The sequence below is a fragment of the Rhizobium acidisoli genome (genome assembly GCF_002531755.2).
GTDB lineage: Bacteria > Pseudomonadota > Alphaproteobacteria > Rhizobiales > Rhizobiaceae > Rhizobium > Rhizobium acidisoli.
In genome coordinates this window covers 286,621-401,963 of the sequence record NZ_CP034999.1, presented here as the reverse complement: position 1 = coordinate 401,963, position 115,343 = coordinate 286,621, and the positions used below count along the sequence as shown (strand labels likewise).

Sequence of the window (115,343 nt, the reverse complement as noted above, 5' to 3'; positions counted from 1 at the left end):
GATCGACCGGCTGACGGCTGACGTTCCGGACAGTGCCGAAGAACTAATACTCGATCTCTATCGCCGGATGCCGCCCGTTCGGATCACCGACATCTTGCTGGAGGTCGATGCTGCGCTCGGGTTCACCGAAGCCTTCACTCATCTGATAACCGGGGTTCCATGCGCTGATCAGATCGGCCTGCTCAACGTCCTGCTCGCGGAAGGGCTGAACCTGGGACTGCGCAAGATGGCGGAGGCCACCAACCCGCATGATTACTGGCAGCTATCGCGCCTTGCCCCTTCGCACGTCGAAAGCGACGCAATGGACCAGGCGCTGGCGATCGTGGTGGCTGCGCAGGCAAGACTGCCAATGTCCCGGTTCTGGGGCATGGGAACGACCGCATCGAGCGATGGCCAGTTCTTCCCTTCGGCCCGGCAGGGCGAGGCGAGGAACATGGTCAACGCCAAGTATGGAAACGAACCCGGCCTCAAGGCCTACACTCGCGTTAACGACCAGTTCGCTCCGTTCGCGTCACAGACTATTCCCGCGACTGTCAGCGAGGCCCCATACATCCTCGACGGTCTGCTGATGAATGAGGCTGGTCGTCAGGTCGAAGAGCAATATTCCGATACGGCCGGTTTCACCCAGTGCAGGCTTCCGGCTACTTTAACCGTTTTTTATAAGATCGCGGCCTCCGCTTCGCGTCGGCTCGCGGACCGAATAACCGTCGGGTCCGCCCTGTCCGAGCGTAATCCGGTATCATCATGCCCTCTTTATTTCAGTATCTCAACGCCTTGGCGAACCGGCATACTCGGACATGTCGATCTCCGAGCCCGTGATCAACGATACGAACTCCGGCACGGGCGCTGTGTTCGGTGTGGACGAAGAAGCCCGCAAATACGTGGCTGCGATCGTCGCGTCCTGAGGGTCAGAAAACGCGAATAGATACATGGTGACCGCGGCAGTTTTTATTCGTTTTCCATTTCGAATAGCGTGACCTGAGCCTGTTTCCGATATGTGCGCCCAGTCACTTTTGAAGTCAGACCCAATTGCCTCTTTTACCAAAGCAACGGCCACTGTTTCTGATTGTTTGGCGAGATGTCAGATGGCTTTCTGAAATTCAACGAAAGCGTTCGAACGGAGACAAGATGACCCTTGCCTGGACGTTTCATCACGAACGCGTTCCACGCCGCTTTGGCCATTATCGCCCCCAATTTTCGACAACTTATGCGCGACTGGTTGGTAAAGCAAGCGGCTGATGCACGCCTGTAACAGCATGCGCCCCAGTGCAATGGCCGTGTTGAAGGATCGCCGCTCACCAACGTGTGCGGCGATCCTTCGGTTTACAACCGTCGAGACGACCCTTTAGTCGATGTATTTACCGATGTTCTCATGGTTGAGCACAAGCCACGGCACCGTGTAATGCTTTGACGTACCGCCTGCCCAATCGATTTTCAGAGACTTCCAGATTTCCGACTGCGGCTCATATTTCTCGCCAACCAACTGACGGAGCGCGAGGTCTAGCGCGCCCTGCCCTTCTGCCTTTGCATATTTATAGAGCGACATGTACATCTCACCGCTCTGGACCGCCCGCTTTCCATCCGGAATGCCGTCGATGCCAATGACCGGAATGTCCTTGGGGTCAAGGCCGGCGCTCTTGATGGCTTCGATAGCGCCCAGCGCCATCTCGTCGTTTTCGGATAGGACGCCGTTGATCTGGCCGGAGTATGCCGACAGCCAGTTTTCCATTACGGCCTGTCCTTCGGCGCGGCTCCAGTTAGCCGACTTGGACGCGATCAACTTGATCCCAGTATTGGCCGCGAGCGACGCGTCGATGCCCTGGCGACGGGATATCTGAGCCGACTGGCCGATCGGTCCTTCGAGAATCACGATGTTGCCCTGGCCCTTGAGACGCTCGGCCATGAAATCGCCGATCATCTTGCCGCCGAGAGGGTCGTCGACGATGACCTGGGACGTGATCTTTTCCGAGCTGGTTTCGAGCGCCGAGCCGATAACCGGGATTCCGGCGTCAATCGCCTTTTCGATCGGAGCAGCCGAAGCGTCCTTGTCGAAAGACTCCATGATAATCGCGTCGAACTTCTGCGTGATCATCGTGTCGATGGCGTTGGACTGCAGCAGGGAGTCGAACTTGCCGTCGAAAACGACGATCTTGACTTTGCCATCTTTGACCCACGGGTGTTCCTGGATTTCCTGGGTAAGGGTGTGGGCGTACTCGGCGGATTCACCGAAGGAATTTACGCCGACGAGGTACTGCTTATCCTCGGCATGCGCGGTCGCTCCCATGACTGCGGCAGCGGTAAGAGCATAACTGAATTTCTTCAAGATAGACATCAACATCCTCCTCTAATGTGTTGATTTTACTTCTTTGAACGATCAACGATAACCGCGGCTATGATGATCGCGCCCTTCAAGAACTGCTGGTAGTTCGAAGAAATACCCAGCAGATCCATTCCGTTGTTGAGCGTGCCGATGATTAGAGCGCCGAACAGCGATCCAACCAGCGTGCCGCGCCCGCCTGCAAGACTTGTGCCCCCGATCACCACGGCAGCGATCGCGTCGAGTTCGTACCCCACGCCGGCCTGTGGAAGAGCGGCGGTCGTACGGGCGGTCAGCAACAGCCCTGCCAAGCCAGCCAGAAGACCGGAAACGATATAGGCCATGGAGATGACGAACCTGGTGGAAACGCCACTTGCCTTGGCTGCGCGTTCGTTGCCGCCGACCGCGTAGACATATCGTCCGAAGGACGTGTGCTTGAGCGTGACCCAAGCGATGACGAACACCGCGAGCAGGATCAGCGCGGGCACGGGAATGCCGGCGACATTGCCGCCGCCTAGCCATTTGAACGCGGGAAGCAGGTTCGGGATCGGGCGGCCATCCGTGTAGATAAGTGTGAGCCCCCGCGCCATGCTGAGCATGCCGAGTGTCGCAACGAACGACGGTAATCTGAGATACGCGACGAGTGCCCCGCTGACGAGGCCGCAGATACAGCCAACGGCGAGCCCCGCTATGATCCCAAAAGGCATCGGGAACGGAGCCGCCAGCGTCAGCATGCTTCCCGCTATGACACCGACGAGCGCCATGACAGAGCCGACCGACAGGTCAATACCGCCCGTGAGAATTACGAATGTCACGCCGACTGCCAGAATTCCATTGATGGATGACTGGCGAAGCACGTTAGAAACGTTGTTCCAGCTGAGAAAGAACTCGCTGGAAATTGCGAAAAACACGCAGATCGCGACGAAAACCAGACCGATCCCGAAAGTTTGCATAAGGGACTTCAGAGATCCGTTCATTCCACGGGAGCTTGTTGGATCGCTCGTAAGCGTTTGATCGATCATATAAAATCCTCACAGTTGACGGCATCGCCCTGATCGGAGCGACGGCCTGTCATGAAATCGAAACGGCTTTTTTTGAAGGTGTGTTTGGCGCTCTACGCTGCCAGATCTATAATCTGCTGTTGCGTAGCTCCGGACGCCTCGACGACGCCATGCAGCTTGCCGGACCTGAAAATCGCAATACGGTCGCTTACTTGCAGAACTTCCGGCGCTTCGGACGAAACCAGGAGGACTGCGTTCCCTTGGGAAACGAACTCACGCAGGAACCGGTAGATTTCCTGTTTGGCACCCTCGTCGATACCCCGGGTGGGTTCGTCGCAGATGAGCAGTGTTGGCTGCGTGGTCAAGCAGCGCGCCAGAACCACCTTCTGTTGGTTTCCGCCACTCAAGCTCTCGACAGCAAGGTCGGGCGAACTGCATTTGATACGCTGCTCACCGATCATCCTGCTGACGATAGCGGCTACCAGGCCACGCTTAACGAAGCCGCGCGCTGAGAGCTTTGGGATTGCTGACAACGTTATATTGTTCGCTATAGACGAGTTTAAGACAAGTCCCGTCTGCTTTCTATCCTCGGGCACCATGGTCATCCCGGCTTCGATCGACGCTTTGGGATTGCCCGGAACGAGGACTTTGCCCTCAAGTATGACCTGACCGGAATCCGGCTTGTGAAGCCCGTATACGGTTTCGAGAAACTCCGTTCGTCCCGAACCGAGCAGGCCGTAGATGCCAACGATCTCGCCCGCCGCGATATCCAGGGAGATGTTCTCGAACCAACGGCTCCGCGACAGTTGTTGCACCTGAAGGATCGTCCGCCCCGTGTTCCGCAATTCGCTCGACTGCTGCGGCTCAAGTTCATGCCCGACGATCAGTGTCACAAGATGTCTTCTGTCGATATCCGCGATCTGGCCGCTCTCGATAAACTGCCCGTCCCTGAAAATCGTATATTCGTCAGCGATCTCAAAAATTTCCGTGAGCTTGTGCGAGACATAGATGATCGCGCTGCCGTTTGCCTGAAGTCTTCGGATTGCCTTGAAAAGGATGTGTGCCTCGTGCTCACCGATCGCAGAGGTCGGCTCGTCCATGATGATGACGTCCGCCTCGCGGCTCAAGGCCTTAGCGATCTCAACGAGCTGAATCTGCGCGAGACTGAGTTCTTCCATCCTCGCGTCAACCGGAACTTCGAACTCGAGGCGGGCGAGCAGCGCAGCTGCGTCGCGTTTCATCTTGTCGTGGTCTATGAACACCCCTCCTCTCCGAGGCTCCCGGCCGACGTAGAGGTTCTCCGGAACGGTCATTCCCGGTATTGGCAGGAGTTCCTGCGAGATCATGACGACGCCGTGTTCCAACGCTTCCGCCGGTGTGTGGAAATCCACTTCCCGGCCGTTGACGTGCACGTGCCCGCTGTCTCGTCGAAGTTCGCCCATGACAATGTTGAGGAAGGTCGACTTCCCTGCGCCGTTTCCACCACAGAGGGCGTGGACAGAACCCGCCCGAACGCAGAGCTTGCCATCCCGCAACGCCGGCACTCCGTTGAACGCTTTAGTGACGCCATGCGCCTCGAGGCGCACGCGTCGGTCTAAGTTGACGGCTCCCGCCGTCGATTTTTGAAGCTGCATGCACACTCCTCCCATGCGCCGCTATCTACATGTTGCCTCCCCAATATCCGCGTTCCACAAATATCAGGGAGGCAACAGCATCTTTTTTGACAGATTGTCTGAAAATCAGTCAGAGTCAATCGAAAATCATACAATTGAGAAAGTTTGCAGCGCCGACCATTTGTCAATTTTATTGAGCAATATCTGTGCGTTAATGACATTTTGCTGTGTCAATCACGATACTTTTGTAAAAGAAATTGCCTGATGCTGTGGAGTTTTATCACGGCCCATCGGTTAGAATCGGCCCATCCAACTCGACGCTCTGTAGCGATCACTGTACACAGCCTATCTGTAAAGACCGCTACACAGCTAAGCGCCGGGCGTAACCGACGCGATTATCCTCAAGAGTAGGGAAATGGAGAGCATGTCTTTCACCAAGAATACGAACGCGTCCGTCGATTATGATGGACGCGCTGAATGCTTGGCTTGTTGCCGCAAGAATTGATAGTGGCAGTGTGTTTCGGGCGATCGATCGCTGGGGCAACGTTTCAAAGCGCGCTATCGACCCGAAAGCGATCAATGATATTGTCAAACAGCGGTTGTCGAGACACCGGTCGGTACAGCAGGCATCGAGCTATACAATTGTGCCATGCGGCGAAGCGGGCGGGCGGCTCGAATGCTCTAGTTGAGCCATAGGCATCCAGTGATATTGAATTGTCCGCCCCTTGGATCAGGTTGACGACAAGCCCATTTTCGTAAAAAATCTGGATTTCGGTGCGAAAGACGCTGCGCCATAACCAGCGCAGACTTGACCGTCACTTTTCTGGCGCGCAACAATGGCCGTAGCTCCTGCACGATCCCACCAACGCCCGGCGAAACCATGGCCGCGGTCCAGTTGTGAAAAGGTCCCTCCCCCGTCAGCGGCCGAAAGCCAGACTCCGTCGTTGGTCGCTAGTTCGATTTTCACTTCGCTTCCGATCGGACTGCCCGCGACCGTCTGGACATAGTGACGCTTGATGGGATGGCTCCGCCCCGTTTGATCGACAAGACTGTTTTCCGGGTAGCTCAGTTTTATCTTGCCGGGATCCGGTTGCGCGGAGCAGTCAGTCGATCATTCACAGCGAATTACCGACGAGAATGTGCATGTCCATGGCAAGCCGTTGCGCCACATGGGATTATCCGCGGCGCTTGCGGTTGTTGTCGCTAGCAGTAGGAGGGCGATAAGCGGGTGCTTTGAAGCCATGGTCACTCCCATCATTCGACCCCATCATGGATGGCCCGGCTCAGAGAGGGATCCGACACCCCTCCTAAAGGTGGAGCCGTAAGTGTATGCGATGGTGGTGAGGGAGTTACGACAGCTGATATCGGCACTCGGTGGCAGCTCGCCGTGCACACACAATCACAAACTGTTTGAGAAAAATTGCGGGGCAAGGCTCAGACCGGCCGGTGGCGCTCACGTATTTTTACGCTCCCGGCATGTTAAAGAACGCCAGGCGATCTTTCTGCCCGTAATTTTGAACTGGCTGCGAGCGCGCTTTCTGCCGGCACTCAAACTTCCGCCGCTAAGACTGTGCCGTGGGGCCGTCCGTCCGCAACCGGCGCCTTGAGGTGGTCGAGAAACGTACGGAGAGCGGACGGCACCTGTCGATGCGAAACATAGTATGCGTGAAAACCCGGCCCAGTAGACGACCAGTCCGGCAGTACCACTTCGAGCAGACCAGCCGCGAGTTTGTCCTCGACCCGGGCCCGGAGGCAATAAAAGAGACCGCCTCCCTCCTCTGCCATGCGGATGGACAGTTCCGAATCTCCGAGCGTGAGCAGTCCCGGAACGTCGAGAGCAACCATGCGATCGCCGTCGCCAAGTTCCCATTTGCAGAGGTGATCCGTACCGGTTCGGATCCGGATACACTCGTGCGTCAAGAGATCTTCCGGCCGCGCGGGCCGCCCTCGCTCGTTGAGATAGGCCGGAGAACCGACGACGATCCATTCGAGTTCGGTTGACAGACGCGACGCGATCATCCCCTCGGGAACGGTTCCCCCATAGCGAATGCCGGCGTCAAAACCTTCGGCGACCATGTCGATAAAGCGATCCTCGACGCTGACCTCGACCTCGACATCTGGGTAGCTCTTGCGAAAACTGTGCAGTCGAGGAGCGATCAACAGCTCGGCGGCGTCACGCAACGTGGTCACTCTTACCCTGCCCGTGGGCCCGCTCCTGAAGCTGTCCAGGAGGTCCATCGCAGCCTGGATGCCGAGGAAACGGGGCTCCAGTTCGGCAAGCAGCACTTCGCCGGCGGCGGTAAGACTGATGCTCCGGCTTGTCCGATGAAACAGACGGACGCCCAGACGGGCCTCCAAACCCCTGATCGAATGGCTGAGAGCGGAGCCCGAAACGCCGCGAAGCGCGGCGGCCTTTCGGAACCCCCCCGCCCGCGCGATCGCGACGAAAGTTTCAAGGTCGGCCAGATCGGCCCGCGTCGATACCATGAGTGATGGATACTCGCACTTGTACTGAATAAGATCGTCCTTGCCAACGCCGACCTTGCTTCAGGCGGCTGGCGTCTTCAATCCTTATTCAACTAACCCTTCTTGGTATGTGATGACCAGGGAAGCAGTCAAAAATTTGACCTCAATTGATCCATGTTGGATCCTGGGAGCGACGACGGGAGATGGGCAGGGTCGCTGAATAATGAGATCTCCGGGATTAGATGGTCATGCAATGAAGTTCATCTTGTCCACAGCCACGAGAGACGGCACCGGTTGGAACGGATACACCTCCGCGCGGGCGGTCTGACAGTCCCGGAGGTTCAAGTTCTGAGCTTTTGAAAACGCCGGCTACCAGTCCTGCCGGGTTGGATGGACGACAATGTCGTTGATCGTGATCTCCGGGGGCTGCTCTAGTGCATAGACCACGGCTTCAGCCACCGACGACGGCGGAATACCCTGTTTGTTAAGCTCTCCGGCGATCTTTCTGCCCGTCTCGTCATGAACCTTGTCGGCCCAGCCCGTATCGATCACGCCAGGGCTGATCATAGACACCTGGATTCCACTTCCCACGCCCACCTCCTTTCTGAGGCTTTCGGTGATACCGCGTATGAAGAACTTCGTGGCTCCGTAAACGCCAGCCGCCTCGCCGACATGAACGCCGGCGATAGAGCTCATATTCAGGATGCGGCCGGACCGGCGCTCCAACATCGACGGCAGCACGGCGGCGATCGCATGCAGATAGCCACGCAGATTGGTATCGATCATCTTGTTCCAATCGCCGACCGCGGCATCCTTCCAATAGGAAAAGAGCATGAGGCCGGCATTGTTGACCAATATATCCACCGGGCCGTACGTCGTTGTGGCGAACGCGACGAGCGTCTTGGTGCTTTCAAAATCCGTCGCATCGGCAACCTGGTAGCTGGCAACACCTCCCGAGCCGGCTATTTCTTCGACAATCTGACTGAGGCGTTCCTCATTGCGGCCAGCAAGGACGACGCGCGCACCTTTTTCCGCCAATCCTCTGGCGGTCGCTGCTCCAATGCCCGAGGAAGCTCCTGTGACGATGGCGACCTTGTCTTTCAGATGTGACATGATGTGCTCCTTACTGCGGTTGGGTCAGTTCGGCTTGCCGGGCGGCTTTGACAGGCTCGGGGGTTGTCCGGTTTTCCAACACCTGCCGCTTGGTTTCCTGGTCTCCGCCGACGACATGGTCGATGTCGTTCATGAGAGCCTCGAACCCCTGCTTGGCGACGAGCGTCTTGTCGTTTTTCTGTTGGCCACCGAGCTTCGTACCGCCCATTCCAGCGTTCGCGTGGAAGTCGCTGTTGGTGGCGCCTGGAAGGAGTGCCGTCACCGTGACCCCGGTCGAGCGCAACTCCTCGCGCAGAGACTCCGCGAACATATAACCAAATGCCTTCGACGGGCCGTAAACGGTTTCGTATGGCGTGGGCAGGGTCGCCGAAACCGAGGAGGTGATGAGAATCCTGCCGCGGCCGTTCTTGACCATATGTTGGACGACGCGTTTGGCCATATGGACGGTCCCGGTCACATTGATCGCAAGCAGGCGAAGCTCATCCTCGAGATCGTTATCGAAGAAGGCGCCGCCAATACCGATACCGACGTTCAGAGCCGCGGCTTCCAAGGGGCGCCCCAGCCCCTGCGTGAAGGTCCAGAACCCCTCGACGCCATCGTATGTCGAGGCATCCGCTTTGAACGGATATGCTTCGGCATCAAGGCTTCGTAGCGCATCGGCGGCGCCGTTTACCTTGTCGCTTGAGCCTGAAATGGCGACGTCGAATCCGTTCTTGGCGAATTGTTTGGCAAGCTCGAAGCCTATTCCAGACGAGCCGCCCGTGACCATTGCGAGTGGTTTATTCCCTGTCATGATTTCACTCCTTTGGTTTTGTCAGCACCACGATTGCCTCGAGGCGCTGGTGACCAAATGCCCGTGGAGCCGATTGGTTACATGAGCAAAATCGATCGGGGCGGTGAGTGAAAATCATCCACCGATCTGGAAGAGACCAGGAGTGTGTTACCTTTTTGGTCGCGTCCGCGGTCGAAACTGGTCAGGCATTCCCTACGTCACGAAGGCCCTTGAGAGTGAACACGGCTCATCGGCGCGTGCGATCCCGCTCACTTCAAGTAGCCGTCGCGATACCCTATTCTTATAGGACGATCGAGCGGTCGTTCGCAGCCAGCGGATATGGTCCGACGACCCAAGCGCCCGAGTAGTGTTGATGGACTTCTCTGCGCTGGTGCCATCGGCCGGCACGCTTCTCGGAGAAAAATTCCACCGCGACGGCGTGTCCGGCACACCCTCCAACGTTGACGGTCCAATGACGGGAAAGACAAAGATGAGCGAGAGAATGAACAGTATCGTTGCTCCTGGCCGCGTTGCGGTCATCACGGGAGCAGCGAAGGGCATCGGCTTAGCCATCGCGAGGGCTCTCGCGGCCCGCGGCATGAAGCTCGCGTTGCTGGATCTCGACACCGACGCACTTGAGGATGTTACCTCGTCACTCGATACGGACACTCTGGTTGTGAGCGGCGACGTCTCGGACATGTCGGCACTGAAGAGGTTGCAGGACGAAACAGCCTCTCGGTTTGGCGACGTGGCCATCCTTGTAAACAACGCGGGCATTACGCAAGGAGCCGGCCCCTGGGATGATCCTGCAAAGTGGCGACGCCAGATCGATGTAAACTTCGGAGGTGTTCTAGCCGCACAACACGTCTTCGTGCCCTACATGATCAACGCAGCCCGACCATCGGCGGTCGTCAACCTCGGCTCCAAGGAAGGAATTACAACTCCTCCAGGCAATGCCGCCTATTCGGTTGCAAAGGCAGCTGTCAAGGTGCTGACCGAACAGCTGTCGCACGAGCTTTTGAAGGAGACGGGAGGTCGTGTATCGGCTCATCTCCTCGTCCCTGGCTACACGTGGACACCCATGAACATCGCACTCAAGCCGCAGGGCGCTGCCAAGCCCGATGAGGCATGGACCGCCGAACAGGTGATGGAATACTTCCTGGCCCGTCTGCTCGACGAAGATTTTTACATCATTTGTCCTGATAACGCGGTTACGTCGGAGATAGATGCCAGACGGATCCGCTGGGCGGCCGACGACATGATCCTGAACCGGCCGGCGCTTTCACGTTGGCACCCCGACTGGATGAATAAATTCGCAGCCTGGTTGAAGGCAGGCCACTGACGGTGGAATGTTTGTAGAGGAGAGTAATCCAATGCCCAGACCCTATGTAATCTGTCACATGATGTCGCCGCTGGATGGCCGATTGATCGTCAATGATTGGGCCGAGGCAACCGGCCATTCGGCCGATGAGCTCGTGAAGATCTATGACGGCCTGCATGAGAAGATCGGCGCCGACGCCTGGCTTTCGGGAAGAGCGACGGGAGAAGAGTTCGCGGACGCCGTCGACCGCCCCTATCAAGCAACCGGCACAGCCGCGCGACCGATCCATATCGCCAACCCGGACGCCGGCGAGTTCGCTGTCATCGTGGATAAGGACGGTCGGCTAAGCTGGGACAAGAACGACATTGAGGGAGCTCACCTTGTCGTCCTGACAGGATCTGACGTGGATGATGCTTACCTGGCGGGCCTCACCCAGGCTGGCGTTTCCTATATCGTCTCGGAGAAAGATGGCGTCGATCTGAAAAACTCGCTCGATGTTCTCGGCACCGAATTCGGTGTGAAGCGCTTGATGCTGGAAGGCGGGGCGCGAACCAATGGCCATTTCTTGAATGCGGGTCTTGTTGACGAGGTCAGCCTAGTCATCTTCCCTGCGATCGGAGGCAAGTCGAATACACCGGCCATATTTGAGGGCGGCGAGGATGGGCTTGCCGGCGGGCCGAGGCTCACGTTTATCAGCGCCGAAGCCGCTGGCCTCGGCTCCGTCCATCTGAGATATCGCGTTGAACGTCCATAGGAGACGCCCACAGGAGAAGATTGTGGAAGGGCTCCCCCCATCAAGGGCCCAACTTGAGATTCGGGGACAGGTGCCGCCTTGCGCGGCATCTACCGAAGGATCGTTGGCCATATTCACTTCCTCTCCTGCGATGCCACTCTAAGCTGCACATTGGATCCTTCCAAAGCCGCGCGGACGTCGACTGACGGCTCCTGGTCGGTGATGATAACTTCGAACTCGTCAATGGTGGCCAGGACATGAAGAGCAGTATGATTGAAGCGCTTATGGTTTAAGAGCAAGCAGCGGCGCGCGGCGCTTGCAATCATCGCTCGCTTTGAGCGGACAACGTCATCATCCATATGGTAGACGCGCAATCCAGAAACTGCCGGCGTTGAGATAAAGGCGATGTCGGCGCTGAGACGCGACAGTGCCTGTTCGGCGACGACGCCGAAAAAACCATTGAACTTCATCGAATAGCGTCCACCGACTGCAATCAGGTTGATCCCTGATTCCGTCTTGAGCCGATCGATGACCGCCGCATTGTTGGTGATCACCGTCAGCGGCCTCCTCTGTGGCAGCAATTCCCCGAGCACCGACGCCATAGATCCGTCGTTGACCATCACCGTCATGCCGGGCTCGACGAGTTCAAGGGCGGCCTCGGCCATCCGGCGCTTGGCCTCGCCCTCCTGCTGCTGGCGAAACCGGAAATCGCTTTCGAAATGGCCTCCCGCCTCGATCGTTGCCCCGCCACGGACCTTGCGAAGCATCCCTGCCTGCTCAAGATCATCCAGATCCCGGTGGATGGTCATCTTGGATACAGCGAACCGATCGGATAACTCGTCCAGATCCACCACCCTCTGCGCGACCAACAGGTCCATAATGGCCTGCCTCCGATCATCTCTCTTCATATTCTAATCCTCCGGCGCGCACTGCAACCGACCTTCTAACATCAAGGTCCGCACCGTACAAAATCACACGGTGACCTTATTTCGCGTTATTTTGTGCTTTTGTTCGACAAGGCCGATCGCGCCTGGTGGCATCATGGGAGACGTGAAGACGCGTGATTCCACTGCACCTCTCGCCGGGAAGGTTTGGAAGTTCCTTGCATGGCCAAAAGCGCTCGAACTTTTCTAACGAAACAGGATGTTCGGCATTCAAGCGCAAATGTCATCGCCATGGAGATGGTCCCGCGCGTCAGCCGCGCAAAGTAGATGGACGCCTTGTCCTCCATGGCAAATATCGCGGGCCACCGGGCCGTCACCAAAACGAGCGCGAATATAGGGCTTCTTCACCGGGCAGATCACCGCGGCGGGCAAGGTACTTGGAAAAGGCCGGGGTCACTGACACCCGGCCCTTTCTCTGCGTATCGCCTTGGGAGGACGATTGTAAACGACTGCAGCTTGGCGTTCGCGCTGCTCCAAATCCATCAAACTCTTGATACGTCTCCGTCGGCCAAACAAATTTCGACGAGCATGAGCTGGCGATCTGTCACGCGCGACGGATAGATTTTTGAGAGCTGCTCCTCGTGCATGGGAACGATTCGTCGTTCGTCCATACCGACGATTTTGAGCATCTCCTCGGCTGACTCGATCAAACGTGTCTGGCTGCCATTGGCCAGGCCCGGCGCCACGAAGCAGGGATCGCTGGCGTCCTCACCCGTGAGGTTGCTGTAGGTGTAGATGACGTCGCCGGACAGGACAAACTTGCCGTCTCCACCGCCGGTCTCCACCACCACATATTGCGATCCTGCGGTGTGGGTGTCGAATGCCGGATAGATATGAATGCCCGGCACCAGGTTTTCCCGCTCTCCCTCCACCAGTTCCAGGCGGCCTTCGATATTCGCCTGGGTCAGATAGAGGATGTCCGCGGGATTCAGTCCGGCCTGCAATGAACGGAAGCGGCGACCCTTTGCCAGAATCCACATCCAGGATTCCAATTCTTTCTTCTGAACGAAAATTTTCGCGTTTGGGAAGAATTTCAGGCCGCCAATGTGATCGAAGTGCGCGTGCGTGAGGATGACATGCGTGACGTCCTGGGGCCTGATCCCGCATTCCCCGAGAACAAGGTCCGGAGGCGTCCAGCCTGTGACACCGATTGAATTGGCGATCTGGCCTCCGAAATCGGCAGCGTCGTGGCCGGCATCGACCAGAACGACTGCATCTCCTGTCTTGATGAGAATGTATGCGAACGGCAGGTTCATCGTGCCCTGATTATGGGCGCCGTAAAAAACCCCGCTGACCGGGTGCACCGGGCTTCGCGAGTATTCAAGCACCCAGATCGAGTGTGCTCCCATGGTCTTCTTCCCCATGTCCAAGTAGAGACCCTCCACAGCATGCTGTCGTGTCGAAGGTCGTCGTGTCTAAGATGGCGGCCGAACGTCTGAGTTCGATCGCCGCATTTGAAAGCAGCCCCAGCAGGGGTGCATCTGAAACCAAGACACCGCGCTGCAGGTGCTCCTCCGCCTCGACAAGCAGGCAATCTGCCCGTCCAAGATGGGAGAGTGCGTGGCCCTGCCCCGCGAGAACGGGTGAGCCCGCGAGCGAGTGACGGACGGATCGCTTTATCTCTGAGGCGCGATCGGCGAGTTCGCCCATCAAGAGGCGCATGCTCTTCTCCTTCAATGCCATATGCATGAAGGAATAGATCGCGAGGAGCTCGCCATATGTCCTGACGAGCGCCTCGAGGCATGCGCGTGCATCCGGCGATGGAACCGAGCCAACGAGCGCTTCACAGCGGAAGCCGCCGAAAACGGTGCCTCCGCTCGCCATCATCGTGCAGCCGTCGGCAGCGGAGCATTCGACGGAAGAAGGTTCGCTTCAGTCAAAGCGTCCCAAAATGCAGCGGGTATTGTCTCGTTGATCGCCTTGACGTCCTGATCGACTTCGAATGCGCTTTTTGCCCCCATGACCAGCGTGGCCACTGCCGGATGCGCATAGACGAATTGCATCGCCGCTGCAGGCAAGCTCACCGCATATCCTAAACAAATGCTCTCGATGGCCTTGACCTTTTCGACGACGGCCGCAGGAACCTTGCCGTAATCGTAAGTGGCCGCAGGACCGCTTATGCCGGTCGCCAGGATCCCGGAATTGAAGATCCCGGCGGCGATCACGGAGACGTTCCGCTGGAGCAACTCGTCGAACGCGGCCTCAAGCGGGGCATGGTTCAAAAGGGTGTAGCGGCCCGCGATCAACGAGCAGTCGATCGGAAATTCACGGGCGACACCCACGACGGAGTCGGTCTCGTTGACACCCAGACCAATGGCCGAGACGGCTCCGCTGGAGCGAAGTTCGTCCAGTGCCTTGTAACCTGAGGCCCGCAGCTGATTCCAATAGAACTCGCTTTGGTCGCCGTGCCATGCCCGACCAACGTCATGCACGAGAAGAACGTCAATATAGTCTAGGCCGAGGCGCTGTTGGCTATCTTCGAATGCGCGCATCACGCCGTCATAGGTGTAGTCGTAGGTGTCGAGAAACGGAAGCGGGTCGATCCACTCGATGCCGTAGACGGTCTCAAGCTTCTTCGTCCTGCTGGCGGGCTTCAATACGCGACCGACCTTTGTGCTCACCACCACGTTTTCGCGCAGCTTGTTCGCCCTGAGGGCATGGCCAAGATAATGCTCCGACTTGCCAAAGCCGTACATCGGCGCGCAATCGAAGTAGCGGATTCCGGCCGCGTACCCGGCGAGGATCGTCGCTTCGAATTCGTCATAGGAGACATCCGCGTTGAAGCCAGAGAGCGGCACAGTGCCAAGCCCCAGCGAAGTCACCTGCACTTTGCTTTTCCCGAGCGGTCTAGTTTCGAGTTCGGTCATGTGGTCATCCTTAGATGTCGATGGGAGGCGTCGCGAGGATCTGACCTCAGCCATGCCGTCATTGTTCGGGTAAGGCCCGGTCCACTTGCATGCAACGTTGAGGCGTTTGCCCCTAGCGCCACCAAAACTTTTGATGAACCCCCGCAGCCTGACTCCTCAATCGGCAAGGTGTAAGGTATAAGGTCATACCTATTCGAGCAAGTCTTTTTTATGCAACGGCATCCAGATTTTCGACCTGTTTGAAAATTGTTAGCCTAAACTAAGCTGGGCGCGGTGCCGCGGCCCTTCGCAGACGATCATTGATCGCCCATCCAAGGCCAGTCAGCGGGATTGGAGCGAACGCAATTACATCATTTGGCCCAGCCGAAGCGTCGGCCTCACTCATGACGGTGTAGAGGTTGCGGGCAGCTTCATGAAGGTCACCAGAAAAAGACAGCGTGAACTGACAGCCCTCGCTTTCTGGACCGAAACCGACCCAGACCATGTTGCCGGAAGGACGATCGACATTCATCTGAACTGCAGCTTCCGGAGCATAATGGCTCTTTAGCTGGCCTGGAGCCGAGACTTTCTGGGGAGCGCTGTCCTCGTCAATCGGACCGAGCAATGCTTCGAGCGCCTCCCGTGTAACCGACCCGTGGCGTAGAATGGTCGGAGAATCGACCAAAGATAGAATGGTCGATTCAAGGCCATGATCGCATGTGTCTTCTTCCACGATCCCCGAAATTCGTCCGTCCAACTGGCGGGCAACCTCCGCAAAGCGCGTCGACGTGACCTTCCCGGAGCGATTGGCCGAAGGCGCTGCCACCGGAAATCCGACGGCTCGGATCAGCCGCTGGGCGACGCTTGACGACGGAAATCGGATTGCGACATTTTTCATGCCCGCGGTAACTGCGGTTGCGAGCCCCGCGTCTTCCCGCTTTGGCAGGAGCAATGTCAGAGGTCCCGGCCAAAAGCTGGCAGCAGCCAACTCTGCCTCCGGATTGAAATGTGCCATCCTGCGCGCCATTTCCAAGTCCGAAACGTGGATAATCAGCGGGTTATGCCGCGGGCGTCCCTTGGCTTCATAAATGCGCTCTATCCCGGCAGGGCTGCTGGCATCCGCGCCGAGCCCGTACACCGTCTCCGTCGGAAAAGCGACAACTTCGCCATTTCGCATTAGCCAGGCGGCAGCTTCAATCCCGCTGTCGCTGACATCAAAACGACGGGTGGCGGTCATCTTTTTTCCTCGCGCTGGTTCCGGAACGAGCAGGAGGCCTGGTTCCGCGTGCCTGCTGACAGTCTCAACGTCGTCCCCGCCGGGCCAAACTCAGTTCAAGCCGACGACGCTGTGCGGCACGTATGGCTCCTCGAGTTCGCGGACCTCGTCGTCGCTTAGCTTGACGGCCAACGAAGCGACGGCATCCTTCAGATGCTGAAGCTTCGTGGCGCCGATTATAGGAGCCGTCACGCCCGCCTTTGTGTTGAGCCACGCCATCGCAACGAGGGATCGTGAGACGTTCTTGTCGTCTGCAATCTTTGCGACGACGTCTACGACGCGGCGATCCGCCTCGTCCGCGTGACCGTAGAATCGAGCTGTGACATTGTCGGTCTCGGACCTCAAACTGCTTTCCTCCCAAGGCCGGCTGAGGCGCCCGCGAGCCAGCGGGCTGAACGCCATGATCCCCACACCTTCAGCTTTGCAGAGCGGCAACATCTCCCGCTCTTCCTCGCGATAAAGGAGGTTCATCTGAGCTTGCATCGAAACAAAACGCGACCATCCGGCAGCGTCCGACTTGTAGAGCGCGCGCGCGAATTGCCATGCGTAACAATTGCTCGCGCCGATGTAGCGAACCTTGCCGCTTCGAACAAGACCGGTCAGCGCTTCCAGCGTCTCTTCGATCGGCGTCGAATTGTCCCAGAAATGAATTTGGTAGAGGTCGATGTAGTCGGTCCCCAGCCGCTTGAGGCTGGCCTCAGCCTCCGCGATGATTGCCTTGCGGGAAAGTCCGACCGCGTTCGCTCCATTACGCATCTTGCCATAGACCTTGGTGGCAATGACGACCTCATCACGCTGCCCCATCTCCCTGAGCAGCTTGCCGACGATTTCCTCGCTGGTGCCGTCTGAGTAGGCATTGGCCGTGTCGAAGCAGTTTATGCCCTGTTCGAGTGCCTCTTTGATAAAGGGCCTGCTGTCGTCTTCGGACAAGGTCCAAGCATGGTTGCCGCGACCGGCGACGCCGAAACTCATGCAACCAAGAACCAGTTGCGAGATTTTCAGACCTGACTGGCCAAGCTGACGATATTCCATCTGTCATCTTCCTTCTGATACGGTTTTAGAGCCGAACTTGGCGAGCGACTGCGCCAGCTCTGGATGAGATTTGGCATATTCATGGAGATCGATTCCGGCGACCGCGGCATCCCAGGCCGCACGGACCGCTCTCACACCCGCCGACGGCCCGCCGGGATGGCTGACGACGCCACCGCCACAAAGGTAAAGGTGGTCGAGCGTCTGCCCCGTCCTCCGATAGGTCTCAGGTGCCTGTCCACCCCACTGACCAGAACAAACGACCGGTAGCGGACGGTCGGCGTCACTGAAGATCGGTTTCTGGAGGTCATGGAACGACTGGACGAAAGAATGGTCCGGTTCCCAGTATTTGGCGGCGATGCCGTTGATCTGGAATTGGTCGACGCCGAGAAGTCGCCAAAGCTGTTGGTAGACCGAGAAATCGAACCCAAGACCTGGATGCCGGGTGAGAAGATCCCAGCCGTTGCGATGGGCGTGCAAGACCAGGGACGACCGCCGACGCAGAAACAGAAAAGCGCCCATGCCGATCGAATTGATGTTGATGACGGCGGCGTTGCCGCCCTCGCGCACGACCAGGTCATGCTTGCGAACCATCTCGTCGGGATCGACGTCGGAAATGCCGAAGGCATACATCACCTTCTTGCCGGTGCGCTGCTCGTGATCCCGGATGATCGGCATGATCGCTTTCACCCGCGCGTCCAACGAGGAGTACGGTGGCGACATCAGCTTCTCATCGTCCTTTATAAAGTCGACGCCGGACGCGACGAGTTCCGCAACCACATGCGCCGTGTCGTCCGGGGTGAGGCCCAGCGCGGGCTTGATAATCGTGCCGATGATCGGCCGGTCGTAAACGCCGGTCAGGCGCCGGGAGCCGTCTATACCGAACTGCGGACCGGGATAGACGCCCTCAAACGCTGCGGGCAGCTGCAGACCGACGACCCTCAGCCCGGTAAACTCCTTAATCGACCAGACCCCGCCCAATGCAACCGTGGTGACTGCCGAAAGGTCACTTCCGACGGCCTCCAGGGGATAGGCAATCGTTGTCTCCGCCCGGTTAAAGACTTCGCCCGCTGCGGGGAGCGAGGGAGCCTTGAAAGAGTCCAGTTTTTCGAAAGCGACCACGCGCGCTGCCGCTCGTGCCTTCAGTTGCGGCGTCTCCCCGGGGAGGTCAACAAATGTGCCAGTCGACTGGTCGCTCGCGATCTTGACCGCCAAGGCCTCAGCGCTCCCTGCGGTCTCAATCCGATAGGTGACCAGAATGTCCGAAGGCCTCCGCTGAGCCAGATCCATCGCTATCACGCCTCCGGGACTGGCGCGGCTTCAGGGATGAGGCCGGACGACTTCAAGTCGGCCCAGAACGCGGCCGGAACCGGCGTCGAGATCGCGGCGACGTTCGCGGCCACGTGTTCCGGCGTCAGCGCTCCCTGCACCACCGCAGTCACCGCCGGATGTGCGTAGACAAACTGTGTCGCTGCGGTCGGCAGCGAGACACCGTGGCGCTGGCAGACGGCTTCGAGCGCCTCGACCTTGCGGACGATCGGTTCAGGCGCAGGCTGGCAATCGTAGGTGCGGGTCGTCGTCATCGACTTGCTGCCCTCGGCGAGGATGCCGGAGTTGTAGATGCCGGCTGCGATGATACCGATGCCGCGACGCTGCATTTCTGGATAGAAATGGTCGAGAGCGCCATGGTTGAGCAGGGTGTAGCGCCCGGCGACCATGGAGCAATCGAGATCGAATTCCTCCGCGACCTGAAGTACCGAGGCCGTCTCGTTGACGCCGAGGCCGATGGCTTTAACCGAGCCCGTCCGTCGCAGTTCGTCACACGCCTTGTAACCGCTCGCTCTCAGCGCCGACAAGTGGGTGTCGTAAGCCTCGCGATGCCATTCGCCGCTGACATCATGGAGATAAAGGATGTCGATGTGGTCCATGCCAAGGCGCTGTTGGCTATCCTCGAAGGCGCGCATGATGCCATCGTACGAGTAATCGTAGTCGTCGACGAACGGCAGCGCCTTCACCCAGTCGATGCCGTAAAGGCTCTCGGCACGCTTAGCGCGGCTTTCCGGTTTCAGAATCCGGCCCGCCTTGGTGCTGACCACGACCTTGCCGACGAGGTCGTTGTTGCGAAGGACGTGGCCAAGGGAATGCTCTGATTTTCCGAGACCATAAAGGGGCGCGGTGTCGAAATAACGAACGCCCAAGTCGTATGCCTTGAGGACGACCGCCTCGAAAGTCTGGAAGCTCACATCGACATTGCACCCGCCGAGCGGCGAGGTACCCAGCCCCAGGGAGGTCAGTGTCACATCGGTCTTTCCAACTTTTCTTTTCAACATGATGATCGATCCTATTTCCTTGGTGCAGAGCGGACGGCCGCATGGGCCGTCCGCCATCGTCCGATTACATGTACTTCTCGACATTGCCGGAATCGAGCACGAGCCACGGCACGACGTAGTCCTTCTCGGTGCCGCCCTTCCATTCCATCAGCGAGCCCCAGATTTCGGACTGCGGCTTGTAGCTCTCGCCCTTGATCGCCCGCAGTGCGAGGTCGACCGCGCCCTGGCCTTCGGCGCGGGCGTACTTGTAGAGGCTGACCGCCATCTCGCCCTTCTTCACGGCGCGCTTTGCGTCCGGGATGCCGTCGATCGCGAGAACGGGAACGGTCTTGAGATCGATGCCGGCGCTCTTCATCGCTTCGATCGCGCCAAGCGCCATCTCGTCGTTTTCCGCAAGGACGCCGTTGATCTGGCCAGGATGCGCGAGCAACCAATTCTCCATGAGCGCCTGACCTTCGGCGCGGCTCCAATTGCCTGTCTTGTCTTCGATGAGCTTAAGATTGGTGAACTTGGCGAGACCAGCATCGATGCCTGCGCGCCGCTCGATCTGGGCCGATTGGCCGATCGGACCTTCCATGAGGACGACGTTGCCGCCGTTCGGAAGGCGCTTGGCGAGTTCCTCAGCGATGATCCGGCCACCTTCGGTGTCGTTAACGATGATGGACGCGGTGTATTTCGTCGACTTCGTCTTGAGCGCCGACACGATCAGCGGGATTTTCGCTTCCGCTGCCTTTTCGATCGGCGGTGCCGAGGCCTCAAGGTCGAACGGTGACATGATGATCGCGTTGAACTCTTGGGTGATAGCGGTGTCGATCTGGTTCGCCTGTGTTAGCGGATCATATTTGCCGTCGAAAACGGTGATCTCGACCTCGCCCGACTTGACGGCGGGATGGTTCTGGATTTCCGTCGACCAAGCCTTCATGTATTCGCCGGACTCGCCGAACGACAACGCTGCGATGCGGATCTTGTCTTCCGCGAACGCCAGTTTGGGTCCTGTCAGTGTCACCGCGGCGAGTGCCAATCCCGCGCCTGCCCTGAGCAGGCTCCTCCTAAACATCTGCATTTATTGCTCTCCTCTGGTTTGAAAGTGCCTGCACACGCCTTGCATGGCCGGGCATTGTCGCCGACCACGTCGGCGGCAATTCTGAAATTTCCTATTTGCGGAACTGGTCGGCGATGACCGCGACCACGATGATGGTGCCCTTGAGCACCTGCTGGTAGTAGGAAGACACCCCCATCAGGTCCATGCCGTTATTGATGGTGCCAATGATCAGGGCTCCGATGAGAGTACCGAGCAGCGATCCTCGGCCGCCCGCAAGGCTCGTCCCGCCGATCACGACGGCAGCGATCGCGTCAAGCTCATAACCGATGCCAGCTTGCGGCAGCGCGGCGGTGGTGCGAGCCGTCAGGACAAGTCCCGCAAGACCAGCCAACAGACCCGAGATCACATAGGTCGCGCCGACGATTACTTTGGTGGAAATGCCGCTCGTGCGCGCCGCTTTCTCATTGCCCCCGACGGCGTAGACGTAGCGTCCGAAGGTTGTGTAGTTCAGAACGAGCCAGCCGATGATGAATACGAGAAACAGAATGATAATCGGAACGGGGATGTACATGACCTGGCCGGAGCCGATCCACTTGTAGGCGTCGGAGAGATTGGGGATCGGACTTCCCTGGGAGAAGATCAAGGTTAGACCGCGCGCCACGCTCAGCATCCCAAGCGTCACCACGAACGGCGGAACTTTGATCGCGGCCACGAGGACGCCGTTCACGAGGCCGAGGCCCGCGCCAACAGCCAGTCCGGCCAAGATGCCGATGAGGACAAAGTGCTCGTTGGTTTCAGTCACCAGGCTGGCGGCGATCATCCCGGAAATAGCCATGACCGAGCCAACGGACAGGTCAATGCCCTTGGTCAAGATCACGAAGGTGACACCGATCGCCAGAATGCCGTTGATCGACGACTGCCGGACCAGATTGAGCCAGTTCGGCCAGCTCATGAAATAAGGGCTGGCAACTGAAAAAAACGCGACGATCAGCAGGAACACCAAGACGATGCTGAATTGCCTTATCATCTCGCCGGCACGGAAGCTTCCCGATCTTTCCAAAGCGATTGTACTCATTTTGCAAATCCTCCCACTGGCGGATTGGGGCTGTCGATCAGCTCGCCAAATCCATGAGCGTCTGTTGTGATGCCTCGGCACCGTCGATTACATTGACGAGCTGCCCCTGTTTGAAGATCGCAATCCTGTCACTGAGCTGCATGATCTCCGGTGCCTCCGATGAAACCACCAGGACGCCGTTACCCTTTGCCGCGAAGTCCCGCAGGAACGCGTAGATCTCCTGCTTGGAACCTTCGTCGATGCCGCGCGTCGGTTCGTCGCAAATGAGCAGCTTCGGATTTGTCAGAAGACAACGGGCCAGCACGACTTTTTGCTGGTTGCCGCCTGACAGAGTTTCGACGGCAACATCCGGCGACGCCGACTTGATCCTCTGTGAGACGATCATGTCTTGGACTGCGCTGCGCTCTTTGTCTCCGCGGATGAAACCGCTGATGGCCATCAGGGCGAGCGAGGAAAGCGTGATGTTATGGGCAATCGAAGCCGACAGCACGAGACCGCTGTCCTTGCGATCCTCGGTCACCATCGCCATGCCACGCTGGATTGCGTCCTTTGGACTGCCTGGCTTGACCTTGCCGCCATCGAAGACGATTTCGCCTCCAGTCGGAGAATGCAGCCCGAATATAGTTTCCAGAAATTCGGTTCGGCCGGATCCAAGCAATCCATAGATGCCGACCACTTCGCCCGACGCCACGTCCAACGAAATGTCCCGGAAATGGGACCCTCGCGCCAAGTTCGAGACAGAAAGCAGGATCGGCGCGTCTTCGAGAGGTTTTCCCCTCTCGACCAACTTGACTTCACGCCCTACGATCTGTGTCACAAGATGGCGGCGATCGATATCCTTGATGTTTCCGGTCTCGATGAAACGGCCGTCGCGGAACACGGTATACTCATCCGCGATCTCAAAGATTTCCGTGAGTTTGTGAGACACGTAGACGATTGCGGAACCGCGTGCGGTGATCTTGCGGAGCGCGTTGAACAAGACATGGACTTCGTGTTCGCCGATAGCCGATGTCGGCTCGTCCATGATGACGATATGCGCCCTATAGCTGAGAGCCTTCGCAATTTCGACGAGCTGAATCTGGGCGAGGCTTAATTCGCCCATCTTCCTGGTAGCGTCGACTTCGAAACCGAGCTCATCGAGGAATGCCTGGGCGTCGCGGCGCATCTGGCTGAAATCGATGAGCACGCCAAGCCTTTTCGGCTCGCGCCCAAGGTATAAGTTTTCGGCGACGGTCATCTCGGGGACCGGGGAAAGCTCTTGAGTGATGATCGCGATGCCGTGACGCAAAGCGTCAGCGGCGCTTTTAAAGTCGACCTGCTCGCCATCGATCTCAACTATCCCGCCATCACGGCGGAGCAATCCCATCGCGATGTTGAGGAATGTCGACTTGCCGGCGCCATTACCGCCGCACAAAGCATGGACTGTCCCAGCCTTTAGTGTCAGTCGGCCATCAACGAGCGCTGGTACGCCGTTGAACGACTTTTCCACGCCCTCGGCCCGCAGAAGCACGCGTGCCGACGACGACTGCACGGTTGTCTGAAGTTTTATTTTCTCAGTTGCGTTCACCATGATATGACGTCATACCTCATAAAATCCAAATCTATGCCGCTTCTATGCGGGTCGCATGCCGGATTGGTTCTACGCGCCGTCGAGTTCGAGGATGGCGCGTGCCTCTTGGGGTGTAGCGGGCTCGCGCCCGACTTTTTGGGCGATCTCGACAGCGCGCGATATGACATCCGCGTTCGTGGGCATACCGAGCTCACGATAAGGGTAGTCGCCTATTCCAATAGCCATGTGGCCGCCCAGACGGCAGATCGCAGGAGCGATGTTCAAGAGATTGCCCCCAAGGCAATTGACCGTCCATTCGATCGGCCTGTCGTCTGGCAGAAATGCAAGATGTGCCATAAGACCAGCCTCGGTCGGCGGGTGCCCGGTGATGTACCGCCCTCCTGTCAGGTGGAGGAGAAAGTAGGCAGGACCCTTCACGAGACCCGCGTCCATCAGTGCAATGGCGCGACGCGTGAATCCAACCGACCATGAGACCAACTTCGGCTTCACGCCTCTTCCGCTCAGTGTGCGCGCGTAATGCGCAAGGCTTTCCGTCGTGTTCAGATACAACCGCTCGGGATTTTCGAACGTGCGCGTCTCGGCATCCCAAAGCTCGAGATTGGCCGAACCGGTATCGATCGGAGCAATGTCTGGCTTCGTAGCCGGGTCCAATGCCAGGGTTGCGACCGTGTCGATGCGCTTCTTGGCGTCGGCATCATTCGAGATAAAGCCGAGAGTGGGCAGGATCAGCAAATCGGTCGCCCGCCTGACTTCGCGGATGATTTCGGCGTTTGCTTCTACGGTGTTCGTCGCTCCGCCGTCGGGTGTCCTGGCATGATAATGCAGGATCGCCGCTCCCGCCTTGCGGGCTGCAACGGCGGCTTCGACGATCTCGTCGGCGGTGTAAGGGATATTTGGGTTGGAAGTCCGCGGCGCGTATTCGTTAACCCTGGCTTCGAGGATGATTTTCTTTTGCATCTTCCGCTCCTTATGCCGCCACCGAACCCGCAGTGCCCGCCTTGGCCCGGAGGAAGAAATCATCGCCACCGATCTGCCCGCCCTTCAGCATAACCTCGAGGCCATCGACGTCGGCGTCGCCCGGTGCGGCAAGACGGCAGACGTGACAATTCTGTACCTCGTCAAAAACGGCAATCTCGAGCGCTTCGGCGCCAATTGTCCGCACCGCATAGCTCGAACTGTCGCCGCCTGAAAAGACGATCCGCGGCAAGGAAACCGCGCGGCGCACGGCACGTGCGACGTCGCAGTAGATGGCTCCCAAGCGTTCCGCGGGAACATCGCCGCCGGCCACGCGGCCGGTCTCCCCGCGAGCCGTGTAGATGATTGTGGGGCGGCCACGATCAAGGCCTTCGATCGCCTTAAGAGCAGCCTCCCGGGCAATCGGCGTAGCTTGTTCGTCGGACGCGATCCTGGAGACATCCAAGTGGACAAGCTTCCACCCGGAAGCTTCGGCCACAGCGATCTGGCGCCCGGTTTGCAGAGCACAGCTGCCTGATAACACCAGGAGATTTTCGACTCCGACGATCTCCGTCTTTACAGGCTCGGCCGACGATAGCAGCCCCGAGCGGGCCCAAAGAGCTCCGAGTTGTTGCGCCAGGCCTTGAGCCGCAAGCGCGAACATGGGACGTGTGGGATATCGCGCCCAGAGCAGATCGGCGACAGCCGCAAGATCCGCGTTTTCGAGCCCATCGAAAATGACCCCTGCCCCCTCTTGGAAGGCCTTGAACACACTCTCGTCCATTGCCGAGCGGTTCCGGATCGCGGGAAGCGTTACGTTGACGAATTCCTTATCCGTTTGCCCAGCCAGATGCATGCGCAGATCCGCCTCGTGCATCGGCGTCCTGGGGTGGCGCGACATGCTCGGGTGCCGGTCCAGCCGCTCTATCCTGTCGGCAAAGCGCGCGAAATGGTTTCCGAAACAGGTGTAGCGCCCGAAGTCCGGGGTCGCGGCGAGGACTGGAACGTCCCTCTTGCCGAAGTGAGCCGCAGCGCGCGCCAGGACAGCACCATAGCTTCCAACGGTGGGCGATGAGTCGAACGTCGAGCAGATCTTGTATTGGATAAGCGGACTGTCGAGGGTGCGCATGATCGAAAACGCGCTGTCAAGCTCCTCGTCGAGTTCGACGCCGGACAACGCCCGTGCGGTGCCGGCGAAGCCAAGCACATCATAAGACCGAGAGTCCGTCGCCGCCGTCTGTGCTGAGGGGCGCGCCAGATACAGCTTGCCCTTCACGCCACTGCGATGGAACTGCGCCAGGTTTTCGGAAGAACCCGTGAAGTCGTCGCCGTAAAACACGGCCTTGAGCTTTCCAGCTGATGTCATTGGATCCTCCCAATATCCCGGCCGATGATATCTTCCTCCATACATCAGCCGGGCCTCACTCTTGACAATACTCATAGAAGCAGCTCATAACTCTGTCAAGGTCATACCTTATACCTTATACCTCATATCGAGAAAATTGGAGGACGACGAGATGAGACTTTCTGGACGCACTGCCGTGGTGACAGGCGCTGGCCGGGGGATCGGACTGGCGATCGCTGAAGCCTATGTTCGCGAAGGCGCGAACGTCGCTATCGTCGACCGCGATCTGGAAGTGGCGAACGAAGCCGCCGAGCGGCTTGGGGAGCGGGCTTTGGCCGTCCGCGCCGATATTTCCGTCAACGAAGACGTTGAGACGATCGTTAAGGAAACGATCAGCCGGTTTGGCACAGTCGACATACTCGTTAACAACGCGGGTGTGGGCGCAACCACTCTGTTTCTCGACAGCTCGAGAGAGGAATTCGAACGCGTCGTCCGGATCAATCTGACCGGAACATTCCTCGTGGCGCAAGCCTTTGCTCGGATCATGGCCGCCAAAGGCTATGGGAGAATCATCAACATCGCTTCACTGTCCGGTCAAAAGGGCGGTGTCGGGCGTTCGGCCTATGGTGCCTCGAAGGCCGGCGTCGAACTTCTCACGAAGGTGATGGCCGTGGAACTCGCCGAATCGGGAATCAACGTGAATAACATCGCACCGGGTCCGATATTGACCGAGGTCTCAAAAGTCATGCACACGGTCGAAACGCGTGACGCCTATCATCGGCTCGTTCCCCAACGCCGTTATGGCGAACCATCGGAAATCGCTGACGCCGCGGTGTTCCTGGCGAGCGACGATGCAGCCTATATCACGGGGCACACCCTGAACGTCGACGGCGGCTTCCTGGCCGCTGGCCTCATGTTCCCATTCGATCCGAAAGCCTCGAAGCGGCTGGGACAAATCAGCGAATAACCTGGAGAAGTGGCCAGTTCGACGTTCGGCATTTGTCGCAAGCGGCAAAACGCGGTATGACCTCGTACCTTCTCGATTTGATTGGAGCGTGACCAGGAATGCTGTCTGTTGAGCCAAAGAAAATCCCAAGCCGGCTGGACATAGCGCTCGACTACATTACGGGCGAAATTGCCAAAGGCAACCTTGGGCCTGGTGACAAACTTCCCAATGAAAAGGAGCTGGCCCAGCTTCTCGGCATCAGTCGCACTCCAATCAGGGAGGCGATCAAAACGCTCGCGGTGTCGGGTCTTGTTGAGACGCGTCATGGCTTTGGAAATTACATCCGTAAGGACGAAGGCCTTCCGGCGATGCCGCTTGCGATGTTTCAGCTCTATCTTCAGAGCTCGACGCCTGAGATGTTGATGGAGCTGCGATACGTTTTCGACCGCAACTGTTCAGAACTCGCGTCCCTGCGGCGTACGGACGAAGACCTCGCCGCAATGAGAGAGTGCATCGACCGACTAAAAAGGCTGTCGGAGGATGCGAACTCCGCGATCGAAGATCTCCTCAAGGCCGACCTCGATTTCCACCGAGCAATATACAAAGCTGCCGGAAACCCGTTGATCGTCGTGATCGCCGACTTCGTGCTGACGATGGTCGCGCCTTGGGTGCAAAAATCGCTGGAGGTCAGTGGCAAATGGCGCGCAGTCGATCTCCACGAACACATGTTTGAGATGATCCGGGACAGAAAGACCGGTGACCTCAGCCGCGAGAGCGTCGAGGAAAACATGGAACACTTCCGCACATCGCTGTTGAAATGACAGCCAGGACATCACGTCAAGGCATAGCGCATCACGCGTTTCGCGCAGGTCTCACTGCGATCATCACAGGCGGCATCTGAAGGCGGACGCGAAGCCCCGGATACCGCAAGCCGCCCGGTCTGATTGCTGGGTTCGGGAAATTGCCAGAGAACATTAATGCGCCAGGCTGATTGCGCCTGGCGCGTCGACCGCGAGCAGATGCTTGCACATCTTCTCCGCTAGCGAGCGTGGTATTTTGTATCGACCTCGTCGATCGCGGCAACATTGCTCGCCGAGCGACCGTTCGCGTCGAACGTCTGGGCGAGGAAGGAGTCGACAATAGACTTCGCGAGCTCCGGCCCGATGACGCGGGCGCCCATGGTGATGATCTGGGCGTTGTTCGACAACGCCGCCCGCTCGGCGGAGTAGGTGTCGTGCGCAAGGGCTGCCCTTATGCCCGGTACCTTGTTGGCCGAAATGCAGACGCCAATCCCGGTGCCGCACACGAGGATGGCCTTGTCATAGGTGCCGTCAAGCACGCCGTTGGCGATCCTGTCGGAGAGGTTCGCATAGAAAGCGTCGAGACCGGCGTCCGTTCGGGAGACTTCGAACACCTCGAAACGCTCCTTGAGATAATCGGCGAGGACCTTAGCGAGGCCTTCGCCCGCGCTGTCGCCTGCTACTGCAACTTTCATCTTAATCACTCCTCAGATTTTGGCCGCGCACTTTTCGAGGATGTCGAGGTAGCCCTCGATCTTCCAGGCGGAGCGGCCGATGAACAGCCCATCGACATGAGGGCAGGATATGAGCTCTTCGCAGTTGTCTGCGTTGACCGAACCGCCGTAGAGGCAGGGAATGCGCCGGCCGAGCACGGCTTCCGCGAACGCGATGATCTCGGCCTGGCGGGCGTCGGCGTAGTCCACTGTCGCGGGGATCCCATTGACGCCAATGGCCCAAACAGGCTCGTAGGCAAGCAGTATCGGTTTTTCCTTCTGGTGGGTGGAAAGGCTTCCCAATGCGCCGCGAACCTGGCGCTCGAGGACGTCGCGGGCTCGCCCGGCCTCGCGTTCGGGAAGTGTCTCCCCTATGCAGATGAGCGGGATCAAGCCGTGGCGAACCGCCGCCTCGACTTTCAGCCCTACCGTCACGTCTGTCTCGCCGAAATGTTCACGCCTCTCGGAGTGACCAAGTTCGACGATGTCGAGGTTGCAGTCCTTAAGCATCACGGGGGAAATCTCGCCCGTCCAGGCGCCCTCGTCGTCCCAGTGCATGTTCTGCGCGCCGACCTTCACCGACGTGCCCGCCAACGTGGTCTTCACTTCTCGGACAACAGTGAAAGGAGGGATGACAAAGCGCTGGATGCGGGGATGGGACGTGGTGTCTGCGGCCCTGAGACCGTGCGCGAACTGCGCGGCATCGGCAAGCGTCTTGTTCATCTTCCAGCTGGTGCCAATCCAGAGGGTTTTCTTCTCGGTCATGTCCCGCTTCACCACGTTTGCGTTCAAATGGCTGTTGGCCGACTAGAGCGAGCCGGCTCGATACCGCTTCGCCATTTCCGCGAGCGGCACAACGTTGATGGAGCTTGCGCGCCCTGCCGTTCCGAAAGCTTCGAATCTTTCGCGACAAAGCTTCGAAAGCGCCATCATTGCGGGCTTCAAATATTTGCGAGGGTCGAATTCTGTCGGATCTTCGGCCAGCACTCTGCGCACCTGCCCCGTCATTGCCATGCGGCAATCCGTGTCAATGTTGACCTTTCGCACCCCATGCCGAATGCCGCGCAGGATTTCCTCGAGCGGCACGCCCCAGGTTGGCTTCATCCGGCCGCCGAAACGATTGAAAATTTCCTGCAACTCCTCCGGCACGCTCGAAGAACCATGCATGACGAGGTGCGTGTTCGGGAGTTTCCGGTGGATCGCCTCGATAACATCCATTGCAAGGACGTCTCCGTCAGGGCGACGTGAGAACTTATAGGCGCCATGGCTGGTGCCCATCGCGACGGCAAGCGCGTCAACCTTGGTCTCTTCGACAAACTTCGCGGCTTCCTCCGGATCGGTCAAAAGCTGATGCGGATCGAGCTTGCCTTCGACACCATGACCGTCTTCTGCCTCGCCCGTACCGGTCTCAAGCGAGCCCAGAACGCCAAGCTCTCCTTCCACCGAAACCCCTGCCCAATGGGCCGTGTCGCTGACGCTTCTCGTGACCTTGACGTTGTAGTCCCAGTCGGCCGCGGTTTTCCCGTCAGCAAGGATCGATCCGTCCATCATGACGGAAGTAAAGCCGTGCTGGATCGCAGTGACGCAGGTGCTCGGTTCGTTTCCGTGGTCAAGATGGACGCAAACGGGGATATTGGGATAGATCTCCGTCACCGCATCCATCATGTGCTTGAGCATGATGTCGTTGACGTAGGCTCGGGCCCCGCGGCTCGCCTGCAGGATGACAGGCGAATCCGTTGCAGCGGCCGCTTCCATGATGGCAAGCGCCTGTTCCATGTTGTTGATGTTGAACGCCGGGACGCCGTAGCCGTGTTCGGCGGCATCATCCAGCAGCTGGCGGAGAGTAATCCTGGCCATGAAGTGTCACTCGCTGGTTGGATTGGAATCGAGATAGCTTGCGATCAGGTCGACCTCCGTCGCCGAACCGAAAACGAGCGGCGTGCGGCAATGGTGAGAGGTTGGGATCTTGTCCAGAATTGCGGTCGTGCCGTCGGTGGCCCGCCCACCGGCCTGCTCCATCAGGAACGCGATCGGATTTGCTTCATACACCAGACGAAGGCGCCCATTTTCAAAGCCCGGTCGCTTGTCGCCGGCGTAGAAGAACACACCGCCCCTGATCAGGACCCGGTGGAGCTCTCCGACTGCCGATCCGAGCCAGCGCATGTTGAAATCGCGGCCACGCGCTCCCTCCTTGCCAGCCAGACAATCCTGGAGGTACAGGCTCATAGCAGGGTGAAGGTGACGGTGGTTGGAAGCGTTATACGCAAGTTCGCTTGTGTCCCGAGGTATCTGAACCTGCCTTTTGACGATCAGGAACTCGCCGGTTTGGGGATGCATTGTCGCCAGCAGCACACCCTCTCCGACCGAGAAACCCAGATCGACCGTACTGCCGAATGAGACATAACCGGCGGCGGCTTGTCGCTTCCCGGGGGCCAAAAACGGGTCTTCAGTTTCGCTGAATGGAATGATCGAGAATATCGTGCCGACGGGCGTGCCCAGCCCGACATTGCCTGAACCGTCGATCGGATCGATTGCGACCGCAAAGCGCTGGCCATTGAGCATAACTGGCGCATCGGCCTCCTCGGACAGGACCCTGGCAGCGCCTGCGCTTGCGAGTATTTCGATGAACAACTCGTGCGACGCGATGTCGATTGCCTTTTGCGCATCACCGCCGGTATTTGATCCGACAAGCCGGGCCGGATCGCCCTCCAGGGAACCCGCCGCGATGCGTGCGGATAAAAGACCGGCGGCATCCAACACACCGTTTATTAGAGCCGCCACCCCCTGACGGGACACATCCTCACCAGCCCAGGCCGAGAGGTACTCATCGACAGAACCATACTGGACGCGCGCATCGTCATTTCCGAGTGTCGCCGGCGCGCTCATTGCTTGCCCCTTATCCTTGCTAGGGCGCGCGTGACGATTGCGTCACGCGTGATCCCGAATTGCTCGTATAGCGTCTCGGCCGGCGCAGACGCTCCGAAGCCGGACATCCCGATCACGTCGTCTTCGCTGTCGACATACCTGGTCCAGCCGAACTTCGAGAGCGCTTCCACGGCAATGCGCGGTGCCTTCCCGAGGACCGAGCTGCGGTAGTCTTTGGGCTGTTGTTCGAAAAGATCCCAGCTCGGCATCGAAACGACCGCGGCCGGAAAGTTTTCAGCCTCAAGCTCTTCAGCCGCCTGGATCGCAAGCGCGACCTCCGTTCCGGTGGCGATGATTGTGATGGCACGTTCGCTGCTGGCTTCCCGCAGCACATAGGCTCCCCGTGCGCAGCGATTGATGCCGTCACGCTGGGTGCGCAGTTGTGGGACATTCTGCCGCGAGAGCGCCAGAACCGACGGCGTGTTCTTGCTGGTTATTGCAAGATCCCAGCATTCCAGCGTCTCGATGGTGTCCGCGGGCCGGAATACATGCAAGTTCGGCATTGCCCTGAGGCTGGCGAGATGCTCGACGGGCTGGTGGGTCGGACCGTCTTCGCCAAGACCGATCGAATCATGTGTCATCACGAAGATAGAGCGGACGCCCATCAGAGCCGCCACACGAATGGCGTTGCGGCAATAATCGGAGAAGACGAGGAACGTGCCGCCATAGGGTATGACACCGCCGTGAGCCGCCATGCCGTTCATCGCGGCGGCCATGGCGAACTCCCTCACGCCATAGCTGACATACCGCCCGCTTGCAGCGGCGGTGAAATCGCTGTCGACGGCCGGAACCCGGGTCAGGTTAGAGTGGGTGAGGTCAGCGGACCCGCCGATCATTTCGGGAAGCAGCTCCGTCAGCGCTTCCAGTGCGATCTGGCTTGCCTTACGCGTTGCCACTGATTGCGGCTTGTCGAGCAGCTTTGCCTTGGCGGCGTTCACCGCTTCGGCGTATCGCGCCGGCAATGAGCCGGCGGTGCGGCGTTGAAACTCACTTCTGACATCTGCGCCCGCTGCTTCGAGCCGCGCTTGCCAGTCCTTGCGCGCCTGGGCGCCCTTCGCGCCGACTTCGCGCCAAGTTTTGAGGATCGGAGCAGGAATCGCGAAAGCGTCCGCCGTCCAGCCATAGGCTGCCTTTGTCGCGGCGGCTTCGTCGGCGCCGAGCGGTGCACCATGTACAGAGCTTGTTCCTGCCCTTGACGGAGAGCCGTATCCGATAATGGTTTTCAGAGCGATGAGGGATGGCCTGGTTGCTTCCACCTTCGCCTGCGAGATCGCCGCGTCGATCGCGTCCGGATCATGACCGTCAACGCGCTGTGTGTGCCATCCGTATGCGTCGAACCTCGCGAGCACATCTTCCGAAAACGCGATTGCGGTCGAGCCATCGATGGTAATGGAGTTATCGTCGTAGAGGACGATCAACTTGCCGAGCTGAAGGTGGCCGGCCAGCGAAGCAGCTTCCTGACCAACGCCTTCCATGAGACATCCATCTCCACAGAAGACGTAGGTCCGGTGATCGACAAGTGCTGCGCCAAATTCCGTTGATAGGCGCCGCTCCGCGATCGCCATTCCGACAGCCGACGCGATCCCCTGTCCGAGCGGCCCGGTGGTCGCCTCGACACCAGCGGTGTGGCCGTATTCGGGATGACCTGGCGTTTTGGAGCCCCATTGGCGGAAGTTGCGAACCTCCTCAATCGTCATGTCTTCGTACCCGGTGAGGTGCAGAAGGCTGTAGAGCAGCATCGAGCCATGGCCGTTCGACAGGACGAAACGATCGCGGTCCGGCCAGCCAGGTTCGCTTGAATCGAACTTGAGGTGCCGGCCGAACAGCACCGCCGCCGCATCAGCCATGCCCATGGGCATTCCGGGGTGCCCGGACTTTGCGGCCTCAACCGCGTCAATTGACAGGACTCGGATAGCGCTCGCGAGATCGCGGATCGAAACTGCTGCTGTCAATTCTTCCTCCCTCATAAAACGCGACCAATGTGGCGCACTTTTCCGGACATCACAAAATCACGTATTGTATGCGATAAATATAACAATATCACATTCTGCCGCGAAAAAAGACGGTCATCATACCTCATACCTTATACCTCAGTATTTGCGCAATAGCTTTTATTGGCTACCACGTCGATCGGGAGCCGGAAGGATCAGCCCAGGTCGCTTTCACGGGGCGGTCTGCCTCGATCCGTTTGGTGGCAAACGGACAAGATGATCAACGTGATCACTACCGCGTTGAGCATTCGAGAATGGATGAAACCATCCCAAATGGGGAATGTTCAATTCGGTTCGCCGATGTTTCCCGACATTTCTTAAGTTGACAGCTTTTACAAATGCATTAACGTATACGTTATTGAATTCAAGGAACTCACTAGGCTTTGATGGGAGGAACCAAAATGCCTTTGACGATGCGCAAGTCCCTACAGATGATCGCCCTTGCCGCCGCCCTCGGCGGTAGCGCAGCCTATGCGCCAAGCGCTTTCGCGGTCGATATCGATAAACAGATCAAGGATATTGAAAGTCACCCGGCAAGCGGGCCCAACGGCGAGAGAGCGACCCTCGCGAGCGACCTGAAGCTATCTGCCGAAGAGATCGAAAAGATCAAGACGAAGCACGCCAAAGCGGCCATTGTGATGCACTACACGGCGTCTGACTGGGCCAAGGCCCAGATGGCCGGGCAAAAGAAGGCTCTGGAAGAGCTCGGCGTCGAAATCGTTGCGACGACTGATGCTGGATATCGCGCGGAGCAGCAAGTTTCAGACATCGAAAGCGTCATGGCGCTCAAACCTGATGTCATGATCACCGTTCCCGCCGAACAGTCAGCCACCGCCGCAGCATACAAGAAAGCTGCTGCCGCTGGCATCAAGATCATCTTTCTCGACCAGACTGGGGCTGGAATGACCGCAGGCAAGGACTACGTGAGCTTGGTTTCCTCCGACAACCGCGGGATGGGCAAGGTCGCCGCCCTCCTCATGGCGAAGGCGCTCGACGGCAAGGGCGAAATCGGTCTCATCCCGCATGCGTCCGACCTTTTTGCCACGAAAGAACGCGTTGTCGGCTTCAAGGAAGCGATCAAGGATTATCCCGATATCAAGGTCGTCCAGGAGACCGGTGTCGGAGGCCCCGATTTCTCAAGCGAATCCGAGCGCGTCGCCTCCGCAATGCTGACGGCGCACCCCAACCTCAATGGCATCTGGGCCGTGTGGGACGTTCCAACGGAAGGCGTCCTGTCAGCGGCGCGCGCAGCGGGCGCGTCCAAGAACCTCGTCATCACCACTTGCGACCTTGGCGTCAACATCTCGATCGACATGGCTAAGAAGGGTTACGTCAAGGGAACGGGCTCCCAGCGTCCGTACGGCGCCGGCTATGCCGAGGGCATCCTTGCGGGATACGCCCTTCTCGGAAAGGACGCACCTCCCTACGTCGTGCTCCCGGCCCTTGCCGTAACCCGCGATAACCTGATCGAGGCGTGGCCGCAGTCGAACGGCGACCAGGCTCCGAAGATTCTCACCGACGCAATGAACTAACGGTGCGCGGGAGCGGCTCCGCCCGCTCCCCGTCCCAAAGCGGCGGACAACGACCATGAACACTCAAGCAGTCACCGAAACCCTCGCCGCCGTCAGGATGAGCGACGTGAGGAAATCGTTTGGCGGCGTGCACGCACTGCGCGGTGTCAGCCTGACGATCCAACCCGGGACAATCCATGCGCTGGTCGGCGAAAATGGTGCCGGCAAGTCTACCCTGTTGAAGATCCTGCAGGGTGTGGTCACACCCACGGAGGGATCCATCGAGGTTTTTGGCGAGCACATGTCGTCAAGCTCTCCGGAGAATTCCCGTAGGCTCGGCATCGAGATGATCTTCCAGGACCTCAGCCTGATCCCCACCCTCTCGGTCGCCCAGAACATTTTCCTGAACCGGGAGCCCCGCCGCCTGTCGATCTTGGTCGACGAGCGCAGGGAAATCGCACAGGCAGCCGAGATCATCGGCCAGCTCAACCTCAGGGTTGATCCGAGGACACCTGTTTTTGAACTCAGCCCCGGCCAGGCCCAGCTGACCGAAATCGCCAAGGCCATCCACCAGGACGCCAGGATCCTTATCCTCGACGAACCAACCTCGTCGCTGAGCGCACAGGAAGCCGATACTCTGTTCGGCATGTTGAATAAGCTCACTGCGGCGGGAACAGCCGTGATCTACGTTTCGCATCGCATGACCGAGATCATGACCATCGCCGACGAGATTACAATACTGCGCGACGGTCAGAACGTGACCTCCGGGAAGACATCCGAATTCACGCTCGACTCGATCGTGCAGCACATGGTCGGCAAGCGTGTCACCGGCTTCCAATACCAGGCGCGACCTATTGATCGCAGCGGCAAACCCGCGCTGAGCGTACGTGGCCTTTCGGGCCCCTCGGGAAAACCCAGCGATGTCAGCTTCGACCTCCACAAGGGCGAGATTGTGGGAATAGCAGGCCTCATGGGCGCGGGCCGGAGCGAGCTTGCCCGCCTCCTTTTCGGCGTCGATAAGAAAACTGCGGGAACCGTAGAACTCGGAGGCACTGCCGTTGAGTTCAAGTCGCCTTCGGATGCCATTAAGGCGGGCATCGTGCTTGTTCCAGAGAGCCGCCACGAGGAAGGTCTGGTTGTCGAGCACAGCGTCGGCGATAATCTTGGACTGCCGCAGATCGGTCAGCTCGTCCGCGGTCCCTTCATCGACCGTCGACGCGAGGGAACGCTGACCTCCGATCTCATCAAGCAATTGCGGATCAAGACGCCGTCCGCTGACAACAAGGTCAGGAACCTTTCCGGCGGCAACCAGCAGAAGATCGTTATCGCCAAATGGCTGGCGGTTGATCCCTCGGTTGTCATTCTCGACGAACCGACAGCAGGCGTCGACATCGGTTCAAAGGCCGAGATCGTAGAAATCATTCGGACCGTCGCCTCCTCCGGGAAGTCCGTCATCGTCATCTCGTCGGAACCTGCCGAGCTTCTGGCAACGAGCGACCGCATCCTTGTCATGAACAACGGACGACTCGCGCGCGAAATCGAGCGCGACGAAATCGAGAGCTGGGCCACGATTGCCGGCGACGAAACTCAATCTCCGCTGATCCGCACCGAACTCGGTCTGCAGGTCGCGATTCAGAAGGCAACCCAAAATGTCCACTGAAGCCAAGACATTGAACACAGAGGCGGATGCAACCCACATGCGGCCGTGGCACAGCAACTGGCGCGACTACGTCGTCTACATCGGCTTCGTCGTCATCTTCATCGTCTTCGCCATCCTGCTGCAGGATCGCGGATTCCTATCTTCAAACAACCTGCTCAACATCCTGCGGCAGACTGCGATCGTCGCCATCGTTTCCATGGCAATGTCGTTCGTTCTCTCGGCGGGCGAGATCGACCTCTCCGTCGGAGCCATTGCGGGACTGTCGTCGGTGGTCGCTGGCCTGGTGCTGAGCCAGTATGGTCTGTTCCCCGGCATTCTCGCGGGCTTGGCCCTCGGGCTGCTGGTAGGCGCCATAAACGGCGGCCTAACTGCCTATCTCAACATCCCGTCGTTCTTGGTGACGCTCGGCATGATGGGGATCGCGCGAGGGGTCGGAATGTGGGTGAGCGGCACCTCGCCTGTTCCGATCATCAACGACACGTTCATTTTCGTCTTTGGTTCGGGCAACATCGGTCCTGTTCCTGTCCTCGTTATCTGGGTCGCCGTTCTGGGCATCATCGCCCATATCGCGCTCCGCAAGACACCGTTCGGCCGCAAGGTCATGTCGGCAGGCGGAAACTCGATCGCGGCTCGCTACAGCGGCGTCGATGTCCGGAAAATCAAGTTCCAGGTGCTGCTACTGACGGGGATGGCCGCTGCAATCGCGGGCATGCTCTATGCCGGACGCCTGCAGTCTGGACGCTTCCAGCTTGGCGAAGGCGACGAGCTGTCTGTCATTGCAGCCGTGGTTCTCGGCGGCACCAGCCTATTCGGCGGACGCGGCACCGTGATCGGTTCCATCGTCGGTGCCCTGCTCATCGGTGTCATCAACAACGGTCTTATCCTTGGCGGCCTCGACTACAGCCAGCAGCTCATCGCACGTGGAATGCTCATCATCTTGGCCGTCGCGGTCGGCCGAAGCCGCTAACGAGGAAGGTTCTACGGAGGTATTACGATATGAGAGTTTTAGTAACAGGCGGCAGCGGCAAATTGGGTAGAGCCACGATCAAGCATCTGATTGAAAGTGGCCACGACGTCATCAACGCGGATACCATCGCTCCGCCAGAAAACCTCTGCCCGTTCGTCAAGGTCGATTTCGAGGATATGCGCGCCACGATCGAGGCGATCAGTGGCTTTGATTGGGACCACAATCGCAACACTGAAGCCGTCGTCCATCTAGCCGCTGTGCCGATGCCGGGACGAGTTGCTCCTGCTGACGTTTTCCGGGTTAACACCATCTCGACGTTCAATGTTTTCGAGTCATGCCGATTGCTCGGCATCAAGAACATCGTGTGGGCGTCGAGCGAGACCCTGCTCGGCATCCCTTACGAGATCAAGCCTGACTATCTGCCGGCGGACGAGAATTACCAGTCGCGCCCGGAAACGTCCTATTCCCTGTCAAAGCATCTCGGCGAGGAGATGGCAAAGCAGTATTGCCGCTGGGACAGCCAGCTCAAGATTGTTTGCCTACGCTTCTCCAACGTTATGGACGAGAGCGAGTATGCCGACTTTCCGGCCTTCGAGAAGGACCCTGGCAGCAGGCGCTTCAACCTTTGGACCTATATCGACGCCCGCGACGGGGCACAGGCGATCCGACGCTCGCTCGAGTGGAGCGGCAAAGGTGCCGAGGTCTTCATCATCGCAAACGACGATGGGGTCATGACCACCTCCAACGAGGAACTCGTCAGCAAGTGGTATCCGGGGGTGCCGTTCAAGAAGCAGATCGGGAAGAACGAAACCCTGCTGTCCATCGACAAAGCAAAGAGCGTTCTCGGATACCAGCCTGAACATAGCTGGCGAAAATATGTAGGCTCCTGAGAAATCAGCCAGCTTGAAGGGAAAGAAAATGCCGACCAGGAAACAGACAGCACCGGTCTCAGAGATCAAAGAGGACGCCTTCGCGAAAACAATGACCGCGACAGCGCACCTTCGGTTGCGGCAGCTCATCCTGGATAACAAGTGGGCACCCGGTTACCAGGCGACCGAACAGGAAGTCGCGTCCCAGTTGGGAATGAGCCGGACGCCCGTGAGGGAGGCGCTCATGCGCCTGCAGCAGGACGGACTTGTCTCGGTTATCCCGAGGCATGGAATGCGGGTTCTGCCGATTTCTATTTCTGACATGAAAGAAATTTATGAAATCCTGACGTCGCTGGAAAGTACGGCTGCAGAGCTGGCCGCCAGCCGCCAGCTTTCCGAGGATCAGCTTCGCGGTCTCGAAAAGGCGACGGCCGACATGGACCATGCGCTTTCGCAAGATGACTTGGAGCGCTGGGCGCAGGCGGACGCGAGATTTCATGAGCAACTGCTTGAACTTGGCGGCAACCAGATGCTCAAGTCGGTCGTCCTCAATTTCATCGACCGCGCACATCGCGTCAGGATGGTGACGCTGAAGATGCGTCCTAAGCCGGTTAACTCAACCCGCGAACATGCAGAACTCGTGCAAGCGATCCGCGAAGGCGACCGCGAAAAAGCAAGAAACATTCACAAGGCGCACCGGGAACGGGCAGGCAAGGAACTGCTCGACCTCCTCGAGCGCCTCGGCCTCAACCACCTCTAGGACAGGTTTCAAATGTCATCGTTGAACAACACCCTCAAGATCGCGATCCTTCCCGGCGACGGGATCGGCAGGGAAGTCATGCCTGCCTGCCTGGAATTGATCGACGCCGCCGTCGGCCAGGCGGGCGCGCCACCGCTCGTGTTCGAGACGCATCAGGCCGGTGCGCAGTACTACGCGGAAACCGGCGAGGCCCTGCCCGCCGCCGCGCTCGAGGCCTGCCGGACATCCGACGCAATCCTCTTCGGCGCGATGGGCTGGCCCGACATCCGCTTCCCGGACGGAACGGAAATCATTCCGCAGCTCGACCTGCGCATGGAGTTCGGCCTATTTGCGGGTGTCCGTCCGATCCGGTGGTTTCCCGGTCTCCCGAAAGTGCTTTCCGATCCTCGCGCCGAAGGAATTGACTTCGTGCTGGTCCGCGAGCAGACAGAAGGCTTGTTTTATGCGCGCGGCCGCGGCGAGGTCCTGAACGACCAGGAGGCCTACGACACGATGCAGATCACGCGGGCCGGCACCGAGCGCGTAACCGAATTCGCTTTCCAGCTCGCCGCCCAGCGCAAACGTCGCGGCAAGCCCGGCACGGTGACCTGCGTCGACAAGGCGAATGTCTTCAGTTCGATGGCTTTCTTCCGGAAGGTCTTCGATGAGATCGCCGCCAAGCACCCCGAGTTGCAGAAGGACTATGCCTATGTCGACGCGCTGGCGCTCAACATGGTGAAGAAGCCGTGGACGCTCGACGTGCTGGTGACCGAGAACATGTTCGGCGACATCCTTTCCGACCTTGCGGCCGGCCTGATCGGCGGCATGGGGATGGCCCCTTCGGCGGACATCGGTGATACCCACGGCCTCTTCCAGCCGGCACACGGGACCGCTCCCGATATCGCGGGCAAGGGCGTTGCCAATCCGGGCGCAATGTTCCTGTCGGGAGCGATGATGCTCGACTGGCTGGCGGTAAAGCACGGCGATCAGCGGCTTGCTGACGCCGCCGGGCTGATCGAGGCGGCGGTCGAACACACCTTGTCGACCAAGACCGCGGTTCCAATGGAGTATGGCGGAAGCGCCAATTGCGCGGAAATGACGCGCAGCGTGATCGGCGCTCTGGGTGCCGTTCGCAAGGAGGTCGCATGAGTCCGGCATCCACAGGCTTCGTCGTGGTCGTAGAGTTCGTCGTTCAAAGCCAGTTCGCCGATAATTTCCATGCGGAGATGATCGAGAATGCCGCGACGTCGCTACGCGACGAACCGAACTGCGAAGTGTTCGATGTTTGCCGCGATCCTGAGCGGCCGGAGCGCACCTACCTCTATGAAGTCTACGGTTCAAGAGCCGATTTCGACTTCCACCTGAAGACGCCGCACTTTCTGAGCTTTGATGCGATGGTTCGAGACTGGGTGGCCGAAAAGCGAGTGGAAACGTTCGAGCGCGTTTCGTCCCGCAAGAAGGAGGGCGCTAGATGACTAGCGGCGTCAAGGCCATTGTCTTCGACACGTTCGGCACGGTCGTCGACTGGCGGGCTTCCATCATCCGCGATCTCACCGGCTGGGGCGCGGCGGAGGGCCTGCAGATCGACTGGGCCGGCCTCGTCGACCGCTGGCGAGACCGTTACAATCCCCAGAAGGCGCGGGTGCGCAGCGGCGAGTTGCCGTGGACGAACCTGGACGAACTCCACTTCGATGCCTTGAAGGCAGTGTTCGCAGAGATGGGACTGGCCGAACTCGACCACGACCGGATGATGCACGTCAACAGGGTCTGGCATCGCCTGGACGGCTGGCCCGACGCATCGCGCGGGCTGCACCGGCTGAAGTCGAAGTTTATCATCGGCCCGCTGTCCAACGCCAATGTCGCGATTCTCGTCAACATGGCAAAGCATGCCGACTTGCCCTGGGACAACGTGTTTTCCTGCGAGCTTTTCCAGCACTACAAGCCCGATCCGGAGACCTACCTCGGGGTCTGCAAACTCCTTTATCTGGAGCCCGGGGCCGTCATGATGTGCGCTGCCCACAACTACGACCTTGCCGCCGCGCGCAGCCTTGGCCTTAGAACCGCATTCATCGCAAGACCCACCGAATACGGCGAGGGTCAGACCACCGACCTCACAGCCGAGCAGGGCTGGGATTACGTCGCCGACGATCTCGAAGACCTCGCTCGACAACTCGGATGCTAGAAGAGAGAAAGACAATGCAGACCTACAAGATGTTCATCGACGGCAAGTGGGAAGACGCTGCCAACGGAGACACGTTCGAGACGAAGAACCCTTTCAACGGGCAAGCTTGGGCCGCTATTCCGAAGGGCGGCAAGCAAGACGCCGAACGAGCAGTCGAGGCTGCGCACCGCGCCTTCACGAGCGGTCCGTGGCCGAAGCTCACCGCGAGCGCCCGCGGACATCTTCTTCGGCGTCTTGGCGACCTGATCGCCGAGAATGCGGAGCATCTCGCGACGATCGAGGTTACGGACAACGGCAAGCTCATCAACGAGATGCTGTTTCAGCTCAAGTACATCCCACAGTGGTACTACTACTTCGGCGGGCTGGCGGACAAGATCGAAGGAGCGGTCATCCCGATCGACAAGGCGGACACCTTCAACTTCACTCGAAACGAGCCGCTCGGCGTCTGCGTCGGGATCACGCCGTGGAACTCCCCTCTGCTGCTGCTCGCCTACAAGCTGGCGCCGGCTCTCGCCGCAGGGAACACCTTCGTGGCAAAGCCCTCGGAGTTCACGTCTGCTTCGACACTTGAGTTCGCAAAGCTTGTCGAACAGGCCGGCTTTCCCACGGGCGTCTTTAACGTCGTCACAGGTTTCGGCGCGGATGTCGGCGAGACGTTGACCACCCACAAGTACGTCGCCAAGATCGCTTTCACGGGAAGCGAAGCCACCGGGCGCAAGATTGGCGAGCTTGCAGCGCGCAACTTCAAGAAGGTTACGCTTGAACTCGGCGGCAAGAGCCCGCACATCGTCTTCGACGATGCGGAGATCGACAATGCTGTGAACGGGGTGATCTCCGGCATTTTCGCTGCCACCGGACAAACATGCATTGCGGGCTCAAGACTGCTCGTACACCGCAAGATCCACGACCAGTTCCTCGAGAAGATTGTCAACCTCGCAAAAATAGCGAGAATGGGCGATCCGCTATTGACGTCGACGCAGGTTGGCCCCGTGACGACGCCGCCGCAACTCGAGAAGATCCTGGGCTATATCGACATCGCAAAAGGCGAAGGCGCTGAATGCGTTCTCGGTGGGGGGCGGCCGGACAATCCCGAGCTCTCCAGGGGCTGGTTCGTCGAACCTACGATTTTCTCCGGGGTCCGAAACGACATGCGCATCGCGCAGGAGGAGGTCTTTGGCCCGGTGCTAGCGGTCATCCCCTTCGACAGCGATGAGGAAGCCGTGCATATTGCTAATGACACCAATTACGGGCTGGCCGCGGGCTTCTGGACCCAGGACATGCGTCGTATCCTGAAGGTTTCGGCCGCCATCCAGGCTGGCACGGTCTGGGTCAACACTTACCGCGTCATCAGCTATATGTCGCCCCTCGGAGGCTACAAGCACTCCGGCATCGGTCGCGAGAATGGCATCGCCTCGATCCAGAACTACATGCAGACGAAGAGCGTGATGATCTCGACTGCTGAAGACGTCGCCAACCCCTTCATCATGAGGTGATCCATGGTGGTCGCCGGAAAGTTGCTGGTCGGCTGCGTGGCCGACGATTTCACGGGAGCGACCGACGTCGCGAACATCTTCGCGCGCGCCGGCCTCAAAACGACGGTGCTGATCGGCGTTCCTGAAGACGACCGGGACACTGACGCCGACGTGAGCTCGGCTCTAATGGGCTCGCCCGGGCTACGGCACGCTTTGAAGCCGGCGAACGCTGCGAGACATTTGTCACTGGATTCCCAGTCTCGCTCGGGCCCCAAGCTCTGATAGGGAAACTGAAAGGACGTCTCCCTTTTCCGCGATACGCACCAATAGCGTCATCGCAGAAGCCACCCGAACAACGTCAATCCCAATCCGCGGCGCGGCCGACCGCTTCTCGCTTCGGGATCTCCTGACGGACCTGCTCGAGTTTATTGAGAATGCCGTCATAGCTGATATTGCCAAGCGGCAGTCGCAGAGGCTTGTCCTCGTTATGAGCGACATTGACAATCGCCACGGCCGCCTTTGCCGGATCCCCTGGCTCGTTGCCGACGTTCTGTCGGAAGGACGCGCGCTGGCCACCCGCCGTATTGCCGTAATCGGCGATTTCACCGTCCGGTGGTACTTCATGTGCTGAGTTGCCAGCCCAATCCGTCGCAAACGGGCCGGGCTCGATGAGGACGATGTCAATACCGAGCGGCTGCAATTCCTGCGAGAGCGATTCAGAAATAGTTTCCACAGCGAACTTGGACGCGCAGTACCATCCGACAGCCGGAAAAGCTCGGATGCCTCCGACGGACGACCCGTTTATGATGGTACCTGAGCGCCGCGCCCGCATGGCAGGAAGAAACGCATTGGTGACGTTGACAAGACCAAAAACGTTTATCTCCATCATTCGTCGAATTTCCGCCTCCTGGCTTTCCTCGACCGCAGCGAAATAGCCAATCCCAGCGTTGTTGAAGAGGAGGTCGATGCGGCCAAAGCGTGCTTGGGCAGCGGCTACGCTGTGCTTGATCTCTTCGGGGTTGGTGGCGTCGAGTTGAATCGCCGCGACGCCTTCGGGAGAAAGTGCCACAAGGTCTTGAAGCGCTTCGACGGAACGAGCGGTTGCGGCGACTTTATTACCGCGGCGAATGGCTTCCTCGGCGACAGCGCGACCGAAACCGCGGGATGCACCTGTGATGAACCATGTTTTCATTTGCTAATACTCCACATTGCTGAGGTGGTGCCGCTACCAGCGACGCATCAGCGATATGGATTAGATTTCGATTTGGTTGAGATCACATGACATCATCACTGCGTTGAGCTAAGCTCATCTGCAATCCACAAAAGCCGCGCGACGCGTGCGATGGCCGGCGACAATTCCGCAGACAAGGCAGTCGTCGCACGGCTCTATGACCAGTTCGGCTTCAATAGGAAATGATGTAGATCTTTGGACAATGCGGAACTGTCCGCTGGCGCGCCATATGTTCTACCGCCGGAGTCGGTTATTATGTGCAAATGTCCGTGGATCTGACTGAATCCTGTTGCCCTGTCTGTGAGCTTTTGTGGCCTCTTCTTAATGAATTCCAAAATCGAGAGCAATCCAATGTCCCGACCTCTTTCGCTTGAAGGCATCAGTCAGAGCGCGGTGGACTACTTTTCGTCATCAGGCTACGTCAATCTCACGCATCTGCCGAAGGCTCTGGATGACAAGGATCTTAAAAGTCATATAGCCGAAGCACATATTGTGGGAATTCGCTCACGCACGTATCTGACAGAGGAAATCTTCAGATCGGCTAAGAAGCTCATGGCCGTCGGCTGTTTTTCTGTGGGGACAAATCAGGTCGATCTGGATGCGGCCCGCCGACGCGGGATACCCGTGTTCAACGCTCCCTATTCAAATACGCGCTCGGTCGCCGAGCTTGTGATCGGTGAGATCATCATGCTGACCAGGCGGATCTTCCCGCGTTCGGCTTCGGCTCATGAAGGCGGATGGGAAAAATCTGCCGTCGGCAGTCGTGAGGTGCGCGGGAAAACGCTGGGCATCGTTGGCTATGGCAATATCGGTTCGCAGCTTGGCGTTCTTGCGGAAAGTATGGGCATGAACGTGCGCTATTTCGATCCCTCGGACAAGCTTCGCCACGGCAATACAGAATCGATGGCGACGCTCGGGGCACTGCTCGAAATCTCAGATTATGTGACGATGCATGTTCCAGAGACCAGTTCAACGCGAAACATGATCACTGAGGCTGAACTGCGCCGAATGAAAAAGGGAGCGTTTTTATCAACAATTCCCGCGGGACCGTGGTCGATCTTGAGGCGCTTGCGACGGTTTTGAAAGAAGGGCATCTCGCAGGCGCGGCTGTGGACGTGTTCCCGAAAGAGCCGGCATCCAATAAAGAACTTTTCAAGACGCCGCTACAGGGTTTGGACAATGTAATTCTGACGCCACATATTGGCGGCTCAACCGAAGAAGCCCAGGAGCGCATCGGAGGGGAAGTCTCAAGGAAGCTCGTCGAATATTCGGACGTCGGTTCGACGCTGGGCGCGGTCAATTTTCCCCAGGTTCAACTGCCTCCGCGACCGAACGGCACACGTTTCATCCATGTTCATGAAAATCGCCCTGGCATCTTGAACAGTTTGAATATGATTTTTTCGTCCCGCGGACTGAATATCGTCGGCGAATTCCTGCAAACCTACGGCGAGATGGGTTATGTGGTGATTCAGGCCGAGAGCATTGGCCAGAGAGCGGATGACATCCTTGATGAGATTCGCCAGATTCCGGGAACGATACGCGCTCGATTGCTTTACTGACCCGATGCATTGTGCGTCATTTCGCTTTGGCCTAACGTTTGCGAATTCGCGACTTACGCGGCGCCATGTCCGTTGTCGATTCATCGGTCCGCGATTTCTGGAGGCGGACCGGTGGTCGAAGAAGAACCGGGCCGTAAGCAGCGTCCCATGGCTCGTTGGCTGAAGTTCGTTTTATTGTAGTCGGGGATTCAGCCATCAACACATCGCAAGTTGCGCCGCATGCCATCGTCGGCGTTTATTATGCACTCCCAGCATCTGGCCCACTATGCAAGTTGACCAGGGTCGAACGCCATTTACTCGCTCAAGATACTGCGGGAAGCACAGGCGACACCCTCTCGTCATGCCGCGCTCGGCCATAGCTGCAGGATAAACACCCATTCATTGCGCAAAATCAACTCGGCCCCACGTTCAACGTTGAAATCGCTCCAGCATTTTTCTTAACTGCGCGTTTTGCAGCGTTAGCTTTCCCGCCAGCTGCCCCCTGAGCACCCGGATCTCTTCATCGAGGTTTATCTCCTCTGCAATGTGTGCGACCTGGGATACGGACGAAACGTTCGTAACCGCTACGCTTCCTTGCTGCGACTTCTTTCCTTGCGCGGTGCGACTTCGACAGTTCGCCTGATATGCGTAGTATCAACATGTGCAGCGGTGACGTCGATACCAGTACCGCCGGATAGAGCCTGATTAGCGACCTGCCCAATCTTTGCTGCACGGCGTTCGACCTTATCGCGGGCACCGTTTTTGGCTTCATCGGAATGCACAGGCTCTGCGGAAATTGCAGCGGCTTGACCATGACGAGGTAGCTCCTCGCTGCTAACCGGTCGATCAGCGCCTTTCACGCTCTCCTCGGCAGGCGCTTCAGTCGGACCGGAAATAGGCAATGCCTCCGGCGTAACCTTCTCGGTCGAGCCGATTTCTCTTTTAGTTGGCGTCCAGGTGAGATCCGTCGGCCAAAAAATTTCCAGGGAGACGCCATCTATCTGACCTCGCGTTTTATCCCGCAAGCAGGCAGTGAATTTAGGTCCCGCAACAGCATTCGCCGTTGCCAAAATGTATGTCTCGATGAGCATGGAAATGCGGCCGGCGGTTGACCGGCTGCTATATCAATCGAGCTTGAGCCGTTTGCACGAGCGGACGGCATGTCCTCGACCAACCCCAGGCTCAAAAGGGAAACGGGGATAAAGCCACACCGCGTGGGCAATAATTCAGCAAGAAAGCGGTGGCGGCGATAAAGTGGTCACGGTCCGTCATGCTCAATCATCGCACAGCGAATCGCAAGGTCCGTTAACGTTTCGATGCCTTGGGCGTGCGTTTGCGACGAGAAGTTCGGACTTCGGGACGGGCTTACTATAGTAGAACCCTTGTGCCACAGCGCAGCCGCTTTCAACCAAGAATTTTTCTTGATCGACCGTCTCCACGCCCTCAGCGACCACATCTTGCCCTAGGCAGCGCGCGATCGAGAGAATTGCCTTCACCAGTTCTCTACTTCGCTTGTCGGATCGATTGATGAATGACCGGTCAATCTTAAGGGTATCAATGGGAAAGTTAGCCAAATAGCTCAGAGATGAGTAGCCGGTGCCGAAATCATCGATCGCTATGGAAATTCCGCTCGCATGCAATTGAGAGAGTGTCGTCGAAACGCCCTCGCAGTTGTGGAGCAGGAGACTCTCAGTTATTTCCACCTCGATCCACTCCGCACGACAACCGGTTTCCTGCAATACGTCCGCCACCGTTTGCGACAAATGCGGGCATTGAAACTGCTTAGGAGACAAATTTATCGCGATCTTGTGCGGGGGCAGTCCATCTGCATTCATGATGGCTGCCGTGCGACACGCCTCATGCAGCACCCATCGTCCGAGATCGATGATCAGTCCGGTTTCCTCGGCGACACCTATAAATTCTCCCGGAGGGATCATTCCCATCTTCGGATGATGCCATCGAAGCAGTGCTTCTGAACCAATCACCTTTCCGTTGTCTAATAGGACCTTTGGCTGATAATGGAGTTCAAGTTGCCCATGTTTCATAGCTAGGCGTAGGTCTGATTCTAGCGCCAGGCGCTTTTCAGCCCCAATCGTGAGATCCCTTGAGTAGAATCGGAAGTTCCTACGCCCCGAGCGCTTCGCTAAATACATCGCAGAATCTGCATATTTCACCAAATCGTCGGGAGCATCACCGTCATTTGGAAAAACCGATATCCCGATGCTGCAGGATACAAAGATCTCCCTGTCGGAAAGCATGAAGCGTTCGCCGAATGCGGCGAGCATTCTGCTGGCAATTTGAGCCAAATCGTCATTGTCCTGGACATTCGGCAGCAAGACTGCAAATTCATCGCCACCGAGTCTCGCCACTGTGTCGCTGGCGCGGACGCCTTCTTTCATGCGTGTCGCCACCTGCCGCAGCAACTCGTCACCGACGGGATGCCCCATAGTGTCATTGATCGCTTTGAAATGGTCCATGTCGATCAGCATCACCCCGGCTCGCTGGCCCGCCGAAGCCGCGTCCCTGATCATCTCGCGTAGCCGTTCATTGAAAAGTGTCCGGTTAGGCAGGCCGGTCAGAGAATCGTAGAATGCCATCTGATGGATTTTCTTACGGGACGTGTCCAGTTCGGTGATATCGCGGGCGACGCCGAGAATCCCCATCAGCTTTCCCCCCGTGAATACCGGAACCTTACGTGTTTCCAAAAGCGTTGATCGACCATCCTCGTGAGCGGTGAACCGTTCCTCATTGATGAGAATACGGCCGGCTTGCATGGCCTCCTCATCCTTGTCACGAAAAAACTGGGCGAGTTCGGGCGTAAACAGATCATAGTCCGTTTTCCCAACGATTTCCGCTTCTGCCTTGCCGACCAACCCTTCGAAGGCATGATTGCACAACAGATATTTGCCTGTTACGTCTTTAAGCCATACCATATCCGGAATGGTCTGCAGGACACTTAGGAGGCGAGCCCGAGCTTCAATAGTGGTGCCCTCGGCGTGCTTCCGTTCGGTAATATCGCGAGATAGCACCAGAAAAGTGACGGTTGAGTGGTCACTGCTTGGTCGCTTCGCCACCGACAGTTCAAACCAACGGGATTCGCCGTTTGGTAGGGCTATACGGACACAACGACCGTAGGAGGCGCCGGTTTCATCGGCTTCTTCAAGAGCCAGCATAGCGATGTCGGCCTGATCTGGAGGGAGCACATCGCGGACAAGCTTACCGAGCAGCACTTCTTCTCGCTGCGCCAGGAGCTCCTGATTCCTTGCCCAGACCTGCAGGTAGCGACCGTCGGCATCTACCTCGAACAGAACGTCTGGAATGGCGGCAATAATTCCCTCTGCGAATTCAAGAGCCTCTTTGAGATCATGCTCCGCACGTTTTCGCTCTGTGATGTCCAACATCGCGCCAACCAAGCCGATCCTGTTACCGGCGATATCAGTGATCGCTGTTTTGCTGAGTAAAAGATCAACGACACCACCATCTTCGGCAGTGGCCTTTGCTTCATATTGCTGAACACCGCCATTTGCAAAAAGTGCCTCGTCCGACGCGGCATACTTCTCGGCTATGGGTGCGGGTACCAAATCGAAAACGGTTTTTCCGATAATCTCTGCTCTTGAGCGACCGGAGAAGCTTTCAAACGCCCTGTTGCAACCAAGGTGTACCCCATCCCTGTTCTTGAAGAAGACGGGTAACGGGATCGCGTCGAGTACGACGGCACTGGACATCTCTTCGGCGTTGAATGGCATGTCGACGTTTGTCTCAGGTTGCCGGGGGGGCGCCCGAAAAGACTTCTCAAACGGTTGCTTCAGACTCGCGACATCTGCGTCGTGACCGTGCGATGGCCGGACAATGGAGGCCTCCGAAAATGGCGGTGCCGTGCCCGTGGCAAGCGGAGGGCTGGCATTGACCGCGGTGCGGAAGGCGCCACGCCCCTGATTGATTTGAGCATCAGTCGCCATCTGCGCTTCCACAGGCTGTTCGGGGCGGGATGTGCGTTCCGATTGAGCTATGTGTTTCATGTACTTGTCCTGCTCTGTCACGTGGCTGAGCAATCATGCGTCAAGCCAGCTTTTTGTTAGGACCGCACAAGTCATTTGGCGGGAGTACCATGCCGCTACCCCACCGGGATATCGCTCTCATTCAGAATCATCAAAGATGTGCATTTCGCTGTGGTCGGCGACGCCGCCCATATGATTTAGAATGCTTGCCAATCATCGTTCGAAGGCGCGAGTGCCAGGTTACCGCGGCGCATCGGATAGTTTCCGCGGTCAACCATTGTCTGACCGGCCGGGAAACTCTTGCCAAGTTCGCCCGTCACCTTCTGTGGCTGGAAATCCCCGCTCTCGTCTTTGAAGTGGAAATGTCTCAAAAGCGCGGCGAGGCTTTGGCTCTCTTGAGCGAGGTGTGATCCTGCAGAATTCATCTCCGCGACCATGCTCGCATTTTCTTGAGTGGCATGGTCCATATGATTAACCGCGCCGTTGATCTCGCGCAGGCCCGACGATTGTTCTTGGGAGGCCGTTGCTATTGCGTCCATATGAAGATTTACATCCTGCACAAGCTCTTCAATCGTTCTCAGGCCCGATCCGGTTTCGCTCACGAGCCTTACGCCCTCGTCGACGGCCAGAGCTGAATTGCCGATGAGATCCTTGATTTCTTTCGCCGCTGTCGCTGAGCGCTGCGCAAGCTCCCTGACCTCCTGGGCAACAACCGCAAAGCCTTTTCCCGCGTCGCCAGCACGCGCTGCTTCGACGCCGGCGTTCAGCGCCAGGAGGTTTGTTTGGAAGGCGATCGCGTCGATGACGCTGATGATCTGCGAAATCTGTTTGGAGGAGTTCTCAATGCGATGCATGGCTCCGATAGCATTGCGTACAACCCGACCGGACATTTCCGCATGATCCCGCATCTGTTGGACAGCTCCGCGCGCCTCGGCCGTCCTCTTTGTCGTCGATGCAACGTTGACGGTTATTTCCTCCAACGCCGCTGCAGTTTCCTCGAGCGAAGCCGCCTGCTGCTCGGTGCGTCTTGAAAGATTTTCAGATGCGGCCGAGACGCCCGAGCTGCCATTCGTGACCGTTTCGACTGAATGGCCGACGGTAACAAGCGCGTCCCGGAGCTGACGAATGGAAGCGTTGAAATCCCTGCGCAAACTTTCAAACTGTGGCGCTAACGGCTCCTCAATCTCATAAATCAAGTCTCCATCCGCCATCCGCTTCAACCCGGTTGCCAATGCCGTCGTCGCTCGGACGAGGCGCTCTTCTGCTTCTTTTTCCGCCCTTACCTGAATATCCAGCTTCTCTTGGTCAGAACGAATGCGCTCAGCTTCCGCGGATGTCTCCAGGTTATTTTTCTGTATGGCCGCGCCGCGGAAAAACTCAAGGCAACGCGCCATGTCCCCGATCTCGTCGCGTCGGATCGTCAAGGGCACCGGCGCCGACGTATCGCCTTCCGCGAGTGCCTTCATTCGGCTTGTCAGAGTCCGAATGGAGCTTGAAATTCTCCGAACGACCGAAATGCACAGAATGAGTACCGTAGACATGATCAGAAGCGTGGCGCCGGAGTAGCCGATAAAGGCATTGCTAAGATCATCGTACCGCTGAAATGCCATCTCGTCCAACTCGTCGCCGGTGCGCATAATGAGTGCGGTCAACAAAGCACCCCGCTGTTGGGTGATTTTATTCCATCGATCCAACGTCTCGGGGGGAAGGAAACGCCCGGCTGGTTTGCATACATCTGATCGCGAACGCCGGCGATGAACTTGCCTGCGGCGCTGGCCTCAAAGTCGTCATAAGATTTGACGAGATCGGCGGGGAGAAATTCCTGCATCGCAGGCACATAAAGCTGCTTTAGATTTTTTGACTGTAAGAGGGACGAAAATAGATCGACGGACATGGCTGAATTTTTGATGTAGGCTCGGCCGGGTCTGATCTCCAGCAAACTAGCTTCCGTGATCTGCATCAGCGCGTGAAAACCGGTAATTTGGCGTGCTAAATCCAAATCATTGACAGTCGCCCCAGTGCGACGGACGAGCTCCAAACCCGCAAGGGCAGCTGGGCGCAAAGCAACAGCTCCCTCCGCCTCGCTAGCCGTTCCGTCATCGACGCGCCGGCGGAAGCTATCGATATTGTCCCGCCTTTCACGAATGATTTGTACTGCCCGTTCTATGGCCGGATCGTCAAATGTCTTTTTCCAAGAGTCGTAAGCGGAAAAGACCGCTGTAAAAGCCCTGTCCGATGCAGCTTGCTTTGCCCGACGCACGTCGGCGCCTGCAAACGCTTCCGCCGCTATAGCTTGGGCGAGGACTCCGCCTTCCCGCCCAAGTCGCTGCGTTGTTTGTGCGCTTCGGAAGGTAGAGTATTCGCGGTAATACCCCAGTGATGTTGATACTCCGATGATTACGAACGCGGTCAACGGGATAATTGCCAAAATCATTAAAAGTAGAGATAGCGGCAGTCTCGACATATGTTCCTCATAGACGACTATAAATTACACCGGCTTCCATCAGCGACGCGGTCCAGAACATTGCGACATCGACCGCTATATGTGAGATGACCTCGGCATAATTACTATAAGATTAACCCCTGTATTGGTCTTGAACTGCGTTGCGCAGATCGGAACATCGTTGCGTTCAGGGGATCATCTGCAAGACAGATCTTGGGCCGAGGCAGTCCGTTTTTCTGGAGAGTGCTGTTGCTACAAGCCTTGAGGACGGTCGAGCGTGCCGGCTGATCGTAGCTCGGTCGGCGCAATCCGCTTATGATATACGCAATGTTTCCGAGGGAAGTACCCCATAGCGCTTGCGATAATCCGCAGAAAATCTGCCTCTATGCACGAAGCCCCATTTCAGAGCGACCTGCTTGACTGAGAGGCCAGGCTCGCCTGTCATCAGTTCCTGATGCACTGATTCCAACCGTAGGTGCTGCAGAAATGCCAGAGGGGTCGTATTTCGGAAATTGCGAAAACCGCTCTGAAGAGTGCGTCGGCTCACGCCACAAGCCGTTGCGATTTCCTCAAGAGATAGCGGCCGAGCAATATTGGCACGCATATAGTCGACCGCCCGCTTAACGGCCTTGGGTAAGGGTGGTTCAGCAACGCGGCATAACTCAGGTGAGTAGCGATGCTGCGCAGCTTCGATCAAAAGCTCTATCGTCGTTTCGGTGAGGTGATTAAGTGCTATCGGCGATTGAAGGAGGGTTCCGTCTCGTAATCCAGCATAAAGCACTGGTACCAGTTGCACCAAAAGGGAGCCGAACCCGACCGATAGGTCGATTTCTGGCGCAAAATCGAGGCTGCCTCTTATTGGCGTATTGAGCCGACGTGCTAAACGGCGCGTCAGCTCATCATGGGAGATCCTAAGACCCAAATGTTTCCTGGGCCCAATGAATTGGGTTGTACTGGCCGACATACTGTTCACGAAAACGCCACGCCTTCCCTCTGACAGGATTTGTCTGCCGTCCACGGTAACGACCGATCGCCCATATAGTGGAAGCATGATAATGTTTGCCTCCGCCGGTCCCTGGTGCTGGACCGTTAGGTCGCCCTCGTAATGCGCGGCAATAACTGCAATCGGGCCATTGGTAATCGCATGTATATCGTAGGCGATCGTCTTGTCGCCCTGTACATGCGCTGGAGATTGCGGGGAAAGCCTGGAAAGCGCTTCCGCGAGTTCCTCGCTGCAAGTGCCTTTGAGCGAGAAATGGGCAATCTTAGAGGGGACACTCTCAACTCTCCACATCATCACTTCCTTCCCGAAACGGTATCCAAGCATGAGGTCGGCTTTCGCCATCGACGGGCGAACAGGGCAATTGAGGGGTTGCAGCCGGTCCTCGCCGTCACTTCGACGGGAATCTTAGGCTTAAGGGCAAAGAGGCGAGCCCATGACGCCGGTCTATTTTGTCAGTGATGCGCGAGCAATTTGGGCCCATAGGTTCATCGCTGCTACTCCCAGTTCGCGACGATGGCTCGTGGTGAGGTCATGGGGTGGGGTGTGGAACAGGGTGGAGCCGAAGCGCTACATCCGGCATGAACTCTCGTTTTACAGCGTGGTAGGATCCAAGCTTGTTGTTGGCGAAGGTACGACCAAAGTACTTTGCCCACAGGCGGATCCTCTGGTGCGAGACAATGATCCCAGGACCGGCCAGCATGTCCTCGATCACCCGCAGGCGCAAAAGCAAAACGGAAAGAAAGCCACACCGCGTGCGCAATAATTTCAGCAGGAAAAGCGGCGGGGCGATAAAGCGGGTCACGGTTTGTCATGCCCAATCATCGCACAGCGAACCCAAGGTCCGTTCCCCCCGTTGGCACCTGCGAAACGCGCTTTTCTTGTGCTGTATCGGAGAATGCGAACGCAGTAGTTCCGCTCTCCCGCTGGAGGTATGTAGAACGTCTGCTTGCCAGATACGAAACATTCGACAACGCGGCCGCCGCGGCTGCGTCCTCTACACGAGGGCCGCGTTCATCGATCTCGCGGCAATAATCGATCAGGGCTTCGATGGTCACCATGAGAAGGTTGTGGCGCGCGGCGAATTCCCTGAGTTCGGGAAGACGCGCCATAGTACCGTCGTCGTTGGCGATTTCGCAGATAACACCCGCTGGCTCGAGCCCGGCGAGCCGAGCGAAGTCCACCGCGGCTTCCGTATGGCCGGGGCGTCCGAGAACACCGGACGGGTTTGCTCGCAGGGGGAATATGTGGCCTGGCCGGGAGAGGTCCTCCGGCATCGTCGATGCGTCGGCAAGCGCCCTGATGGTCTTGGCGCGGTCTTCTGCGGAAATACCGGTTGATACGCCTTCTATCAGGTCCACCGAGACCGTGAACGCCGTCTGCATGGAATCCGAGTTGCGCTCCACCATGAGCGGGATATCGAGTTCGTCCAACCGGTCCCCGTTCATCGGCACGCAGATCAGGCCGCGCGCATAACGCATCATGAAAGCAACATGATCATTCGTCACCTTGTCCGCGGCAACGAGGATGTCGCCTTCGTTTTCCCGGTCTTCATCGTCCACGACGATTATCATCTCTCCGGCGGCGATTGCTTGAACCGCGCTCTCGATGGAAGCAAAATTCATGTTCTTCTCCTTGAACTAAACATGGCCCAGAGTGCGTGCGAGTTGGCGGTCGACCCGCTCCCGAAGTTCAGCAGACGGCGCCGAATCCGGGAAGTCGCCGTCCATCGCATAGATGAAGTCACCGCGAATCTCGGCTTTGAAGAAGCCCATCAATGAACGCAAGTGAGCCTCGACATGCTCGCCATGGGCCTCGGCCTTACCCGTTGCGAATATCAAAACGTGTTTCCCCTGCAGGGCTGTCATTTCGAAGAGGTCGAAAAGATGCTTGAGAAGACCGGTCATCGAGGACTTGAAGACCGGTGTCCCCACAACGAGGACGTCTGAAGACTGGATTGCGTCAAGAACGTTCGCAAGTCCAGCAGGGGCCTCCGAACGCCACAGGGTGGTTCCTAACACCGGGAGCACATCGACCAGGTCAAACAGATACCGGGCGTGGCCGGGAGGGACGCTCGAGAGTGCGTATTCCCCGAGCGCCCGCGTCTTGGAGGGGCGCGAGACATTGCCGGTTATCGCGACAATCTTCATTTTGCCGGCCCTCCGATCAGATCTGGTTGCGGATATGCGGGGTACGCGCGTAGACGGCCACCATCGGCACGATCAGCAGACCCACGATCGCCTGTTGCGCGGCAAAGCTGAGGCCGAGCCCAACCAGCAGAGACGTCAATATCGTCAATACGAGTACCCCGAGAACGGTTGCCCCGTATCCGCCTGCGCCACCGAGCAGCGAGGTGCCGCCGATCACAACGGCCGCAACGGTGGTGAAGAGGTATGGATCTCCGACGCCAACGAAGCCGCCGCCGGAAAACCCGAGCAGCAATACGCCCGTCAGTGCCGACATCGCCCCACTGATACCGTGAATGCTGGTCCAGACCTTGGTTTCGGAAATGCCAAGCCTTGCCGCTGCAGTTCTGCTGCCGCCGACGGCGTAGATGGAGCGGCCGAACCAGGTGTTATACAGAGCCCAGATGGTGACGAGCGCCACGAGGAGCCACACCAGCACCACGGGCGGCAGGGGCAGCCCGAAGGTCTTCCCGTTGAACGCGGCGATATTCCGGAGCCAGTCCGGTACGGGGGCGAAAACCGTTCCGCCGTAGTCGGAACCGATGGAGGTGTAGAGTTGTACCGCGCCGACAAATGCGAAGCCGACCCCTAGGGACATGATGAGAGCCTGGCCCTGCAGCTTGAAGCTCAAAAAGCCGTTCGCAAGCCCGATTGCTGCTCCCAGGAGAACGACCACTATCACGGCCAGCCAGGCAGGCATCCCGGTGACCAACAGGCTTGGGAAGAGAATATTCGCTCCCCCGATGACATATGGAATGGAGAGATCAAGCGCGCCGACCATGGCACATAGCGTCTGTCCCAACGATGCAAGCCCCAGGAAAGCGGCAAGCAGCAATATCGAACGCGCGTTACGGGGCGAGATAAACCCCGGAACAAGGATCGTGCCCAGCACGAGAAGTGCGGCAAGCAGACCAAAGCCAATTACGATGCTGCGCTGCAGCTTTACCGATCGTCCTGTGATTTGGCTCATCGTCTGTTCCGTTGCGAGTGAAGTCATTACCAGTCCTCCCTAGAAAGCCGTGCGCCGGGCCGTCATGAATACGTTGACGAGGAGCGATGCCACGAGGATCAGGCCGAAAGCCATTTGCGTCACGAACCCCGTCACGCTTCCGAAGCTGAAGGCGGAAAGCAGGTACGAGATGAGGAACATGTTCAGCGCACCAAGCGTGGACCCCAAAGCTCCCCCTCTCCCGCCAGCCAGGTTTGCGCCACCGAGCACCAGGGCGGTAACCGCCTGGAGCGTGTAGCTGCTTCCCTGGGTAGGATCGCCAGAAGAGATCAATGCCGTATAGCTGAGCGCGGCAAGGCCGACGAAGACGCCGCCGAGGAGATGGGCGCAGATGCGTACGGTGTCGGCTTTCACCCCGCTCGTGTAGGCCATCCGTTCGTCAGCGCCTGTCATGCGGAGGTGGGAGTAAAAGGTGGTCCGGCGCATAACGGCCCAAAGAGCCAACGCCGCCAGGACGATGATCAGCACCGGAGATAAGATCGTCGTTCCTGCTCCCCACGTCATCATCCAGTCCGGCGCAACGCCGCCCGGCCTTGACATGACCATGAGGTTCAAGCCTGAAAGGACGAGGAAGCTGGAGAGCGTGACGATGATGGGGGCGACCCGGACGTAGATGATGATGAGCGCCTGCAGCAACTGGTACAGTGCGCCGATTGCCACCACCCAGCAAATCACCGCGAGCGGAGACGTGTAACCCCTTGCCGAGAGCCAGCCGATCAGGGTGACGTTCACGAAACCCATCAGCGGGCCAACGGAAAGGTCGACCGAACCGCGGCCTGCCATCACGATCGGTGTCAGGGCCAGCGTCGTGAGGATCAAAGGTGCTGCGACGATGATTGCTCCGCCCATTCCGGTTGCGGTGAACAGCCGCGGCGAGAGCACGGCTGCGGCGACGAGCAACACTGCGAAAAGAACGAGCGGTACGGTCAGCGACCTGTCGAGCGCAGGAAATCCAAAACGTTGCGACATCAGTGTGCCTTTCTCTCTTTGGAGAATTCCATGGTGTCGGCAACCGAGCGGCCGAACATTGCAGCGAGAATGGTTTCTTCGTTGATGTCGGGGCCGTCGAGGGAACGATGGATGCTCCCTTTGTGAAAGACATCAACGCGATCGGCGAAACCGAGAAACTCTTCGATCTCGCTTGAAAGGTAGATTACCGAGCCGCCACCTTCGGCAAACAGCCGAAGCTCGCGATACAGGTCACGTTTGGTGTTGAGGTCCACGCCTCGAGCAGGGTCGTTAAGAACGATCACTCTGGGATCATTGGCGAAGGCACGACCGATCAGGACCTTCTGCTGGTTCCCCCCGGAAAGGGACGTAATCCGGTTGTCCGGGTGCCCGATCTTGACGCGGAGTCGCTCGATCTCCCGGGCAAACGTCTGCTTCAGCCTTTTCCGCCTGATGACACCGAACGGCCCCAGGTTCTTTTGGTAGATACCGATGGCGAGGTTCTCGAAAATGCTCTGCTGTGGGAAAATTCCTTCCCGCTTCCGGTCTCCGGATACGTACACAATGCCCTTATTCGCGGCGTCGTCGAGCGTGCTGACTTTGACGAGACCGGTGCTTTCCCGATCCAGGACCCGGACCTCCCCTCCGAACGGCGAGATAATCCTTGCGACCAGTCGCACAAAGGCGTCCTGGCCCTGGCCGTCCAGACCCGCAACGCCCACGATAGAACCCTGCGGAAGGACGAAGTCGAACGGTTGCGATGCCTCTTGGGGGCGCGCGCCATGCACGGAAAGAGCCTCCTTGCGATCACCCGACAGGCGCGCTGCAGACGTTGAAGCGGCGGCGGAAATCTGGCGGTCTTGAGGGGTCATCATGCGGAGGAGGTTCGCCTCGGTGATCTCGGATTTCTCAAGGACACCGACGGTGAAACCGTCTCTCAGTATTGTCGCCCGGTCGGCGATACGGACGAGCTCAGCGATGCGGTGCGTGACGATGATTACCGCGCACCCCTCGGACCGGAGCCGATCGATCTCTTCGTGGAGCCGGACGGTCGCGTCGAGATCGAGTGCAGCCGAGGACTCGTCCAGGATCAAGACCTTGGGTTTCCTCAGAACGGCCCGGGCGATCACGATCCATTGCTTGACGCTGAGCGGAAGATCACCGACGTTCTGCCTGAGATCGACATGCTTTCCGACCAGGCGGTCCAGAAGGCTTTGCGCAAGGCTTTCACGTTCCTTGGAGGATTTCCGAAGCGAGAACAGGTCCTCGCTTCCCACGAAAAGGTTGTCGAGGACACTCGCCTCATCGGCGACAAGGACCTCCTGAAAGATCGTAGCGAGACCAACCTCTTTGGCATCGACTGGCGAAGCGATGGACTTGCCAAGGATCAGGGCAGATCCTGCATCGGCAGCGATAACGCCGGACATGATCTTCGCCATGGTGCTCTTGCCGCTGCCATTCTCGCCAACGATCGCGTGCACCTCTCCTGCCTTGGCGACAAAATCGCATTTCTTCAAAGCCTTCGTTTCGCCAAACGATTTGGCAACGGCCGTCATGCTTACGGCGACGTCATTCGTCATGCCGATCCTCCCTTTAGGCAGCAGCAAATCGCGCCGGGACATCCGATGCCCGGGCCTCTTGCTGGATTGTGACTCCCGTCTTTGAACGCTCCGAGAACTCGCTCGGTGAACTATAGAATGACAGATTGTCTGCTAATCTGTCAATAGTGTCGCCCTGCCGATACCGAGATGTCGAGCTGATTTCGATGAATCCGATTGGTCGTTCGACGCCCTCACAGTTGCAAAAGCATGTTGTCACGCATCTGACGTCGGTCAGAGGGTCACGATCGGAGTTCCGCCCGATCGGAAGCGATCTGGCGGCCTTCGCGATCAAGACAGGACCAAAGCGCTATTGAGGGTGTCCGGTAATCGGAATGACCATCGCACCCCTCTCCCGATGAAGGCGACCGTTTGGATCGGGCATACGGAACATCCCAACCTCCGCGCGTCGGACGCGGCACGTGCGATTCGATCATCCGGCCCTTCCACGCTGGGGGGGCGGGCACATCGAACTCATGGTCGATCAGCCCCTGGCGCGCAACCGGGGAAGGATCACGGGAACTCTTCGAAGTTTTCCTTCGCGGGGTCGTGAGCAAGCCACGGCCTGGCGTGCGACAGCCAGACGTTGGACATAGGAACCGAACCAGGATCAGTGTCAAAAGTGCCTGCCCGCAGCACCTTCATTTCCGGGTTGGCAGGCCGTTCGGCATAAACGTGCGAACCACACCGTGAGCAGAACCACCTCAGTTTTCCAGGGGTCGACTCAAAGCTGTGAAGGACGTCCCCGCCGGAAGTCAGCTTGAAGTTCTCACTCTTCACCTTGGCGGCAGTGTTATGATCGGCCGCATGGGACTTTCTGCACGTCTGGCAGAAGCAGTTCCACATCGGGCCATCCAGTTCCGACACTTCGTACTGGACCGCTTGACATTGGCAAGATCCGAGGATCGGCATCTTCAAATTCCTTTCGTCGTTTTATCGAGTTGTGGCGGTCGCGCGATCGGAGAAAGCCACCGCTTCAGGTTCCGTGCAGCCTGCCGGATTCTGTCTTCATTCTCCACGAAAGCCAGCCGTACGTATTCGTCACCCATCTCGCCGAAACCGATACCTGGCGAAATCGCGACCTGTGCCTTCTCCAGGACGAGTTTCGAGAACTCCAGCGAGCCAAGGTGTCGGAAATCCGGGGGTATCTTCGCCCATGCGAACATCGTCGCCGCAGGAGCCGGAACGTCGAAACCGGCATCGGCAAAGGTCTTCACCAGTGTATCTCTGCGCGTCCTGTAGATGTCTCGGGCCCGCGCGGCGTCCTCCCCGTCCGAGTTTAGGGCATGAGCGGCGGCGACTTGGATTGGCGTAAATGCTCCGTAGTCCAGGTACGATTTCACGCGCGTCAACGCCCGGATGAGCCGTTCGTTGCCCACCGCAAACCCAACGCGCCAACCGGGCATAGAGAATGTCTTCGACATCGAGGAGAACTCGACGGCCACGTCGATCGCGCCGGGGACTTCGAGAACAGACGGCGGCGGCGGACCGTCGAAATAGATTTCGGCGTAGGCGATATCCGACAGAACGATGAGATCGTGCTTCTTCGCAAAGGCGATGACGTCCTTATAGAAGTCGAGCGTCGCGACGCGAGCGGTGGGGTTCGACGGGTAGCTTATGATGAGCGCCAGAGGCTTCGGTACCGAATGCCGCACCGCCATTTCGAGAGCTTGGAAGAAGGTCTCATCCGGCTCGACCGGTACCGACCTTATCACGCCCCCTGCCATGAGAAATCCGAACGTATGAATCGGATAGGAAGGGTTCGGACAGAGAATGACATCCCCGGGGGCGGTTATGGCCTGCGCCATGTTCGCAAACCCCTCTTTGGACCCAAGCGTCGCAACAACCTGGGTATCCGGATCAAGCTTCACATTGAACCGGCGGGCGTAATACGCAGCCTTGGCGCGGCGAAGCCCGATAATGCCCTTGGAAGCCGAATAGCGGTGCGTGCGCGGATGCTGCACCGCTTCGCACAGCTTGTCCACAACCCAGCTTGGCGTGGGAAGATCCGGATTGCCCATTCCAAGATCGATGATGTCGACTCCGGCCGCGCGCGCGCTGGACTTGAGACGGTTCACCTGGTCGAAGACGTAAGGGGGCAAACGCTGTATCTTGTGGAATTCCAACTTCTGGTTCCTTATCGTAGGTCCTCCGCGCCGACGGATGAAGCCGGCGCGGAGGTCGCTGGACAACTTGGGAGGTCGTCGACTACTTCTTCGGGCGCCAGGCCAGCGGATCTTCCGGCCGCTCAAAGTACTGTGCTGCTACGTCCGCGGGCCACCATGCGTCGCCCTTGGGCTCGATCCACGCCGTGGAGTTCGGATCGCAATCTTCCGGAATTGTTTCCTTCACATCGTCGATCGTGTAGGGAAGAGCCGGTCGCAGGATCGACTGGATTTTCGGCCCCTGGCCTTGGAGTGTCCTCATCATCACGTCCCACACCAGGCGAGCATCGGCCCGCGGTGGCCAGAAATGGAAGCTCTGGCTAATGAAGTCGGGATTCTTACGCCAGTAGCACGCCGCTGACGCTTCGCCGCCGAGGACGATTGGCATCATGTCGCGCCCAGACTGCTGGACCGCGTTGACGACACCGTTTTCCGACGCCGACTGGACCAAGATACCGGCGATTTCGGTAGGGTTGGTCGCGAGGAATTTCTGGACTTCGACCTGGGCGACCTGATCGGTCCACTTGCCAGCGACATCGCCCACGACGGTGATGTCCTTATACTCGTCGAACGCCTTCTTGGCACCGACATTGAAGCTGTCGGACGATGCGAAGCCCGGGATGCCTGAAACCGTCAGGACGTTGCCCTTGCCGCCGATTTCCTCAGCCAGCCATTTCGCGGCCGTGTAACCGCCCTGGGTGTTGTTTTCGGTCGCATTGATCGCGTAGGGCGATGTCACGTAACCCGAGAAGGAGAAAACCGGAACGCCCTTGGAATGCGCGTATTCGATCGTCTGGTTGATGGCCGTCACGTTCGAGCAGCAGATGATGATGGCATCGACGCCGTCGTCAACCATCTGGCGCATCTGCTGGATTTGCGTCGCGTCCTTCAGGTCGGACTGCGTGACGACAAGGTCAGATACCAGTCCAGCCTCCTTGTATTTCGGAAGCAGAACCTCGTTCATTTCAGTGAGGATCTGGGCACGCCACGTGTTGCCGGCATAAGTGGACGCGTAGCCGATTTTCCACGGCGGCGGCCGCTTCGCCACAAAATCCTTGAGCGGCGTACCGCCGAGGGGAATTGCCGGGTCCACGAGCTGGTAAAGCTGCTTCTGGTCCGGTGGTAGCGAGTCTAAGCCGTCCGCGAATGCGGCGGTGGTCATCAGGCCTAGCCCGATGATCACGCTCAATGCGGTGTAAACCTTCTTCAGCATGTGTAGGGTCTCCTCCCCTTCGTACATCCGCTACAGCAGTCGACGCCGTTCGCGCCGAGCCACGGAATTGGTGAAACGTGTTTCGATTTCGGATTGGTGGCGGGCGGCTTGCGCCGCCCGCGGAACGGTCAGTTCCTGAGGCCAGCCTGTTTCAGCAGGGGCATGACACGGTCGTTGAAGAACGGCAGTTCTTCGTTGTAGTCGACCATTGTGAGAAGTGCGCCGTCGACGCCCGTGTCGCTCAATGCGACGAGCTTGTCGGCGACCTGTTCCGGCGTTCCGACGATCGGGTAGCCGCCCCAGCCAGCGATAAAGCGCTCCTTGAATTTCTGGTACATCTCCGCCGAGTGGTTCTGTGACTGAACCTGAAGAACCTCGCAGATGTTTTCGCAGGCTTCCCAGTCGCCTTTCTGGTTCACGTAGTAGTCATAGTAGTCCCGGGCTTCCTTTTCGGTCTCGCGAACGACGACCGGGCACGCGGTGAAGGTTCCGAGTTCGCGCTTGTATTCCTCGCGAGCCAGCTCCTTCACCTTCTTCACCCAGGCTGCGCCCGATTCCATGTCCTGCATGAAGCCGAAATTGAAGTCGCAGAACTTGGCGGTGAAGTGCAGGCCCTTGCCCGAGGAACCGGCGCAAATGAGGACCGGGCGGCCCGTCTCCTTGTTATAGGGCTTCGGCTCGCTGAACGCGTCTTTCACCTTGAGGAACTGGCCGTCATAGGTGACACCGTTCTTCTTCCACAGGGTGTCAACGATTTCCATCCATTCCGTGGCATATTCGTAGCGGGTGTCGTGTTCCATCATCGGAACGCCGAACATCTCCATTTCCGGGGTAAACCAACCCGTCACCAGGTTAAGGCCGTATCGGCCCTTCGAAATATTGTCGATCGTCGTCGCCATCTTCGTCGCGACGATCGGGTTCAGGGTCGGGATATGCGTCGTCGAGAAAAACTGCAGCTTCGTGGTCACGGCAGCCAGGGCCGCGGCCCAGGTGAACGTGTCCATGTTCACGCCGTTGAAATTCGTCGGCCCGCCGAAACCGCGCCACCGGGCGATCGGCACCATGCATTCCCACCCCGCCGCTTCGAGCTTTTTGGCAATTTCGACATTGTGTTCGAAAGTCGGTTCGAAAGTCGATTCCGCGGTGGTGATGGCGCAAGCGCTTGAACAATTTGTTCCAAATACGCCAAGTTTCAGCTTGTTGCCGTTAAACATAGGGTTTCCGGCGGCGCGGAAATCATCGCTGGTCGTCATATTGAAGCTCCTCCACAGAGTTGGTCTGTTCCCGGCCCGAAAGCCGGGGGTACCGTTCAGATGCCCATGTCCTCGAAGACTTCCTGCGCGACGCGGAAGCTGTCGATCGCCGCGGGCACGCCGCAATAGATCGCGACCTGAAGAAAAACTTCACGAAGCTCGTCCTTGCTGAGGCCGTTATTGATCGCGCCGCGAACGTGCAGCTTCAACTCGTGGGGGCGGTTAAGGGCGGAAATCATGCCCAGATTGAGAAGGCTGCGTGAACGGCGGTCGAGGCCGGGCCTGTTCCAGATCTCGTTCCAGCAATACTCGGTGACAAGCTCCTGCATCGGCCAGTTGAACTCCGTCGCCTTGTTTACCGAAGCGTCGACATATGCACCGCCAAGAACCTCCCGACGGGTCTGCAGACCCTTCTCGAACCGTTCACTGACGGGACGCCCATTCACTTGCGATTTCACATCGGTGGCAATAGTCACGGATCAAACTCCTCATTATCGGCCGAAAGGCATTTGGTGGATGTCAAAGGCCGAAAAAGCTCGGCCAAACGTTTCAGGCGGCAGCATCGATCAGCGCTGCCGATCGAACCAATTTCCCGTCCTCGTAGAGAAGCGGGGCAATATTCTCGATAAACCGGGCCTCGATGACTTCGCCGAGAACGACGTCATGGGTGCCGACGGTAACGGCGGAGTTGAGGCTGCAAACGAATGCGGCCTGGGCGTCGGCAAGGATGGGTACTCCCCCAGCCGCGATCCACTCACCATGCGCAAACCTCTCCTCTCCCTTCAGCTTTCCACTGAACAGCGGAACCAAAGGCGCATGACTAAGATGCAGCATGTTGACCGCGAATTTTCCCGTAAGCTTGAGTGGGCCGCTGATCGAAGCAGATTGGTTGATGCAAACCAGGAGGGTCGGCGGGTCCGCCGTCACCGACTGGACGGCGGTTGCAGCCATGCCGTAACGGGCACCTTCCCATTCCGTTGTGATCAGGCAAATTGTCGATGTGAACCGGCGCAAAGCGGTCTTGAACGCCGCTTGCGCTGCTATTTCAGCACCAGCCATGGTTACCTCCCCAAGTCATTCGTGACCCAAGATAAGCAGATTATCAGACAATCTGTCAACACGTTTTATTCGTCATTGACAGATTGTCTGCGAAATTGTTTTCTCAGGGCAGTGAAAGAGGAGACGAATTATGGATCTGGAATCGAAAGTCTGTGTGGTGACCGGGGCTGGCAGCGGGATCGGCCGCGCCACTGCTGAACTGTTTGCGCGCCAGGGCGCTAGCGTTGGCGTCGTCGACGTCAACATCGATGCCGCACGAGACGTTGCCCGAGACATCGGGCCAGATGCGATCGCGTTAAAGGCCGATGTGTCTTTGTCCGCCGAAGTCGAGGCGATGGTTAGGTCAGTTAAGGAAAAATGGGGGCGTATCGACGTTCTCGTCAACAACGCGGGGTTCGGAATGACGGGAAACGTCACGACCATCGCCGAATCTGACTGGGACCGGATCATGGCGGTAAACGTGAAGGGGATCTTCCTATGCTCGAAATACGTGGTTCCCATTATGGCGGAACAGGGCAGCGGATCGATTATTAACACGACCTCATACACGGCCGTGTCAGCCATCGCTAACCGCACGGCTTACGTGGCGTCGAAGGGCGCGATCTCGGCACTCACGAGAGCCATGGCACTGGACCACGCAAAAGACGGGATCCGCGTCAACGCTGTCGCCCCCGGAACGATCGACTCGCCCTATTTCACCAAGATTTTCGCCGACGCGGCAGACCCGCAAGCCCTGCGGGAAGACTTCAACGCCCGTGCAGCCCTGCACCGGATGGGCAACCCGGAAGAGATCGCCGAGGCGATGCTTTTTCTCGCTTCGGACCGCTCGCGGTTTGCGACCGGAAGCATTCTCACCGTCGACGGAGGATCGTCGATCGGAAACCACTTGGTGCGCTAAAGCACGTAGGTGCCGACGGGTGCCTCCTTCTTGACCACGGGAGGCAATTTTACTGCGGCATTACGTGTCGGAAACACAGAGACCCGCGGTGGTAAAAGATAGAGATCACGCGCAAGGCTGCGTGATCATAATCCTGCGATGCGACGTCGCTACGGCGATTTATAGGCGCATCGCCGCGCCTGATCCATCAGCCAGATATCGCCGGAATTTTTCCAATTCCATACAGGAATTCTCGGGAGCGCGGGAGGGATGCCGCCTGCGATGCCGGCTGCGTCATCGCCGGGGCGCCAATTGCAAAGCCTCGGTATGCGCCCATTTTCGCATTCGATCGCCCGGCGTGTTGCACCGGGCGACCACAATCAGTCCGACCGCTTAGCGCGCGGTTTGCCGGACAAACTCGAGCCCTTTTACAAGATAGCTCCGGAAGAAATTCGGGTGTTCGCACATTGGAAAGTGACCCAGACCGCCCATGACGAGGTGGAGGCATCCCGGAATAAGTTCGGCGAGCTTGGCACCGTCGTCCGGAGTGGCTGAGTAGTCATAGTCGCCCGAGAGCAGCGCCACCGGGGTGCGTGATGGGTCAATACGGGGAGCTGTCACTGCTCCGTCGAACTCGTCGCTGTAGAAGGAAAGATCGCCTGGGTAAACTCCGGGTGCTCCCTGCGAATAGATCCAGCTTGACCTCCTGCGCTCGCCTGAGGGGCTAAGTGGGCTCATGATCCCTCTGACATACGCCGAGTTATGAAGTGAGCCGTGTACGTTTACGTTATGCTGGTACGGGTTCCGGCGTCCCTTGGAGCGGAAAGGTGGCTCGATCGCCACGATCCCGAGGACATGCTCCGGCCGTTCCGCGGCGAGAACCAGCGACATAGCCGCGCCCATGGACCCACCCGCGACAATCGCCTTTTCGCGAACGACCTGTTCGAGTATGGCCGTGCACCATTTCAGGTACAGCGATGCCGTGAGCTTGTAGGGTGCTCCATCCCATGTCAGCGGCGGCATGGACCGACCGTGGAATGGTAGGTCAACCGCGATCAGCCTGTAGGTTTTCGCAAGCTCGGTGTCCGCCAGTTGAGGAATGAATTGGCGGCTATCCGCTCCGGCGGTGTGAAGAAACAGGACCGGCACCCCCTCGCCTGCTTCTTCGTAATATATTTCATGGGGGACGTCATCGATATCGACGACGGCATACTGCCCCCGGATTTGGCGCAGGTCGCGTTGCGCATGCTCCGCTTTCATCTCGGGGGACGTTACGACGAGCTCGAACACCCGCTCCAGAGCCGGGCGTGCTTTCGCAAGGGCGAGCGGTGAGCCGACGATCTCGAAGAGAGGATTTGCAAGCTGCAACGCTGTGAAGGAGTGAAAGGTGGCGGGCGGCGGCGTCATTAGAACCAGCTCCCAGGCGTCCGCAGTGGCCCTCACTGTCACCTCGGGATCATCGCTTTCCCCCGAGATCGCCGCGCCGCCTTCAGCGAAATTGAGGGCGATCACCTGATCGCCGACGTAGAAGGCGATGTCCATTGTCAGGTCCGGAGTGAGCCGGGGCAATTCCCGATCCCCAAGAGCCTCCGCTATGCGGGACCGCAATTCATTAAAAGTGCCCAAAGCAACCTCCCTGTTCGAACAAGCGCCAGGCCGCACGCGTCGGCGCCATGACTTCGAATAAGCAGATTATCAGACAATCTGTCAATACCGACTGTTGCCGCTTCTTCAATCGCCGTCGTTTTCGGAGGTTTTACGAAGGTAGTCCAGTGCGACCTTAGCCGCCATATCGATGTGGTACTTGCAGGCTGCGGCGGCTTTCGCTCCGTTTCGGTCAGTAATGGCCGCAGCGATCTCCTTTATCTCTTCCACACTGTGGTTCAAGCGCCCCGGCTGCGTCATCGACGTCATGCGCAGGAGAGTCACCCGATTGTGGAGCGATGTCAGCATTTGCTTGACGAAGACGTTTCCACTCCCTTGCATCAGGCAATCGTAAAACGCGGTTTTCGCCTTGATGAGCCTGCTCCCACCGCCGCTTGCCGCCGCTTCCGCAAACTCAGCAACCGCCTCATTGAGTGTATGGATATCCTGGGCGGTTCCGTTTTCAGCGAATTCCTTTCCGGCGTAGCTCTCTAGCAAAGCCCTGACGCTGTAGAGCTGAGCGGCTTCTTCGTAGGTGATAGTGCTGACGACGGGACCGCGGTGCGGATAGCTGGTAATGAGGCCCTCGGCCTCGAGTTGTCGAAGCGCCTCGCGGATTGATGTCCGTCCTACACCGATCGACTCGCAGAGCTCTCGCTCAACGAGGCGCTGACCCGGCTTGAAACGGCCGCTTGATATCGCCTGCCGCAGTTTATCTTCTACCTGAGTGCGCAATGTGGCACTCTGTCGTGCAATCTGTAAATCCATATCACCCATCGGATCCAAAAGTCCGTTTTACCAAGGCCGAAAGCGGCCGCGCAAGTCATGGTACTATATGGTGGGTTATCCGGATGATACAACCCGATTGTCTGACAAAAGCGAAGAACGCCCTAGCTTTGTCTCTTACCGGACATTCCACGCGTCCCCATTACCGCAGAACCTTTGCAAAAGCGAGATCGGGTGACAGCGATCGAAAACCCGTCAGGACTGCGGGATCGTGGCCTGGAACAAGTACTCCGGACGGTCCTGATAGCTCACGGAGAGTTCGGTATCCCTCCAGTACGTCGGCGTAATCGGCGAAAAGCGGAAAGACGTCGTCATGCTCCAGATAGCGTTGAAAATGGAGTGCGTCCGATGCGATGACGACGACTTCATCGCCATCGTCCAGCCTCACGACCTGAAGGCCTTTGGAATGACCGCCGACGAGATGGATGGTGAGTCCCTCCACAATCTCGCCGTTCCCGTCGTGGAAGCGCATCCTGCCGGTAAACGTCAGACGGACCGCATCGACGACGGCGTCCACTGCAAAGGGACGCCGAAGACGATCATGGCACATGCATCGTCCTGTACCGTAGGCCATCTCCCGATCCTGCAAGTGGAACAGCGCTTCGGGGAAGTCCGCAAGGTTTCCCGCGTGATCATAGTGGAGATGCGTGATGACGACGTCGGTGATGGACGATGCGGAAATCCCGAGCTGGCGAAGCGCCTCGACCGGATGGATCAACATGGTCCTCCCGCGCCTTTCAGCCTCCTGCGGGCTAAACCCGGTGTCAACCAGGATCAGACGTTCACCACGGCGGATCAACCAAACGAAATACTCGATCCTGCCCGGGGCGTCGTGGGGATCTCCTGCTTCCAGGCCGAGTTCGCCAACGGGGCGAACCGCAGTGCCGTAATGTATCGCCAGGACTTTCCAGTCGCTCAAATTCTCGCTCCTTGCCCAGGCTCAGGGAACCAGCAGATGTCGGATCACCTCGCCACGGTCTAACCGGTCGAAGGCCTCGTTGATTTCCTCAAGCGGGCCAGTGCTGGACAGCAGTCTCTCCACGGGCAACCTACCTTTGAGGAACAGGTCGATATAACGGGGAATATCGCGCGAAGGCACGCAAGACCCCATGTAGCTGCCTTTGATGATGCGTTCTTCCCCAACAAGAGGAAGCGGCGAGATCTCGAATTTGGTGTTCACGTTCGCCAGACCCGCTGTCGCCGTCATGCCGCCGCGCCGCGTAATGCCATAAGCGGTTTCGAACGCTTTGCTCGACCCTGCCATCTCGATGGCGTAGTCCACTCCCCCGCGTGTCGCTTGCTTGACCTCGCCGATGACATCCGGCGTGGTTGCCAGGAAGGTAAGCGTCGCGCCCAGCGACTTAGCCAGCTCAAGCTTCTCCGGCATCAAATCGATGGCGATAATTTCGCTTGCCCCGCTGGCCACCGCTCCGAGGACTGCCGACAAGCCCACGCCTCCCAGGCCGACGACGGCGACCGACTGTCCCGGCTTCACGCCACACGTGTTTACGACGGCACCGACGCCTGTCATGACGGCGCATCCGAACAAGGCCGCCATCGTGACGTCCACGTCTTTGGTGATCTTGACGACCGAGTGCGCCGACACGACCGCGTATTCCGAAAACGCCGATACGCCGCTATGATGGTTGATATCGTAGCCGCGAAGACGGATATGCTTGCTGCCGTTCAACAATGTCCCGGCGGCGTTTGCGCGATAGCCCGGCTCACAGAGGCTTGCGCGGCCTCCCGCGCAGTAGTCGCAGTGTCCGCAGATGGGCAGGAACGACATCACGACGTGATCGCCAACCTTCACTGTATCGACACCGGGTCCGATTTCTTCGACAATGCCGGAGGCTTCATGCCCCAGCGCGACAGGCAATGGGCGGGGGCGGTCGCCATTTATCGCCGACAGATCGGAGTGGCACACACCAGCGGCCTTGATTTTAACCAAGACCTCAAGATTGCCCGGAGGGGTCAGATCGACGGTCTCGACACTGAGAGGTCGCGAACTTGCATACGGCTTGGGAAGCCCTGACTCTCGGAGAATGACGGATTTCATCTGCATTGTCGCGTATTCCTATCTCGAGAGCATCTGCATGGCGGCGGGTACATAGCGGAAGCCTTCCCGCTCCCGGGCGACGTTGCCGAGCCCGGGCCACGCAAAGTGATAGGACATCACTGGTATGCGGTCTGTCGCGAGCATATCCAGCACCCGGGTGCGCGACCGCGCCGAGAGCTTGGGATCGGTGTCGTACTTGAACTCCATCCACGGGCGTTCCATCAGCAGGATATGATGATGGGTGAGATCGCCGAGGAAGCAGAGCCGATCGTTGTCAGACTGCATGAGGAAGCAGAAGTGGCCCAAGGTGTGGCCTGGAGCGTGCACGGCCTGCACGCCCGGCAGAAACTCCTGACCGTCCACGAAATGCGTTATCCGATCACGGTGTGGAAGAAGGTTCCTCCGGGCATTTTCCACCTGGGCCTTGAAACCGTCATCAAGCTTGCCTCCGTCGGTCCAGTCATCGAAGTCGCTTTCGCTTATGAAGATCTCCGCGTTCGGAAAATTAAGCTTTCCGTCCTGATCGCAAAGTCCGCCGGTGTGGTCGATGTGGGCGTGGGACAACACTACGGCATCGACTTCCAACGGCTCGATCCCTGCCTCCTGCATGCTCTTCAGCAGGCGGCCGGTCGTCGGCCCGAAAATCTTCGACGTCCCCATCCCGGTGTCGAACAGGATGGTCTTTCCGTTGATTTTGACCAGGGGGATGTTCTGCTCGAGGGTCACCGACGAGCTGGACAGAAAGTTCCTGTCGAGCATTTCCGTCACCGTGGCCGCGTCGACCCCCAGGAAATTCTCCCGCGGGTCGCCCAATTCCAACGGTCCGTCCGAAAGTACCGTTATTTCGCCGGTTCCGAACTTGAACGGATAGAAATAGGGCAACTTAGTCTGATGCGCTTGGTCATTGAGCACGCCGCTTATCCTCCCAGATTGGCTGCACTATTTGACAGATTGTATGAAAATCTGTCAACACAATATTGGTGATCGCGATGACGTCAGGAAACGACCGAAAGCACGTGACCCCTTGGCCTGCCGATGTTGAACTGTTCGATCTGTTGCATCAGCCGCTGGGTCTCTTTTGTAAGTTCCTGAGTGGCGGCGTGGGCTTGCTCGGCGATGGCAGCGTTTCGCTGGGTGCTGTCATCGATCTCGCCAACGGCCTGGTTCACTTCGATAAGCGAAGCAGCCTGGTCCCTGCTCGAAGCAGCGATAAGCTCAACCCTTTCGGAAATTCCGGCAACATTCGACGATATCGCAATAAGCACCCTGCCCGCCTCGTTCACCAATCGCGATCCCGAGGCGACTTCCTCGGTCGATCTTGCGATGAGTCCCTTGATTTCCTGGGCGGCTAGAGCCGACCGCTGGGCAAGTTCCCGGACTTCTTGGGCGACGACCGCGAAACCCTGCCCGGCTTCTCCTGCTCTCGCGGCCTCGACGCCGGCATTGAGTGCCAGGAGATTGGTCTGGAACGCTATCTCGTCAATAACGCCGATGATTTGCGAAATGCGCCCGGAAGCCGCTTCTATACGGCCCATAGCGTCGACCGCGTTCGTGACCACTGAAGCAGACGCATCCGCGGCCTGCTTGGTTTCCTTTACAAGCCGGGCTGCGGCCTGCGCCTGCTCTGTCGACGAACGCACCGTCGCGGTGAGTTGATGAACCGCAGCCGCGGTCTCCTCCAACGACGCGGCTTGACGCTCGCTGCGGCGGGAGAGATCATCGGCGCCACTGCTGAGATTGTCTGCATTTTGCCGAATGAGCACGATGTTGCCGCGAAGTTCCGACATCGTCGCCTGCAAACGCAGCAACGAATTGTTGAAGTCCTTTCGCAACTGTTCCAGCCGCCCGGAGAACGGTTGATCGATCGTGCTCGAAACATCACCGTTGGATAACCTCTCCAGCCCAGCGGCGAGACTGTCGACGGCGTCGCCGATCTGTTTGTCGATCTCGGCTTTCTCCGCCTCGTTGTGCCGACGTTCAGCTTCGGAAGCTGATCGTTGACGATCCGCGTCGTTCTCGATCTCGATTTTCCTTACGGCATTCTCCCTGAAGACACAGAGTGCCCGGGCCATTTCTCCGAGCTCATCAGCGCGCTCAGAACCGCCGATCTCTATGTCAAGGTCCCCTTCGGACAAACGCCGCATGTCGTCGGTCAACCGGACGACAGGTTTCTTGAAAGTCGCAATCATCCCGAAGCCAGCGAGAAGCGCGACGAGGACGCCTGCAAATATCGTGATGAGGGCAATGCCGTTCGCACGGGCCGTCTCTTCGATGGCCCTGGCACGCTGGGCGTCGGCAAACGTCGTGAGGTGGCCCCATATGGTGTTCAACTGGTCTGTCGTTTGCCTATATTGCGCACGCCTGACTTCCGAGATCTCGACGAGCTTCGCACTGTCCTGCGTCATACCCTCTACCGCCGGAGGGACCGTATTCTGGACTGTCTTGAAAAGGTCGAGATCGGAAGCGGCACTCCAGATGTCCAATATCTCCTTCTTCGTTCGGTCGAAGTTCTGGACGAGCTGCGCGCGGTTTTGTTCGGTAGGGTCGGCTATGAAGCGCGCAAGGTGTATCCTGATGAGATAGCTGGAGTCCGAAAGTCTTCGGCTGCCGTCCAAGGCGCTGCTGATCTTGGCCAAACGTTGGTCGAGACCTGCGAACTCGACGATTGCTTTCTTTGTTTGCTGGTTCGCCACCGCGTTAATCCCGACGGAGATTTCCTTGAACGCGGACATTGCGGTGTCGAGGCCTACGGCGTCGTGCGATGCGGCGCCCTGCGACAGAATTTCTGTTACGCTTTTCACCGCGCCGTCGACCGAGCTCGACAGTTTTGCAGCGTCCGACGGCAAGGAAGCCCGCAGATTTCGGGCGCTTCGACGCAACTCGCCCACTTTGCCGCGCAAATATTCGAGTTTCAGCTCGGTCGTTCCGGCGGATTGGTAGCCCGCGGCAAAATCAAGGAAGAAGGTTGCATAGCCTGTCACCCTGTCGGCATCGCGCAACATCGATTTGGCGGCGCCCTCGGACTGCTCGCCGGACTTCCTCAACTCGTCAGCTAGCCTGAGCATTTCATCCTGCGACCAAACCAGCGATTCAGAATGATTGGCGATCGAGGTTATCAGTTGCTCTTCGCTTTCATGGATACTCCAGAGAGAGCCAAAATTGTCCACCACGTCCCGCATGATCGCGTTTGCCGACAGGAGGCCTTCGCTTTCCCCCGCAGCTCCGGCATTCGTCACTAAAGCCTGCAGATGCGATTGCTGGGCGAGCAGGTCAGCCTTCACGCGATCGCGCCTTTCTTCCGACGCCTCGTCGAGAAACTCTCTCATCGAGGCGGAGACGTCACGGAAACCCGAGAGCACCTGCATCACCTGACTCGAGGTTTCCAGGCGGCTTTGTAGGAGACCCGCGGCGTAGTGCCCCAAAAACCCCACCGCGCAAATGCTGATTATGAAAGGCAGTACGAAAATGATTACTTTGGTCTGTAGCCGGAAACGGGACAACAGCCTGTCCATTGTGATCGATCCTTGTCCATAGGCGGTGAAGAAACTTCATCAATCGGGATCCGCCTCCGATGGAAGCATCGAATCATCAATGACGAAACGAAAGCTGCGCGACCGATGATTGTCTGTCAACAGATTGTCTGATAAAGCTTGCTAACGTTCGAACTGTCTCACGAACTTGCGGAGGAATAACTCTGTAACAGAACCGGCGCTGCCGCAGCCGGCACAAATTTCACGGCTGACATCGATCAAACCGCGATGTCCTTGTTTTCAGTGGAAAGCGGTGACCGCATCTCGGCTATGTGAAGGCTGCGAACATGTCGTCGTCCTCGCGATGGCGGGACGCGACGCCTTGGTGAACAAACGGGCCGTCCTTTTCATGGATGGACGGCTCTATGGCGCCGAGATCACCAGCTTCCCCAATATGCATCTCGAGATGCCGATCTGGGAAAAGGTAGGTGTTGAGATTGAGGAAGCAGAGAAGATGATTGATACGAAAGCATTGCTCGATAATATGACCTTGGCCGAGCAGGTCTCGCTACTTTCCGGCGATACGTTCTGGTCTTTACCCCCATCGACCGCCTAGGGATAAGGAGATTGCGCTTGACCGACGGCCCCAACGGCGCCCGCGGGGCGGGGTCTTTTGTCGGAGGTGTGACTGCAGCGGCTTTCCCGGTGGGCATCGCCATCGGAGCGAGTTGGAATCCGGACCTAGCCAAGGAAATCGGCAGTGCCCTAGGTGACGAGGTTCTTTCAAAAGGTGCCCACGTCTCGTTAGCCCCCACCGTTAACATCCAGCGCAGCGTCACAAATGGCCGCAACTTTGAGTGCTTCTCTGAGGATCCGATACTGACGGCGGAACTTGCCGTCGGCTATATCGAGGGTCTGCAGTCCAAGAAAGTCGGCGCCACGATAAAACATTTCGCCGGCAACGAGTCCGAGATCGAACGTACAACCATCTCTTCAGATATCGATGAACGCACTCTGCGCGAAGTCTACCTAATACCCTTTGAGGCGGCGGTGAAGCGGGCAAAGGTCTGGGCCGTGATGTCTTCGTATAACAAGCTAAACGGTACTTACACGGCAGAAAGCCACTGGCTGTTGAACGAGGTTCTGCGTGGTGACTGGGATTTTGACGGCGTGGTGATGTCGGACTGGTTCGGCTCGCGTTCGACCGCACCCACCGTGAATGCGGGGCTGGATCTGGAGATGCCTGGTCCGACCCGCGACCGCGGCCCCAAGCTTCTGGCCGCGGTCGAAGGCGGCGAGGTGAGTGTCGAGACGATCCGCGCCTGTGTGCGCAATATCCTGACCCTGATGGAACGCACCGGCGCTATCAACGATCATCGCGAGTTTAAGGAGTACGCCATTGATCGACCGGAACATAGGGCACTGATCAGGCGCGCGGGAGCGGAAAGCGCAGTTCTGCTACAGAATGACGGGATCCTGCCATTGGCTCAGCAAGGTATGGTCGCCATCATTGGACCCAATGCCAAGGTCGCGCAGGTTATGGGAGGCGGCTCGGCGCAGTTGAACCCTCACTATGTCATCAGTCCGTGGCAAGGGCTGGTGGACGCGCTGGGTGAGGAGAATCTGTTCTACGCTCAGGGTTGCAACAATTATCGGTTTCAGCCTCTGATAGAAAACCCGACAACCTTCGAATTTTTCCAAGGAAGGGAGCTAGCTGGCGAGCCGGTGAAGGTCGTCGAGGAACCGTCGAGCCTTGGTGTATGGTTGCCCCCCGTGGCCGAGGGCCTCGTCGATCCGCATCGCTTTTCGGCCCGAATGCGCACGATCTTCACAGCCTCGGAAGCCGGCGTCTATCGCGTCGGACTAACCTCGGCCGGGCTTGGCCGGGTCTATGTGGATGGTAGACTTGTGGTGGACGCTTGGGCTTCCTGGACACGTGGTACCACATTCTTTGAAGAAGGCTGCGAAGAGGTCTTGGGTGAAATCGCGCTCGAAGCCGGCCGTACCTATGAGGTCGTCGCCGAGTACGCCCGGCACGATCACGTCAACCTCTATATCGCCGCAATTCGGGTAGGAATGGGCAGGTTTTCGGCCGAAGCGGAGATTGCCGAGGCAGCAGCCGTCGCCGCAAAGGCTGATCACGCGGTAGTCTTCGTGGGCAGAACGGGCGACTGGGATACCGAGGGCTCCGATCTTCGCGGCATTGCACTTCCTGGTCTGCAGAACCAGCTTGTTGAGGCGGTAATTGCGGCCAATCCGAACACGATTGTCGTACTACAAACCGGTGGACCGGTGGAAATGCCCTGGCTTTCCGGTGCTCGTGCAGTACTGCAATGCTGGTATCCCGGACAGGAGGCTGGCAACGCGATCGCCGATGTGCTCCTCGGCAAGGCCGAGCCCTCGGGCCGACTGGCACAGACCTTCCCCGTGCGCTGGGCTGACAATCCCACACATACCGAGGATGACGCGGTCTATCCAGGCAAGGATGGCCATGTGCGATATGACGAAGGTGTGTTCGTCGGCTATCGGCACTACGATCGCCACGGCATTAAGCCGCTGTTCCCCTTCGGTCATGGTCTCGGTTATTCAAGCTTTGCGATGTCGGATCTGATGGTAGGGCTACCGGACGCTGCCGGCGCGGTGACAGTGACACTGGGATTGACCAACATCAGCGAGCGGCCAGGTTCGGCAGTCGTGCAAATCTATGTTGGGGATGTTGAAGCATCTGTACCCAGACCGGTGAAAGAACTGAAAGCCTTCTCGAAAAGCGCCCTGGAACCCGGTGAGAAACGAAAAATGAGTTTCGTTCTCGACGTCCGAACATTTGCCTTCTTCGACACGACCGAGCGGCGCTGGCGGGTAGAGGCGGGGAAATTTGCAGTAATGGCTGGGTTCTCGGCCACCGACATCCGTTTGAGTGTAACTGTCACGCAAAAGGGCGCTGTCTTGGCGCTCTGATTGTGCCGCAAATCAATGACTACGTTGGGCAGTGGTTGAGTTCCAACGAATGCAGTTTTGGCGATGAAGCTGGGTGAGTTGAGTGAGAGAATGCCTCAGTAAAACAGGTGCTTGGTTGATGGCATGGCCAAACACCGCCTGCGCCTCCAAAAACAGGCAATTGTTGTTTTCTAAACGATCATAACCAACAGTTTGACCGATCAGGAAAATCGAGAGGGAAAAAACAACACTTCCCGAATGACCGCCCAGATGTTCCAGAGATGCGACAGTCTCGCCTCTCGACGCACTGGTCAACGCCAATGTCGGTAACAAGGATGACGACCTTCAGCCTGGTGGAAACTATGAGCGTTTGGAATCCGCAGCTAGGCACGTCGAGCGGGACGCCGCCGACCGCTGCCTTGCCGTCGCGCACGATCGCTTGAATCGCATTGGTATCCTCAAGAAACGCATGACAAAGCCGTGGCCGGGTTGCGGTCGGCGAGATCGAGCGGCTCTCCTGAACGTGCGTGACGGACAAGGCGAGACGCCGAGTTCTTCGTGGAACTTGATCTGAACCCTTCAAACTGGACCAGTTTTGGTTAGAGTTTTCCGGTGCATTTTCCTGGCTGGGAAAGGGACCAGAAGACGATGAAAGCATCGCAGTTTTCGGACGCTCAGAAGGCGTTCATTCTGAAGCAAGGTGATGAAGGCGTGTCGGTTGCTGAAATCTGCAGGAAGGCGGGGATCAGCCAGGCGACTTATTTCAACTGGAAGAAAAAATATGCGGGCATGCTGCCACCGGAGATGAAGAGGCTGAAACAGCTCGAGGACGAGAATTCGCGCCTGAAGAAGATCGTCGCGGATCTGACGCTGGACCGCGAGATGTTGCAGGATGTCATCCGCCGAAAGCTCTAAGGCCTGCTCGGAAGCGGGAGATGGTGAAAGGCATGTGCTGCGATTGGGCGATCTCGATCCGGCGTGCTTGTGGAGCGTTGAACTTCGATCGATCAACTCACCACTATACCTCTCGCCGTGCTGATCAGGCCGGTCTGGAACGTCGTATTCGCGAGATCTGCGAGGTCCGTGTGCGGTACGGCTATCGCCGCGTGCATGTGCTGTTGGAACGCGAAGGTTGGGGCACCAACATCAAGCGAACTTACCGCATTTACAGGGACTTGGGGCTACAGTTGCGGAACAAGACACCGAAGCGGAGGGTAAAAGCCAAGCTTCGCGAGGATCGGCACATGGCCGTCGGACCCAACGACGTCTGGGCGATGGACTTCGTTCACGACCAACTCGCAACGGGTAAGAAACTGCGCGTGCTGACGGTGGTCGACACCTTCTCGCGCTACGTGCCGGTGCTTGATCCACGTCATAGCTATAGAGGCGAAGACGTTGTGCAAACCCTTGAACGGGTGTGCCAAAAAGCCGGCTATCCGAAAACGATCCGTGTCGACCAAGGGACCGAGTTCGTGTCGCGCGACTTGGACCTGTGGGCCTATTCCAAGGGCGTGACGTTGGACTTCTCACGCCCCGGCAAGCCGACTGATAATGCTTTCATCGAAGCGTTCAATGGCCGCTTCCGTGCAGAATGCCTGAACCAGCATTGGTTCCTGACCCTTGCGGATGCCCGCGAAAAGATGGAGGATTGGCGTAGATACTACAATGAGGAAAGACCTCATGGTGCGATCGGCAACAAGGTACCGATCTCGTTGGTGAATTCAGGGTGCGCAACCAGCCCGCCTCCCTGAGTAAAGCCGGAAAACTCTAGCGTCCGGTGGTCCAACGTTTGGGAGCGGTTCAAGAACCGCCGAGGCTCTAATCGCAGTCGGATGAAAATTCAGTGGCAGGTCAAATTCCCTCAGCCAGCGCCGAAGGTCTCCGTCTCACATCCACCGCGCTCAAGGGTCGTCGGCGGCTGCGCCTTACTTGCTGCTGGCGTCATGAGGCGGCCAAGCTGCCACACGCTCTCGTGTTAGAATTATTTTCTTCAATTATCAGCGTCTTTTGGTACCAATCGGAATAGTCATCCCCCCGACGCCTTTATATAATCTATTAAATTGATAGACTAATGGCGCCTTCGCAAAAGGGCAGATCTTATCGGAGGATCGCAATGGCCAAACAAGTGATCGAATACGCGGGCGTTCCGGTTGGTATCGTCGTTCCGGACAACGACGGGCTGAAGTTCATCGCCGTTAAGTTCCACGTGCATGATCTCGATGGTCAGCACTTCGCCTCGCCGCTTGAGGTTCTGCGGGCAATCCACAAACTGATGTCGGCGTCACATACCGTTCATCACGCCGCCTAATCGGAGAGACACCATGGGTAGACTACGCCAGTTCTTCCGGCTCTCTGCGCTGCGCGACGATCTCGAAACGAGGTTGCTTGCTCAGGAGTATCGCGCCCTGCTCCTCGACGATCATTTCGAAGACGGCACCCATAAGGAACTCCAATCGAAATGCGCTGAGCTCTCCACCGAAATCTGTTCGCGCCACTACAGGCATCGCCATTGAACGAGCATGCCCAAGGCCGTCGTCCGTGAGCCCTCCGCATGGTGACTCTACGAGCGGCAACCCAGTCAAGAATGCGGTCAATACAAACACCCCACGAGCCCAATCAGGTAGACGGTATCGACAACAAGGAAGTTGGTTAAACCAGGACTATAATTCATGCAAAACAGATTTTTCGCCCAAAGGGCCCTCGCATTACGAACCACATTGAGAGCAGCCGTTCTGGCTGCCGTCATCCCGTTTGCATTCCAGAATACAGCGCTGGCAGACCAAAAGGTGCTTCTGTCCTACGAGGCAACGCCTTCCGCAGGTTTCCATTTGCCGCGGCTTTCCCAGGCCAGCTATGATGATCGAGCGGCATTTGCAGCCGAAGTGCTCAAAGAGATCGTGCCGAAAGTCGTCACTGCCAACGGTATCGACCCTGCGACCTTGGAGACAGAGGTAACGCCAGGCGGGTATCTGCTCAAAACCAATGCATCGCTTCAGACCGAGGGGGATCTTGATGACCCCACGGCTGATCGACTTGCCGGTTCGCTGGGCTACGTCTTCCGCCAATATAGCGTCCTTGTCTCCCGCCTTGACGACACGAAAGGTAAGACCGGGTTTGTGGTCGTGCGGTTCCCCAAAGACAGCCTCAACGCCACCGTCGCGCAGAAGTTCTTCGAGGCAGCGGACGCAACGAAAAAGGGCTTGGGCGGTGGCTACACCGCGTTCGGAGACGAACAGATCTTCTTCAATGTGACGAATCCCGAAGGAAAGCCCTACAGCGGCCTTGATGATGCGACCTTCGAAGACGGTCTGAAACGCACAGCCGCATCCTTTGGCAATCCCGAAGCAGAGGTGTCTTCTTCCGGCAAGGCCACCGCACGCTTTATCGGGAATGATTGGGACAAGGCACAAAGAGGCGAGGACTATCAAAGCCTGCTCGGTGGAGCGGACAGTGAACTGGTCAAAAAGCTCGACGAGATCGGCAAGGACTATGCATCCCTTGTCGTAAACACAGCTGAAAGCAAAGGCTGGAACCGAGATGAATGAGGAGCTGTAGGGCCATCCACGCGCAAGCCGCTGATCGTTTCCAGGGCTTTTGCGCTCATGCAAGTGTCGGAGGCAGACCCACTGCTGTCCGAGCCAGTTCAGCTGAACGTATCGAACTTGCAACCGCATGGCGTCATTCGTTGCCAACATAGCAAACGACGCTATCGCCCTTTGTGCAAGCGGGCGTATCGCCAACTCGAGGCCGACCCGCAAACCGTAAACCGGTCGCTTGGAGTTGGCGAGAAAGAATCTCTTGCCGTGAACTCAAATAGATATTGCTGGACTTGCACCGACATTCGCCAAACCTTTGAACCCGAACCGCGGCCTGCAAAGCCGACAAACATGGGGCTGATATGTCTTTCGAACGCGATGTAACGGATCCCTTCGTTGCCAAGGCTGTCGAGTTGGCGGCGATTTTCGATCAAGATGCGGTCGAGCGCGACAAGCTGGGCGGCAGGCCGATCGAGCAGATCCGGCTTCTCAAAGAAAGCGGCTTGCCATCGGCCCAGATCCCGGTCGGCTATGGCGGACGGGGGGCCTCCTGGCTATCGGTTCTGCGTGTCGTGCGAGAATTCGCCCGCACCGACGGTTCGCTGGCCCATCTCTACGGCTATCACCATCTTCCCCTCAACCTCGTGCTTTTCCGAGGCTCGAGCGCACAGAAAGACCGCTGGCTGCGCGCGTCAGCCGCTGGACATCTGATGTGGAGCAATTCCGGCAATGCAATGTCGAAGACTTCGTCGGGCCGGCGCATCGACAATGGCTGGGTCGTGAACGGCTCGCGCCCGTTCTCCTCCGGTTCCCACATCGCCGACTACATCCAGATTTCATGGGAAAATCCGGAGGGAGAGCGGCTGACCGCCGCTGTTCCCGCCGATCGGATCGGCATCGTCATCGAAAACGACTGGGACGGTATCGGCCAGCGGCAGACGGGCAGCGGCACAGTCAGATTCAAAGATCTCGAAATCCTCGACGAAGAGCTGATCAGCTCGCCTAATATCCCTTTGACACCCTACACGTCGCTGACGTCGCTGCTGCAGCAGAGCGTCCTTCTCAACGTCTTCGTCGGCAGCGCCCAAGGCTCTCTGGAGGAAGGCAGGGAATATACCTCGACCCAGTCGCGTCCCTGGATCTATTCCGGCGTGGAAAAACACACCGACGATCCATGGATCAAACGGCAATATGGCGAGCTCTACATCAAGACGCTGGCCGCGACCGAACTTGCAGACAAGGCTGCCCGCAGCCTCGATGACGCCTTCAACCAGGGACCTGGCCTGACAGCCGGTGATCGGGGTGCCGCGGCAATCGATATCGCAACAGCCAATGTCTATGCGGGCGAGGCCGGCCTGGCCGTTTCGAGCGAAATCTTCGAGGTCATGGGCGCCCGGTCGGCAACCAATGCCAATGGCTTCGACCGGTTTTGGCGCAATGTCCGCACCCACACCCTCCACAATCCGGCTGAGTACAAAAGACGGACGATCGGCACCTGGCTGCTTTCGGGCGAATTCCCCGTGCCGGCAATGTACCGCTGAAGGGACATCTCATGGGCAGACGTAAAAATAAGATCAAGCTTGGCGCATTCCTGCTGTTTACCGGTCATCATGTCGCGGCATGGCGCCATCCGCAGGCTTCGGTCGGCACCGACTTCGAGAACTATTTTGAACTCGCCAAGCTTGCCGAAGCGGCAAAGTTCGACGCGATCTTTTTCGCCGACGGCGTGGCGGCGCGGCTGAAGGACGTCGAAGCCGCAAGCCGGAAGGCGCATAGCGGCGTCTATCCTTTCGAGCCGATCACGCTCCTGTCCGCCCTATCAAGCGTCACGCGCAACATCGGCTTGATTGCCACGGCATCGACCAGTTTCTCCGACCCTTATAATCTTGCCCGCCAATTCGGATCGCTCGACCGATTGAGCGGCGGCCGCGCCGGCTGGAACCTGGTGACCTCGTCAGACCAGGAGGCCGCCTATAATTTCGGGCATGAAACGCGGATCCTGCATGCCGATCGCTACGAGCGGGCCGAGGAATTTGCCGATGTGGTGCTCGGTCTCTGGGACAGCTGGGATGACGACGCCTTTATCCGTGATCAGGCTGGCGGCCGCTATTTCGACCCGGAAAAGCTGCACAGGCTCAACCACAAAGGCCGCCACTTCAAAGTGCGCGGACCGCTGAACATACCGCGTTCGCCGCAAGGCCGCCCGGTTCTGGTTCAGGCCGGCGCCTCGGGGCCGGGCAAGGAGCTTGCCGCCCGCACCGCGGAGGCGATTTTCGCCGCGCACATCACGCTCGAAGAAGCCAAGGCCTTCTATGCCGACGTCAAGGGAAAGCTCGGCGCATACGGCCGCTCCCCGGACGATCTCAAGATCTTGCCGGGCATCTTTCCGGTCGTCGGCCGCAGCGAGACGGAGGCTCAGGAGAAGTTCGAGGCGCTGCAGGAGCTGATCCAGCCGCAGGTTGGCCTCAACCTGTTGTCACAGCTGAGTGGCGTCGATCTCAGCTCCTATCCGCTCGACGGGCCGATCCCGTCCGATCTGCCGGTGACCAATGCTGGAAAGAGCCGGCAGGAACTGGTGCTCGATCTCGCTCGCCGGGAAAACCTCACCATCCGCCAGCTCTATCTGCGGACCGCCGGCGCACGCGGACACTGGCAGGTCGTCGGCACGCCATCTCAGATCGCCGATGTGATGGAAGAGCGCTTCGAAAATTACGGCGCGGACGGGTTCAACATCATGGCGCCGATCATGCCGGGCGGCCTTGTCGATTTCATCGAGCTTGTCGTGCCGGAGCTGCGCCGCCGCGGTCTCTTCCGCACCGAGTACGAGGGAACGACGCTGCGCGAAAATCTCGGCCTCAAACGTCCGGTCAACCGCTTCGCAGCCGGCACTGCGGCTGCTGCAGAATAGGATAAGATCAATGGCGCGTGACAAGCTCTACCTCATCGAGCCCGGCTTTTCAGACCCGAAACATCCCGGAATCACCTTTGTCTGCCCTCATTGCAACGCGATCGAGGGGCTGCTCGCCAGCTTTCCGCAGCTTGCAGCCGGCATCGACGTCGAGCGGGTCCCCTTCCCTCGTCCGCGACGCAAAGTCATCGAGGATGTCGGTGAAGACAATCAATCCCTGCCGGTCTTCATTCTTGCCAACGCAGCTCCGCCGGACGCGGGCGACTGGCGCGGCAAGCGTTTCGTCAACACGACTGATCGCATTCTCCAACTGCTTTCCGAACGACACGGGTTTCCGCGCCTGCACAAATGAGGAGTGACCAGCCATGACCGTAAAGCCCGCCGGTTTCGAGCAGCCCGTGCACTCGCCTGAACTTTTCGAGCCGGATAGAACGAACCCCAATATCGCCAAGGCAACAGAGCTGCGCGATATTTTCGCGGGGGATGCGATCGAGCGAGATCAAGCCGGCGGCCGGCCGGAAGAGCAGATCCGGCTGTTGAAGGAAAGCGGGCTGGTCAACCTGCTGATCCCCGAGGAATTCGGCGGCATCGGCGAACGTTACTCGACGGCGATGCAGATCGTTCGCGAGTTCGCCAAGGTCGACGGATCGCTCGGGCATCTGTTCGGATACCATTTCAGTCCGCTGCAAAATGCCATGAACTCCGGACCGGACGCTCACGCCCGCGATCTTCTTCGTCGCTCGGCGGCCGGAAGCTGGTTCTGGGGCAATACCAGCAACAGCTTTTCGAAAAGTCTCTTCGGGCGGCGTGAACGGGATGGGGTTGTCCTCAACGGGTCCAGGCCGTTCGCCTCGGGGTCGCATGTGGCCGATTATCTGCTGGTCGCCTGGGAGGACGAAGAGACGAACGCGCGCAGCATCGCTTATATCTCGCCGACCCGCGAAGGTATCACCGTCGCCAATGACTGGGATGGCATCGGACAGAGGCAGACGGGCAGCGGCCGGGTCTTCTACAAGGATGTGAAAATCCACGCCGATGAGATCGTGCCCGAACGGCCGCGGGATCCGATCGCGCTGCTTGCACCGCTGCAGCAGCAGAGCGTGCTGTTGAATGTTTTCATCGGCAGCGCCCAGGGAGCGCTTATCGCCGCGCGGGACTATAGCGTCACCAAGTCTCGCCCCTGGATCTTTTCCGGTGTCGAGCGTCATCAGGACGATCCCTGGATCAAGCGCCAGTATGGCGAGCTATGGATCAAGGTCCAGGCGGCGACCGCGCTCGCCGACCGCGCCCTGACGGCGGTCGACGCGGTCTATGAAAAAGGGCAGGACCTGACGGATGCGGACCGTGGAACCGCCGCGATCGCCGTCGCCTCGGCGAACGTCCTTGCCGGCCGCGTCGCGCTCGAAGTGACCAGCGAGATTTTCGAGGTCATGGGAGCGCGGTCAGCGGTTCGCCCCTACGGTCTCGATCGTTTCTGGCGCAACGTCCGCATTCACACGCTGCACAATCCGGCAGAGTATAAGACCCGCAATGTCGGGTCATGGTTCCTGACGGGCGACTATCCCGAGCCCGGGATCTTTCAATGAGCCCGCGCGAGCTTCATCTCAACATCAACATCCTGCATTCAGGTTTTTCCCCCGCGGCCTGGCGCATGGAGGGCAGCGATCCCCGCGCTTCGTTCGACGTCAACCACTACATCAACGTCGCCAGGATCGCCGAGAGAGGCACCTTCGACGCCGTCTTCCTCGCCGACCAGGCGGCGATCTCGGATCGGGTGGACTTCCGGCCATTGACGTCGCTGGAGCCCACCATCGTGCTGGCTCTGGTCGCGGGCCATACGGAGCGGATCGGTCTGATCGCCACGGCGTCGACGACATACAACGAACCTTACAATCTCGCGCGCCGGTTCGCGACGCTCGATCACGCAAGCGGGGGCCGGGCGGGGTGGAACATCGTCACCAGCGCGGACCTGTCCCAGAGCCGCAATTTCGGACTGGAAAAACCGGTCGCCCATAGCAGCCGCTATGAGCGCGCCGGCGAATTCACCGAAATCGTCAAGGCCCTCTGGGACAGCTGGGAAGAGGATGCTTTTGTCGGCGACGCAGCGACGGGGCGTTTTGTCGATCCGGCAAAGGTGCATGCGATCGCCCATCGCGGAAAGCACTTTTCCGTGCATGGGCCGCACAACATCCCGCGCCCCCCGCAGGGCCATCCGGTTCTCGTCCAGGCCGGCGGCTCCGACGACGGGAGGGAGCTTGCTGCCGAACATGCGGAGGCGGTTTTTTCCGCCTCGCAGTCCTTCGAGGAAGCGCTTGAGTACGCAGCCGACCTCAGAAGGCGCGCCGGCAGCTTCGGACGTCCGCCGGACAGTCTCCTGGTCCTGGCGGGGCTTGCGACGATCATCGCCAGCACCGAGGCCGAGGCGCGTCGCCGTCAAGAAGAGCTCCGCGAACTGATCCCGCTGGAATACAGCCTGTCGCGGCTCGCAGGGGTGCTGCAGCTCGATCCAAAAGGCCTCGATCTCGATGCGCCGCTGCCGGATGATATTCCGCTTCCGGCGGATGGTGGCCATACCTTTTTCCGCGCCACACTGGCGCTTGCGCGGCGCGAGCGCCTGACCGTGCGGGGTCTGATCCGGGCGCTCAATGGCGGCACCGGCCATCGCACCATCGTCGGCACGCCCAGGGATGTCGCCGACGATATCGAGCGGTGGTTCAGCGCGAGGGCCGCCGACGGCTTCAATCTCATGCCGGATGTGCTGCCCCACGGCCTGGAAGTTTTCGTCGACGAGGTGGTGCCGATCCTGCGTCAACGCGGCCTTTTCCGGCGGCAATACACCGGCAGGACCCTGCGGGAGCATCTTGGTCTCGCCCGTCCCGCCAACCCTTATGCCGCAGCGGCGGAATGACGAAATCAACAAGGAGAACGAGATGACCCCTTCCTTAGCGACCAAGCCAAATGATAGCGATCGCCTGAAAGAGCTTGCCGGCGAGCGTTATCGCAATGACCAGCGCCTCGAGGGACGCTGGAACGAGACCGTCGATACGATCCTCAGCCACCGGAGCGTGCGCCAATATCTGCCCACCCCGGTGCCATACGAAGCGGTCGAACTTGCAGTTGCCGCCGCCCAGTCGGCGCCGAGCTCATCCAATCTGCAGGCCTGGAGCGTGGTCGCCGTCGAGGATGCGGGGCGCCGCAGCCGATTGAATGCCGTTGCCGGCAATCAGCGGCAGATCGCACAGGCGCCGCTCCTGCTCATCTGGCTCGCGGATCTCGCCCGGCCACGCGCGATCGCGACGGAGCGCGGCTCGACGGCAGAAGGCCTCGACTATATCGAGAGCTTTCTTCTCGGTGTCATCGACGCGGCCCTTGCTGCGCAAAATGCGGTCGTCGCCCTTGAATCGCTCGGGCTCGGGACATGCTATATCGGTGCGATCCGCAACGATCCGGAAACCGTCGCCCGTGAGCTCGGCCTGCCGGATGGCGTTTTCCCCGTCTTCGGCCTCACGGTCGGCTTTCCCGATCCGGCGGTGCCGGCAGGGATAAAGCCGCGCTTGGCCCAGAGCACCGTCCTGCATCGCGAGATCTATCGCCCGGAACTGCCGCAGGATCTTGCCGACTATAACCGGGTGCTGCGCAGCTTCCAGAGCGAGCAGGCGATGCCATCGATCGACTGGACCGATCAGGTGCTGAGCCGCATCGGCACTGTCGAATCTCTCAAGGGCCGTCATGTCCTCGGAGAGGTCACGCGCAGGCTTGGCTTCAAACTGAAGTGAAGACCGATCGGCCCCGGCTTGACGCAGGCTCCTATTCGGCCGCGATCATGCCGAGGGCCGGACGGATGCTGCGCATCGCGATCGCATCGATGGTCTGTGAGGCGCGCGCCTCGGCAAGCAGCCAGTTACGAAACAGGTCGACGCGCATCAACCGCGCCTTGTGCTGCGTTGTCGCGAAGAAATAGGAAAAGCTCACAGGCTGCGCCCCGCCGAAGGGGCTGACCAGCCGGCCGGACCGGATTTCGGCTTCCGCAAGCCTTATCTTGCCAAGGCCGAGCCCCTGCCCTGCCATTGCTGCATCGAGCACGAGCGAGGATTGATTGAGGTGAAAGCCGCCCTGCGACGGTTGATAGGAAAGTCCCTCCGCGCGCAGCCAGCTGTGCCAATCGGGGCAGGAGTGGTCGTGTTCGGCGCCCTCCTCGTGCAGCAACGGCACGCCCTCGATCGCTTCCGCACCTTTCCAGAGCCCGTGGCGGTCGGCGAATTCGGGACTGCAGACCGGCAGCACCGCTTCGGACAGGAGATAATCGACGGCGAGCCCAGAATAGGCGCCGCTCCCGTAGCGGATGACGCAATCCGCATCGCCGGCATCGAGATCGGTCAGCTGTGTCGAGGCATCGACGAGGATTTGCAGGCCCGGCGCTGCGCGACGCAACGCATCGAGCCGTGGGATCAGCCATTTGCTGGCGAAGGAAGGAGCGACGGACACACGGATCGGCTGTTCGTGGTCGCTCGTCACGAATTGCGTCATCGCCGACAGCACGGTGTCGAAGGCCGCGGTGAGGCCAGGCACCAATGCCAGGCCCGCCGGCGTCAGCTGCAGTTGGCCGCGCGCGCGGTGAAACAGCGCCTGGCCGAGATAATCCTCCAGCAACCGGATCTGCTGGCCGACGGCGGCTGAGGTGACATGCAGCTCTTCGGCTGCGCGGATGAAATTCAGATGCCGCGCCGTCGCAACGAAAGCGCGCAGCGAAGTCAGCGGCGGCAGCCGCGCGAGCGTCGGCTGGATGACTGTCTTGCGTGGTTGGACAGACGTGTTCATGAGACGATTGCACCACAAACAGCCCGACCTAGACGAGCACATGCTTTGCGTGAGGCTCGCGTGCGAGGACATTTTCTTCTGCCCCGGCCGTCCGACTGAGACGCAAAAACTAAAACCTGCGAATTCTCTATATATTACTAGACTATAGGTTCCGTGCGCGGCGTCGAATCCTCGGTGAGCGCAAGCTTTTCTTTCGGCCGCCGGCAGAAAAACATTCTTCGCGATCCCCTTTTCCCGCCCGATGATGCGCCCCGACACAGCATTGCCCCGAAAGGGCTCGTCCCGGATCAGGGGGTATCGATGGACATTCGCAGGCGTCAGCTTAATCAGATTCTCGCTTTGAGCGCGTTCAGTGCCATCGTGCCGTTCCGGGGTTTTGCGCAAGCCGCGGAACCCGTCGCGGGCGGAACGCTCAACCTTCTCGTCCAGCCCGAGCCGCCGACGCTCGTGACACTTGCCCATACGGCAGGCCCGACGACCCGCGTCAGCGGCAAGGTCACCGAGGGCCTGCTTGCCTATGGTCTCGATTTCAAGCCGATCCCGCAGCTCGCCACCGAATGGCATATCAGCGACGACGGGTTGGAATATAGTTTCAAGCTGCGAGAGGGCGTGAAGTGGCATGACGGGAGGGAATTCACGTCCGAGGACGTGGCCTTTTCGATCCTGGCGCTCAAGGAGGTCCATCCGCGCGGTCGGGCCACCTTCTCCAGCGTGAAGGAGGTCGCGACCCCTGACCCCCACACGGCGATCATCCGGCTTGCGAAACCCGCGCCTTACCTGATCGGCGCCTTGCAGGCCAGCGAATCGCCGATCGTTCCCAAACATGTCTACGACGGTTCGAAAGACCTCGCCGGCCATACGAACGGCCGCGCGCCGATCGGAACCGGACCGTTCATCTTCCGGGAATGGGCCGTCGGCAGCCACATCATCCTCGATCGCAATCCTGACTACTGGGACAAGAGCAAGCCCTATCTTGATCGCATCGTCATCAAGTTCATTCCCGATGCCAGCGCCAGGCTCGCGGCGCTGGAGACAGGTGAGGTAGATATCGCGCCTGACACCCCGGTCTCGCTCAGCGAAATCGATCGCCTGAAGGCGTCGGCGACGCTTGCCGTCGACGACCGCGGCAACGACTATTCGCCGACCGTCTACCGCATCGAGTTCAATCTCGCCAACGACTACTTCAAACATGACAAGGTCCGCCAGGCGGTCGCCCACGCAATCGACCGGCAGAAGATTGCCGACATCGCCTTCTATGGTTACGCCGTGCCGGCCCCAAGCCCGATCAGCCCCTTCCTCAAGGCATTCTATAATACCGAGGTGCCGATCTATGCCCACGATCCCGCCAAAGCGGAACAACTTCTCGACGAGGCGGGCTTCCCGCGAGGAGCCGATGGCATTCGTTTCGAGGTGCCGCACGACGTCATGCCTTATGGCGATACCTACACGCGGATCGGCAACTATCTCCGCGACGCGCTGTCGAAAATCGGCGTCAACGTCAACCTGCGTGGTCAGGACGTGCCGACATGGCTGAAACGCGTCTATACGGATCGCGATTTCGCCTTCGTCACAAACGGCATGGGCAACACCTTCGATCCGACAATCGGCGTCCAACGCCTCTACTGGTCGAAGAACTTCAAGAAGGGCGTGCCCTTCTCCAACGGCTCCGGCTACAACAATCCGGAAATCGATGCGATCTTCGAACAGGCGGCGGTCGAGAACGATCGTGCCAAACGCGTCGAACTCTTTAACCGCATGCAGGTGATCATCGCCCGCGACCTGCCGGACATTACGCTGGTCTCCTTCCGGCAGCTGACGATCTTTAACAAGAAGGTGCAGGACCATACGGTCGTCGCAGACGGCCTCTCCGGCAGCCTTTCCTCCGCCTACATCCTCAAGAACGCCTGACGCTGACAAGGAATGGTCCGATGAGCATCAATCGACGCCGATTCAACCAATTGCTGCTGTTGTCGACGGCCGGCACACTGTTGCCGTCCCTCGGCGCCAAAGCGAACCAGGAGACGCCGCAGAGCGGGGGAACACTCAATTTCATCGTCGAGCCGGAGCCGCCGACAATTCTTGCGCTGGCGCATACGGCAGGCGGCACCCAGAAGGTCAGTCCCAAGATCACCGAGGGACTTCTAACCTATGATTTCGACCTGACGCCGAAGCCGCAGCTGGCGACCGAGTGGTCGATCGCCGATGACGGGCTGAGCTACACCTTCAAACTTCGCCCGAATGTCAAATGGCACGATGGTAAGCCTTTTACTGCAGACGACGTCGCCCATTCCATCGAGCTTCTCAAACAGGTTCATCCGCGAGGTCGGGGAACTTTTGCCAATGTCACGAAGGTCGAGACGCCGGATCCTCTGACGGCCGTCATCCGCCTTTCCAAACCGGCACCCTATCTGCTGCGGGCGCTCTATGCGGCGGAATCGCCGATCGTGCCGAAGCATATCTACGACAATGTCGCGATTTCAGACGTGCCGGTCAATCCGAACGGCAGCGCACCGATCGGCACCGGTCCCTTCGTCTTCAAGGAATGGGTGCGCGGTTCGCATATCATCCTGGAGCGCAATCCCAACTACTGGGACGCCGGCAAGCCCTATCTCGATCAGATCGCCATCCGTTTCGTGCCGGACGGCGCAGCGCGCGCGGCCGGATTCGAGACCGGCGAGTTTGACATCGGCGGCGATAATCCGATACCGCTTAGCGATCTCGAGCGGATCAAGGCCTTGCCGAATATCAGCGTCGATTCCCGCGGCTACGAAACCAAGGGTGACCTGACCCAGCTGATCTTCAATCTCGACAACGAGTATCTGAAGGACGTCAAAGTCAGACGCGCGATTGCCCACGCCATCGACCTCGACGTCATCCTGAACACCGTCTGGTATGGCTACGGCCATATCTCTCCGACACCGATCAGCGTCTTCCTGCCGCGCTACTACGATCCATCGATCAAACCCTACGCCTTCGACCTCAAGGCTGCCGAACAACTGCTCGACGAGGCCGGCTACAAGCGCGGCGCCGACGGCATCCGTTTCAAGCTGCGGCTGACCCACAATTCCTACAATGACGGTTTCAAGCGCGTCATCGAATATCTGAAGCAGAACCTGGCGCGCATCGGCATTGCCGGAACGATCGATTCCTATGATTTCTCGACCTATATTCAGAAAGTCTACAAGGAGCGCGTCTTCGACGTAACGGCCGAATACCTCGGCAACCAGTTCGATCCGACGCTCGGCGTGCAGCGCGTCTATTGGTCGAAGAATTTCAAACTCGGCCTGCCCTTCTCCAATGCCAGCCACTATGCCAATCCCGAGGTTGATCGTCTTCTGGAAGCGGCGTCGGTTGAAATCGACGAGGACAAGCGTAAGCAGGAGTTCAATGCCTTCCAGAAGATCATCGCTGACGAGGTTCCAGTCGTGAACCTCATCGCACTCGAGAACGTCACGGTCTTCAACAAGCGTGTGAAGAACCACACGATCGGCGCCGAGGGCGTTCAGGCGAATTTCGCCGAGGTCTATATCAAGGACGGGCAAGGCTGAGCGGGCAATAGCGGCCGCCTGCAAGATAAAAGGGGCGCATCGGCAGATGCGCCCCTTTTATCGTGTGCCGGATGACGCCGTCAGGACGCGGCCCGAGCAGGCGTGAACTTCAACAGGATACGATCCGCGAGCGCGATCGCCTGCGTTCGCTGCTCCGTGATCGAACTCGACTCCCAGGCAACGCCGCGCAGCGGATGGCCGATGGCGCTGAGGTTGCGGTGGACACGTCCCTCCTCATCGATGAGATCGCCCTCCGGCGTGGCGTCGATGCCGAAGCCGGTGGAATGCGGACGCACCTCGCCGCCGGCAAGAAGCTGGCGTATGAACGGATCGGAGATGCGACGCCAGTCGTGCAGCTGGTGGCCGCGGCAATCAATCACGCCATCGAACACCTGTCTTTCGGTGCCGGCCCGCGTCTTCAACCGCGCGGCGATGCCTTTCCTGTCGACGGTCAGATCGATGAGACGCGCCACGCCGTGAGACAGTCGGCCTTGCGAAAGAACCGTCTCGACGATCCGGTTGCTCTCGGGAGCGGAGCGGTGCGCCGTCACCTCCCAGAATGCCCGGAGGTGGCGGGTGAAACGCAGCCTTTCCCGATCACTCGCCTTCTGCCAGAGAGACAGGATGTGCGGGCGGATGGCGAGCGGCAGGCCTTGCCAGTCGCCGCCGCTCGCCGCGATCGCACGCCGCTCGGTCTTGACAAGCGATAGCAGAGACCGGGCGGTCGAGGGCAGCGGTTTGTCGGCGAGGAAGTCTCGTGCCGCTGCGACATCCCGTCTGCCTTCGACGAACTGGCCGCGCCGCGATATCACTTTGTAGCGGCCCAGGAAGCCTCTTGCCTCCATGCTGGCGATGGCATCGACCATCGAAAGGCTTGCGCCGATGAGCAGGATTTCCGCGCAGTCCTGAAGCCGGTCGAGTGCCGCCGCATCCCAGGGATTGACAGCAAAACGCGGATGGCCGGCAACCGCGCTCCCATGCGCGGCCGGATCCGGGGCAAAAACGCCGAGCGCCAGCACCGCCTCGTCCGCTTCGACCACCGTGCCGTCGCTTGTGGAAACCCGAATCCGATGCGGGGTGGACGACAGCGTTGACGCCGAGGCGCGAATATGGCGCAAGCTCGACCCGAACCTGGCTTCGCCGACGGCACGCTTCAGCTCATCGCGCACATAGGTTCCATAGAGATAACGCGGCGGACAGCTCGAGCCGATATTCTCCGGCGACAGCCAGCCGTTGGCCCCGGCCTTTTCCGACAGCCATCGCGACAGATGCCCGGGATCGTCGGCATAGAGCGAGAAATTGTCCGCCGGTCCGTTGACCAGATGTACGGGGTCGGTCGTGCTGTAAGCGACGCCGCGACCGAGCTCTTCGCGCCGTTCAATGATGGTGATGGCGAGCGGCACTGCCGTTCGATCGAGGAGGTTGAGCGCCGTCAACGCCCCCGCAAAACCGCCGCCGACGATCACGATGGAATGGTGGGGACTATGATCGATGCGCATGAACACTCCTTCCTGCCAGCTGCAGGGGATTAGATCGGAATATGGAAGCAAAGGATGACCGTCCCTTCCCGGCCCATTACTCTGCCGCGACAACACGCGCCTGGCGCGCCGCGATGCCCGCTTTGACCAGCGGCGCGACATCGCGCCCGTAGGCGACGGTATCCTCGGTCGGATAGAACCCGCGCATCAGGAAGTTGGAGACGCCAGCGTCATAATAGTCGAGGATCGCCTCGGCGACCTGGTCGGGCGTGCCGACAAGGGCCGTCGAGTTGCCGCCGGCCCCGCTTGCCGCTGCAACCTCCCTCCAGAGCCGCTTGTCGAGAACCCTGCCGCGCGCCGCGGCCTCGCGAAGCCGAACCGAACCCACATTGGATGGCAGCTTTTCGCCATTGCCGCCCGGCCGCGCGATTGATTTCACCCGCTCGAGGATGGCGTCAGCCTTTTCCCATGCCTTGTCCTCGGTTTCGGCAACGACGATGCGGAAGGCGAGCGTGAAGCGAATGTCGCCGGCCCGACCGAAAGGCGCTGCCGCTTCCCGTATCTTGCCGATCGTCTCATGCACGCCGTCCAGCGGCTCACCCCAGAGCGCATAGATATCGGCGTGCTTGCCCGCCACCTTGAAGGCTGCCTCCGACGAGCCACCGAAAGAGATCGGGATGCGCTGGCCGCGGACTGGCTTGACCTGCGAAAGTGCACCTTTGAATTTGTAGAATTCGCCCTCGTGGTCGAAAGGCTCCTCGCTTTCCCAGACCTTCTTGAGCACGGTCAGATATTCGTCGGTGCGCTCGTGGCGTCGGTCGTGATCGAGGAAATCGCCATCGCGCTGCTGGTCCGCGTCGGAGCCTCCGGTGATGATATGGACCCAGAGCCGGCCGTCGGAAAACTGATCGAGCGTCGCGAGCTGACGGGCAGCCAGGGTCGGCGCCATGAAGCCGGTGCGGTGGGCCAGAAGCGCGCCGATGCGGCTTGTGTGGGAAAAGACATGAGCGGCGATCTGGTTGTTGTCCGGCCAGGTCGAGAAAGCGCCGATCAGCAATCGGTCTATACCGGCCTCTTCAGCCGCCCGGGCATGTCTCAGGATATAGTCCTTGTCGATGACAGGCCCCTGCGGTGGCACGATATCCGAACCTTCGCGGTTCGAGACATGCCCCATGAATTCCGAAGTCATGAAATAGCCTTTCCCAGCAGGCGACGGGGCTAGAAGACCCTGCCTTCCTCCAGATGCGTCGTCGTGCCGTTGATGTAATAGTCGCCGACCACGCGCGCCTTGTGCAGCAGCGGATTGTGGTTCAGGACCGTACGGATATTGCGCCAGTGCCGGTCGAGATTGAGATGACGGGAGGTGGCCGAACCGCCGCCGAGTTCGAAGACATTGGTGGCCGCGGCAAGGGCGATCTGCGAGGCGACGATCTGTGTGCGTGCCGTCGTCAGCGCACTTTCGATCAGCGCCGCTTCCAGTCCGTCCGGATCTCCGGTGCCGAAGGCCTCGACTGAGCGGTCGAGCGCGCGGGCGCTCTCGCGGATCAGCGTGTCGACGGCAAACGAGCCGGCGGCGATCTCGCCCAATATCTTTTGAACGAAGGGATCGGCATTGGCGGTTTCGGCTGCACTATGGGCGGCGGAGCGCGCCTGCCGGCGCACGTAGTCGGTGCCCTCGGCGACGGCACCGCGGACGGCGCCGGCCATGGAAGCGGCGAGATGGAGTTGGCGCAGCGTTGAGGTGTGACGCCCGACCTGCGTGTCGAGGCCGCGCGTGGAGATTTCGTGCGGCAGCACTTCGACATCGTCGAGCAGCACGCCGCCGCTTGCCGTCAGCCGCTGGCCCATCCCATCCCAGTCGTCGAGGATGGTGATGCCCTTGCGGTCGACCGGCAGGAGGAGGCTGACGAGCTGATCCTCCTCGTTCCATGCGCTGAACGAGGCAAAATCGGAAAAAGCGGTCCCCGTCGCGTACCACTTGCGGCCGTTGAGGCGAAAGCTGTCGCCGGATTTCGTCAGCCGTGTCGTCACTTCGCCCGGCCGTTTGGTGCCCTGCTCGGTGTGCGCTCCGCCAAAAAGCTTGCCGGCAAGCACACGTCCGAGCTGGGTGCGGTCGATTGCCGTATTCGGATTAAGAAGTAGGCTTTCGGTGAAATTGAAATGGCTGCGGAGCGCATGGGCGACATTCGAGTCGGCCGCGCCGAGCGCCATGATCGTCTCGATATAGTCGACGACGGATCCCCCCGGCCCGCCGAGCGAAACCGGAATGCGCAGCGTCCCGAGCCCGGCCTCCTTGAACTGACGAAAGGCCTCGAAGGGCAGCTCGCGCTCGAGATCGCGCTTCGCCGCTTCCCTGGCAATTTCGGCCGCAAGCTCCGGCACCTTGGCGAGCAGCGCGGCAAGATCGGTTGTAGCGGACCCGGAAACGGGGGACAGGGCGGTGTTCGGCATGCGGCGGAAACCTTCTCGGCACCAACTGGAAAGACAGGCTGGATCCGCGATCGGCGGTCCAGTCTGGGCTGTCAGGCAACAGCGCGCGTCAGCGGCACGACATTGTCGGCGCCGGACGCCGGGCTGCGCGGCACGCGGCCTTCGACCGGATGGCTCGGATCGTTGAAACCGGGCGTCGAGGGGTGGCCGGTCGCCACCAGCCGATCGACCAGCGCCTCGTCCTCGGCATCGAGCTTGACGTCGAGCGCCCTGACGTAACTGTCCCAGTGTTCTTCGGTGCGCGGACCGGTGATAGCAGCCGAGATCAGTTTGTTGTTCAGCACCCAGGCCAGAGCAAATTCGGTCGGGCTGATGCCCTTGCGGGTCGCGTGCGCTGCGATCTCCTTCGCAATGGCGATCGATTCCGGACGCCATTCGGTCTCCAGAATGCGCTTGTCGCCGCGGCCGGCACGGGTATCCGCGGCCGGCTCCTTGCCGGGCTCGTATTTGCCGGTCAGCACTCCGCGGGCGAGCGGCGAATAGGAAACGGCACCAAGACCGTAATATTGCGCGGCAGGAAGCTGCTCGGCCTCGGCGGTGCGGTTGACGATATTGTAGAGCGGCTGGCTTGCCACCGGACGATCGATGCCGAGCTGATCGGCAAGATGCGAGATCTCTGCAATGCGCCAGCCGCGGAAGTTGGAAACGCCGAAATAGCGCAGCTTGCCGGCGCGGATGAGGTCGGCGATGGCGCGCACCGGTTCTTCCAGCGGCGCATCGAAGACGGCGCGGTGGAAATAGAGGATGTCGATATAGTCGGTGTTGAGGCGGCGCAGCGAATTCTCGACCGTCTCGATCACCCATTTGCGCGAATGGCCGCCGAGGTTCGGTCCCTTGGTATGGGAATTGACGAATTTGGTCGCCAACACCCAATGATCGCGATGCGCCTTGATACCGCGCCCGACCACCTCTTCGGACTTGCCGTCGTGATAAACGTCGGCGGTATCGATGAAGTTGATCCCCTGCTCGCGCGCCTTGTCGATGATTCGGAAGGCGATGTCATCCGGTGTCGGCCCACCGAACATCATCGTTCCCAAGCTGAGCGGCGAGACTTTCAGCGCGCTGCGTCCGAGATAGCGATAATCGACCATTTCATTCTCCATTCATTGAGCGTGGTGACAGGCAACGGCGTGGCCGCCTGCGAGTTGGCGGAAGATTGGATCCTCGGTCCGGCAAATGCCGGTGGCCAGCGGACAGCGGATGTGGAAACGACAGCCAGCCGGTGGATTGTGCGGGCTCGGCAGATCGCCGGTAATGGGAGCCGCCTGCTTGCGGCGGCTTGGGTCGGGAACGGCGGCAAGCAGCGCCTGCGTATAGGGGTGCTTCGCGCCGCGCCAGAGATCGCTCGTCGCCGCACTTTCGACGATCCGGCCGAGATACATGACGAGCACGCGGTCGGCGAAATAGCGGACGACCGACAGGTCATGCGAAATAAACAGGTAGGAAAGCGACAGTTCGGTCTTCATCTCGACGAGGAGATTGAGGATCTGCGCCTGGATGGAGAGATCGAGCGCGGAAACCGGCTCGTCACAAATCACCAGCTGCGGCTGCAGGATCAGCGCGCGGGCGATGCCGATGCGCTGGCGCTGGCCACCGGAGAATTCATGCGGAAAACGATCCAGCGCGTCGGCCGGCAGGCCGACATGCTCCACCATCTGGGCGGCGATCTCTTCACGCCGCTTCCGGCCGCTGACGCCATGGACGGCGAGCGGCGCCGTCAGGATCGTGCGGATCGTCTGGCGCGGATTGAGCGAAGCGAAGGGATCCTGGAAGATCATCTGAACGCTGCGGCGGATCGACTGCAATTCCTTCGACGACATCGCCGACTTGCCGAGCGTCGACTTGCCGCAGCCGGATTCCCCGACCAAAGCCACCGTTTCACCCTCAGCAATCTCCAGCGATACGCCGTCGACGGCCCTGACCGTACCGGCAGCCCCAGGATAATGGGTCGAGAGATTATCGACCGACAGAAGCGACATGGGCTACCTCCGAAGGGATCGGAACATAGGGGCAGGCGACCTGCCGCTCGGCGGAAACCGACAGCAGTTCAGGCACGGCAAAAGCGCAGGCCGGCCGGGCGACCGGACAACGCGGGCGAAAGGAGCAGCCTCTTTCGCCCGACGCCGAGATGATCGAACCCGGAATTTCCGAAAGCGGGCCGTCGCTATAGTGATAGTCGGCCTTCAGCCGGGGCGAGGCGGCGAGCAGCCCGCGCGTATAGGGATGGTATGGGGTGTCGAAAACGGGGCCCGGAAAGCCTTCCTCGATTTTACGTCCGGCATACATGACGACGACGCGATCGGCCCATTGCGCCACGATGCCAAGGTCGTGGGTGATGAGGATGACGGCCATGTTCAGCTTGACGCGGAGATTGTCGAGCAACTGCAGCACTTGCGCCTGGATCGTCACGTCGAGTGCGGTCGTTGCTTCATCGGCGATCAGCAGCTTCGGATTGCAGGCAACCGCAATCGCAATCATCACCCGCTGGCGCATGCCGCCGGAGAGTTGGTGAGGATAGTCATCGATGCGCCGGGCAGGTTCCGGGATGCTGACGAGCTCCAGCAGTTCGATCGCCCTCGCGCGGGCATGCCGGCGGCTGAGATCCTCGTGGATGCGCAGCACCTCGACAATCTGATCGCCAATCGTCAGCACCGGATTGAGCGAAGTCATCGGTTCCTGAAAGATCATCGCGATGTCGCGGCCGCGAATGCGCCGCAGGTCCCTCTCGCGGAGCGACAGCAGATCGCGGCCGTCGAAAGAAATCTGTCCGCCGGCCCGCGCCTGCCTCGGCAAAAGCCCCATCAGCGCCAATGCCGTGAGCGACTTTCCTGATCCGGATTCGCCGACGATCGCCAGCATCTCGCCGGGATTGGCGGTAAAGCTCACGCCCTTGACCGGTTCGGCGGAGGGAAAGCGAACCGCGGACATCTAGCAAGGCCGCCATCAGCGCTCCTCCGAAAAACGTGGATTGAGCGCGTCATTGAGGCCGTCGCCGATCAGGTTGAGGGCAAGCACGGTGAAGACGATCGCCAGGCCTGGCAGGGCCGTGAGGTACCATGCGGTGCGGATCACGTCCCGGCCGGCGCCGATCATCGACCCCCAGGAGATGCGATTGGGATCGCCAAGTCCCATGAAGGAGAGCGCCGACTCCATCAGGATTGCGCTCGCCACCATGACCGACGAGGTGACGATCAGCGGCGGCAGCGCGTTGGGCAGGATTTCCCGAAAGATGATGCGCGCATGGCCAAAACCGAGGCTGCGAGCGGCAAGCACGTAGTCTTTCTCCCGGATCGCGCGGAATTCCGCCCGGGTCAGCCGCGCCACGGTCGGCCAACTGACGGTGGCGATGGCCACCGTCACTGTCCCGGTGGTCGGCTGCGCGATGGCGACCAGCACTACCAGCAGGACGAAGCTCGGTATCGTCTGGAAGATCTCGATGAACTTGACGAGGATGTCGTCGACAATCCCGCCGAAATAACCAGCGGTCGCACCGATCAGTATGCCTGCCGAAAGCCCGAGCAATGTCGCGGCGATGCCGACCGTCAGCGAAATGCGCGCCCCATGCAGGATACCGGCAAGCACATCGCGACCCATGGAATCCGTCCCCAGTGGGTAGGTCACGTTCTGGCCGGGCCAAAGAAACGGTCTCGCCACCATTTCCATCGGATCGCTCGGATAGATCACCGAAGCGAGGAGTGCGGAAAGGGCGACGACCAGCAGGAAAGCGACGCCGAACAGTGCATTGGGATTGGACAGGAAAACCTTGAATTCCCGGCGCAAGCCACGCCAGGCGGTGCTGCGAACGGCGGAAGCGCGCACATCCGGCGCATGGATGTGCGTCCAGCGCGGTTGGGCTGCCGGTTGGGCTGCCGGATTAGTCGCGGGCCGCGCGGTCTCCGCCCTTGCCGGCGGTTCGAGATCGATTGTCTCCGCCGCATAGGTTCCAAGTTTGTTCATCGACTTGCTCCAATTCGGGGATCGATCCAGGCCTGCAGAAGGTCGACAGCCGCATTGGCGACGATCACCATAAAGGAAGAGAGCAGCAGAATACCGAGGAGAACGCTGAAGTCGCGCGCCATGACAGCCTCGAAGGCAAGCCGGCCGAGACCCGGCCAGCTATAGACCGTTTCGACGACGACGGCGCCGCCAAGCATGCCGCCGAAGTGCATACCGGCCATCGTGGTGATCGGGATCAGCGCATTGCGCAGAATATGGCGTGTGATCAGGAAAAATGGCGACACACCCTTGGCGCGGGCCGTACGGACGAAATCCTGCGATTTCACTTCCAGCATGGCAGCGCGCGTCAGGCGCGCATAGATGGCGAGATAGAAGAGGGCCAGCGATGTGGCCGGCAGCACCATGTAGCGGACACGGTCGAAGAGCGCCGGCAGCCCGGTCAGCCGCGAACCGATGGTGCTGTCTCCGCCGCTCGGCAGCCAGCCTAGCTTGACCGAGAAGAGCAGGATCAGCATCAGCCCGATCCAGAAGCCGGGAATGGAATAGAAAAGCAACGAGACGATCGAGATCACCCGATCGGCAACCCGGCCGGAAAATGTCGCCATCAGAGAGCCGAGCAGCAGGCCGACAGTGATGGCGATCACTAGCGCGGCCAGCATCAGCATCAGCGTGCCTGGCAAACGCTGGCCGATAAGGTCGGCGACCGGCATTCCATAGCGCGGCGAAAAGCCGAGGCTAAAGTGCGCGAGATTGTTTAGGTAGTTAGCCAGTTGCACCAGAATCGGATTGTCGAGACCGAAACGTTCCCGCAGGGCGGCCATGGTCTCGACCGTCGCAGAGCCCGATTCAGCCGCCATCACATCCGCGGCATCACCCGGCGCGAGCTTCAGCAGAAAGAAATTCAAGACGACAATGCCCAGCATCGTCGGAATAGCCTGGAGGATCGTCTTTCTGATAGTGCGGCCGACACGCCCGTAAGCTGACATTGCCTTTTCCCCGCGTGAGAAGATTTCGGCTTCGCGATGCAATATTAGTTGACTAAATCTGTAGGTTTTGTCAAATCCGCAATTGGTAAATAATTCGAAGATGGCCAGAATTATTGGCCTCATCTGGAATTCTTTGTTGCCAATATGTCGTTCTTGGGAACGGATTATTACGGATTGCTTCCTGGCAGGTAAAAAACTCTACGAGAGGGCCTGTCCATGGAAAGTCGAAACAGCAAGGGCCGCCGGCATCCTCGCGGTCCCAGATCAGGGTTGAACCAATGGCAGTATTTCCGGCATCCTCGCGCCGCAGCTTTCTCCTCGCCTCCGTCGCCCTCGGCATAACGGCGACGGCCCGCATCCCAGCCCTGGCGGCACCGGCGCGCGGCGGTACGGCAACACTTCTGCTTTCGGCAGAACCGCCGGTGCTGACGACCATCGCCAACACGGCCTTCAACTCGGTCTATGTATCACCGAAGGTCATCGAAGGATTGCTGACCTATGACTTCGATCTCAATCCGAAGCCGCTTCTGGCGAAGGAGTGGTCGGTCAGCCAGGACGGACTGGCCTATACCTTCAAGCTACGCGACGGCGTGAAGTGGCACGATGGTCAGCCATTCACCTCGGCCGATGTCGCCTTCTCCATCAAGACGCTGAAGGAAATTCATCCGCGCGGCCGCAACACGTTCCTCAACCTGGTGGACGTCCAGACGCCCGATCCGCTCACGGCCGTGTTGAGGCTTTCCAAGCCGGCGCCCTACCTGATCACGGCGCTTGCGGCTTCCGAAACGCCGATCGTGCCGCGTCACATCTACGAAGGCACCAAAGTGGCCGAAAACCCGGCAAATCTTGCGCCGATCGGCACCGGGGCCTTCAAATTCAAGGAATGGATCCGCGGCAGCCACATCGTCTACGAGCGCAATCCGGAGTATTGGGATCAGCCGCGCCCCTATCTCGATCAGCTCATCGTCCGCTTCATTCCCGACGCCGCTGCACGCTCGATCGCCATCGAGACCGGAGAAATCGATCTTGCGCCCTCTACGCCCGTGCCGCTCAGCGACCTGGAACGCTTCAAGTCCTTCCCCGACATCGCTTTTGAACCGCGCGGTTATCAGTATGCCAACGGCATCAGCCGCGTCGAATTCAACCTCGAGCGTCCGTTCTTCAAGGATATCCGCGTGCGGCAGGCCTTCGCGCACGTCATCGACAGGAAGGTCATCCTCAATACCATCAACTACGGCTATGGCAGCGCCATTCCCGGCCCAATAAGTCCCAACCTGACGAAATGGTACGATCCGGATCTGAAAACCTATCCGATCGATCTGGCGGCAGCCGAGAAGCTGCTTGACGAGGCCGGCTACCCGCGCGGCAGCGACGGCGTTCGCGCCCGCATCAATCTCGACTATGTGCCGAGCGGAGAAAGCTACCCACGAGGCTCCGAATATATCCGCCAGGCGCTCGCCAAAGTCGGCATCGACGCGACGGTACGCAGCCAGGATTTCGCCACCTATACCAAGCGTATCTATACCGACCGCGACTTCGACTTCGCTTTCGAGGGAATGAGCAACCTCTTCGATCCGACCGTCGGCGTGCAGCGCCTCTATTGGAGCAAGAATTTCAAGCCCGGCGTCCCCTTCTCCAATGGCTCGGCCTACAGCAATCCCAAGGTCGACGCGCTTCTGGAAGCCGCGGCAGTCGAGGTCAATCCAAACAAGCGGGTGGAGCAGTGGCGCGAGATCCAGCAGATCCTCGTCGAAGACCTGCCCGCGATCGATATCGTCAGCCAGCCGGAACTGACCATCTATAACAAACGCATCGCCGACCACACGGTCGGCGGCGAAGGGGTTTCCGGCAGCCTCGCTTACGCCTATGTGGCGGCATCCTGAGCGACGAGCCAACGATCACGCGGAGGACAAGCATGTCCGTTCAACATCTTCCCGGCTCCATCGTCGGTCTGCCGAAATTCTCAGCCCCGACCGATTTTCCTGAAAGCCCGCTGTCGCAGGCTCTCAAGCAGCCGGTTCTTCTCGGCCTCTTCCTGCCGATCCAGGCGGGCGGCTGGACACAATCGACGCTCGAACGCTCGACCGACTGGCGGTTCGACTACAACAAGGCGCTCACACTCAGAGCCGAGGAACTCGGCTTCGATCTCGTCTTTGCCCTGTCGCAATGGCTGCCGAAGGGTGGTTACGGCGGCGTCTTCGATGGCCAGGCGCTCGACAGCTTCGTCTCCACGGCGGCTCTTGCCGGCCTAACCAAAAAGATCATGCTGATCTCGACCATGCACGTGCTGTACGGGCCGTGGCATCCGCTGCATCTGGCAAAGTTCGGCGCGACGCTCGATCACATCACCGGGGGCCGCTGGGGCATCAATGTCGTCACCGGTCACCGCGCGGTCGAGCACGAGATGTTCGGCTGGCCGCGCATCGAACATGACAGGCGCTACGAACTTGCGGCCGAATTCCTTGAAGTTGTGCAGCGGCTCTGGAGCGATACAGAAAACTTCTCCTTCGAAGGCGAAAGCAGCTGGAAGCTCGGCGGCGGCTTCGTGACGCCGAAACCGAATTTCGGCCGACCGATCCTCGTCAACGCCACCGGTTCGGATGCCGGCATTGCCTTTGCCGGGCGCTACTCTGACATCGTCTTCATCACCAGCCCGACGGGCGCCGACATCGACAGCGCGCTGCAGTCGCTGCCGGCCCACACAAAGCGGGTCAAGGACGCGGCGACCGACGTCGGCCGCACCGTGCGAACGCTGCTCAATCCGATGGTCATCTGCCGTCCGACCGAGAAGGAAGCATGGGACTTCGCCGACCGCATCGTCGCGCATGCCGATCAGCGTTCGCCACAAGGTTTTCAGTCATTGAATTCCGACGCGCAGGCATGGAAGGGCCGCGATCCGCAGGACGCCTATCGTTCCGTCGGCGGCAATATCAGGGTGATCGGATCACCGGAGAGTGTGGTCGACCAGTTCGTCAAGCTGAAGGCCGCCGGCGTCGACGGTCTGCAGCTGAGCTTCTTCGACTTCCGCGACGATCTCGAATTCTTCGGCAGCGAGGTGCTGCCGCTGATGAAACAGGCGGGGCTGCGCCACTGAAAGGGACGATCATGACGAGCAATGCCATTTCGGAAATCTGGTACACCCGCTGCCCGGTGCCGACGCCGGTCGGCCTCGCCGCACAGCTCGGCTTTCTCGAGGAGAGCTTCCGCGCGGAAGGGGTGGCGCTGAAATCGATCATCGACTCGCCCGATCGCAGCATCCGCCAAAGCCATTTCAACCACACGCTCGACTGGTCATTCCGCCATGGCGGCAACGTGCCGCCGATCCGCGCCCGATCGGAGGGCCGCAAGACCCGGCTGGTCGGCATTACCTGGACGGATGAGTTCCAGGCGATCATCACGCTGCCGGGGACCGGCATCAAAAGCACGAGGGATCTCAAAGGCCGCCGCTTCGGCATCGCCCGCCGTCCGGAGGGCATTGTCGACTTCATGCGGGCGACCGCGTTGAAGGGCCTCGTCTCGGCTCTTTCGCTCGAAGGGCTGGAACTTGCAGATGTCGAGGTCGTCGACATCGCGCTTGCCGATTCCGTTCTCGAGAGCCAGGAAGGTCCGTCTCTCTTCAGGTTGAAGCGTCGGCAAGCTTATGGCGACGAGATCGCTTCGCTCATTCGCGGTGAGGTGGATGCGATCTACGTCAAGGGAACGGCGGGCATCAACGTCGCCAATCTGGTCGGCGCCGTCCAGGTCGCCGAATTCGGCTTCCATCCCGACCCGAAGATCCGCATCAATTCCGGCTCACCCCGTGTATTGACGGTTGACGAACTTCTTGCTGAAGAACGTCCCGATCTGGTTCACCGGTTGCTGGAATCGATCTTCAAGGCCAGCGCCTGGGCTGAAGCGCATCCGGAAGAGACACGTCGTTTCGTTGCCCGCGAGGCCGGCGCGACCGAAGAACAGGTGCTCGCGGCCAATGGTCCGGAGGTCCACCGTCACCTCGGTCTCGGTCTGCAGCCGGAACTGGTCGAGGCCATCGGCCATTACAAGGATTTCCTGCGCGATTTCGGCTTCCTCGCTGCCGACTTTGATATAGCCGAGTGGGTCGATCACCGGCATCTTGAAGCTTTCGCCAGACGCGCCGTGGCCTGAGAAGAAAGGCGTGTGAGATCATGTTGCAGGAACCAATCGATCCCGTCGGCAAGGCGCGGCGGCTGGCCGTCGACTTCGCCGAGCGTGCGGCCCATTTCGATGCGACCGGGGAATTTCCCTTCGAGAACTTCACACATCTCTACGAGGCTGGTCTGCTCGGCCTCGTGACGGCTCGCGAACATGGCGGCTTTGACGGCGGCCTGGTCGAAGCACAGGCCGTCATCAGCGAGATCGCTCGTGGGGAACCGTCGACCGCGCTGGTGCTCGCCATGCACTACAATAGCCATTACGGCCTGCGCCGCTTCGGAAAGTGGCCGGAGCATCTGGCGCAGCGGATCTTGTCGGCCAACCGCCTCGGCCCTGCCCTCCTCAATGCCGCCCAGGCCGAACCCCGCATCGGCTCACCCGCCCATGGTGCCCTTCCCGAAACGATCGCCAGGCGCGACGGCGACCGCTGGCGGATCACCGGCCGCAAGACCTACGTCACGGGTATTCCGATCTTGAAATGGGTGTCGCTGCTGGCGCTCACCGACGAGCCGGAGCCGCGTCTGGCGTCCTTCCTCGTGCCCACCGACAGTCCCGGCCTGCGGATAGAGAAGACCTGGAACGCGGCCGGCATGCATGCGACAGCCAGCGACGACATCATTCTCGACGATGTCGTCATCCCATTTTCAGATGTGATCGAGGCCCAACCCGCATCCGAACCGATACGGCGCGAAGAACATGCGACAGCCTTCTTCTTTTCGCTGATCGGCGCCGTCTATCACGGCGTTGCCTTGTCCGCGCGCGACCGAGTGTTGTCGTTTGCCGCCCGCCATGCGCCGGCAAGCCTCGGTGCGCCAATTGCGACAGTGCCGCGCATCCAGGACGGGCTGGGCGAGATCGAAGTCCGGCTCGCGACCAGCGCCAGGCTGCTCCGATCGCTCGGCGAAGATGTCGATGCCGGCAAGACAGTCGGCATGGATGGCATGAACGTCCGCCATGTCGTCATCGACAACAGCGTGGCGGTGACGAGCCTGGCCCTTGATCTCGCCGGCAATCCCGGCCTGAACCGCGACTTCCAGCTCGAACGCCAGCATCGCGATGCGATGACCGCCCGCTCGCACGCGCCTCAGAACCACATGATCCGAACGATCGCCGCAAAGAACGCGCTTGCACGCTTGGTGGCGACGGGGATCTGACGAAGGCTGAAGATTGCGGTCGTTTCAGTCGTTCTCATCTCTAGCGCCGAAGTGTTGCGGGGACTTGCAAGGTCCCCCGGTTTTTTCATCAAGCGACCGCGCTCAGCTGCTCGGCCGAGAAATCAACCAGCAGTATCGCGATTTCAAAGCCGCGCCGTTGAAGCCAATGCGCAACGGTGCGTGCCCGCACCCCGAGCGGATCGTCGATGAGGACGACGCGCGCACCGCGAACGGCGATGGTTCGATAGGCGACGCCGAGCAACTGGCCGCCCTCCGACGAAAGCGTCCCGTCGAGATGGCTGTTTTCGAACTCCTCTGGCGTGCGCACATCAAGAAGATAGGTGGTCCTGCCCGGATCGTTCGCCCAGTTACGGGCGGTGGCAATATCAATCTCGGGAAAACGGTCATCGGCGCTCAGTGCCTGGACATGCTCGCGTGCGAAATCCAGCGCCGCTGGGCTTGCCTCGCCGTAGATACGCGTGCTGCCGGTTTCGAGTTCCAGCCCGGCGCCGGTCCAGGCCTTCGTGCCGTCATGCAGATAGGAGACCTGATTGGCGACTTTCGCATCGATCAGCGTCTGGGCGCCGAGGATTGCGCGCGGCAGCCCGGCGCAGGAGACGACGACCCTGGTCTTTTCGGATGGCACGACGTCCTTGAAGCGCAATAGTAATTCCGCGCCCGGCACGCTGATGGCGCCGGGGACATGATCGCGGCTGAATTCGGCAACGGTGCGCGTATCAATGACGACAACGTCTTCACCGGCGTCGTGCAAGCGCTTCAACTCTTCAACCGAGATGACCGGCGTGTTCTTTTCGTCGCGCACGGCACGCGAAAAATCGACGCCTGGTATGTCGAATGTCGGGAGGGAAACCTCCGCTCCCGCCGTCCAGGCGGGAATGCCGCCTTCGAGCGCGAAGACATTCGCGCGCCCTGCTTTCCCCAGTTTTTCAGCAAGCCCGGCAGCGGCGCCATCGCCGCCATCGGCAAGCACGGTGCGGACGACGGGACGCGGGACGAAGCGGCCGATTTCGCTTTCCACGAACTCAGCCGGCAAATTGGTGGCGAAGAGAGGTGATGCATAGCCGACAGCCGCCGGGTCTCGGATGTCGAATACCGCCAGTTCCTCACCATCGACGAGCCAGTTGCGGAATGTGTCTCGGGAGATTGTCTTCTGGGTCACGCTGGGCCTCCGTCACGCTTTGTTGTTGATCTCTGAAAGACATTTGGTGGGGCAGGAGAGGCGTAAACTATGTTTCCCCACCTGCGTTATCGTGGCGGCTGGCAGCATCAGCTCTCCGGGCTGAGCCATATCTGGCTGAAGCTGTTGTTGATGCCTTGCGCGCCGGGTGCGAAGTCCCTGACCTTCTTGCTTGCAATGATCTGCGAGCCGGCCGCGACCAGATCGACAGAGACGACATCTTCGTGAATGATGCGCTGGAACTGATACCAGAGGTCGCGTCGCGTCGCTTCGTCGGGCTCGACTGCCGCCGCTTCGAGAAGCCGATCCACCTCGGGATTGACGTAGTGGCTGGCGTTGGAGAAAACGAGACCGATCTTGAAGTTCTTCGACCAGTAGGCGCGCTGCACGCCGAGGCTTGGATCGAAGGTGTTCGAAAGGGATTCGATCACCAGATCCGATGCGCGATCGGTGTAAATGGTCTTAAGGTAGGTCGCGAGATCGAACTTGAGGATCTCCGCCTCGATACCGACGACGGCGAGTGATTGCTTGATGAAGTCCGCATAAGACGGCGTGAGGAACGAGTTATAGGCGAGACGAAGCTTGAAACGGCTGCCATTTGCGCCCCTGGGATAGCCGGCCCCATCCAGCAGTTTTTCCGCCAGTTTCGGATCCGGCGTCCGGGCCTTGATGCTCGGATCATACCATTTCGGCAGCGCCGTGCTGACTGGGCTCGGCGATACGGCGCCATAACCATAGAGGGCGATATCCAGCAGCTTCTGCAGATCGATGGCATGCGCGATCGCCAGCCGTACCTCGCGCTTGGTGAGAATCTCGTTCTCATAGTTGAAGAACAGCTGCTGCTGCGGACCGGAATAGGCGTAGGTCGTCGTATCGACGACCAGGTTTGGATTGGCCTTGAGGCGCTCGAGGTCCGACAAAGGCACCGGGTTGGCGCCAATGTCGATTTCACCGGTCTCGAGCGCGGCGGCACGGGCGGATGGATCGAGGATGACGCGAAGGACGACCCGGTCGAGATAGGGCTTTCCCGCGTCCCAATAGTTCGGGTTGCGGTCGAAGATCAGATGACTGCCCGGCACCCACTCCTTGAGGATGAAGGGTCCGGTTCCGATCGTCTGCGCGAGCTTGGGCTGTTCCTCCGGCTTGAAGGTTTCATAGATATGCTTCGGCACGATCGGCGATTCCGAACTGCTCAGCGCCGTGATCAGATATGGCGCGGGTTTGGAAAGGACGATAATCGCCGTATGGGGATCAGGCGTCTCGACGGCTGTCACGTTCTGATAGGTGATGCGGCCGCGCGGATGGGCTTCCTTTAATCGAAGGATCGAGAAAGCCACGTCGGCAGCGGTAAAGTCTGCACCGTCATGCCACTTTACGCCGTCGCGCAGCTTAAAGGTATAGCGCAGCTGATCATCGCTGACCGACCATTCCGTCGCCAGCAACGGAATCGGATTGAGGTCGTAGTCGAAATCGAACAGACCCTCATTGATCTTCGGTCCGATCGCCTGACCGGTGCCCGACGACGTGTTGATCGCGATCAGCGCGCTCGGATCGGGATAGTAGGCCCAGTTGAGCGTACCGCCCCTGACCGGTGTTTCGTCCAGGCTGCCGACCTCCCTGCGGATCATGCGGCGGATTTGACCGACGCGATCCTGTTCGGCGAGCCTGAAGGCTACACCATTGCATTGACCGCCTTGATCGAGTGCCATCATCAGGCCGGGCTGGGCCTCTGTCGCGCGCCAGCGCGTCATATGCAGACAGAAGGATCGGTGCCAACCTCGAGCGCCGGCGCGCCGCCACTCCACCGCATCGAAATCCGGCTTCCAGATCAGCGAACCGTAAGCAAACACCCAGAGCGGCCTGCCGAGGGATTCGCGATGCAGACGTTCGGCGAGGTTTTCCAGCTGCCCATCACTCAGCGGGATACGGCTGGGATCCGGTCCTGGGTCTGCCTCCAGCCTGAGGCAGAGTGAGACCAGCTCATCGGTCAGGGCCATCGCACTTCCACGCTGCCGGTCCAACCGTCGCCCGACACCGGCGCCTTCCGTCAGCAGATCGTTTTCGGAGATCGCTCTCATGTCAGTGGATAGTAAACTTGCTAAAATAGGCTTGCCGTTCCTTCAGGGTTCGCATCAACAGCGCAGCCTCCCTCATGATGGCGGTGAAGGTCTTGTCGTCGGCCGACGCAATGCTATCCGACATGGTCTGCAGTATGGCGACCAACTGGCCTACCGAGGCCCGCCAGCGCTCATCCCGTGTGTCGAGATCGTTGATAAATTCGCCCAGCGTCAGAACGATCTTGTCGACCATCTCGCGGCGGCGGTCCCGTGGCGTCGCTTCGCGAGGAGCATCAGCAACCAGCGCGTCTTCGATATCGCTATCGGCCATGTCGCCCACCGTATGGAGGAAGCGCCGCCTTCACGCGGTATCGGCCCCTATCTCGCCGTCCCGTGCAGGTCTCAATCATATCAATCCGATCACCAGGGCGAAGACGAAGGCAAATGAACCTATGGCCGCCAGGATATGAAGGCCGGAACATACCGATGAAAGCCAAGCGATCTCCCGGTGGCGGGAAAGGCAGCGCTCATGGTCATAGACGAGGGCCATGGATCGCTGCCTCAATACCAAAAGCCGGTCGCAGCTCTCCAAAAGGAAAGCTCGTATTCCCTGGCTGATCTTTCTTCGTCCGTCGGCGGCAATGTCTTGGACAGGCGATTGAAACGACCTGCTATTCCAACGAGTTTGAGAACGAGCATCGGTCTTCCTTTCGTTGAAATAGTATTGTCTACAAAATTACTGGATTAAAGAAATGGCAATTTATGATCGGGACACATCGCGGAAAACTATCCTTCTCCAGACAGCCAGATGGCGAAAGCTGTGGGCTCCGACCAGCAGCGGTCGCCGGCGGCGGGCCAGCCTCACGCCGCCGACGTGCCGCCATCCCTCGGTGCGGAAAGATTGCGGCGTGACCGGCGACAGGCGAATAATCTACAAATTTGCTGGAAAAATAAAATGCGTTTTCCCGGATCGCTAATTTATCGCATCAGCTCTCTTTGAATATCGTCCTGCAGCTTGGGACATTGTAACAGTCGAACGTGCAGTTTCCGGCACAGGCTCGACGCCATTTCCAGCAGGAAGGATAATGCCGTGACCGCTGCAGCGAGGACGCTTCCGATACTCGACCTCGGGCGTTTTGAATCCGCTCATCCGGAACGAGAACAAGCGCTGGCGGAGCTTCGTGACGTCAGCCGGACGCTCGGATTTTTCTATCTCACCGGACATGGTATTCCGCAGCGACGGATCGACGATCTGACCGGACTCGCACGCCGCTTCTTCTCGCTGCCGGAAGAACAGAAGCTCGAAATCGAGATGCGAAAGTCGCCGCATTTCCGCGGCTATAACAGGGCCGGCTTCGAATATACGCGCGGCAAGCAGGATTGGCGCGAGCAGGTCGATTTTGGTCCCGAGCGCCAGAGGCTGGAGATTGGCCCGGGCGATCCTCCATGGAAGCGGCTGTTCGGCCCAAACCAATTTCCCTCAGCGCTCCCGCAAATGCGTGCGGCCGTGCTCGAATGGATCGAAGAGGTGACGGCCGTCGGCCTGAAGGTTATCCAGGCATTTTCCGAGGCGCTCGGCCAGAGCCCGGATATCTTTGCGCCGATCTACGCCAATGGTCCGAACCAGCTTCTGAAGATCGTGCGTTATCCCGGTCGCGATCAGACTGAGAGCGACCAGGGCGTCGGCGCACATAAGGATGGCGGCTTCGTCACCATCCTGTTGCAGGATGTGATTGGCGGCCTGCAGGTGGATGACGGCGAAGGCGGCTGGATCGACGCGCCGCCAATCCCAGGCACCTTCGTCGTCAACGTCGGAGAGTTGCTGGAACTCGCCTCCAACGGCTACCTCAAAGCCAATATCCACCGCGTCGTCACCCCGCCGGCCGGCGGCGACAGGCTATCAATCCCGTTCTTCCTCGGCGCCAACCTGGCCGCCACCATTCCTGTTCTCGATTTGCCGCCGGCGCTTCTTGCCGAGGTGCGGGGCGTGACACAGGATCCTCTCAATCCCTTGTTCCGCGAGGTGGGGCGCAACGTACTGAAGTCGCGCCTGCGTTCGCATCCCGATGTGGCGCAGGAACATCACGCGGACCTTTTGGACGCGCAGGCAACATAGACGTCGACCACCGGCGCTCACCAAAGGACGCTGGCATTAACACATCTGGCGCGGGGGCCGCCCTTGAAGCTGAATATGTCTTCGATCATAACCATGATCCTGCTCGCGGCCATGTTCGGCCTCGTCGCTCTCAATCCCTTTGGCAGGAATATCGTCGTCCACCACGATATCGGGCCGACGCTATCTGCGAACTGAAGAATTATGCAGTAGCCTTTGGTTTAAGGAGCGGCTCGGGAACTCGACCAGAATTGCGTCTGATCGGCCGCCAAATTCGGGACCGACGCGATGAGCGATCGCGTGTAGGAATGCCGAGGATGGTCGAACACCTGCTCCACCGATCCGCTTTCGACGATCTCCCCAGCCTTCATGACGGCGATCCGGTGGCTCATATGCTGGACGACACCCAGATCATGCGAGATGAACACCATCGAAAGCGCCAGCCGCTGCTGAAGATCCGCCAGCAGATCCAAAACCTGTGCCTGCGTCGTCACATCCAGCGCAGAAACCGGCTCGTCGCAGATCAAAAGCTTCGGTTCTGCTGCCAGGGCCTGCGCAATCGAGACGCGTTGGCGCTGCCCACCGGAAAGTGCTGAAGGACGGCGGACGAGCAACTCCGGGCCGAGGCCTACCATCTCGCTGAGCTCTACCACCTTCCGCCGGCGGGCGGCTTTATCAAAGTCGCCGCGCAGCCGTAACGGCTGCTCTATGATGCGCTCGACCGTAAAACGCGGATCGAATGAGCTCAACGGATCCTGGCTGATCGTCTGGAGGCCGGCTCGCACCGGTCGGCGGGCGGCTTCTGTCAGCGCACTCCAGGGGCGCCCGTCGAAGAGCACGTCACCGCTATCCGGCCTCCGCAGCGCTAGCGCAATCTTGCCGAGCGTCGTCTTGCCGGAGCCGGATTCACCGACAATGCCCAGCGTTTCTCCACGGCCGATCTGCAGCGATACGTCGCTCACCGCTTCCAGCAGGCTACCATCGGGACGCCGGAAGCTGACGGAGACGTTTCGGATCTCCAGGAGCGGCTCTCCATCCACCGGCGCGCGGTTATAGGCTGGCGCAGCGTCTGGTGCGCTCAAGCGCCGGCCGCGCGTGGCGCCGGTCGGGACTGCGGCGAGAAGACGGCGAGTATAGGCGTGCTGTGGGGCGGAGAGGACGTCTTGCGCCGGGCCTGATTCAACGAGACGGCCATTTTGCATGACCGCCACACGATCGGCCAATTGCGCCGCAACGGCGAGATCATGGGTGATGAGAAGAACGCCGAAGCCGGCGTTGGCAAGACCCTTGAAGACCGATAGCACCTGTTGCTGTACGGTCGCGTCCAGCGCCGTGGTCGGCTCGTCGGCGATCAGCAAACGCGGCTCCGCCGCAAGCGCTGATGCAATGAGGGCCCGTTGCCTCAGCCCTCCGGAAAGCTCATGTGGATACTGGGCGGCGCGGATCTCCGGATCGGCGATACCGACGCGGGTCAGCAATTCGCCGACGCGCGCTGCCACCTGCGATCGTGCCGCGAGCCGATGCGCGAGCAACGGCTCGGCGACCTCGCGCCCGACCAGGCGCAACGGGTCGAGGGAAACCAGGGCATCTTGCAGCACGAAACCGATCTCCCGCCCACGGATCTCCCGCCAAGTCCTCTGCGACTGCCGCAGCAGATCCAGCGGCCGGCCGTCATGTGCCGCCAGCACCATCTTGCGGGCCTGGACATGCGCATGTGGACCGGCAAGGCCAACCAGCGTGCGCGCCGTCACCGACTTGCCTGATCCGGACTCGCCGACAAGAGCGAAAATCTCGCCCGGCGCGATCTGCAGGGAAAGATCCGAAACGGCCTCGATAACGCCCTGTGGCGTGTCGAAAGCGACATGCAGCCCGTCGATCTCGAGGAGCACTGGGCTGGGCGAGGCGAGGACAGGCGGACGCGGACCGGGTCGTATGTTCATCACGCGTCCCCCCGGGCCAGAAGCGTCTGCAATCGCCTGGCGACAAGAGTGATCGAAATCACCGAAACCGCGACCACGGTGGCCGGCAGCAGACTTGTCCAGGGAGCAATGTCGATTAAATTGCGGCCGTTCGCCAGGAGCGCTCCCCATTCGGCGGCGGGCGGTACGACGCCGAGGCCGAGAAAACTCAAGGCCGAGGCGGTGAGCACCGAGGCGCCGACGCCGATCGTCGCGAGGATGACCAGCGGCCGAACGGCGTTCGGCACGATATGCTGGATAGTGATCGTCCAGGGATGTTCACCAAGCGCCACGGCATGCTCGACATAGCCGGAGAGTTTGACCTGCAAGACTTGCGAGCGGATCAGGCGGGCGTAACCGGCGATGGAGGAGAGGCCGACGGCCAGCAGGGTGTTGAGGGGGCCGCGCCCGAGCACGGCAATCACCAGCAGCGCCAGCAGTATTTCCGGAAAGGCCAGAAGAATGTCGATGACGCGCACCAGAAGCCGGCTTATCGGCTTCGGCGACAGGGCCGCCGCCGTCCCCAGAATGACGCCGCCGAAACAGGCGATCAGCGTGGCGCCGATGCCGATCGTCAGCGACTGCGATGTTCCGTAGACGATGCGGGAAAAGAGATCGCGTCCCAGTTCATCGGTTCCAAACCAGTGACTGCCGCTTGGCGCTTCCAAGATGGCATTGGTATCGATCGCGTCCGGATCGAATGCTGTAAACCATTGCGGCACCCAGACGGCGAAGGCGAGGACGACGACCGCGGCAAGCGGCAGCAGCAGCCCCGGCGCGAGCCACGGATGCCTGCGACGGGAACCCGCAGCCGTGCGGCCGCGCAGCACCGTATCGAACAATTCCGTACTGCTCATGCTGCACTCCTTCGCAGGCGCGGATCGATCAGCAGATAGAGGGCATCAACCAGAAGGTTGATCATGACGAAGACGAAGGCGGACAGCATCACCAGCCCGAGGACGAGCGGCATGTCGCGGGTCTTGATGGCCTGAAGGGTAATCTGCCCGATACCGGAGCGGCCGAAGACGGTTTCGGTGAGGATCGAACCGCCGAGGGTGCTTGCAAACAGTGTTCCCGTCAAAGTCGAGGCGGCAAGCGCTGCATGGCGCAGGCCGTGCCGCAGCCGGAGAGCCGTCTCACCGACGCCACGGGTGCGGACCGTCAGCGAAAAGGGCTGGAGCAGGGCTTCCTCCAGACCATCCCGCAGCACCTGGGTCAGCAGTGCCGCCAGCGGCAGGCTGAGCGCGATGGCCGGCAGGACCAGTGCGGAAAAGCCGGCATTGCCCGTCACCGGAAACCATTGCAGCCGGAAACTGAAGACCGACAGCAGCACGATGCCGATCCAGTAGACGGGCGTACTGAGGAGGACCAGCTCGATCCCCGAGACGGCAACGGCGATCCCCCTGCGCCGGCCGGCGGTGGCCAAAGCAATGCTCAACGCCAGGATCAAGGCGATGAAAATCGCACTGCCGGCGAGCTGCAATGTCGGTCCGGCCGCCTCGTAGACGAGCTCCGTAACCGGCTGGCGATATTGGTAGCTTTCACCGAAGTCGCCGGTCAGGGCGCTGAGCACATAACGTGCGTATTGCACGTAGAGCGGCTGATCCAATCCATATTGTTGCGTCAGCACGGCGCGCTCAGTCGCATCGACGACGTTCTCGCCGCCTGACAGCACCGATACGGGATCGCCGGGAATGAGCTGTACGGCGGCAAAGGCAATCGTTGCGGCGCCCCAGAGCACCGCGACGACGACACCGAGCCGCTTCAGCACGGCGCGGATCACATTACGGCTCGAGCCAGGCATCATAGAAAAGCGGCTTTGCGTTTGTTGCCCAGCTGATGCCGTGTAGCTTCTTCGACGCCCCGAGCTGGTATGCTGCCACAAAGAGCGGCACTGCATAGGCCTGCCCGACGATCTCAGACTGGATCTCGCCATAGAGCTGCTTCCGTTCCGCATCGCTCGCGCCGATGGCCTTGCTCAGTTTCTCATCGAGGCTGGTGACGCGAACGTAGTCGGATCCGTTCGGCGGCACATAGGCCGAATGGAACACGGTGCGCAGTATGTCCGGTTCCGCCCGGACATAGAAGAAGGAAACCAGATCATAATCATTGCTGTTGGCCCGGGCGGTGTAACCACCGGCGTCGACCGGATCGAGCTGGAATTCGAACCCGGCCTGACGGACCTGATATTGCACCGCCTGCGCAAGGGTCACATTCGATGCGCCGACAGAGGCGCTGTCATAGACATAATGCACGGTGAGGCGACGGCCGTCCTTCGTGCGAAATCCGTCGGCATCCTTCTTCGTCCAACCGGCCTCGTCGAGCAGCTCGTTCGCCTTGGCGAGATCGAAGCCCCATTTGCTCGCCACGCCGCTATCGTAATAGAGCGTCGACGGCCCGAGAATGTTATCGGCCGGCTTGAGCGTGCCGAGATAGGCCGCCTTCACCGCCGCCGCGCCGTTCACGGCGCTCTGGAACGCCTGACGGACCTTGGTGTCCTGGAAGGGCTCCTTGGACGTGTTCAGGAAATAGGAATTGTTGACGCCGGGATTCTCCCTGGTCACGACCTGAAGCTTCTCATCGCCCTGCACGGAGCGGTAATTGGCGGGCGGAACTTCGTCGATCGCCTGAACCTGGCCGCTTGCCAGGGCGCCGAGGCGAACCGATGATTCCGGCAGATATTTGAAGTCGATCCCATTGAAATGGGCCGGGCCGGCATGCTTGGCATAACCCGGCCCCCAATTGTAATCGGCGCGGCGCGTAAGCTTGCTGCCGCTGCCCTTGACGAAGCTTTCGAGAATATAAGGACCGGAGCCGACAACCGTATTGGTCGTGCTCGTCGCCTTCTGCAAATAGGTCGGCGACTGGATCCCAAGATAGGGCAGGCTCAGCCCCTGAAGCAGCGGCGCGAAGGACTTTTTATAGTGGATGACGACCGTGCCGGTATCGACCGCCTCGATCTTGTCGATCGGGCCGAGCAGCGATTTTGCGTAGCTCGACGTCGTCTTCGGATCCAGGATCCGGTCGAAATTATAC

93 protein-coding genes and 8 pseudogenes (2 of these 101 only partly in view) are annotated in these 115,343 nt (G+C 59.4%); 37 read left to right on the top strand and 64 right to left on the bottom strand.

Going from position 1 to position 115,343, the window contains the following annotated elements; translation table 11 throughout:
- Positions 1–625 (top strand): annotated as a pseudogene (locus CO657_RS24270) (Tn3 family transposase) (its annotated part extends 142 nt beyond the left edge of the window); the annotation flags it as partial.
- A 720-nt stretch (positions 626–1,345) separates the two neighbouring features.
- Here the strand turns inward: CO657_RS24270 and CO657_RS24265 are convergent.
- The 3 genes from CO657_RS24265 to CO657_RS24255 form a co-directional block, all read right to left on the bottom strand.
- Positions 1,346–2,332 (bottom strand): substrate-binding domain-containing protein, encoded by a 987-nt coding sequence (locus CO657_RS24265; RefSeq protein WP_082366357.1) that lies wholly within the window; start codon positions 2,330–2,332, stop codon positions 1,346–1,348.
- A 26-nt stretch (positions 2,333–2,358) separates the two neighbouring features.
- On the bottom strand, positions 2,359–3,339 hold the full coding sequence (locus CO657_RS24260) for an ABC transporter permease (RefSeq protein WP_082366356.1): 981 nt from the start codon (positions 3,337–3,339) through the stop codon (positions 2,359–2,361).
- A 92-nt stretch (positions 3,340–3,431) separates the two neighbouring features.
- On the bottom strand, positions 3,432–4,952 hold the full coding sequence (locus CO657_RS24255; RefSeq protein ID WP_097609975.1) for a sugar ABC transporter ATP-binding protein: 1,521 nt from the start codon (positions 4,950–4,952) through the stop codon (positions 3,432–3,434).
- Positions 4,953–5,395: 443 nt separating this feature from the next.
- On the opposite strand from CO657_RS24255, the pseudogene CO657_RS37480 reads away from it, so the two are divergent.
- Positions 5,396–5,616 (top strand): annotated as a pseudogene (locus tag CO657_RS37480) (integrase); the annotation flags it as partial.
- An 863-nt stretch (positions 5,617–6,479) separates the two neighbouring features.
- Here CO657_RS37480 and CO657_RS24245 read toward each other — a convergent pair.
- The 3 genes from CO657_RS24245 to CO657_RS24235 all read right to left on the bottom strand — a co-directional run bounded on the left by CO657_RS24245 (position 6,480) and on the right by CO657_RS24235 (position 9,303).
- Positions 6,480–7,418 carry a LysR family transcriptional regulator gene (locus tag CO657_RS24245; protein ID WP_054185524.1) on the bottom strand — a complete coding sequence of 313 codons (939 nt, stop codon included), beginning with the start codon at positions 7,416–7,418 and terminating at the stop codon, positions 6,480–6,482.
- A 348-nt stretch (positions 7,419–7,766) separates the two neighbouring features.
- Positions 7,767–8,510: an SDR family oxidoreductase gene (locus CO657_RS24240; protein ID WP_054185523.1), complete on the bottom strand. Its 744-nt coding sequence runs from the start codon at positions 8,508–8,510 to the stop codon at positions 7,767–7,769.
- Positions 8,511–8,520: 10 nt separating this feature from the next.
- Positions 8,521–9,303 carry an SDR family NAD(P)-dependent oxidoreductase gene (locus tag CO657_RS24235; protein WP_172599259.1) on the bottom strand — a complete coding sequence of 261 codons (783 nt, stop codon included), beginning with the start codon at positions 9,301–9,303 and terminating at the stop codon, positions 8,521–8,523.
- Positions 9,304–9,772: 469 nt separating this feature from the next.
- Here CO657_RS24235 and CO657_RS24230 point away from each other — a divergent pair, with 469 nt between their 5' ends.
- Positions 9,773–10,624, top strand: a complete 852-nt coding sequence (locus CO657_RS24230) for an SDR family oxidoreductase (RefSeq protein WP_054185549.1) — start codon at positions 9,773–9,775, stop codon at positions 10,622–10,624.
- A gap of 31 nt (positions 10,625–10,655) precedes the next feature.
- Positions 10,656–11,357 carry a RibD family protein gene (locus CO657_RS24225; protein ID WP_054185521.1) on the top strand — a complete coding sequence of 234 codons (702 nt, stop codon included), beginning with the start codon at positions 10,656–10,658 and terminating at the stop codon, positions 11,355–11,357.
- A gap of 113 nt (positions 11,358–11,470) precedes the next feature.
- Here CO657_RS24225 and CO657_RS24220 read toward each other — a convergent pair whose 3' ends face one another.
- Entirely contained in the window at positions 11,471–12,244 is a 774-nt protein-coding gene (locus tag CO657_RS24220; protein WP_054185520.1) for a DeoR/GlpR family DNA-binding transcription regulator, read from the bottom strand.
- A 255-nt stretch (positions 12,245–12,499) separates the two neighbouring features.
- Between CO657_RS24220 and CO657_RS37475 the strand changes: the two are divergent.
- Positions 12,500–12,656, top strand: a pseudogene (locus CO657_RS37475) (Re/Si-specific NAD(P)(+) transhydrogenase subunit alpha); the annotation flags it as partial.
- Between the two features lie 106 nt (positions 12,657–12,762).
- On the opposite strand, the gene CO657_RS24210 reads toward CO657_RS37475, so the two are convergent.
- From CO657_RS24210 to CO657_RS24155, 11 genes are all read right to left on the bottom strand, one after another.
- Positions 12,763–13,644, bottom strand: a complete 882-nt coding sequence (locus tag CO657_RS24210; RefSeq protein ID WP_245293032.1) for an N-acyl homoserine lactonase family protein — start codon at positions 13,642–13,644, stop codon at positions 12,763–12,765.
- 459 nt (positions 13,645–14,103) lie between these two features.
- Positions 14,104–15,147 carry an aldo/keto reductase gene (locus tag CO657_RS24200; RefSeq protein WP_054185519.1) on the bottom strand — a complete coding sequence of 348 codons (1,044 nt, stop codon included), beginning with the start codon at positions 15,145–15,147 and terminating at the stop codon, positions 14,104–14,106.
- Positions 15,148–15,406: 259 nt separating this feature from the next.
- The gene (locus tag CO657_RS24195) at positions 15,407–16,363 is read right to left on the bottom strand and encodes an L-threonylcarbamoyladenylate synthase (protein ID WP_054185518.1); all 957 of its coding nucleotides are present in this window, start codon (positions 16,361–16,363) and stop codon (positions 15,407–15,409) included.
- 90 nt (positions 16,364–16,453) lie between these two features.
- Positions 16,454–17,434 carry an aldo/keto reductase gene (locus CO657_RS24190; protein WP_054185517.1) on the bottom strand — a complete coding sequence of 327 codons (981 nt, stop codon included), beginning with the start codon at positions 17,432–17,434 and terminating at the stop codon, positions 16,454–16,456.
- 3 nt (positions 17,435–17,437) lie between these two features.
- Complete coding sequence (oiaX, locus tag CO657_RS24185; protein WP_054185516.1) at positions 17,438–18,721, bottom strand: 3-oxo-isoapionate-4-phosphate decarboxylase OiaX; 1,284 nt, start codon at positions 18,719–18,721, stop codon at positions 17,438–17,440.
- Positions 18,722–18,726: 5 nt separating this feature from the next.
- Positions 18,727–19,761, bottom strand: coding sequence for an aldo/keto reductase (locus CO657_RS24180; protein ID WP_018328845.1), 1,035 nt, complete (start codon positions 19,759–19,761; stop codon positions 18,727–18,729).
- 64 nt (positions 19,762–19,825) lie between these two features.
- Entirely contained in the window at positions 19,826–20,824 is a 999-nt protein-coding gene (locus CO657_RS24175; protein WP_082366355.1) for a substrate-binding domain-containing protein, read from the bottom strand.
- Between the two features lie 91 nt (positions 20,825–20,915).
- Entirely contained in the window at positions 20,916–21,878 is a 963-nt protein-coding gene (locus tag CO657_RS24170) for an ABC transporter permease (RefSeq protein ID WP_054185515.1), read from the bottom strand.
- A gap of 37 nt (positions 21,879–21,915) precedes the next feature.
- Positions 21,916–23,448, bottom strand: a complete 1,533-nt coding sequence (locus tag CO657_RS24165) for a sugar ABC transporter ATP-binding protein (RefSeq protein WP_054185514.1) — start codon at positions 23,446–23,448, stop codon at positions 21,916–21,918.
- Between the two features lie 69 nt (positions 23,449–23,517).
- The gene (locus CO657_RS24160; protein ID WP_018328841.1) at positions 23,518–24,405 is read right to left on the bottom strand and encodes a beta-keto acid cleavage family enzyme; all 888 of its coding nucleotides are present in this window, start codon (positions 24,403–24,405) and stop codon (positions 23,518–23,520) included.
- Between the two features lie 10 nt (positions 24,406–24,415).
- Positions 24,416–25,741 (bottom strand): four-carbon acid sugar kinase family protein, encoded by a 1,326-nt coding sequence (locus CO657_RS24155; RefSeq protein WP_245293028.1) that lies wholly within the window; start codon positions 25,739–25,741, stop codon positions 24,416–24,418.
- A gap of 178 nt (positions 25,742–25,919) precedes the next feature.
- Here CO657_RS24155 and CO657_RS24150 point away from each other — a divergent pair, with 178 nt between their 5' ends.
- Complete coding sequence (locus tag CO657_RS24150) at positions 25,920–26,714, top strand: SDR family NAD(P)-dependent oxidoreductase (RefSeq protein ID WP_054185512.1); 795 nt, start codon at positions 25,920–25,922, stop codon at positions 26,712–26,714.
- A gap of 98 nt (positions 26,715–26,812) precedes the next feature.
- Positions 26,813–27,514: a FadR/GntR family transcriptional regulator gene (locus CO657_RS24145; RefSeq protein ID WP_018328838.1), complete on the top strand. Its 702-nt coding sequence runs from the start codon at positions 26,813–26,815 to the stop codon at positions 27,512–27,514.
- A 218-nt stretch (positions 27,515–27,732) separates the two neighbouring features.
- On the opposite strand, the gene derI is transcribed toward CO657_RS24145, so the two are convergent.
- From derI to tkt, 5 genes are read right to left on the bottom strand one after another with little or no spacing between them, the layout of a single operon-like run.
- On the bottom strand, positions 27,733–28,188 hold the full coding sequence (derI, locus tag CO657_RS24140) for a D-erythrulose-4-phosphate isomerase (protein ID WP_054185511.1): 456 nt from the start codon (positions 28,186–28,188) through the stop codon (positions 27,733–27,735).
- A gap of 12 nt (positions 28,189–28,200) precedes the next feature.
- Positions 28,201–28,971: a triose-phosphate isomerase gene (locus tag CO657_RS24135; RefSeq protein WP_054185510.1), complete on the bottom strand. Its 771-nt coding sequence runs from the start codon at positions 28,969–28,971 to the stop codon at positions 28,201–28,203.
- Positions 28,972–29,013: 42 nt separating this feature from the next.
- Positions 29,014–30,063: a class II fructose-bisphosphate aldolase gene (fba, locus tag CO657_RS24130; RefSeq protein ID WP_054185509.1), complete on the bottom strand. Its 1,050-nt coding sequence runs from the start codon at positions 30,061–30,063 to the stop codon at positions 29,014–29,016.
- A 6-nt stretch (positions 30,064–30,069) separates the two neighbouring features.
- Entirely contained in the window at positions 30,070–31,092 is a 1,023-nt protein-coding gene (locus CO657_RS24125; protein WP_054185508.1) for a class 1 fructose-bisphosphatase, read from the bottom strand.
- Complete coding sequence (gene tkt / locus CO657_RS24120) at positions 31,089–33,098, bottom strand: transketolase (protein WP_054185507.1); 2,010 nt, start codon at positions 33,096–33,098, stop codon at positions 31,089–31,091. The genes CO657_RS24125 and tkt overlap by 4 nt, the downstream gene beginning before the upstream one ends.
- A gap of 425 nt (positions 33,099–33,523) precedes the next feature.
- Here tkt and CO657_RS24115 point away from each other — a divergent pair, with 425 nt between their 5' ends.
- The 10 genes from CO657_RS24115 to CO657_RS38270 are packed head-to-tail and all read left to right on the top strand — an operon-like array spanning position 33,524 to position 42,804.
- Entirely contained in the window at positions 33,524–34,654 is a 1,131-nt protein-coding gene (locus CO657_RS24115; protein ID WP_054185506.1) for a substrate-binding domain-containing protein, read from the top strand.
- Positions 34,655–34,709: 55 nt separating this feature from the next.
- A complete protein-coding gene (locus CO657_RS24110) occupies positions 34,710–36,293 on the top strand; it encodes a sugar ABC transporter ATP-binding protein (protein ID WP_054185505.1) in 1,584 nt (527 codons plus the stop codon).
- The gene (locus CO657_RS24105) at positions 36,283–37,260 is read left to right on the top strand and encodes an ABC transporter permease (RefSeq protein WP_054185504.1); all 978 of its coding nucleotides are present in this window, start codon (positions 36,283–36,285) and stop codon (positions 37,258–37,260) included. The genes CO657_RS24110 and CO657_RS24105 overlap by 11 nt, the downstream gene beginning before the upstream one ends.
- Before the next feature lie 29 nt (positions 37,261–37,289).
- Entirely contained in the window at positions 37,290–38,150 is an 861-nt protein-coding gene (locus tag CO657_RS24100; RefSeq protein WP_054185503.1) for an NAD-dependent epimerase/dehydratase family protein, read from the top strand.
- A gap of 28 nt (positions 38,151–38,178) precedes the next feature.
- On the top strand, positions 38,179–38,889 hold the full coding sequence (locus tag CO657_RS24095) for a GntR family transcriptional regulator (RefSeq protein WP_040113969.1): 711 nt from the start codon (positions 38,179–38,181) through the stop codon (positions 38,887–38,889).
- Between the two features lie 12 nt (positions 38,890–38,901).
- Positions 38,902–40,017 carry an isocitrate/isopropylmalate dehydrogenase family protein gene (locus tag CO657_RS24090; RefSeq protein ID WP_054185502.1) on the top strand — a complete coding sequence of 372 codons (1,116 nt, stop codon included), beginning with the start codon at positions 38,902–38,904 and terminating at the stop codon, positions 40,015–40,017.
- Complete coding sequence (locus CO657_RS24085) at positions 40,014–40,343, top strand: putative quinol monooxygenase (RefSeq protein ID WP_054185501.1); 330 nt, start codon at positions 40,014–40,016, stop codon at positions 40,341–40,343. The genes CO657_RS24090 and CO657_RS24085 overlap by 4 nt, the downstream gene beginning before the upstream one ends.
- Complete coding sequence (locus CO657_RS24080; protein WP_054185500.1) at positions 40,340–41,050, top strand: haloacid dehalogenase type II; 711 nt, start codon at positions 40,340–40,342, stop codon at positions 41,048–41,050. The genes CO657_RS24085 and CO657_RS24080 overlap by 4 nt, the downstream gene beginning before the upstream one ends.
- Positions 41,051–41,064: 14 nt before the next feature.
- On the top strand, positions 41,065–42,543 hold the full coding sequence (locus CO657_RS24075; RefSeq protein ID WP_054185499.1) for an aldehyde dehydrogenase: 1,479 nt from the start codon (positions 41,065–41,067) through the stop codon (positions 42,541–42,543).
- Between the two features lie 3 nt (positions 42,544–42,546).
- Positions 42,547–42,804, top strand: a complete 258-nt coding sequence (locus CO657_RS38270) for a four-carbon acid sugar kinase family protein (protein ID WP_054185498.1) — start codon at positions 42,547–42,549, stop codon at positions 42,802–42,804.
- A gap of 76 nt (positions 42,805–42,880) precedes the next feature.
- Here the strand turns inward: CO657_RS38270 and CO657_RS24065 are convergent, their stop codons facing one another.
- Complete coding sequence (locus tag CO657_RS24065) at positions 42,881–43,714, bottom strand: oxidoreductase (protein ID WP_054185497.1); 834 nt, start codon at positions 43,712–43,714, stop codon at positions 42,881–42,883.
- Between the two features lie 390 nt (positions 43,715–44,104).
- On the opposite strand from CO657_RS24065, the pseudogene serA reads away from it, so the two are divergent.
- Positions 44,105–45,312, top strand: a pseudogene (serA, locus tag CO657_RS24060) (phosphoglycerate dehydrogenase).
- Positions 45,313–45,720: 408 nt separating this feature from the next.
- Here the strand turns inward: serA and CO657_RS24055 are convergent.
- From CO657_RS24055 to CO657_RS23980, 16 genes and pseudogenes are all read right to left on the bottom strand, one after another.
- Positions 45,721–46,288: pseudogene (locus CO657_RS24055) on the bottom strand (hypothetical protein).
- A 277-nt stretch (positions 46,289–46,565) separates the two neighbouring features.
- The gene (locus CO657_RS24050) at positions 46,566–49,310 is read right to left on the bottom strand and encodes a sensor domain-containing protein (RefSeq protein WP_054186050.1); all 2,745 of its coding nucleotides are present in this window, start codon (positions 49,308–49,310) and stop codon (positions 46,566–46,568) included.
- A 176-nt stretch (positions 49,311–49,486) separates the two neighbouring features.
- Positions 49,487–51,753: pseudogene (locus tag CO657_RS38105) on the bottom strand (methyl-accepting chemotaxis protein).
- A 292-nt stretch (positions 51,754–52,045) separates the two neighbouring features.
- Positions 52,046–53,077, bottom strand: coding sequence for an AraC family transcriptional regulator (locus CO657_RS24040; protein ID WP_245293084.1), 1,032 nt, complete (start codon positions 53,075–53,077; stop codon positions 52,046–52,048).
- Between the two features lie 277 nt (positions 53,078–53,354).
- Positions 53,355–53,547: pseudogene (locus tag CO657_RS37460) on the bottom strand (IS6 family transposase); the annotation flags it as partial.
- Positions 53,548–53,553: 6 nt separating this feature from the next.
- The gene (gene ribB, locus CO657_RS24030) at positions 53,554–54,357 is read right to left on the bottom strand and encodes a 3,4-dihydroxy-2-butanone-4-phosphate synthase (protein ID WP_082366398.1); all 804 of its coding nucleotides are present in this window, start codon (positions 54,355–54,357) and stop codon (positions 53,554–53,556) included.
- A gap of 15 nt (positions 54,358–54,372) precedes the next feature.
- Complete coding sequence (locus CO657_RS24025) at positions 54,373–54,882, bottom strand: NADPH-dependent FMN reductase (RefSeq protein WP_054186052.1); 510 nt, start codon at positions 54,880–54,882, stop codon at positions 54,373–54,375.
- Positions 54,883–54,898: 16 nt separating this feature from the next.
- Positions 54,899–55,915: an ABC transporter permease gene (locus tag CO657_RS24020; RefSeq protein WP_054186053.1), complete on the bottom strand. Its 1,017-nt coding sequence runs from the start codon at positions 55,913–55,915 to the stop codon at positions 54,899–54,901.
- A gap of 12 nt (positions 55,916–55,927) precedes the next feature.
- A complete protein-coding gene (locus tag CO657_RS24015) occupies positions 55,928–56,896 on the bottom strand; it encodes an ABC transporter permease (RefSeq protein ID WP_054186054.1) in 969 nt (322 codons plus the stop codon).
- Positions 56,896–58,455: a sugar ABC transporter ATP-binding protein gene (locus CO657_RS24010; protein ID WP_054186055.1), complete on the bottom strand. Its 1,560-nt coding sequence runs from the start codon at positions 58,453–58,455 to the stop codon at positions 56,896–56,898. Before CO657_RS24010 ends, CO657_RS24015 begins: the two co-directional genes overlap by 1 nt.
- A gap of 531 nt (positions 58,456–58,986) precedes the next feature.
- The gene (locus tag CO657_RS24005) at positions 58,987–59,385 is read right to left on the bottom strand and encodes a GFA family protein (RefSeq protein ID WP_054186056.1); all 399 of its coding nucleotides are present in this window, start codon (positions 59,383–59,385) and stop codon (positions 58,987–58,989) included.
- 2 nt (positions 59,386–59,387) lie between these two features.
- Positions 59,388–60,638, bottom strand: a complete 1,251-nt coding sequence (locus CO657_RS24000) for an LL-diaminopimelate aminotransferase (protein WP_373683253.1) — start codon at positions 60,636–60,638, stop codon at positions 59,388–59,390.
- A 43-nt stretch (positions 60,639–60,681) separates the two neighbouring features.
- On the bottom strand, positions 60,682–61,851 hold the full coding sequence (locus CO657_RS23995) for an ABC transporter substrate-binding protein (RefSeq protein ID WP_054186058.1): 1,170 nt from the start codon (positions 61,849–61,851) through the stop codon (positions 60,682–60,684).
- A gap of 128 nt (positions 61,852–61,979) precedes the next feature.
- On the bottom strand, positions 61,980–63,104 hold the full coding sequence (locus CO657_RS23990; RefSeq protein ID WP_054186059.1) for an LLM class flavin-dependent oxidoreductase: 1,125 nt from the start codon (positions 63,102–63,104) through the stop codon (positions 61,980–61,982).
- A gap of 56 nt (positions 63,105–63,160) precedes the next feature.
- A complete protein-coding gene (locus CO657_RS23985) occupies positions 63,161–63,580 on the bottom strand; it encodes a carboxymuconolactone decarboxylase family protein (protein WP_007636445.1) in 420 nt (139 codons plus the stop codon).
- 73 nt (positions 63,581–63,653) lie between these two features.
- Positions 63,654–64,163, bottom strand: coding sequence for a flavin reductase family protein (locus tag CO657_RS23980; protein WP_040114026.1), 510 nt, complete (start codon positions 64,161–64,163; stop codon positions 63,654–63,656).
- Between the two features lie 130 nt (positions 64,164–64,293).
- Here CO657_RS23980 and CO657_RS23975 point away from each other — a divergent pair, with 130 nt between their 5' ends.
- Positions 64,294–65,061: an SDR family oxidoreductase gene (locus tag CO657_RS23975; protein ID WP_054186060.1), complete on the top strand. Its 768-nt coding sequence runs from the start codon at positions 64,294–64,296 to the stop codon at positions 65,059–65,061.
- Between the two features lie 372 nt (positions 65,062–65,433).
- Here CO657_RS23975 and CO657_RS23970 read toward each other — a convergent pair whose 3' ends face one another.
- The 6 genes from CO657_RS23970 to CO657_RS23945 form a co-directional block, all read right to left on the bottom strand.
- Positions 65,434–66,666 (bottom strand): alpha/beta fold hydrolase, encoded by a 1,233-nt coding sequence (locus CO657_RS23970; RefSeq protein WP_054186061.1) that lies wholly within the window; start codon positions 66,664–66,666, stop codon positions 65,434–65,436.
- Between the two features lie 105 nt (positions 66,667–66,771).
- Positions 66,772–67,461, bottom strand: a complete 690-nt coding sequence (locus CO657_RS23965) for a GntR family transcriptional regulator (RefSeq protein ID WP_007636440.1) — start codon at positions 67,459–67,461, stop codon at positions 66,772–66,774.
- A gap of 151 nt (positions 67,462–67,612) precedes the next feature.
- Positions 67,613–68,389 carry an N-acyl homoserine lactonase family protein gene (locus CO657_RS23960; protein WP_054186062.1) on the bottom strand — a complete coding sequence of 259 codons (777 nt, stop codon included), beginning with the start codon at positions 68,387–68,389 and terminating at the stop codon, positions 67,613–67,615.
- 21 nt (positions 68,390–68,410) lie between these two features.
- Positions 68,411–69,535, bottom strand: coding sequence for a zinc-dependent alcohol dehydrogenase family protein (locus CO657_RS23955; RefSeq protein ID WP_054186063.1), 1,125 nt, complete (start codon positions 69,533–69,535; stop codon positions 68,411–68,413).
- 12 nt (positions 69,536–69,547) lie between these two features.
- Positions 69,548–70,441, bottom strand: coding sequence for an MBL fold metallo-hydrolase (locus CO657_RS23950; RefSeq protein WP_054186064.1), 894 nt, complete (start codon positions 70,439–70,441; stop codon positions 69,548–69,550).
- 83 nt (positions 70,442–70,524) lie between these two features.
- Positions 70,525–73,041: a methyl-accepting chemotaxis protein gene (locus tag CO657_RS23945; protein WP_054186065.1), complete on the bottom strand. Its 2,517-nt coding sequence runs from the start codon at positions 73,039–73,041 to the stop codon at positions 70,525–70,527.
- A gap of 472 nt (positions 73,042–73,513) precedes the next feature.
- On the opposite strand from CO657_RS23945, the pseudogene CO657_RS23935 reads away from it, so the two are divergent.
- Positions 73,514–75,957, top strand: a pseudogene (locus CO657_RS23935) (beta-glucosidase).
- 12 nt (positions 75,958–75,969) lie between these two features.
- On the opposite strand, the gene CO657_RS23930 reads toward CO657_RS23935, so the two are convergent.
- Positions 75,970–76,269, bottom strand: a complete 300-nt coding sequence (locus CO657_RS23930) for a hypothetical protein (RefSeq protein WP_128715597.1) — start codon at positions 76,267–76,269, stop codon at positions 75,970–75,972.
- Between the two features lie 315 nt (positions 76,270–76,584).
- Between CO657_RS23930 and CO657_RS23925 the strand changes: the two genes are divergently transcribed.
- The 10 genes from CO657_RS23925 to CO657_RS23880 all read left to right on the top strand — a co-directional run bounded on the left by CO657_RS23925 (position 76,585) and on the right by CO657_RS23880 (position 86,156).
- A protein-coding gene (locus tag CO657_RS23925; RefSeq protein ID WP_128715596.1) for an IS3-like element ISRel21 family transposase occupies positions 76,585–77,687 on the top strand; the annotation gives its coding sequence in 2 pieces (ribosomal slippage) (positions 76,585–76,846 and positions 76,846–77,687; 1,104 coding nt in all).
- A gap of 362 nt (positions 77,688–78,049) precedes the next feature.
- The gene (locus CO657_RS23920) at positions 78,050–78,244 is read left to right on the top strand and encodes a hypothetical protein (RefSeq protein WP_054185722.1); all 195 of its coding nucleotides are present in this window, start codon (positions 78,050–78,052) and stop codon (positions 78,242–78,244) included.
- Positions 78,245–78,257: 13 nt separating this feature from the next.
- The gene (locus CO657_RS36895) at positions 78,258–78,449 is read left to right on the top strand and encodes a hypothetical protein (protein ID WP_156339804.1); all 192 of its coding nucleotides are present in this window, start codon (positions 78,258–78,260) and stop codon (positions 78,447–78,449) included.
- Positions 78,450–78,605: 156 nt separating this feature from the next.
- Entirely contained in the window at positions 78,606–79,481 is an 876-nt protein-coding gene (locus tag CO657_RS23910; RefSeq protein ID WP_245293051.1) for a hypothetical protein, read from the top strand.
- Between the two features lie 353 nt (positions 79,482–79,834).
- On the top strand, positions 79,835–81,013 hold the full coding sequence (locus CO657_RS23905) for an acyl-CoA dehydrogenase family protein (protein WP_054185720.1): 1,179 nt from the start codon (positions 79,835–79,837) through the stop codon (positions 81,011–81,013).
- An 11-nt stretch (positions 81,014–81,024) separates the two neighbouring features.
- Positions 81,025–82,380: an LLM class flavin-dependent oxidoreductase gene (locus CO657_RS23900; RefSeq protein WP_054185719.1), complete on the top strand. Its 1,356-nt coding sequence runs from the start codon at positions 81,025–81,027 to the stop codon at positions 82,378–82,380.
- 10 nt (positions 82,381–82,390) lie between these two features.
- Entirely contained in the window at positions 82,391–82,732 is a 342-nt protein-coding gene (locus CO657_RS23895) for a DUF3088 domain-containing protein (protein WP_007636416.1), read from the top strand.
- Positions 82,733–82,745: 13 nt separating this feature from the next.
- Positions 82,746–83,966 carry an acyl-CoA dehydrogenase family protein gene (locus CO657_RS23890; protein WP_054185718.1) on the top strand — a complete coding sequence of 407 codons (1,221 nt, stop codon included), beginning with the start codon at positions 82,746–82,748 and terminating at the stop codon, positions 83,964–83,966.
- The gene (locus CO657_RS23885) at positions 83,963–85,288 is read left to right on the top strand and encodes an LLM class flavin-dependent oxidoreductase (RefSeq protein ID WP_054185717.1); all 1,326 of its coding nucleotides are present in this window, start codon (positions 83,963–83,965) and stop codon (positions 85,286–85,288) included. Before CO657_RS23890 ends, CO657_RS23885 begins: the two co-directional genes overlap by 4 nt.
- Positions 85,289–85,310: 22 nt before the next feature.
- A complete protein-coding gene (locus tag CO657_RS23880) occupies positions 85,311–86,156 on the top strand; it encodes an NADPH-dependent oxidoreductase (RefSeq protein WP_054185726.1) in 846 nt (281 codons plus the stop codon).
- 31 nt (positions 86,157–86,187) lie between these two features.
- On the opposite strand, the gene CO657_RS23875 is transcribed toward CO657_RS23880, so the two are convergent.
- Positions 86,188–87,198, bottom strand: coding sequence for a LysR substrate-binding domain-containing protein (locus tag CO657_RS23875; protein WP_054185716.1), 1,011 nt, complete (start codon positions 87,196–87,198; stop codon positions 86,188–86,190).
- 300 nt (positions 87,199–87,498) lie between these two features.
- On the opposite strand from CO657_RS23875, the gene CO657_RS23870 reads away from it, so the two are divergent.
- Positions 87,499–89,106, top strand: coding sequence for an ABC transporter substrate-binding protein (locus CO657_RS23870; RefSeq protein ID WP_054185725.1), 1,608 nt, complete (start codon positions 87,499–87,501; stop codon positions 89,104–89,106).
- 20 nt (positions 89,107–89,126) lie between these two features.
- Complete coding sequence (locus tag CO657_RS23865; protein WP_054185715.1) at positions 89,127–90,746, top strand: ABC transporter substrate-binding protein; 1,620 nt, start codon at positions 89,127–89,129, stop codon at positions 90,744–90,746.
- Between the two features lie 80 nt (positions 90,747–90,826).
- Here the strand turns inward: CO657_RS23865 and CO657_RS23860 are convergent, their stop codons facing one another.
- From CO657_RS23860 to CO657_RS23825, 8 genes are all read right to left on the bottom strand, one after another.
- Positions 90,827–92,245, bottom strand: coding sequence for an FAD/NAD(P)-binding protein (locus tag CO657_RS23860; RefSeq protein WP_054185714.1), 1,419 nt, complete (start codon positions 92,243–92,245; stop codon positions 90,827–90,829).
- A 76-nt stretch (positions 92,246–92,321) separates the two neighbouring features.
- Positions 92,322–93,413 carry an LLM class flavin-dependent oxidoreductase gene (locus CO657_RS23855; RefSeq protein ID WP_054185713.1) on the bottom strand — a complete coding sequence of 364 codons (1,092 nt, stop codon included), beginning with the start codon at positions 93,411–93,413 and terminating at the stop codon, positions 92,322–92,324.
- A 29-nt stretch (positions 93,414–93,442) separates the two neighbouring features.
- The gene (locus CO657_RS23850) at positions 93,443–94,675 is read right to left on the bottom strand and encodes an acyl-CoA dehydrogenase family protein (RefSeq protein ID WP_054185712.1); all 1,233 of its coding nucleotides are present in this window, start codon (positions 94,673–94,675) and stop codon (positions 93,443–93,445) included.
- Positions 94,676–94,746: 71 nt separating this feature from the next.
- Positions 94,747–95,805 carry an aldo/keto reductase gene (locus CO657_RS23845; RefSeq protein WP_054185711.1) on the bottom strand — a complete coding sequence of 353 codons (1,059 nt, stop codon included), beginning with the start codon at positions 95,803–95,805 and terminating at the stop codon, positions 94,747–94,749.
- Between the two features lie 12 nt (positions 95,806–95,817).
- Entirely contained in the window at positions 95,818–96,693 is an 876-nt protein-coding gene (locus CO657_RS23840) for an ABC transporter ATP-binding protein (protein WP_054185710.1), read from the bottom strand.
- Entirely contained in the window at positions 96,671–97,642 is a 972-nt protein-coding gene (locus tag CO657_RS23835; protein WP_054185709.1) for an ABC transporter ATP-binding protein, read from the bottom strand. Before CO657_RS23835 ends, CO657_RS23840 begins: the two co-directional genes overlap by 23 nt.
- A 15-nt stretch (positions 97,643–97,657) precedes the next feature.
- Positions 97,658–98,671, bottom strand: coding sequence for an ABC transporter permease (locus tag CO657_RS23830; protein ID WP_054185708.1), 1,014 nt, complete (start codon positions 98,669–98,671; stop codon positions 97,658–97,660).
- Entirely contained in the window at positions 98,668–99,657 is a 990-nt protein-coding gene (locus tag CO657_RS23825; protein ID WP_054185707.1) for an ABC transporter permease, read from the bottom strand. The genes CO657_RS23830 and CO657_RS23825 overlap by 4 nt, the downstream gene beginning before the upstream one ends.
- A gap of 278 nt (positions 99,658–99,935) precedes the next feature.
- On the opposite strand from CO657_RS23825, the gene CO657_RS23820 reads away from it, so the two are divergent.
- The 4 genes from CO657_RS23820 to CO657_RS23805 are packed head-to-tail and all read left to right on the top strand — an operon-like array spanning position 99,936 to position 104,981.
- Positions 99,936–101,540, top strand: coding sequence for an ABC transporter substrate-binding protein (locus tag CO657_RS23820; RefSeq protein ID WP_054185706.1), 1,605 nt, complete (start codon positions 99,936–99,938; stop codon positions 101,538–101,540).
- Positions 101,541–101,572: 32 nt separating this feature from the next.
- A complete protein-coding gene (locus CO657_RS23815) occupies positions 101,573–102,751 on the top strand; it encodes an LLM class flavin-dependent oxidoreductase (protein ID WP_054185705.1) in 1,179 nt (392 codons plus the stop codon).
- 11 nt (positions 102,752–102,762) lie between these two features.
- The gene (locus CO657_RS23810) at positions 102,763–103,800 is read left to right on the top strand and encodes an ABC transporter substrate-binding protein (protein ID WP_054185704.1); all 1,038 of its coding nucleotides are present in this window, start codon (positions 102,763–102,765) and stop codon (positions 103,798–103,800) included.
- 20 nt (positions 103,801–103,820) lie between these two features.
- On the top strand, positions 103,821–104,981 hold the full coding sequence (locus CO657_RS23805; protein WP_054185703.1) for an acyl-CoA dehydrogenase family protein: 1,161 nt from the start codon (positions 103,821–103,823) through the stop codon (positions 104,979–104,981).
- Between the two features lie 88 nt (positions 104,982–105,069).
- Here CO657_RS23805 and CO657_RS23800 read toward each other — a convergent pair whose 3' ends face one another.
- The 4 genes from CO657_RS23800 to CO657_RS36890 form a co-directional block, all read right to left on the bottom strand.
- Positions 105,070–106,161: a rhodanese-like domain-containing protein gene (locus CO657_RS23800; protein ID WP_054185702.1), complete on the bottom strand. Its 1,092-nt coding sequence runs from the start codon at positions 106,159–106,161 to the stop codon at positions 105,070–105,072.
- A 107-nt stretch (positions 106,162–106,268) separates the two neighbouring features.
- Positions 106,269–108,176, bottom strand: coding sequence for an ABC transporter substrate-binding protein (locus CO657_RS23795; protein ID WP_164918684.1), 1,908 nt, complete (start codon positions 108,174–108,176; stop codon positions 106,269–106,271).
- A gap of 82 nt (positions 108,177–108,258) precedes the next feature.
- Positions 108,259–108,567: a hypothetical protein gene (locus tag CO657_RS23790; RefSeq protein WP_245293050.1), complete on the bottom strand. Its 309-nt coding sequence runs from the start codon at positions 108,565–108,567 to the stop codon at positions 108,259–108,261.
- A gap of 75 nt (positions 108,568–108,642) precedes the next feature.
- Complete coding sequence (locus CO657_RS36890) at positions 108,643–108,786, bottom strand: hypothetical protein (RefSeq protein WP_156339803.1); 144 nt, start codon at positions 108,784–108,786, stop codon at positions 108,643–108,645.
- Positions 108,787–109,326: 540 nt separating this feature from the next.
- Here CO657_RS36890 and CO657_RS23785 point away from each other — a divergent pair.
- The gene (locus tag CO657_RS23785) at positions 109,327–110,352 is read left to right on the top strand and encodes an isopenicillin N synthase family dioxygenase (RefSeq protein WP_054185700.1); all 1,026 of its coding nucleotides are present in this window, start codon (positions 109,327–109,329) and stop codon (positions 110,350–110,352) included.
- 218 nt (positions 110,353–110,570) lie between these two features.
- Here the strand turns inward: CO657_RS23785 and CO657_RS23780 are convergent, their stop codons facing one another.
- The 4 genes in view from CO657_RS23780 to CO657_RS23765 are tightly spaced (each overlapping or abutting the next) and all read right to left on the bottom strand, a layout consistent with a single transcriptional unit that may run on beyond the window.
- Positions 110,571–112,289, bottom strand: coding sequence for a dipeptide ABC transporter ATP-binding protein (locus CO657_RS23780; protein WP_054185699.1), 1,719 nt, complete (start codon positions 112,287–112,289; stop codon positions 110,571–110,573).
- The gene (locus CO657_RS23775; protein ID WP_054185698.1) at positions 112,289–113,164 is read right to left on the bottom strand and encodes an ABC transporter permease; all 876 of its coding nucleotides are present in this window, start codon (positions 113,162–113,164) and stop codon (positions 112,289–112,291) included. Before CO657_RS23775 ends, CO657_RS23780 begins: the two co-directional genes overlap by 1 nt.
- On the bottom strand, positions 113,161–114,114 hold the full coding sequence (locus tag CO657_RS23770) for an ABC transporter permease (RefSeq protein ID WP_054185697.1): 954 nt from the start codon (positions 114,112–114,114) through the stop codon (positions 113,161–113,163). Before CO657_RS23770 ends, CO657_RS23775 begins: the two co-directional genes overlap by 4 nt.
- Positions 114,092–115,343, bottom strand: the 3' portion of a protein-coding gene (locus CO657_RS23765; protein WP_054185696.1) for an ABC transporter substrate-binding protein. It continues 374 nt past the right edge of the window; 1,252 of the gene's 1,626 nt are visible here — the last part of the coding sequence; the start codon falls outside the window, past its right edge; it ends in the stop codon at positions 114,092–114,094. The genes CO657_RS23770 and CO657_RS23765 overlap by 23 nt, the downstream gene beginning before the upstream one ends.

Coding starts and splice junctions, on each gene's coding strand:
- CO657_RS24010 (WP_054186055.1), bottom strand. CDS start 58,455: ATGACGAATGACGTCGCCGTAAGCATGACGGCCGTTGCCAAATCGTTT.
- CO657_RS23955 (WP_054186063.1), bottom strand. CDS start 69,535: ATGCAGATGAAATCCGTCATTCTCCGAGAGTCAGGGCTTCCCAAGCCG.
- CO657_RS23890 (WP_054185718.1), top strand. CDS start 82,746: ATGACCGTAAAGCCCGCCGGTTTCGAGCAGCCCGTGCACTCGCCTGAA.
- CO657_RS23910 (WP_245293051.1), top strand. CDS start 78,606: ATGCAAAACAGATTTTTCGCCCAAAGGGCCCTCGCATTACGAACCACA.
- CO657_RS24245 (WP_054185524.1), bottom strand. CDS start 7,418: ATGGTATCGACGCGGGCCGATCTGGCCGACCTTGAAACTTTCGTCGCG.
- CO657_RS23810 (WP_054185704.1), top strand. CDS start 102,763: ATGACGAGCAATGCCATTTCGGAAATCTGGTACACCCGCTGCCCGGTG.
- CO657_RS24050 (WP_054186050.1), bottom strand. CDS start 49,310: ATGAAACACATAGCTCAATCGGAACGCACATCCCGCCCCGAACAGCCT.
- CO657_RS23855 (WP_054185713.1), bottom strand. CDS start 93,413: ATGACTTCGGAATTCATGGGGCATGTCTCGAACCGCGAAGGTTCGGAT.
- CO657_RS24240 (WP_054185523.1), bottom strand. CDS start 8,510: ATGTCACATCTGAAAGACAAGGTCGCCATCGTCACAGGAGCTTCCTCG.
- CO657_RS24110 (WP_054185505.1), top strand. CDS start 34,710: ATGAACACTCAAGCAGTCACCGAAACCCTCGCCGCCGTCAGGATGAGC.
- CO657_RS24020 (WP_054186053.1), bottom strand. CDS start 55,915: ATGACTTCACTCGCAACGGAACAGACGATGAGCCAAATCACAGGACGA.
- CO657_RS24095 (WP_040113969.1), top strand. CDS start 38,179: ATGCCGACCAGGAAACAGACAGCACCGGTCTCAGAGATCAAAGAGGAC.
- CO657_RS23835 (WP_054185709.1), bottom strand. CDS start 97,642: ATGTCCGCGGTTCGCTTTCCCTCCGCCGAACCGGTCAAGGGCGTGAGC.
- CO657_RS24005 (WP_054186056.1), bottom strand. CDS start 59,385: ATGCCGATCCTCGGATCTTGCCAATGTCAAGCGGTCCAGTACGAAGTG.
- CO657_RS24100 (WP_054185503.1), top strand. CDS start 37,290: ATGAGAGTTTTAGTAACAGGCGGCAGCGGCAAATTGGGTAGAGCCACG.
- CO657_RS24265 (WP_082366357.1), bottom strand. CDS start 2,332: ATGTCTATCTTGAAGAAATTCAGTTATGCTCTTACCGCTGCCGCAGTC.
- CO657_RS24170 (WP_054185515.1), bottom strand. CDS start 21,878: ATGAGTACAATCGCTTTGGAAAGATCGGGAAGCTTCCGTGCCGGCGAG.
- CO657_RS23860 (WP_054185714.1), bottom strand. CDS start 92,245: ATGCGCATCGATCATAGTCCCCACCATTCCATCGTGATCGTCGGCGGC.
- CO657_RS24125 (WP_054185508.1), bottom strand. CDS start 31,092: ATGAGCGCGCCGGCGACACTCGGAAATGACGATGCGCGCGTCCAGTAT.
- CO657_RS24210 (WP_245293032.1), bottom strand. CDS start 13,644: ATGGGGAAGAAGACCATGGGAGCACACTCGATCTGGGTGCTTGAATAC.
- CO657_RS24220 (WP_054185520.1), bottom strand. CDS start 12,244: ATGAAGAGAGATGATCGGAGGCAGGCCATTATGGACCTGTTGGTCGCG.
- CO657_RS23820 (WP_054185706.1), top strand. CDS start 99,936: ATGGCAGTATTTCCGGCATCCTCGCGCCGCAGCTTTCTCCTCGCCTCC.
- CO657_RS23875 (WP_054185716.1), bottom strand. CDS start 87,198: ATGAACACGTCTGTCCAACCACGCAAGACAGTCATCCAGCCGACGCTC.
- CO657_RS23885 (WP_054185717.1), top strand. CDS start 83,963: ATGAGCCCGCGCGAGCTTCATCTCAACATCAACATCCTGCATTCAGGT.
- CO657_RS23995 (WP_054186058.1), bottom strand. CDS start 61,851: ATGCTGAAGAAGGTTTACACCGCATTGAGCGTGATCATCGGGCTAGGC.
- CO657_RS23780 (WP_054185699.1), bottom strand. CDS start 112,289: ATGAACATACGACCCGGTCCGCGTCCGCCTGTCCTCGCCTCGCCCAGC.
- CO657_RS24175 (WP_082366355.1), bottom strand. CDS start 20,824: ATGCAGATGTTTAGGAGGAGCCTGCTCAGGGCAGGCGCGGGATTGGCA.
- CO657_RS24080 (WP_054185500.1), top strand. CDS start 40,340: ATGACTAGCGGCGTCAAGGCCATTGTCTTCGACACGTTCGGCACGGTC.
- CO657_RS23815 (WP_054185705.1), top strand. CDS start 101,573: ATGTCCGTTCAACATCTTCCCGGCTCCATCGTCGGTCTGCCGAAATTC.
- CO657_RS24260 (WP_082366356.1), bottom strand. CDS start 3,339: ATGATCGATCAAACGCTTACGAGCGATCCAACAAGCTCCCGTGGAATG.
- CO657_RS23965 (WP_007636440.1), bottom strand. CDS start 67,461: ATGGGTGATATGGATTTACAGATTGCACGACAGAGTGCCACATTGCGC.
- CO657_RS23795 (WP_164918684.1), bottom strand. CDS start 108,176: ATGGCCCTGACCGATGAGCTGGTCTCACTCTGCCTCAGGCTGGAGGCA.
- CO657_RS24235 (WP_172599259.1), bottom strand. CDS start 9,303: ATGACAGGGAATAAACCACTCGCAATGGTCACGGGCGGCTCGTCTGGA.
- CO657_RS24115 (WP_054185506.1), top strand. CDS start 33,524: ATGCCTTTGACGATGCGCAAGTCCCTACAGATGATCGCCCTTGCCGCC.
- CO657_RS23880 (WP_054185726.1), top strand. CDS start 85,311: ATGACCCCTTCCTTAGCGACCAAGCCAAATGATAGCGATCGCCTGAAA.
- CO657_RS24145 (WP_018328838.1), top strand. CDS start 26,813: ATGCTGTCTGTTGAGCCAAAGAAAATCCCAAGCCGGCTGGACATAGCG.
- CO657_RS24075 (WP_054185499.1), top strand. CDS start 41,065: ATGCAGACCTACAAGATGTTCATCGACGGCAAGTGGGAAGACGCTGCC.
- CO657_RS24105 (WP_054185504.1), top strand. CDS start 36,283: ATGTCCACTGAAGCCAAGACATTGAACACAGAGGCGGATGCAACCCAC.
- CO657_RS23975 (WP_054186060.1), top strand. CDS start 64,294: ATGGATCTGGAATCGAAAGTCTGTGTGGTGACCGGGGCTGGCAGCGGG.
- CO657_RS23845 (WP_054185711.1), bottom strand. CDS start 95,805: ATGGTCGATTATCGCTATCTCGGACGCAGCGCGCTGAAAGTCTCGCCG.
- CO657_RS23865 (WP_054185715.1), top strand. CDS start 89,127: ATGAGCATCAATCGACGCCGATTCAACCAATTGCTGCTGTTGTCGACG.
- CO657_RS24160 (WP_018328841.1), bottom strand. CDS start 24,405: ATGCAAAAGAAAATCATCCTCGAAGCCAGGGTTAACGAATACGCGCCG.
- ribB (WP_082366398.1), bottom strand. CDS start 54,357: ATGAATTTTGCTTCCATCGAGAGCGCGGTTCAAGCAATCGCCGCCGGA.
- CO657_RS23790 (WP_245293050.1), bottom strand. CDS start 108,567: ATGGCCGATAGCGATATCGAAGACGCGCTGGTTGCTGATGCTCCTCGC.
- tkt (WP_054185507.1), bottom strand. CDS start 33,098: ATGAGGGAGGAAGAATTGACAGCAGCAGTTTCGATCCGCGATCTCGCG.
- derI (WP_054185511.1), bottom strand. CDS start 28,188: ATGAAAGTTGCAGTAGCAGGCGACAGCGCGGGCGAAGGCCTCGCTAAG.
- CO657_RS24085 (WP_054185501.1), top strand. CDS start 40,014: ATGAGTCCGGCATCCACAGGCTTCGTCGTGGTCGTAGAGTTCGTCGTT.
- CO657_RS23905 (WP_054185720.1), top strand. CDS start 79,835: ATGTCTTTCGAACGCGATGTAACGGATCCCTTCGTTGCCAAGGCTGTC.
- CO657_RS23830 (WP_054185708.1), bottom strand. CDS start 98,671: ATGAACAAACTTGGAACCTATGCGGCGGAGACAATCGATCTCGAACCG.
- CO657_RS23990 (WP_054186059.1), bottom strand. CDS start 63,104: ATGACGACCAGCGATGATTTCCGCGCCGCCGGAAACCCTATGTTTAAC.
- CO657_RS23805 (WP_054185703.1), top strand. CDS start 103,821: ATGTTGCAGGAACCAATCGATCCCGTCGGCAAGGCGCGGCGGCTGGCC.
- CO657_RS24255 (WP_097609975.1), bottom strand. CDS start 4,952: ATGCAGCTTCAAAAATCGACGGCGGGAGCCGTCAACTTAGACCGACGC.
- CO657_RS23980 (WP_040114026.1), bottom strand. CDS start 64,163: ATGGCTGGTGCTGAAATAGCAGCGCAAGCGGCGTTCAAGACCGCTTTG.
- CO657_RS23945 (WP_054186065.1), bottom strand. CDS start 73,041: ATGGACAGGCTGTTGTCCCGTTTCCGGCTACAGACCAAAGTAATCATT.
- CO657_RS23775 (WP_054185698.1), bottom strand. CDS start 113,164: ATGAGCAGTACGGAATTGTTCGATACGGTGCTGCGCGGCCGCACGGCT.
- CO657_RS24165 (WP_054185514.1), bottom strand. CDS start 23,448: ATGGTGAACGCAACTGAGAAAATAAAACTTCAGACAACCGTGCAGTCG.
- CO657_RS24090 (WP_054185502.1), top strand. CDS start 38,902: ATGTCATCGTTGAACAACACCCTCAAGATCGCGATCCTTCCCGGCGAC.
- CO657_RS24230 (WP_054185549.1), top strand. CDS start 9,773: ATGAGCGAGAGAATGAACAGTATCGTTGCTCCTGGCCGCGTTGCGGTC.
- CO657_RS36895 (WP_156339804.1), top strand. CDS start 78,258: ATGGGTAGACTACGCCAGTTCTTCCGGCTCTCTGCGCTGCGCGACGAT.
- fba (WP_054185509.1), bottom strand. CDS start 30,063: ATGGCCAGGATTACTCTCCGCCAGCTGCTGGATGATGCCGCCGAACAC.
- CO657_RS24040 (WP_245293084.1), bottom strand. CDS start 53,077: ATGGCGAAAGCCGACCTCATGCTTGGATACCGTTTCGGGAAGGAAGTG.
- CO657_RS24025 (WP_054186052.1), bottom strand. CDS start 54,882: ATGAAGATTGTCGCGATAACCGGCAATGTCTCGCGCCCCTCCAAGACG.
- CO657_RS23900 (WP_054185719.1), top strand. CDS start 81,025: ATGGGCAGACGTAAAAATAAGATCAAGCTTGGCGCATTCCTGCTGTTT.
- CO657_RS24195 (WP_054185518.1), bottom strand. CDS start 16,363: ATGACCGCCACCCGTCGTTTTGATGTCAGCGACAGCGGGATTGAAGCT.
- CO657_RS23770 (WP_054185697.1), bottom strand. CDS start 114,114: ATGATGCCTGGCTCGAGCCGTAATGTGATCCGCGCCGTGCTGAAGCGG.
- CO657_RS23840 (WP_054185710.1), bottom strand. CDS start 96,693: ATGTCGCTTCTGTCGGTCGATAATCTCTCGACCCATTATCCTGGGGCT.
- CO657_RS23920 (WP_054185722.1), top strand. CDS start 78,050: ATGGCCAAACAAGTGATCGAATACGCGGGCGTTCCGGTTGGTATCGTC.
- CO657_RS24200 (WP_054185519.1), bottom strand. CDS start 15,147: ATGACCGAACTCGAAACTAGACCGCTCGGGAAAAGCAAAGTGCAGGTG.
- CO657_RS23870 (WP_054185725.1), top strand. CDS start 87,499: ATGGACATTCGCAGGCGTCAGCTTAATCAGATTCTCGCTTTGAGCGCG.
- CO657_RS23825 (WP_054185707.1), bottom strand. CDS start 99,657: ATGTCAGCTTACGGGCGTGTCGGCCGCACTATCAGAAAGACGATCCTC.
- CO657_RS24150 (WP_054185512.1), top strand. CDS start 25,920: ATGAGACTTTCTGGACGCACTGCCGTGGTGACAGGCGCTGGCCGGGGG.
- CO657_RS24180 (WP_018328845.1), bottom strand. CDS start 19,761: ATGTTGAAAAGAAAAGTTGGAAAGACCGATGTGACACTGACCTCCCTG.
- CO657_RS24065 (WP_054185497.1), bottom strand. CDS start 43,714: ATGAAAACATGGTTCATCACAGGTGCATCCCGCGGTTTCGGTCGCGCT.
- CO657_RS36890 (WP_156339803.1), bottom strand. CDS start 108,786: ATGGCCCTCGTCTATGACCATGAGCGCTGCCTTTCCCGCCACCGGGAG.
- CO657_RS23850 (WP_054185712.1), bottom strand. CDS start 94,675: ATGCCGAACACCGCCCTGTCCCCCGTTTCCGGGTCCGCTACAACCGAT.
- CO657_RS24225 (WP_054185521.1), top strand. CDS start 10,656: ATGCCCAGACCCTATGTAATCTGTCACATGATGTCGCCGCTGGATGGC.
- CO657_RS24135 (WP_054185510.1), bottom strand. CDS start 28,971: ATGACCGAGAAGAAAACCCTCTGGATTGGCACCAGCTGGAAGATGAAC.
- CO657_RS38270 (WP_054185498.1), top strand. CDS start 42,547: ATGGTGGTCGCCGGAAAGTTGCTGGTCGGCTGCGTGGCCGACGATTTC.
- oiaX (WP_054185516.1), bottom strand. CDS start 18,721: ATGGATCTGGCTCAGCGGAGGCCTTCGGACATTCTGGTCACCTATCGG.
- CO657_RS24015 (WP_054186054.1), bottom strand. CDS start 56,896: ATGTCGCAACGTTTTGGATTTCCTGCGCTCGACAGGTCGCTGACCGTA.
- CO657_RS23895 (WP_007636416.1), top strand. CDS start 82,391: ATGGCGCGTGACAAGCTCTACCTCATCGAGCCCGGCTTTTCAGACCCG.
- CO657_RS24190 (WP_054185517.1), bottom strand. CDS start 17,434: ATGGAATATCGTCAGCTTGGCCAGTCAGGTCTGAAAATCTCGCAACTG.